The sequence below is a fragment of the Streptomyces lienomycini genome, assembly GCF_027947595.1.
In the GTDB taxonomy this organism is placed as follows: domain Bacteria; phylum Actinomycetota; class Actinomycetes; order Streptomycetales; family Streptomycetaceae; genus Streptomyces; species Streptomyces lienomycini.
The window spans coordinates 4269245-4383214 of sequence record NZ_CP116257.1 but is presented as its reverse complement, the minus strand read 5'-3'; the positions used below and the strand labels follow the sequence as shown (position 1 = coordinate 4383214).

The window sequence follows — 113970 nt, the reverse complement described above, 5'->3', positions numbered from 1 at the left end:
ACACCGCGGGCAACGTGTGGGAGTGGTGCTCCGACTGGTTCTCGCCGTCCTACTACGCCGATTCGCCGACCGCGGACCCGCACGGTCCCGGCACCGGGACGACACGGGTCCTGCGCGGCGGCTCCTACCTGTGCCACGACTCCTACTGCAACCGCTACCGGGTCGCCGCACGCTCGTCCAACACACCGGACTCCTCGTCCGGCAACCTCGGCTTCCGCTGCGCCAACGACGCCGACGCCGACGATGCCGCCGGCGAGGCGTCCTAGCCGGTCACACCGTGCCCTCAGCCGCCCAGGATGCCCGCGGGAAGCAGGGACTGCGGGGAGGTGGCCGGGTGCCCCACCTCCAGCGACCCGAGGAGGCCGTTCAGGAGCGGGCCACCGGGCACACCCGCGGACGGGCCGGGCACGGGGGCCGCCTCGGCGAGGGGAGCGGAGACCAGCAGCGCGGTGGCCATGACGGAGAGACAGGCAAGCTTCTTGATCATGCCCGTCCCAACGAACGCGGACCCGGGGGGAAACGCTCGCCGTGCGCCGACTGGGCCACTCGGGTCCACGGCCGGATGGTGGTGGTCGGCGCGGTCGCCGGGCAGCACCGCACACGGTGGTCCACGCGGTGCTGCCCCTGGAGCAGGCGGCGTCGGCGCACCGGAGAATGGCCGCGGGAGAGGTCTTCGGCCGGATCGTGCTCACGCCGTGGGCCGGGGCAGCCGTAGGTCCCGGGACGCGCACCGGGGCGCCGCGGAGGCCGGCCGCGTCCCCGCGGCCATGATGACCCGCGAGGTAATCGACCGTTCCGCTCCGGCTCGACAGGATCGGACACACGGCGGGAACACCCGCCGGGTCCCGGCCGCGGCAGCGAGGAGCACACCATGTCCGTCACCCCCACCACCCCCGCGGGAGACCCGGTCGCCGAGGCCACCCGCTCCGTCGTCGGCGACTTCCTCGCCGCCCGCCTGGCCGGAGACACCGACCGGCTGGTGGAGCTCTTCGCCGACGAGGTCGACTGGCTGCTCGCGGACAACCCCGTCGTCCCGTGGATCCGGCCCCGCTCGACGGGAGCCGAAGCCGCCGCCCAGTTCTCGGAGTTGTCGGAGCACGTCGTGCCCGAGGACGCGCGAGCCTCGATCGACACCTTCCTCGTCGACGGCACGGACGCCGTCCTGTTCGGGCAGCTGGCGGGCACCGTACGCGCGACGGGCAAGTCCTTCGAGGGGCCGTTCGCCCTGCGCCTGACCGTCGAGGACGGCCGGATCACCCGGCACCACCTCTACGAGAACAGCGTGTCCATCGCCGAAGCCTGCGTCCCCGGCACGTGAGGGCGGGCGACCGGTCCGTGCCGGTCGCCGGGCTCAGTCCGTCCCGCGCGGCCAGACGAACACCTCGGTCCCGGGACGGCGCTCGGAGAAACGGCCCGACGGCGAGACCTCCGCCAGCAGCCGGCGCAGCTCCGCCTCGAAGCCGGCGAGCCCGGCGCCGAACAGGTGCGGGGCCGAGAACGACATCGAGAACACGCCCGCGACGACGTCGTCGCACGTACGGACCAGCGCCTGCCCGCCGGGCACGACATGGCGGTGCGGGCCGGCGAACCCCGCCGCGGCCAGTACGGCGTCCTCGCCCGAGGGCGTCCCGTGCGGCAGCACTCCCCGGCCGGCCCGGCGGACCGGACCCAGCCACCGCCGGACCAGCTCCTCGATCGCCGCCTGCGGGACCGCCGGATACGGCAGCCCGTCGACGGTCCGCCGCTCGCCCTTGAGGTCCGAGATGTGCACCAGGGCGCCGCCCGGCCGGAGCATCTCCCGGACGGCCGCCGCCACCCGTTCACGGTCCATCCAGTGGAAGGACTGCGCGAGGGTGGCCACGGTGAACCCGCCGAGCCCGCAGGGGAGTTCCTCGGCCCGCGCCCGCACCCACCGCACCTTCCCCGTCACGTCGAGCTCGGCGGCCCCGCGCGCCGCCTCGGTGAGCATCCCCGCGTCCGGGTCGACACCGACGACCTCGTCGAAGAGACCGACCAGCTCCAGGGCGACCGTGCCCGGCCCGCACCCCAGGTCGATCAGGCGGCCCCGTCCGTCGAGGTGCAGCGCCTCGGCGAGTACGTCGGCCAGGCGGGGGGCGTACGGGAGTCTCCCGCGCCGGTAGAAGGCGGCGGCACCGGAGAACAGCGTCTCGTCCCACTCCCAGTCGACCTCCATGACCGTCCGCAGCCTCCTCAGTCCCGTACGTATCGGCGGTCCGCCCATGATTCCAGCGTGCAGCCGGTGCGCCCCGCCCTGCGCCCTGTCCCGAGCCCGCGCGGCGCCGCACACTCACTTCCATGGGGGACACACACGAACCGAACCTGTTCCCGGTGCCCGGCCCCGACGGACACCGGCAGCGCCCCGCCGGCACGCCGTGCCCCTGGGAGAGCGTCGACCGGAGGCAGGCCGCCCGCGACGGTGCCACCGGGCCCGAGCCGCCGGCCCGTCCCGTCTGCCCGCACTGCGGTCTGCCCGGCGAACGCCGCCTCACCTACACCGGTCAGCACGTCCTGCTCGAACCCCTGCTCACCGTCCCCACCCACCTCGTTCCCGGCGGGCACCGCTGGCACGTCGACCCGGGCGGGCAGGCATGGAACGGCGGTCTGGACGAACCCCCGCCCGGCACCACCTGCCGCGTCCCCCACCAGCTCACCTGCCCCGGCCTCACCCTGGACGAGATCAAACCGTGGCGGTGGCTGGACACGGTGCGCGAGGAGAACGCCCGTCGGGCATGGCGGCAGGCGGACGGGGCGGACCGCCCGGACGCGCTGCCCGACGCGGGCTGACGCCCCGGCGCGTCACCGCACCGCCCGGCGAGGTGCCGCACCGCGCGTCCGCCCCCGCCCCCCACGAGTGGAGGAGCGGGAGCGGGCCCTGCCCCGGCCGGCTCAGTCGAGCGGGGCGAGAGTGAGACGGGCCTCGGCCGGGTTGCCGTCGTGCACCAGCGACTCGTGGTTGCCGACGTCGTCGAAGGCGAACGCGTACGCCTTCCCGTCGGCCATGCGGTCGTGGATGACCCGGGCGTAGTGGTTGGTCACGGAGTCCCGGTAGAAGTTCGCCGCCGAGGAGTCGGGCTGGTCGGGGTTGCTCAGCAGCGTCGACCGGTTGAACCCGGCGCACAGCGTGCGGGAGATCGGCCCGCGCACCTGGTCGTTGGGCGCGTCGAGCAGCCGGTGGCACCCGAAGACGCTGGAGGCGTCCGGTTTCTGGAAGCTGGTGACGACCGCGCCGGAGCCGTTGGTGAAGTTCATGACGTTGCCCGAGACACGCCCGAAGTACTTCGTGTCCGGCCGGTCCCCGAAGGGCGTGACGGTGAGCGTGGTCGTCGTGTACTTCTGCCAGACCCGGTTGATGTAGTCGTCCATCACCGACGCGGGCAGCGCCCCGGTCTCCACCCCGTACAGCGGAGCCAGCGCCCGCAGGACGGTGCCGTCGGGCCGGGTCTGGATCAGCCCGCTCCAGCCCGGCTGCGCCCGCAGGGCGTCGAACACCCCTCTGTAGCCACCGGCCTTGAGCTGTCCGGCGCTGGTCACACCGCCGTCGGCGCGCTGCACGCCGACCGTGTAGGGCGCCGAGAACATGTCGACCTGGGTGCTGTTCAGCCACAGTCCGTCGTTGTTGAGGGTGTACTCGGACCAGTTGAAGAGGATGTTGCGGTTGGGGTCGCTCGGGTTCTGGACGGCGGGCTGGACCAGGCCGCCCGTGGTGAGCCGGAAGTCCAGCTTCTGGCCGTAGGAGAAGTAGATGCGTCCCGACAGCTTCGGGATCCGGATGGTCTTGGTCTGTCCGGCGGCCGGTCCGGGAATGGACGCGTCCGGTGCCGGGGTGGGGGGATTGCCGCCGGCGGGCCAGGCGTGGAAGGTGCCGTTCGCGTCCGCCCAGCCCTGCTGACCCGTCGTCAGCGAGGTGCCCAGGTTGTAGATGTGGACGGCGTCACCGCGGGCGGAGTTGTTGGTGATCTTCAGGGGGATGGTGGCGGGCACCGCGGCGTCCGCGGGCGGTGCGGCGCCGAACGTGAGCAGGGCACCGGTCAGGCCTGCGGCCGCGGCCACGGCGAGCAGACGGAGTCTGAGTCGGGAGAGCACTCTCCACCTCCGTGCGGGTGTGGGGGAATTGGTCCGTACCGATTCTGAGAGCGCTCTCAGCGTTGCGCTGCGCCGCGTCCATGTCAATGCGTGGCGCAAGGGCCGACCGCCACGGACCGGTGTCGGGCCGGTCGAGGGCGCCGGTCGTCGTGACCGGCGCCCGCCCGGTGCGGCCCGGAGGCTTCCGCGGCCGGGGCGTCAACCGGACGAGGGCCGACTCGGGGCTGCCGTGGCGCCCGACGGCAGCGCTGCGGAGTCCTCGTCCCCGGCGCAACGGTGGGAGTGGACTCCGATCATCCCGACGGCGGTCAGCACCGCGGCGACGGCGGCCGCCACCCCGCAGACCGGGAACGCGGTGGCGACCGCGCGGGCGGCCGCGGTCCGGCCGTCCGGCAGGTCCGCGCCGGAGCGGTTCGCCGTGAAGGCCGACCCCGCGTTGCTCAGGGCGACCGCGCCGACGACGACCGGTCCGAGAGCGAGGCCCAGGTCGCGCAGCACGGGGGTGAGGGCGACCCCCACCACCCGCACGCCCGCGCGGTGCCCGTGGAGCCGGGGACGGTCGAGGAGTACGTCCTGCGGGACTCCCCGTTCGCGGCGACCTTCCGACCGGGGCACCGGCTGGTCGCGGAACTCTCCGACGACGAGCCGCTCGCCGACGAGCACCACGCGCTCCTGCCGCCGGACGCCGTCCACCTGCCGGTGGGGCCGCCCCGTCACCCACAAGATCTACCGCGACGCGGCGTGCCCGTCCCGGCCCGTGCTGCCGTTCACGACGGGCCCGGCCACCGCGTAGTGCCGGACTTCCGCGGCGCCCCGCCGCTCCGCCCCGGGCCACAGGCAGTCCAGGACCGAGGCGGACGGCGGGAAGAGAGCCGACGGGACGGCCTCGCGGGAGAACCACTGCCAGCGCTCGATCTTGTCGGGCTCGGTGACCCGGGGCGCACCGGCCGCCCGCTCGGTGACGGCCGCGGCGGTCACCCGGGCCAGCCCGCCCACGCCGTCGACGAGTACCGCCAGCACCCGCACGTCCGCGGGGGCCGCCGCGAGCCCGGTCTCCTCCGCCAGCTCGCGGGCGGCGGCCGTCTCGAAGTCCTCGCCCGCGTCGACCTTGCCGCCGGGCAGCTCCCAGCGCCCGTCGTGACCGAGCCCCAGCAGCACCCGCCCCTGGGGGTCCAGGACGGCGAGGCCGACGCCGGTGAGGCTCTGGGCGGCGGGGCGGGCGCGTTCGGGGCGCTCGGCGCCCGGTGCGGAAGCGTTCATCGGCTCATTCCACACCGTGGCCGCGGCCGGAAGCCACCGGGGGCAGCAGAGCGGCGGCGTCGTGGAACGCGCGGCGTACGGCGACGATCCCGTCGCCCGTTCTCGTCGGGTGCACCCGGTTGGTGAGCAGCACGGCATAGCGCTCCGTGGCCGGGTCCACCCAGAGGCTGGTGCCGGTGAAGCCCGTGTGGCCGTAGGAATCCGGGCCGAACACCTCTCCGGCGGGGGAGCCGACCGGGTCGCGGCCCTGCCAGGCCAGGGCCCGCCGCAGCGCCAGGTCGTCCGTGTGGGCGGCTGTCATCAGCGCGTAGGTGCCGGGGCGCAGCAGGCCCCGGCCGCCCGCGGCGAGTGCGGCGCCGAGCCGTTCCATGTCCGCCAGCGTGGAGAACAGGCCGGCATGGCCGCCGACCCCGCCGAGCACCACCGCGTTCTCGTCGTGGACCTCGCCCACGACCGGGCGGCCGCGCCAGGGGCAGTCCTCGGTGGCCACGGCTCGCGCCCGGCGTCCGGCGTCCGGCCGGAAGACGGTGTCGCGCATGCCGAGCGGCCCGCACACCAGTCGCTCCACGAGCGCGTCCAGCGGCGCCCCGGCCGCCGCCTCGGCGATCAGCCCGAGGACGATGAACCCCTGCGAGGAGTACTGGACGCGGGTACCGGGCCGCGCGGTCAGCGGCAGCAGACGCACCGCCTCCAGCAGTGAGGCACGGGTCGGGTGATCGCGGTAGAGAGGCACCTGCCCCGGGATTCCCGAGGTGTGCGTGAGGAGTTGACGTACCGTCAGTGCCTCCTTGTCGCCGCCCCGGTAGCCCGGCAGGTGGGTGCCCACGGTGTCGTCGAGGCCGAGCGTGCCCCGCTCGACGAGTGCCATGACCGCGAGTCCGGCGATCGGCTTGGTCACCGACGCCAGGTCCCACAGGTCGTCGCCGTCCAGGGGCGGCCCGTCCCAGCCGCGGGTGCCGGTCCAGCCCCGGTCCCGGGGGCCCCGCGCGTCTCCGACGGACCAGGCGGCGCCCGAGTAGACCCGCTGTTCGCGTCCCTCGGCGAGCAGTTCGGCCAGTACGCTCACGCCCGCTCACCGCCCGCGTCCACCACGCCGAGGGCGGGAGTGCGCGCGCCGAGCGCGGCGGACACCGTGCGCGCGGCGGCCCGCACCATCGGCCCGAACACCTCCACGCTCTCGGAGTCGAGGGTGAAGGTCAGTCCGGAGATGCCGAGCGCACCCACGGCCCTGCCCTCCGCGTCCAGGACGGGGGCTGCCACCGACCGCACGTCCGGCTCGTCGTACTCGTCGTCCACGGCGTAACCGCACAGCGCCGCCCGTGCGAGCACCGCCCGCAGCGCCGCCGGGTCGGTGAGTGTGTGCGGGGTGCGGGCCTCCAGGTCCAGCGCGTCCGGGTCGGGTCCGGCCGGATCCGGCGCTCCCAGGGCGGCCGCGGCCTCCTCGGGCGGCAGTGCGGAGAGCATGGCGAGCCCCACGCCGCAGGCGTACAGCGGCGACCGGTGGCCGGGCCGCGTACTCATCCGGTACTCGCGGGCCGGTTCCGACTGCTCCAGGTACACCGCCTCGGACGCGTGCCGCACCGCGTAGAACGCGACATGGCCGGTGCGCCGGCGCAGGTCGGCCAGGACGGGCCTGCCGAGTTCCAGGACGCGGCTGTCGCTCAGGGCCGCCGCCGCCAGACCCAGCAGCCGGGGTCCCGGACGGTAACTGCCGCCCTCCGCGGGTTCCGCGAAGCCGTACTCCGCCATGGTCCGCAGGTGCCGGTGGACGGTGGGCTTGGTCAGCCCCGTGCGGCGGGCGATCTCCCCCAACCGGTGGGGGCCGCCGGGCCGGACGAGCGCATCGAGCACCTCCATCGCCTTGTCGACGGGGCCCTTCACGAGTTCCTGGTCGACCGACCGGGTGTTGACCGCTTTCACCATGTCGCTTAGCTTAACCCAACCGCATTCCATCTGACGGAACGGAGGTGTTGTTCAATGGAACGAATTCTTCAGGGGCGCACCGTGGACCGCAGCCGTCCCAGCCGACGCCACGTCCTGCGGACCGGTGGTCTGCTGCTCGGAGCCCTCGGCGCTCCCGCGCTCCTGAGCGCATGCGGCACGACGGCCGCCGCGGACCGGGCAGGCAACGTCCTGCGGGTCTCCCAGCCGGGCGACCCGAAGACACTGGACCCGCAGAAGCAGGGCGACATGGTGTCGATGAACGTCCTGATCAACATGTTCGACACCCTCACCACCCGCGGCCGGGACAACCGGCTGCACCCCCGGCTCGCCCTGGCCTGGAAGGCCACCGACGCGCACACCTGGCGCTTCACCCTCCGGCCCGGGGTGACCTTCCACAACGGCGAGGTGTGCGACGCGCGGGCCGTCGCCTTCAGCATCGAGCGGCTGCTCGACCCCGCGACCAAGTCACCGATCGTCGAGCTGCGCTTCGTCAAGGGCGTCACCGTCGTCGACCGGCTCACCGTCGACGTTCACACCACCGTGCACGACCCCATCCTGCCCGCCAAGCTCTCCCTGTTCGGCGGCGTGGTGGTACCGCCCCGCCACCTCGCCGAGGCGGGCGACGGGGCGTTCGCCGAACACCCCGTCGGCACCGGCCCCTTCACCTTCGAGAGCTGGCGGCGCGACCACGAACTGCGGATGCGCGCCTACCCCGACCACTGGAACGGACGCCCCGCCGTCGACGGCCTCGTCTTCAGCCCCGCCCCCAACGCCTCCTCCTCCCTGGCCGCCCTGCAGAGCGGCGGTGTCGACCTCGTCGCCGGACTCACCCCCGACGCCGCCCAGCAACTCGACGGCTACGGCGGCATCACCATCGACGGCCACACCGGAATCCGCACCGCCTACCTGTCCCTCAACACCCTCGAACGCGGCCCGCTCCAGGACCGCCGGGTACGCCAGGCGCTCAACCACGCGATCGACGTCCCGCTCCTCATCAAGGCCGTGCTCGGCGGCAAGGCCACCGAGACGCCCGCACTCGTCCCGCGCGGCTCCTTCGGCTTCGACCCCACCGTCAAGCCCTTCAGCCGCTCCGTCGACACCGCGCGCGAACTGCTCGCCCAAGCCGGCCACCCGCACGGCTTCTCCACCACGCTCACCGCCTCCAACGTCGACGCCAACGTCGCCGAGGCCCTGTCCGGCCTGCTGGCCCGGGCCGGAGTGGACGCCCGGGTCAACCTGATTGACCCCGGCACCTACTCCGCCCGGCTCACCTCCGACAACCGGGGAGCACTCGGCCCGATCTACCTCGCGGCCAGCACCGTGTGGACGATGGACGGCGCGAGCATCGTCCAGTCCAACGTGCGCAGCGACCGCCGCCAGAGCCGCTGGCACTCCGCGGAGGCCGACCGCCTCATCGACACCGAGGAACTCTCCGAGGACCCCGCGGAACGCGAAGCGGCCTTCTCCGACCTGCAACGGCTGATGCGCCGTGAGGCACCCTTCGTCTTCCTCTACCAGATCGACAACATCTTCGCCCGCAACGAGCGGCCCCACTGGACGCCGGGATCCGCGGGCGTCCTCGCCATGGAGAGCGCGGAGGTGTCCCGATGAGCGCCCTCACCCTCGACGAACCACCCGCACCGGCGGCCACCCCCACCCGCCGCCCGAACCGGACGGGCCTGCTCCTCGCAGTGGTCAAGCGCCTGGCCACCGCCCTGTTCGTGCTGCTGTGCACGGCGACCGTCGCCTTCTTCCTCGTACGCCTGTCCGGCGACCCCGTGAAGATCCTGCTGCCGCCGGACGCCACGGCCGAACAGGAACAGGTCCTGCGCCACTCCCTGGGCCTGGACCAGCCCCTGTTCGCCCAGTACCTCGACTACCTCCGGGGCCTGCTCCACCTCGACTTCGGCGAATCCCTCGTCTACGGCCGGCCCGTGAGCGAGATCCTCGCCGACCGGCTGCCGGCCACCGTCGAACTGGCCGCCGCCGCACTCGCCGTGACCCTCGTCATCGCGATCCCCGCGGGGGTCCTCGCCGCCATGCGACGAGGCCGGGGCGCCGACCGCACCGTGATGACCGGCGTCCTGCTCGGCCAGTCCACCCCGCCGTTCTGGGTCGGCATCCTGCTCATCCTGGTCTTCGCCGTCTGGCTGCGCGCCCTGCCCGCCTCCGGCTACGGCACCCTCGCCAACCTGGTCCTGCCCGCCGTCACCCTCGCCGTCTACTCCGTCGCCGTCGTCGCCCGCCTGCTGCGCTCCTCGCTGATCGACGTCCTGTCCAGCGACCACATCCGCAGCGCCCGGGCCAAGGGATTCGGGCCACTGAAGGTGGTGCTCCGGCACGGACTGCGCAACGCCTCGCTGCCGGTGGTGACCGTCGTCGGCCTGGAGGTCGGCAACCTGCTCGGCGGGGCGATCCTCACCGAACGGGTCTTCTCATGGCCCGGCGTGGGCCAGCTGACCATCGAGGCGATCTCCAACCGCGACTTCCCCCTCGTCCAGGCCACCGTCCTCTTCTTCGCCGCCACCTTCGTCGTGGTGAACCTGCTCGTCGACCTCTCCTACAGCTTCCTCGACCCGAGGGTGAGGACGTCACGATGACCGTCATGTCACCGGCCGCGACCGACAAGGCCCCGGAGCGGAAGCCGTCCGGCGCCACCCGCTCCGTCGTCCTGCGCGGCCTGCTGCGCAACAAGCTCGCCGTACTGGCCCTCGCCGTGCTCGTACTCCTGCTCGTCGCCGCCCTGTTCGCGCCCCTGCTCTCCCCCTACGACCCCAACGCGCAGAACCTCCTGCTGCGGCTTCGGCCCCCCGCCTGGCAGGACGGCGGCAGCGGCGCCCACCTCCTCGGCACCGACCAGCTCGGCCGCGACATGCTCTCCCGCGTCATCCACGGCGCCCGGGTCTCCCTGCTCGTCGGCGCCGGTGCGGCACTCCTCGCCGGCGTCGTCGGCACCGTCGTGGGCCTCGCCTCCGGGTACTTCGGCGGTTGGGCCGACCGCGCCCTGATGCGGCTCGCCGACGTCCAGCTCGCCTTCCCCTCGCTGCTGCTGGCCCTCGCCATCGTCGGCTTCCTCGGCTCCGGCCTGTGGGTGGTGATCCTGGTGCTCGGCTTCACCGGCTGGGTCTCCTACGCCCGGGTCGTGCGCTCCGAGGTGATGTCGCTGCGCACCCGCGACTTCGTCACCGAGGCCCGCGCCATCGGCGTCACCGACACCACCATCATGCGCCGCCACCTGCTGCCCAACGTCATGGCGCCCCTGGCCACCATCGGCACCCTGCACGTCGCCGCCGCCATCGTCGCCGAGGCCTCCCTCAGCTACCTCGGCCTGGGCGTCCCCAAGGAGACGGTCACCTGGGGCGCCATGCTCTCCGACGGCCAGCTCTACCTGGGCACCTCCTGGTGGGTCGCCGTCTTTCCCGGCATCGCGCTGATGCTGACCTCCCTCGCCATCAACATCACCGGCGACGCCCTGCGGGACGTCGCGGACCCGAAGGCCTACCGCCGATGAGCACCGACCGACCGAGCACCGACCGACCGAGCACCGACCGACCGAGCACCGACCGACCACCGAGCACCGACCGGCCGACCACCGCCCCCGGCCGACCCGCACCCGGCCCCCACCGGGCGGCGACCGGCGCGTCCGGGCGGCCCGCGGACGAACGGCCGCTCCTGGAGATCGACGGCCTCAGCGTCGACTTCCGCCTGGAGACCTCCGTCGTCCACGCCGTGCGCGACGTCTCGCTCCACGTCCGGGCGGGCGAGACCCTCGCCGTCGTGGGGGAGTCCGGCAGCGGCAAGAGCGCCACCGCGCTGTCCGTGCTGCGTCTCAACCCGAGCCCGCCGTGCGTCTACCCGAGCGGCGAGATCCGCTTCGACGGACGCGACCTGCTGCGGCTGTCCGAGAAGGAACTCGGCCGCGTCCGGGGCCGTGACATCGCCATGGTCTTCCAGGACCCGATGACCTGCCTCGACCCGCTCCAGCGCGTCGGCGCACAGGTCGCCGAGGTGCTCAGGCACCACACCGGCATGTCCCGCGCCGAGGGCCGCGAGGCCGCCCTGGCGGCACTGGACGAGGTCGGCATCCCCGACCCGGCCCTGCGCTACCGCCAGTACCCGCACGAACTCTCCGGCGGCCTGCGCCAGCGCGTGATGATCGCGACGGCCCTGGTGGCCCGCCCCCGCGTCCTCATCGCCGACGAACCCACCACCGCCCTCGACGTCACCGTGCAGCGCCAGATCCTCGACCTCCTCGTCACCCTCCAGCACAAGCACGACATGGCCGTCGTGCTGATCACCCACGACCTCGCGGTCGTCGCCGAGACCGCCGACCGGGTCGTGGTCATGAACAAGGGCGAGGTCGTCGAGACCGGCGACGTCCTCGACGTCTTCGACCACCCGGCCGACGACTACACCCGCAAGCTGCTGGCAGCCACCCCGCGACTGGAGGCGGCATGAGCACCGACACCGGCGGCCCCACCGCGCCCGCCCGCACGGCCGACCGGCCGCTTCTCCAACTGAGCGGCCTGCGCAAGGAGTTCGGCGGCCGGCGCACGAACGTCGCCGTCGACGACGTGTCGCTCGACGTGCACGAGGGCGAGACCATGGCCCTGGTCGGCGAGTCCGGCTGCGGCAAGACCACCCTCACCCGGCTGCTCCTCGGCCTCCTCGAACCCACCGCCGGAAGCGTGCGCTTCGACGGACAGGACCTCGCCGCCCTCTCCGCGTCCGCACTGCGTGGCGTACGACGGCAGATGCAGGTCGTCCTCCAGGACCCCTACTCCAGCATGAACCCCCGTATGCGCATCACCGACATCGTCGCCGAACCCCTGGTCACCCACGACCCCGAGGCACGCGGACGACGCGCACGGCCCCGGACCAGGGAGCGGGTCGGGGAACTCCTCGAAGCCGTCGGCCTGGACGCCGGCATCCAGGACCGCTACCCGCACGAGTTCTCCGGCGGCCAGCGCCAGCGCGTCTCGATCGCACGGGCCCTGGCCCTGAGCCCCCGGCTGCTGGTGCTCGACGAGCCCACCAGCGCACTCGACGTCTCCGTGCAGGCGACCGTCCTCGACCTCCTGGCGGACCTGCAGCAACGGCTCGGACTCACCTATGTGTTCGTCTCGCACAACCTCGCCGTCGTGGCGCAGGTCGCCGACCGCGTCGCGGTGATGAGCCGCGGAAGCCTGGTCGAGGTGGGCGGGGCGCAGGCGGTACTGCGCACTCCGCGACACCCCTACACGCGGCAGCTCCTCGACGCCGTGCCCGTCCTCGATCCGCGCCGGGGCAGGCGGGCCGCGGCCCGCGCGTCCGCACCGGCGGGCGGAGCGAGCCGATGACCCGCCACGCGCTACAGGCGGGACAGCACCAGACCCGCCCCGCCGAGAAGCGCCACGTCGTCGACGGCGGCGGTCCCGACCAGCACCCGCGGCCGCTCGGCGCCCGCGAAGGCGACCGCGTCCCGCAGCCGCTCCTCCACCACGGTGCGAAAGCGCACACCGCCGTCGCGCGCCTCACCGTGCAGGATGAACAGACCCGGCGCGAAGAGCTGCTGCACGTTCACCAGCCCCAGGGCCAGGTTGTGCGCGTACTCCTCCACCACCTGCCCGGCGAGCGCGTCCCCGCCGTGCACCAGCCCGGCCAGCGACATCGCCTCCCCGAGCCCCGCGGCGCGTGCCCTGGCCCGCAGCCAGCCGGTCGTCGCCAGGGTCTTCCAGCAGCCCCGGTTCCCGCACGTGCAGCGCTCGCCGCTGGCCGACACGGTCATGTGCGCGCCGCTGCGCCCGCCGGGCGGCGCCATCACCTCGCCGTCGTAGAGGACGCCCACCCCGAGCACCTCGCCGGTCGAGACCGAAGCGAAGGTGCGCCGCCCCCGGCCCGCGCCGAACCAGCGGTCGCCGAGCACCTGGAGCCGCGCCCGGTGCTCCACCCGCACCCCGGTGCCGGTGAGGGCGCCGAGCCGCTCGGTCACCGGATAGCCGTGCAGCGCCGGCACGTCGTTGACCTCCAGGATCAGCCCCGCGTCGGGGTCCACCAGCCCCGCGGCGGCCACCCCGATCCCCTGGACCTCGTGGGCGGCGAAGACACCCGCCGCCTGGGCCAGCGCCCGGTCGATGTCCGCGGGCGCCGCGGTGGCCGCGTCGTACGACGACTCGGTGCGGTCCAGTACCCGCCCCGCCACGGACAGTACGGCCGCCGTGATCCGGCCGGGCACCAGCTCGACGGCCCCCAGCCGCCGCGGTGCCGCAGGAGCGGCGGGTTGCCGCGCGGCCTCGGGGACCAGTCGCAACGGAGAAGTTCTGTGGACCATGCGCCGACTCTGCCATGGCCGCGTTCGGGAGAGGTAGCACCGTGAGCCAATCGAAACTGACCGAACTCACCTGGCGGGAGGTACGCCGGGCCGGCGAGCAGGGCATCGCCCTGGTGCCCATCGGCTCGCAGGAGCAGCACGCCGGGCACCTTCCGATGGGGACCGACACCCTCCTGGTCGAGACGGCCGTGGACCGGGCGCTGGAGATCCTCGACCGGGAGACCTCCGCGCCCCAGGTGGTGCGGTTGCCGGCGCTGCCCTTCGGCCACAGCCCGCACCACCTGTTCGCGGCGGCCGTCTCGCTCTCCGCGGCCACGCTGGGCGCCGTACTGGACGACATCCTCGACTCGCTCGTCACCAGCGGGTACCGCCGCGTCATGGTCGTCAACGGCCACGGCGGCAACGACGAGATCATGCGGCTCGCCGTGAAGCGGTTCGCGCTGCGCGCCCGCGTCACCGTCGCCGCCTGCTCGTACTGGACCCTCACCGACGGCGACGGCGCGGGTGGGGAGGAGGCCGGTCGGCCGGAGGTCACCCCGGGGCACGCCGGATGGTTCGAGACGTCCCTGATGCTGGCGGCCCACCCCGCGCTGGTGCGCACCCCCGTGCCCGCCCGCACCCCCGTCGAACCACCCCCGCTGTTCGACAACCCGCCCCACCCCGGCCTGACCGTCGAACGCCACGGCGAGTGGCAGCGGGTCGGCGGCTCCACCGACGACGCCTCCGGGGCCGACGCCGACCGGGGCGGCCGGCTCCTGGAGGACCGGGCGCGAGGACTGGCCCGCGCGATCCGGGCCTTCGACACGGCGAGCCGGTCACCCCGATGATGCGAGGAGAAGCAATGAAGATCACCGACGTCGACGTGTGGGTCGTCAACCTCCCACTGGTCAACCCCTTCACGAGTTCCTTCGAGACCAAGACCGGCGAGACCCGCACCGTCGTGCGCGTGCGCACCGACGCGGGCGTCGAGGGCTGGGGCGAGACCATGTGGGGCGCGCCGGTCGCCGCGATCGTCCGCCAACTGGTCCCGGACCTGATCGGGACCAGCCCCTTCGCGCTCGAGGGCTTCCACCGCAAGCAGCACATGGTGCCGTTCTTCTACGGCTACCTCGGCTACGCGGCTCTCGCCGCCGTCGACGTCGCCTGCTGGGACGCGATGGGCAAGGCCACCGGCCAGTCCGTCACCGACCTGCTCGGCGGCGCCGTCCGCGACGAGGTCCCCATCACCGCCCTGATCACCCGGGCCGACGCGCCCGGCGCCGCACCGGCCGACCTGCCGGGGGCCATGGCGGAGCACGCCGTACGCGTCGTCGACGAGGGCGGATTCGACGCCGTCAAACTCAAGGGCACCAAGGACTGCGCGGGCGACGTCGCCGTCCTGCGCGCGGTCCGCGAGGCGCTGCCCGACGTGAACCTGCGCGTCGACCCGAACGCCGCCTGGTCCGTCCCCGACTCGGTCCGCGCCGGCATCGCGCTGGAGGAACTGGACCTGGAGTACCTGGAGGACCCCTGCGTCGGCATCGAGGGCATGGCGCAGGTCAAGGCCAAGGTACGCATCCCGCTGTGCACCAACATGTGCGTCGTCCGCTTCGAGGACTTCGCCCCGGCCATGCGGCTCAACGCGGTCGACGTCATCCACGGCGACGTCTACAAGTGGGGCGGCATCGCCGCGACCAAGGCCCTCGCCGCCCACTGCGAGACCTTCGGCCTCGGCATGAACCTGCACAGCGGCGGCGAACTCGGCATCGCCACGGCCGCGCACCTGGCCGTCGTGTCGAGCACCCCCGTCCTGTCGCGGGCCATCGACAGCATGTACTACCTGCACGCGGACGACATCATCGAGCCGCTGCACCTGGAGAACGGCCGGCTGCGGGTGCCGTCGGGCCCGGGCCTGGGCGTGAGCGTGGACGAGGACAAGCTCCGCCACTACGCCGGTGTCAACGAGCGGGACGGTGACCTGACCGGATGAGCGAGCCGACCGGCAAGCGAGCCGTGCACACACCCGGGGCTCCCCGGCCCGCTGGCGCCTACTCCCAGGGCGTGGTGGCCGGCGGGTTCCTCTTCACGGCCGGGTTCGGCCCCCAGGACCCGGTCACCGGCGCCGTACCCGAGGGCGTCGCAGCGCAGACCGCGCAGGTGCTGCGCAACGTCGGCGCGGTCCTGGCCGCGCGGGGCCTGTCCCCGCGGGACGTCGTGAAGGTCACGGCACACCTGCAGCACCTCGAGCGGGACTTCGCCGCGTACGACGCGGCCTACCGCGCGTTCTTCGAGGAACCCTGCCCGGTGCGCACCACCGTCGGCTCCGACCTGATGGACATCCTCGTGGAGATCGACGTGGTGGCCCTCCTGCCCGGCCCGGACCTGCCCGGGTGACCCCCTCTGCCCGCCGGCCGCGCCCGGGCCGGCGGGCACCCCGCGCACCCCCGGCGACCGGCCGGAACCCGCGGACGTACGCTGACCAGCACCGCTCGACACTGCCCGGGAGACGAACACCATGCCCCTGCTGGAGCCCAAGCCGGAATCCCTGCGTCCCACGGCGGTCCGCGCCGCGGCGGCCGACCGGGTCGCCGACGGCCGGGCCACGGGCACCCCCGAAGCGCTGCGCGCCGAGCTGACCGCCCTGCTGGGCCCGGACAAGGTCCTGTGGAAGATCTCCGACCTGGTGAAGTACGCCTCCGACGCCAGCCCCTACCGCTTCGTCCCCCAGGTCGTCGTCCTCCCCGAGGACATCGACGAGGTCTCCGCGGTCATGGCCTACGCCCGCGCGGGCGGCCGCAACGTCGTCTTCCGCGCCGCCGGCACCAGCCTCAACGGCCAGGCCCAGGGCGAGGACATCCTCGTCGACGTGCGCCGCCACTTCACCGGCATCGAGGTCCTGGACGACGGCGCGCGGGCCCGCATCCGGCCCGGCACCACGGTCATGCGGGCCAACGCCACGCTCGCCCGGTACGGCAGGATCCTGGGCCCCGACCCGGCCAGCGCCATCGCCTGCACCGTCGGCGGAGTCGTCGCCAACAACGCCTCCGGGATGACCGCGGGCACCACCCGCAACTCGTACCGCACCCTGGCCTCGCTGACCTTCGTGCTGCCCGGCGGCACCGTCGTCGACACCGCCGACCCGCACGCGGACGAGACACTGGCGCGGACCGAGCCGGAGCTGTGCGAGGGGCTGCTCGCGCTCAAGGCGGAGATCGAGGCGGACCCGGCGCTCACCGCCCGGATCCGCGCCAAGTACGAGATCAAGAACACCAACGGCTACCGGCTGGACGCCTTCCTGGACGGTGCCACGCCCGTGCAGATCCTGCGCGGGCTGATGGTCGGCTCCGAGGGGACCTTCGGGTTCATCTCCGATGTCGTCTTCGACACCCTGCCGCTGGACCGCAAGGTCTCCAGCGGTCTGCTCTTCTTCCCCTCGCTGACCGCCGCCGCCGCGGCCGTGCCCCTGTTCAACGAGGCCGGAGCCCTCGCAGTCGAGCTGATGGACGGCAACACGCTGCGCGCCTCGGTGAGCGTGGCGGGCGTGCCGGCCGACTGGGCCGACCTGCCGCGGGAGACCGCGGCGCTGCTGGTGGAGTTCCGGGCGCCCGACGAGGCGGGCCAGGAAGCCTTCGAGCGAGCGGCGGCCCGGGTCGTCGAGCGGCTCGAACTGGTCGCCCCGGTCGCCTCGGTGACCAACGGGTTCACCCGCGAGGCCAAGGTGATCTCGGGATACTGGAAGGCCCGCAAGGCCTTCGTCACGGCCGTCGGGGGCTCCCGTCCGGCGGGCACCACCCTGATCACGGAGGACTTCGCGGTCCCGCCGTCCAGGCTCGCCGACGCCTGCGAGGAACTCCTCGGACTCCAGGCGGAGCACGGTTTCGACGCCGCCGTCGCCGGTCACGCCGCCCACGGCAACCTGCACTTCCTGCTCGCCTTCGACGCGGCCAAGACCTCCGACGTCGACCGGTACGCGGCGTTCATGGACGACTTCTGCCGCATGACCGTGGAGCGGTTCGACGGATCCCTGAAGGCGGAGCACGCCACCGGGCGCAACATCGCCCCCTTCCTGGAGCTGGAATGGGGCCCCAGGGCGACCGAGCTGATGTGGCGCGTCAAACAGGTCATCGACCCCGACGGCGTACTGGCCCCGCGGGTCGTCCTCGACCGCGACCCCAGGGCCCATCTGCGCGGACTGAAGACGATCCCCGGGATCGAACCGGTCGCCGACCCCTGCATCGAGTGCGGCTTCTGCGAACCCACCTGCCCCAGCCAGGATCTGACGACCACCCCGCGCCAGCGCATCGTGCTGCGCCGGGAGATGCTGCGGCAGCCCGCCGGTTCGCCCGTGGAGGAACAGCTCCTGGCCTCCTACGGCTACGACGCCGTCGACACCTGCGCGGGCGACTCCACCTGCGCGATCGCCTGTCCGGTCGGCATCGACACCGGCGCCATGATGAAGGACTTCCGCCACCGCAGGCACTCGCCGCGCGAGGAGCGGATCGCCGCGCTCACCGCGAAGCGCTTTCGGGCCGTTGAGGCGTCGGCACGCCTCGCGGTCGGCGCGGCGGACAGGATCGGCGACCGGCTGCTCACCGCCGCCACCGGCCTCGCCCGCAAGGCCGTACGACCCGACCTGATGCCCGAGTGGCTGCCGGAACTGCCGGGCGCCGCCGCCCGCACCGTGCCGCCCACCTCCCGGGCGGGAGCGAGCGCCGTCTACTACCCGGCCTGCGTCAACCGGATCTTCGCCGGACCCGAGAGCGACGCCACCCCCTCGCTCCAGCAGGCCGTGGTCGACGTCTCCGCCCGCGCCGGCCGGCCGGTCTGGATCCCCGACGACGTCGCGGGCACCTGCTGCTCGACGATCTGGCACTCCAAGGGCTACGAGGACGGCAACACCGTGATGGCCAACCGTGTCGTCGAGGCCGCCTGGGCCTGGACCGACGGCGGACGGCTCCCGCTGGTCGTCGACGCCTCGTCCTGCACGCTCGGCATCCAGCACGAGGTCGTCCCCTACCTCACCGACGCCAACCGGCAACTGCACGAGCACCTCGACGTGGTCGACTCCGTCGTCTGGGCCGCCGAGGAACTCCTGCCCCGGCTGACGGTCCTCCGTACGGCCGGCTCGGCGGTGCTGCACCCGACGTGCTCGATGCACCACCTGGGCGACGTCGACCGGCTCCGCGAGGTCGCCGGGGCCGTCGCCGACGAGGTCGTCGTCCCCGACGACGCCGGATGCTGCGCCTTCGCCGGGGACCGGGGCATGCTGCACAAGGAGCTGACGGCGTCGGCGACGGCCAAGGAGGCCGCGGAAGTGACCTCGCGCGCGTACGACGCCCACCTGTCAGCCAACCGCATGTGCGAGATCGGCATGGACCGTGCGACCGGCCGTGCGTACTACTCGGTCCTGATCGAACTGGACCGGGCGACCCGGCCCTGACCCGGGCGGCGGCCGCGCCGACGGACAGACCCTGGATCGAATATGAGTTCGGTTGATGGTGTGGCCGCCGGCGTGCGCGTTCAGCCATTCGGGTCCATCCTGGTAGCCGGGCCACGAAGCCCACAGACCGACCCACCGGGAGGTCCTGTGATTCTGCTCGCGCTGCTCCTACCGGTCGTGATGATGGCCTTCCTCTTCGCCGCGGACGCGCTCGAAGACCTGATCTTCCCGCCCCCGGCCGCTCCCGACGAGGAAACCCCGGGCGCCGACGTCGCACGTACGACCTCTCCCTGACGGGCGCCCGGGGTGCGGGGCCTGGCCCCTCAGCCGTCGCTCGTGGTCACCGTCACCTTGTCGACCAGCAGTTGCTGGGGGAAGGCGGTGGAGCCGTCCGGGTCGCCCGGCCAGTAGCCGCCGACCGCGAGGTTCAGGATGAGGAAGAACGGCTTGTCGAAGACCCACTCGTTGCCGTTCAGGTCGGCCGGCGTGCGGGTCTGGTAGACGTTGCCGTCGACCGACCAGGTGATGCTGTCCGGTGCCCAGTCCACGGCGAAGGTGTGGAAGGCGTCCGCGAACGCCTCGCCGTTCGGCAGCGTGTAGCCCGCGCCGATGCCGCCCGAGCCCGAGTAGCCGGGGCCGTGGAGGGTGCCGTGGACCGTCGAGGGCTCGAAGCCGACGTTCTCCATGACGTCGATCTCGCCCGAGCCGGGCCAGCCGACCTGGCCGATGTCCTGGCCGAGCATCCAGAACGCGGGCCAGATGCCCTGCCCGCGCGGGATCTTCATCCGGGCCTCGACGTGGCCGTAGGCCGCGGTGAACCTGCCCGAGGTGTTCAGCCGCGCGGAGGTGTACTCGCACGTGCCGTACCAGCACCGGTAGTCGCCCGGGTTCTCGCGGCGGGCCTCGATCACCAGGTTGCCCCGGCCGTCGAGCTTCGCGTTGTCGGTGCCGGACGTGTAGTACTGCCGCTCGTGGTTGTCGACGTTGTCACCGGTTTCGAGCTGCCACTTGGCGGCGTCGACGCCGGAGCCCGCGGGGCCGTCGAAGGTGTCGGAGAACGTCACCGCCGCGGCGGACTCCGGCCGGTGCTCCGCCCGGGCGGGGGCCACCGCGGCGGCCGCGACGAGGGCGGCGGACAGGGTGGCGAGAAGGCAACTGCGCAGCAGTCGTGGGGAGGCCATGTCTCTCCCTTTCATGGGCCCGCTCCCACGGTGGGGAGCGGGCGCCGGGGTGGGGGGAAGGTGCTGCTGTCCTGGCGCGGGTGGGGCCGGCCGGGTCAGTCGAAGGACTCGAACGTGATCGCCGCGTCCTCGGGGTCGCCGTCGTGCACCAGCGACTCGTGGTTGCCGACGTCGTCGAAGGCGAAGGCGTACGCCCGGCCGTCCCGCATCTGCCCGTGGACGAGGCGGGCGTAGTGGTTGGTGACGTCGTCCTGGTAGAAGCCGGAGTCGCCGGCGTCGGGCTGCTCGGGGTTGGTGAGCAGCGTGGAGCGGTTGTACGCGGCGCACAGGGTGCGCGAAATGGGCCCGCGCACCTGGTCGTTGGGGGCGTCGAGCTTGTTGTAGCAGCCGAAGACCGAGTCGGAGTCCGGCTTCTCGAAGGAGGTCACCACCGCGCCGCTGCCGTCGGTGAAGTCCATCCTGTCGCCGTTGACCCTGCCGAAGAACTTCGTGTCCGGCTGCTCCTTGAACGGTGTCACCATCAGCGTCTCGGAGGCGTACTTGCCCCAGACGCGGTCGATGTAGTCGTCCAGCACGCCGGCGGGCAGGTCTCCGGAGCCGACGCCGTGCCCGGGAGCCAGGACGCGCAGCGGCGAGCCGTCGCCCCGGGTCTGGACCAGTCCTTCCCAGCCGCCGCCCTGCTGGGTGAGCCCGTCGGCGACCGCCTTGTACCCGTCGGGCTTCAGCGAACCGGTCTGCTTCGTGGAGCCGTCGCCCGCGGTCAGACCGACGGAGTAGGGGGCCGAGAACATGTCCACCTGGGTGGAGTTGATCCACAGCCCGGAGTCGTTGAGCGTGTACTCGGTCCAGTTGAACAGCGTGTCGTGGTTGGGGTCGTCGGCGTTCTGGACGGCGGGCTGCACGAGGCCGCCGTCGGCGAGCCGGAAGTCGAGCTTCCCGCCGTACGAGAAGTAGACCCGGCCGGAGAACTTCGGAAGCCGAACGGTCTTTGACCCGCCGTTTGCGGGGCCGGCGAACGAGGCGTCGGGCGCCGGGACGGGCGGGGCGCCACCGGCCGGCCAGGCGTGGAAGGCGCCGCTCTCGTCGGCGTACCCCTGCCGCCCCGAGGCGAGTTCGGTGCCGATCACGTAGACGTAGACCTGTTCGGCGCTGCCCGAGTCGTTCCTCAGGGTGAGCGGGATGGTGTCCGGTACCGCCGACGCCGGTTCGGCCGGTCCGACGACGACGGCCACGGCGCCGATCGACGCCGCGACGGCCAGGGACGCCGTCAGCTTGCGTGGGGAAAGCACACGGTCCTCCTTGGTGTGGGGGACTTGCAGCGTTGTAGCCTTCCCTGTGCATGTCAACTAGTTGAACGGGATCAATCGGAAGCGGGCGCTCCAGGTTCGGAAGGTGAAGCGGGCGGTGCCCTCGCGCACTCAGGGCGCCACGGACCAGCGGGGCGGCACACCGGTGAGCCGGCAGACCAGGAAGTACAGCGGGATGGGCGCGGTGTAGGGCGAGTCGCCGTCGGGACCGTGGACCAGGCGCGGACCGGGCGGCCGGTCGGCGGGCCGCGGCCGCGTCCACGACGGGTCGCCGACGGCGTAGTGGACGCCGGGCGGCCAGGTCAGCCCGACGTCGGATCCGGCGGGGACGATCCACCACCAGCGTTCCTCGTCGGCGAACACGCAGCCCGCACGGGGCAGACGGGCCAGTATGCGTTCACCGTGTTCCGCGCGGATCCCCACGGCGTCGTGGCCGAGACCGGCGCGCAGACCGGCGGGCAGGGGAAGCGGGGCCGGGCCCGGGGGCGCCGGCGGGGCGGGCGGACGGCGCCGGACGGACACGAGCGGCCCCGTGGGCCGGCCGCGGACGGACGTGGATCAGGGGCGGGCGGCAGGTCCATGGGGGGTGTCCTTCGGCCGGGCGGGAAGCGGCCGGACCGGGCGGAGGAGAACGTTGTCGTGCGGGACCGTCCCGTGGGGTGGGGGAGGTGTCTCCAGCAGGACGGGCCTGGTCGTCGGCCGAGGGGGCAGGGGGCGGTGGAACCACTGTGTCATCCGTCAACAACCCTGCGCAACCGTCAAGTTGAAAATTGCAGCCACCTGGAGGCATGCTCCTCCGGCAGGACGGCTCACATGACAGACTTGCGTGTTCGGACCCGGACGCGGGACGGCGAAGGGGAGACGGTGTGACCGCGGAGACCGACTGGGGCGGTGCCCCCTCCGTGCTGCGGATGATCCTCGGCAGGCAGCTGGAGGAGTTGCGCACCCGCGCCGGTCTCTCGTTCGAGCAGGCCGCCGAGGCCATCGGGGTGAGCCACTCCACGATCCGCCGCCTCGAGGCCGCCAAGGTGGCCCGGCTGCGGCTGCCGGACGTGGAGAAACTCCTCCAGGTCTACGGCGTCCGCGACCAGCAGGAGATCGACACCTTCCTGAAGTCGGCCCGCGAGGCGAACAAACGGGGATGGTGGCACACCTACCGCGACGTCATGCCGGACTGGTTCGCCGCGTACCTGAGCCTGGAGCAGGCGGCCCTGCACATCCGTGCCTACGAGTCCGGGTTCGTGCACGGCCTGCTGCAGACCCCGGCCTACGCGCGGGCCCTGCTGGGCGCGGGCAACCCGCACGCCTCCTCCGTCGCCACCGAGCGGCGGGTGGCCCTGCGCATGCGGCGCCAGGAGATCCTCACCCGCCCCTTGCCGCCCCGCCTGTGGGTCGTGATGGACGAAACGGTCCTGCGCTGGCCCGTCGGCGGTGCCGACGTGATGCGGCAGCAGGTGGACCATCTGATCGAGGTGGGCCGGCTGCCCCACGTGACGCTCCAGATCATGCCGTTCACCTCCGGCCCGCACCCCGCCCTGCGCGCCGGCGCCTTCGACCTCTTCCGCTTCCGGGCCCCCGAACTCCCCGACATCGTCTACCTCGGTGGACTCGTGGGCGCCGTCTACCTGGACAAGGCCGACGACGTGGTCGTCTACCGCGAGGCGCTGGACCGGCTCGGCGCCCAGGCCGTCCCGGCCCGGGGCACCGAGGAAGTCCTCGGCGCGCTGCGCAAGGAACTGTGAGGCCCCCCCACAAGCCCAGTACCGCACGACCCGACGGAGAGGGGCGAACGTTGTCCGACAGCGGATGGCCGGCCGACCGAATCGACACCGAGCACGCGCACTCGGCGCGGATCTACGACTACATCCTGGGAGGGAAGGACTACTACCCCGCCGACCGGGAGGCGGGCGACGCGATGGCCAAGGAATGGCCCGCCCTGCCCGTCCACATGCGTGCCAACCGGGACTGGATGAACCGCGCGGTGCGCTGGCTGGCCGAGGAGGCCGGTCTGCGCCAGTTCCTCGACATCGGCACCGGCATCCCCACCTCGCCCAACCTGCACGAGATCGCGCAGTCGGTGGCCCCCGAGGCGCGGGTGGTCTACGTCGACAACGACCCGATCGTCCTCACCCTGTCCCAGGGCCTGCTGTCCAGCACCCCCGAGGGCCGCACGACGTACATCGAGGCGGACTTCCAGCGCCCCGAAGCCGTCCTCGAGTCCGACGAGTTCCGCAGGACACTGGACCTGACCAGGCCGGTCGCCCTCACCGTGATCGCGATCGTCCACTTCGTCCTGGACGAGGACGACGCGGTCGGCATCGTCCGCCGCCTCATGGAACCCCTGCCCTCGGGGAGTTACCTGGCCATGACCATCGGCACCGCGGAGTTCGCCCCCGAAGAGGTGGGCCGGGTCGCACGCGAGTACGCGGCCCGCGACATGCCGATGCGGCTGCGGACCATCGACGAGGCCCACGAGTTCTTCGAGGGGCTGGACCTGACCGGGCCGGGCATCGTCCAGGTCCACAAGTGGCGCCCGGACGACAGGGGCGAACAGGGCGTCCGCGACGAGGACATCGCGATGTACGGGGCGGTGGCCCGCAAGCCGTGACCGCCCGCGCGGACGGGGCCGGCCGCCGGATCAGATGACGCGGAACAGATCGGCGGCGGCGTGCACGTCGGTGAAGTCCTCGACGGACCGGAGGTTGTCGCACAGGGCCTCGAGGACCGAACCGGCCGCCGCGACGCGCGGGGCGCCGATCCCCACGCCGAAGACCCGGAAGCCCAGTCGGCGTTTGGCGTCGTTCCAGTCGCGCATCCACTCCGGCGTGACGCCGCAGTCGTCGTCGGTGAGCATCACGATGTCGCCGCGGGTGCGGGCGCTGTCGTTGAACTCCTCCTCGAGCAGTTCGCTCGCCGCCGACAGCGGCCGCTGGTAGCTGGTGCCGCCCCCGAGGAAGGTCTCCGCGAAGTCGACGGTGCGGGCCGGGTCCGCGGGCCGGTCCGCCGGGAAGCGGAAGACCCGGAGCCTGTCGGCGGCGGAGAACAGGATGCCGACGAAGTCACGCCCCGCATGGCGGGCCTGGTCCAGCAGTGCCAGCGCGCACGCCTTCGCCCACGCCTCCCGGGTGATGCCGCCGGGCCCCGCCTCGTACATGGAGTGCGAGGTGTCCACGCAGGCGATGACGGCGCCCCGGCCCGTGGTGTGCTCTCCCCGTCTGTCGTAGAGCATCAGCTCCCCGGCCGCGTAGCGGGCGGCGAACACCGCACGCAGTTCGGGCAGTCCGAGAAGGGCCAGCTCGGACGGGACGACACGGGAGAGGTCGTCGCCGAGTGTGACCCCGATCAGCTCCCCGGTGGCGTTCTCCACCTTGCGGGCGCGCTCGCCCTCGGCCATCTGCCGGAAGCGGCCGATCAGTTCGGCCCATTGGGCGAGCCGGCCGCCGCGCAACCGCTCGGCCAGCCGGGCGCGTTCGTCGAACGCCATCCGCTCCAGCTCGCCGGAGCCGACGCCCCAGGCCCGCATCAGCGCGGATTCCTCTCCCGCGGCCGCCGTCGACCTCACCAGCGCGCCCCGGGCGGCTCCGGCGCCGGGGACCGCGGCCGCGAGGGCCTGACGGGCCTGCGAAACCGCCTGTTCGGTCGCGGGCCGAACGCTCGCGTCCGTCCGTCGTACGGCGTCGGCGGCCGGTCCCGGCACGGTGCCGTCCTCGCCCGCCTCCCCGGCGGCCTCCCGGAGCGTCTCGGCGACGGCGTCCGCCGCGTCCTCGGCGCTCCGCCGCGCTCGCTCGGCCCGCTCGTCCCGGTCCCGGGCGGGCCGGGTGTCGTCCAGCATCCGACGCAGCGTGCTGCCCTGGGCGAGCACGGCCACGGCGGCGGCGTACGCGTCGCCGGCCGTCTCCCGGTGCAACTCGGCGAAGTGCGGCGACTGAAGCAGCGCGCCGACGACGCGGTGGTTGACCAGCCGGGAGGGGTCCATCCCGGCGGCCTCGCGCAGGCGCGGGCGGACCTTGTAGGCGGCCAGGAAGACGTCGGTGAGGAGGTCGGCGGTGTGCTCGTGGAGCCCGGCCAGTTCCTCCGCCAGTTCGCGCAGGGCGGGCGACTGCTCATAGGTGTCGCGCCAGGTGAGCCGGTCGAGACGGTCCGCGACCAGGGCCCCGGTGTGCCGTGCGGCAGGGGCCGCCGTCGGCGCCGGCCACTGCCCGGCCCGCTCCGGCGGCTCGTCGGGCCGCGTCGGTGCCCCGCCCATGGTCACGCGCCGAGTGCCGTCCGTGTGCCTGCCGACGTCGTCGTCCGTACTGCTGCCCATACTGCTGTCCGTGTCCGTGTCCGTGTCCGGGCCGGCGGGCCCGGTCCGCCCCCTGCTCAGAGCTGCGCCCGTACGGTGCTCGCGTCCACGCCGAGGGCCTCGGTGAGCACCCGGGCGCGGACGGCGCGCTGGCGCCCGGTGACCCGGTCGATCGCGGCCGTGGAGCGCCCGGCGCCCGCCGCCTCCGCACGCAGCCTCTCCAGCCGCTTGCCCGCCATGGCCAGCCGGTTGTGGGCCTTCTTGATCACCCACTCGCTCAGCGCCTCGCGGGACTGCCCGGCCATCGCGTCGAGCTGCGTCTCCAGTTCCTCGATGGTGTCGGCTAGGTCGAGGGCCTCCTTGGCGTCCGGGTTGACCAGTTGCAGCACCTCGCGTTCGACGGTGGGGCGCTGGGCGGGGGAGTTCCACAGCACATGGGTCAGCACCGACAGATCGCCGTCGGCGACCACGGAGCGCCCGTCGAGGTAGGCGGACGCCTGGAGCAGCCCCACCGCCTGCCGCCAGCGGCGGTCGGAGGCGATCAGTTCCCTGCGGCGCAACGCGGCCCGCAGCGTGCACACCGCGTCCACGATTGCGTCGGGCACGTCCACGGCGGGAACGGCCTCGGTCACCGCCTGCCGCAGCGCGGACAGTTCCACGGTGGTGCGCGCCGGTGCCGCCGGGCGGCCGACGGCGGAGCGGACCAGCGCGGCGAAGTTCGAGGGATCCTCCAGGTACGTGACCTCGATCCGGACCAGCAGCCGGTCGTAGATCGCGGCGGAGTCCTCGCCCTCGGGCAGTTCGTTGCTCGCCGTGATGGCGCCGATGAGGGGGCAGTGGACGGGTGCGCCGCCGCTCTCGGGGTGGTAGATCCGTTCGTTGAGGTAACCCAGCGTCTCGTTCAGTGCCGCCGTGGAACACTTGAAGATCTCGTCGATGAACGCGACGTGCGCGGTCGTGGCGCGACCGTCGTAGACCTGCCGGTACTCGCCGCGGGCCAGCGCGGCGACGTCGATGGGACCGAACATCCTCGTCGGCGCGGTGAACTTCGACAGCAGGATCTCCCAGTAGGACGCCCCCACGATCCTGCCGGTGAGTTCCCGGGCCATCTCGGACTTCGCCGTTCCCGGCGGCCCGAGCACCAGCGAGTGCTGACCGGCCAGCAGGGTCACCACCAGCGTCCGCACTACGTCGGCCCGTTCGTAGAAGCGGTCCGACAACTCGCCGACGATCGCCCGGAGCCGCTCGGCCGTGTCCTGGGCGGCCGATGCCCTCTGCGGGTCCTGTGGGCCCATGGCCGACTCCTCCTGTGACGTCCGGGTGGGCTGGCGGGTCGAGCCTATCCCGCACAAACGTCCGGGCCCGTCGCGTCGCCCGGTCCGGCACCTCGGCCCACGTCGGGGTGCCGCCATCGACCAGACTGTCCGCCATGAACCACGACTTCCCGCCGCCGGCCCGCGCCGTGTCGGCCGTGACCGCCTCCGTACTGGCGGCCTGCTGCCTCGCCGCGTGCTCCGGGGGCGGCGACGAGACCCCGGCGTCCCTCCGCGTCAACCAGGTCGGCTACGTGGCCGGTGAGAAGAAGTTCGCCTACGTCATGGGGGACGGGGACCGGCTGGCCGACGCCGGTTTCGAGGTCGTGGACGAGCGGGGGAAGCCGGCCGGGCACGGCAGCCTGGGGCCGTCTCTCGGCGGCTGGAACACCACGTACGACGACGTGCGCGCGATCGACCTCTCGTCGTTCGACCGCACGGGCACCTACCGGCTGCGGCTCGTCGGTGCGGACGCCGGCCCGTCGGTACGCTTCCGCGTGGCACCGGCACGGCAGTTGCTGGACCCGCTGCGCGCGGACACCGTGCGCTTCTTCGGCACCCAGCGGGACGGCGAGGACGTACTGGGCGACGCGACCGGGCGGGTGGCCTCGCACCTGACCGACGAGGAGGCCCGCGTCTACGAGGCACCGCAGGCCGGCTCGTCCGACGGGAAGGCCGCGCACCCGGCGCTGTCCGCGGTCGGCGGCCCGGTGGACGTGTCGGGCGGGTGGTTCGACGCCGGCGACTTCCTGAAGTTCACGCACACCACCTCCTACGTGGTCGCGCAGATGCTGAGCACCGTCCGTGACACACCGTCGGTGCCCGGGCTGCGGGAGGAGGCCGGGCACGGTCTGCGCTGGCTGGACAAGATGTGGGACGGGGCGACGGGCACCCTCTACGCGCAGGTCGGGCTCGGGTCCGGCGACAAGGACGTCCGCGGGGACCACGACGTGTGGCGGCTGCCCGAGGAGGACGACCACCTCACCGTGAAGCCGGGGGACTCCGACTACCTGATCAAGTACCGGCCGGTCTTCCGCGCCAACCGGCCGGGTGAGCCCCTCAGCCCCAACCTCGCGGGCCGGGTGAGCGCGGCCTTCGCCCTCGCCGCGCAGACCGAGGCGGCGGAGCACCCGGCACAGGCCCGCGCCTGGCTGGACAAGGCGGCCGCCGTCTACGCGGGGGCGGACACCCGGCCGGCGAAGGGGGACCTGGTCACCACCACGCCCGCGGACTACTACCAGGAGGACACCTGGCGCGACGACATGGAGTGGGCGGCCGTGGAACTCGCGCGCGGCGCGGACGCGTTGGGCGACGCGCGCGGCTCGGGGTGGGGCGACGAGGCGCTCTCCTGGGCCCGTGCGGCCCTGCGCGACGAGCACCCCGGCACACTGGGACCCGCCGACGTCAGCGCCCTGGCCCACGCCGACGTGCTCTCCTCCGCGAATCCCGACGACGCCCTCGCGGCCGACCTCGGGGCCGAGCTGAGGCGGCAGGTGGAGACGGGGCGCGGGCGAGCGGCCGAGGACCCGTTCCGGTCAGGCGTCGTACCCAGTGACTTCGACGCGGTGCCGAACACCTTCGGCCTGCTCGCGACCGCCGAACTGTACGCCCGCGCCACGGGCGACCACCGGTACGACGACTTCGCCGCCCAGCAACTGGCCTGGGTCTTCGGGGCCAACGCCTGGGGCACCAGCTTCGTCGTGGGCGCGGGCGACGTCTACCCGCACTGTCCCCAGCACCAGGTCGCCAACCTGGCCATGAGCCACACCGGCCGCGGCGACATCCTGCGCGGCGCCGTCGTCAACGGGCCGAACGACGCGGGCCTGCTGAAGGACGGGGAGGAGTTCGAGGGGGCCCGGCCGTGCTCCTTCGCACCGGACGACGGGTCGTGGTCGCGGTTCGACGGTCACGGCGCCGGATACGTCGACGACGTCCGCGCCTGGCAGACGGTGGAACCGGCCGACGACTTCGGCTCGACCGCCCTGTACGCGCTCTCCCTCGCCGTCGCGCGCTCCTGACGCACTCCGGGAACGGGTCAGGAACCGGTCGGCCAGGTACGCAGGAGGGCGTCGAGCGCGTTGAGGATCTCCGTCCAGCTCTCCTGCGAAGCGGGGGCACTGTGGCTGAAGCCCCCCGCGCCCTCCAGGTCGGTGAATCCGCTGAAGACGCTGCCGAGCAGCCGTACGGCATGGGTCTGATGCGGTTCGGCCAGGTCGTAGCCGCGCAGGATCGCCCGCGACATCTGGGCGTGCCGTACGCCCGCGCCGGAGGCCGCCGTCTCGGTGTCGAGGGGGAACCGGGTGGCGGCGAAGCGGCCCGGATGCTCGAGGGCGTAGTCGCGGTACGCGTTGGCGAAAGCGACCAGCGCGTCCTTGCCCGCTCGGCCGGCCACCGCCTCGGAGACCCGGTCGGCCAGCTCCTCCAGCGCGAACAGCGCGATCCCGGTCTTCAGCTCGTGGGCGTTGTTCACGTGCGAGTACAGGCTCGCCGTCCGGACGCCGAAGCGCCGGGCCAGCTCCGTCGGCGTGGTGTGCTCGAAGCCGATCTCGTCGGCCGCCTCCGCACCGGCCCTGATCAGGCCCTCGGTCGTCAGTCCTACCCGAGCCACACCCGTCCTCCGCATCGCGTCCCCGACAGCCGTGGACGATTATGAGCGTGCCTAACAGGATTAGGCAAGCGGTGTCCGCCCGGTCAGCCGTGCGCCGCGGTACGCAGGGTTGCCCGGTACTCCCGCGCCGTGTCCAGCAGGGCGTTGAGCTGCGCCATGCGTTCCAGCGCGGCGTCGGAATCGTCCTCGCTGGGCGAGGCGACGCCTACCCGCCGTACCAGCACGCGGCCTGACGGCGGCACGGCGCCCGGTTTGCTGCGGGAGAGCGCGGATCGGGCGATTCGGGTCGGGGCGGCATGCCGTTAGCATGTTCGAACTCGTGACGATCCGCACGAGCGACCTCTATGTCCGATCCCTAGCAAACGGGCCAAACAATTGAAAACCATACCTACACGAATATCCTCGCGACGAGACCGCGACTCCCCGCCCGCCGCGTGGCCTCGGCCGAGGGCCGTGCTGTGGACCGCGGCGGGTGTGGTGACCCTCGGTTTCCTCGTCGCGCTGGAATTCGCCGCGCGCCACTACGGTGTGCGGGGTCCGATCACCAACCAGGCCCGGGAGGTGGTCTTCGCACCCGACTCGGGGCCGTTGCTGTACGCCGGGCTGGCCCTGACGATGGTGGTCCTCACCTGGCGCCGGCGCCTCCTCGCGGCGGGTGCCGCGATCGGCATCGACCTCCTGTTCTGGCTGGTGCGCTGGGCGGTCGGCGCCGACATGAACTTCGGCAACGGCGCGCTCTGGGTCGTCCTGGGCTGTGCGGTCGTCGCCGTGACACGCCGTACCGGGGGTGAGCGTGCCCTGCTGCTGAAGGGTGCCGGGCTGGGCCTGCTGCTGGTGGCCGGGCACAAGACGGGCGACACCTGGCTGCTCATCACCTCGGAGACCCGCACGGCGGTGCTCGACCCGTACGTCGCCACCGCCGACCAGGCGCTGGGGAACCCCTCGTGGGTCTTCGGCCGGCTCGTCGACGCCACCGAACCGGTCGGCGGCCACGTCCTCCACCTCGTCTACGGCCAGCTCCCCCTGGCCGCGGCCCTGGTCGGGCTGTACCAGCTGCGCCACGTGGCCGCCGAGCGGCGTTTCCCGAGCCACCACCTCGTGCGCACCTTCCTGGTCATCGGCCTGCTCGGGCCCGCGATCTACATGGTCTTCCCGGTCGTCGGACCGGTCTTCGCCTACGGGGCCGACGGCGGACAGTGGGCGGTGGGCCACCTGTGGCCGGACACGCTGCCGCCGTCCGTGGCCCCGCACTCGATGCCGTTCGACGAGATCACGCCGCGCAACTGCATGCCCAGCCTGCACACGGCGTGGGCCACCACGCTCTTCGTCCACTCCCGCAGGGGGTCGCGGGCCATGCGGTTCGCGGGCACGTTCTGGCTGGTCGCCACCCTCACCGCGACTCTCGGCTTCGGCTACCACTACGGCGCCGACCTCCTCGCCGGTGTGGTCTTCGCGCTCACCGTCGAGACCGCGATGCGCGCCTTCTCGCGGGGCTGGGACCGCGCGGGCGCCCGGCTGGTCGCCTACGGCGCGACGGTGTTCGCCGTGCTGCTGGTGTCGTACCGCTACCTGGCGGTGGAGATGGCCGAGCACCCGTGGGCCGCCGGACCCCTGCTCGTCCTGGCGACGGCCTCGGTGGTCGTCGGCTACGTGCGGACCACCAGGCTCTGGGAGCCGGAGCCCGCCGCACCCACGGGCCAACCGGAACCGCCGCGCCCCGCGGAACAGCAGCCGGAACTGGTCTGAGCCACCGCGGGGCCCCCGGGCGCGGGCGCGGGTCTACTTGAAGTAGTGCCCCTGTTCGAGATCCTCGACGAGCCCGGGCCGGACGGGTTCCCACCCCAGGAGCTCGCGGGTGAGCGCGCTGGAAGCCGCCCGGTTGGACGCCAGCGGCCCCGCCAGCCAGGTGAAGTGGGCGCCCGCGTCGGCGGCCGGGACCGACACCACCGGCAGGTTCAACTGCCGGCCGATCACCTCGGCGATGTCCCGGACGGGCAGGCCCTCCTCGGCGACGGCGTGCAGCGTGGAGCCCGCGGGTGCCTGCTCCAGCGCGAGACGGAACAGGCGCGCGGAGTCCAGGCGGTGCGCGGCGGACCAGCGGTTGCTCCCGTCTCCGACGTAGCCCGAGACGCCCCGGTCGCGGGCGATCCCGATGAGGGCCGTCACGAACCCGTTGTCCCCCTCGCCGTGGTTGGTCGGGGCCAGCCGCACCACGGAGGAGCGGACACCGCGGGCCGCGAGGGAGAGGGTCAGCTCGGCGGTGGCGGCCCTGATGTGCTGAGCGTCGCCCCGGGCGGCGGCGGCGAGGTCCGGGTCGTGGCCGTCGCGCTCCGTCGCCACGTGCCCGGGGATCGCGGGGGTCCCGGACGCGATGGTGAACGGCCGGTCGGAGCCCGCGAGCGCCTCGCCGATCACCTCGACGGCACGCCGGTCGGCCTCGCCCGCCCCCTTGAAGTCGCCCGAGAAGGCGATGTCGTGCTTGAAGGCCAGGTGGACGACCCCGTCCGCACCGGCGGCGGCGCCCGCCAGGACGTCCAGGTCGTCGAGGGTGCCGCGGACCACTTCGGCCCCGGCCGCGGTGAGCGCGTCGGACGAGGCGTCCGAACGGGCGAGCCCCACGACCCGGTGGCCTGCGCCGATCAGCTCGGGAACGACGGCCGAGCCGATCCAGCCGGAGGCGCCGGTGACGAAAACACGCATGAGAATCCTCCAGGTATGTCCATATATGTTCATGTGCGGCGACTGCCCGTCGTGCGGGGTACCGGCACCGGAACGATGCGCGATGACAGTCGCTGACATCGACGGTAACATGCGATGTCAGTCACTGTCATCGTGGTCTCGCGGTCACGGTCGCGGCCAGGTGCCGGGGCGCATCAGCCGCAGATCCTCGCCCCAGGCGTCCAGCGTCCGACCGTGACCGGCCTCGCGGGCCACGGCCTCGACCCGGCCGAACAGCTCCCGCCGCACGTCCACCTCACCGGTCGCGGTGACCCTTTCGAGGGTGGCCAGCAGCGCGCGCGTGTCCCATCCCGGGAGCGGGAACCGCTCCAGCTCCCACGCCAGGTACTTGTTGTACGGGCGTGGCCGACGATCGAGGGCGAACAGCAGCTCCAGCAGGAAGCCCACGCCGTCCCCGGTGTCGAGGCGGGCGGCGAGCGGATGCCCGTCCCGGGTGTTCTTGAGCGACCGGTAGTGCGCGTTCGCGTAGGCGTCCAGCCGGGCGGCCGCCACCCGCCGGGCCTCCACGGCACCGAGCCGCCCCTTGGCGGCCACCATCCGCGCGATCCGTCCGTCGAGCCGGTCCAGCAGGACCCGGCCCCGGGCGATCGCGTAACGCTCGAAGCCGTCGAGCCGGTGGAACTCCGCCACCGTCACGACGACGAGATCGAGTGCGGCCGAGCGGAGGCCGTCGAGGCCGGTGAGAGAGCTGTCCGCGTCGTCGGCGGGCACGACGTACAGGTCGTGGTCCGAGTGGCGGGTGACGGTGCCGTCGTGGGCGTGGGAGCCCTTGAGGACGAGCCCGACGACGTCGGGATCGGCGACGGCGCGGGCGAGGAACGTCTCATAGGTGACCGGCTGCTGTGCGGACACGTGCGGACCTCCGGACTGCCTGACGGGGAACACGACGAGGCGCCCTCGAAGCCCGGTCGGCACGAGGGCGGTCACTCCGTCCGCGGCGGCCTCGGCCGCCGCCCGGCAGATCAACGCACGCCCCGGACACTACCGGCCGGCGCCCGCCGACCGCGACGGAATTGATCCGGGACCGGAGGCGGGCACCGGCACGTGGAAGGCACGACGGACGTCCTCCGCACCGAGGGTGGACGGCACTCGCGCGGCCCTCCCGGCGGCGGCAGCCGCAGAAGCTCCACCTCCTGTGCCACTCCGTGAAGGAAGCCGGGTCCGGGGCCGTCGAGCTCCGGGGCCGGGGCAGTTGCCGCGCGCGGCCGCGCCGGCCGGCTCCTTCGCCGCCGGCGTAGTGCCGGGCGCACCAGCAGTCGCTGAAGGAACCCGCCGCTCACTTCGACGAGCGGGTCCCCGGACTCCACCGGCCCCTGCGCGACTCCTTCCTGCTCAGCCGGGGCGCCGGCGACGGCCGGGGCTCACGAGCGCCGGGGGTCCGGGCTGCCGTCAGGCCTTGTCCTGCATGGACCCGCGGGCCGGGTTGGCCTGCTCGTCGGCCTTGAAGTCCTTCTCACCGGACTTCGCCCGCACACCGCGGGCGATGCGCTCACCGATGGTCCTGTCGATGTTCGACCAGTACTCGAAGGCACGCCGCAGTACGGGTTCCGTCACCTCGTTGAGGAGGTGGTCGACCACGTTGTCGACGAGCCGGTCGCGAGCGGCGTCGTCCATGACCTCGCGCACCAGGGTGCCCGGCTGACTCCAGTCGTCGTCCTCGGCATGGCTGACGTACGCGGCACGGGTGATGGCCCCGTCCGTCTCCCAGCCGGGCGGCGTGCCGAACCGCTCGGTGTCGGCGGCCGGACCGCCCTTGGAGTTCGGTGCGTAGACCGGGTCGGTCGTCTTCCGGTAGGCCATCGCACCGTCCTTGGAGTAGGTGCGGACGTCGACGACCGGGGCGTTCACGGGCAGCTGCTGGTAGTTCGCGCCGATCCGGTAGCGGTGGGCGTCGGCGTACGAGAAGAGCCGGGCCAGCAGCATGCGGTCCGGGCTCGGGCCGATGCCGGGCACCAGGTTGTTGGGCTGGAAGGCCGCCTGCTCGATCTCCGCGTGGTTGTCCGTCGGGTTCCGGTCCAGTGTCATGCGGCCGACCGGAATGAGGGGGTAGTCGCCGTGCGGCCACACCTTCGTCAGGTCGAACGGGTTGAACCGGTAGCCCGCCGCCTCCTCGTACGGCATGACCTGCACGTGCAGCGTCCAGCTCGGGTAGTCGCCGTCACGGATGTGCTCGAAGAGGTCCCGCGTGTGGTAGTCGGTGTCGGCCGCCGCCATCTGGTCGCCCTCGTGCTGCGTGAAGCACTCGATGCCCTGGTCCGTCTTGAAGTGGTACTTCACCCAGAACCGTTCGCCGGCCGCGTTGATCCACATGTAGGTGTGGGAGGTGTAGCCGTTCATGTGGCGCCAGGACCGCGGGATGCCGCGGTCTCCCATGAGCCAGGTGACCTGGTGCGCGGACTCCGGCGAGAGGGTCCAGAAGTCCCACTGCATGTCGTGGTCGCGCAGGTTGCTGTCCGCCCGGCGCTTCTGCGACCGGATGAAGTGCTGGAACTTCATCGGGTCCTTGACGAAGAACACCGGCGTGTTGTTGCCGACCATGTCGTAGTTGCCCTGGCTGGTGTAGAACTTCACCGCGAAACCGCGGGGGTCGCGCCAGGTGTCCGGGCTGCCGCGCTCGCCCGCGACGGTCGAGAAGCGCGTCACCAGCTCGGTGCGGGTGCCCGGCTGGAAGACGGCCGCCTTGGTGTAGGCGCTCACGTCGTGCGTCACCTCGAAGTGCCCGAAGGCGCCGCTGCCCTTCGCGTGCGGCTGGCGCTCGGGGATGCGCTCCCGGTTGAACTGCGCCATCTGTTCGATGAGGTAGGCGTCCTGGAGGAGGACCGGTCCTCCCGGGCCCGCGGTGAGCGAGTGTTCGTCGCTCTCCGCGGGCGCGCCGGAGTCCGAGGTGGTGGCAGGCGGGGTGTCCGTCATGAAACTGCTGCCTTTCGTCGTGGAATGGCTGACGTCCGGGGGCCGCGCGGCGCGCACACGGGTACGGGCCCCGCTCCGCCCTCCCCGGCGAAGGAGCCCCACCGACGCCCGAGCCGTGCCCGGGGCCCCGGTCCACGCGGCCCGTGCGGGGCGTGTGCGCCGTGCCGCGTCCCGGTGTCGGGACGCCCCGTGTACTCGCCCATCCGTCCAGGACCCTTCGCGGTGCCGTCGTCCGTATCAGTCTCCGTCGCCGACCGGCCCCCGCAAGCGGAGCGGGTGCGGCGGTGACGCTGACGGGGGCGCGCGCTCCGCGGCCGCGCGGGCAGGGCCGCCCGGCCGTCCGCCACGTCCCCCCGTCGCCGACGACGGTGAGAAACTGCTCCCCGTCAGGGAGCCGCCCGGCCCCGCTACCCACCGGAGACCCCACATGAACCACGTCGCCGACCCCCACCGCTACGACGGTGCCATGCACTACCGCCGCACCGGACGCTCCGGCCTCGACCTGCCCGCGCTGTCCCTGGGCTACTGGCACAACTTCGGTGACGACAAGCCCTTCGAGACCCAGCGGCAGATCGCCCTGCGCGCCTTCGACCTGGGCATCACCCATCACGACCTCGCCAACAACTACGGCCCGCCCTACGGATCCGCCGAGATCAACTTCGGCCGGATCATGCGGCAGGACCTGGCGCCGTACCGCGACGAACTGGTCGTTTCCACCAAGGCCGGATGGGACATGTGGCCCGGCCCCTACGGTCAGGGCGGCGGCTCCCGCAAGTACGTGCTCGCCTCCCTCGACCAGTCCCTCACGCGCACGGGCCTGGACTACGTGGACATCTTCTACTCCCACCGGCTGGACGCCTCCACCCCGCTGGAGGAGACCATGACCGCGCTGGACACGGCGGTGCGGCAGGGCAAGGCCCTCTACGTCGGCATCTCCTCCTACGACGCCGAACGCTCCCGGCAGGCCGCCGCGATCCTCCGCGACCTGGGCACGCCGCTGCTCATCCACCAGCCCTCGTACAACATGCTCAACCGGTGGATCGAGACCGAGGGACTGCTCGACGCGGCCGCCGACGAGGGCTTCGGCGTCATCGGGTTCACCGCACTCGCCCAGGGGCTGCTCACCGGCCGCTACCTCGACGGCGTCCCCGAGGGGTCCCGCGCCACCCAGGGCAAGTCCTTCGCGACCGACTGGCTGACCGAGGACACCGTCCGGAGACTGCGCGCCCTCAACGACATCGCCGCCCGCCGGGGCCAGAGCCTGGCGCAGATGGCACTCGCCTGGGCGCTGCGCGACCCGCGCGTCACCTCTCTGGTGATCGGCGCGTCCCGCCCCGGGCAACTGGAGGAGAACGTGGCCGCCCTGGAGAACCTGTCCTTCGGCGACGACGAACTCGCCGAGATCGACAAGTACGCCGTCGTCGACGGCGACGTCGACCTGTGGCGGCAGGCCCGCACCGGCGGCCTCGGCTGAGGCGCCGAGGCCGCGGACGGCGGTCAGGACAGGGGCTCGCCGGTGACACGGAGCGTCCGGGGCGGCTCGCCGGCCGGCTCCGGCAGCCGCAGGGGACCGAGCCCCGGCGTGAGGGTGCCCAGCAGCGCCGCCCGGCGCGCGCCCGTCCCGGAACGGATCGCACCCGGCAGACCGTTGACGGTCAGGAAACCCAGCAGGGCGAAGGCCAGCGCCTCCTTGGCGTCCGACGGCAGCCCGAGCGCGTCGCTCGTGTCGAGGGGCACCCCGGGCAGCTCCTCGGCGAGCATGCGCATCAGTACGGGGTTGTGCGCGCCGCCGCCGGACACGACGAGCCGCGTGACACCGTGCGCGCGGCAGGCGTCGGCCACCGTGACGGCGGTGAGCCGGGCCAGCGTCGCCAGGACGTCGTCGGCTTCCTCGACCGGCGCCGCCGCGAGCGCCTCCAGCAGGTACGGCAGGTGGAACCGCTCCTTGCCGGTGCTCTTCGGAGCCGGCCTGCCGTAGTAGGGGTCGTCCAGCAGCACCCGCAGCAGCGCCGGATCGACCCGCCCCGCCCCGGCCCGGCGACCGCCCTCGTCGTACGCGCACGCGCCGCCGGTGAAGTGCCGTACGGCGGCGTCCAGCAGGGCGTTGGCGGGCCCGGTGTCGAAGGCCAGCGGCTCGGCGCCGGGCGCGACGACGGTGACGTTGGCGATCCCGCCCAGATTGAGGGCGGCGGGGGTCCCGGGCAGCGCGGCCATGGCCAGCACGTCGGTCATGGCCACCAGCGGCGCACCCTGACCGCCGGCCGCGACGTCCCGGCTGCGCAGGTCGGAGACGACGGGCAGCCCGGTCGCCTCGGCGATCCAGGCGGGCTGGCCGAGCTGGAGGGTGCCGCGCACGGCGCCGTCCTCGACCCAGTGGTACACGGTCTGCCCGTGGGAGACCACCAGGTCGGCCGTGCCCCCGCACAGCTCGCGCACGGCCCGTACGGCCACGTCGGCGAACGCCTGCCCGATGCCGGTGTCCAGTTCGGCGACCGTCCGCACCGTCGTGGCCGACGGAGGCAGGCTGGTCGCGATCAGGTCGCGCAGCCGGTCGGGATACGGGGCGGAGAGATGGCCGAGCGGGCGCATCTCCAGGGTGTCGCCCCGGAGTTCCAGGTCCGCGGCGGCCGCCTCGATGGCGTCGTAGGACGTGCCTGACATCAGGCCGATCACACGCACGATGTTCTCCTGCGAGAGGGTGGGGGCGAGCCGGACGGGCACGTAGCCCGCCCGGACGTGATCAGTTCCGGCCGGCCGTCGTGGTCGTCCGGTCGGGTCCGGCACCCGGCTCCTCGTCGGACGCCGTTGCCCCACCGGGCTCCGGTGCCCCGTGGAACAGGCTCAGCGCACCGCCGACGACCAGGGTGATCAGTACGCCGATGGGCACGAGCCACTGGGCGGCGATCGCCTGGGACGTCGTCGTCCCGCCCGTCGTGACGTCGATCTTCACCACCCGCACGACGTAGGTCATCACGCCGATGGTGACGAGGAAGGCCACGACGGAGTCGACCTCGTTCGCGCGCCGGACGAGCCGCCCCAGGAGGAACGCGCCGAGCAGCGCGCCGTAGGTGTAGCCCGCGATGGTCAGTCCGGTCAGGTACACGTTGCCCGTGCTCTCGCTGAACGCGCAGGCGAAGACGGCCATGAGCGTCGCCCACACCAGAGTCATCCCGCGGGCGAGTTTGAGCAGCGCCTCCTCGGACGGCGTACTGCGGAAGAAGCTGTGGATGATGTCGGCGACCGTCGAGTTCGACATGGAGTTCAGCGCCGACGACAGCGATCCCATCGCGGCGCCCAGGATGCCGGCCACGAGCAGGCCCGAGACGACCACGGGCAGCCCGTGCAGGATGAAGTCGGGGTAGAGGTTGTCCGAGCTGGACAGCCCCAGCTCCGAGAAGGACCTGCCCTCGTTGTACGACCACAGCAGCGCGCCGACGAGGGAGAAGGCGGCGAACTGGATGGTCACGAAGACACCGGAGGCGATCATGGCCTTCTGGCCCTCGCGCAGCGTCCGGGTCGCCAGCACGCGCTGGACGATCAGCTGGTCGGAGCCGTGCGAGGCCATGGCGAAGATGGCTCCGCCGACGATGGCCGTGGGCAGGGCGAACGGGCTCGTGAGGACGTGGGCGAGGTCGAGGTCGGTGTCGAAGAGCGTGAACCGTCCGGCGTCCAGGGCGCGGGCCCAGCCGTCCCCTCCGACGTGCGCCGACAGCACCGCGACGGCGAGGACCGCGCCGCCCAGGTAGAGGACCATCTGGATGGCGTCGGTCCAGATGACCGCCTTGATGCCGCCCAGGTAGGTGTAGACCACCGTGATCAGCGTGAGCACGATGATGATCACGCGGTAGCTCGCGTGCACGCCGAACTCGTCGAGCAGCAGCTTGATCGGGATGGCGGAGGCGAACAACCGGACGCCCTCGGCCAGGAGCCGGGTGAACACGAAGGTCACCGAAGCCAGCCCCTGCAGCTTCAGCCCGAACCGGTCGCCCAGGTACTGGTAGGCGCTGACGAACCCGCCGCGCTTGTAGAGGGGGATCAGCACGGTGGCCACGACGACGCGTCCGATGACGTAGCCCAGGGCGAGTTCGACGTTCCCGAAGGCCTGGCCGCTGTAGGCGCCGCCGGGGACACTGATCACCGTCAGGACGCTGGTCTCGGTGGCGACGACCGAGAAGGAGACCGTCCACCACGGCATGTGGCCCTCACCGACGAAGTAGTCCTTCGCCGACTTCTGCCGGCCGGCCTTCCGCAGGCCGATCCAGGCGATCCCGATCAGATAGACCACGATCACCACGAGGTCGAGCTGGCGCACACTTGCTCCTAGGCACGGGCCGGTGGGGTCGCCGGCGTGGGGGGAGGGGTGGGAGGTGTCGTCCGGCGGACGCGGACGACGAGGCGGGCGTGAGGGGTGGTGCGGTCCAGGGCCAGCAACCGGGCCCCGTCCAGGGGGTCGCCGAGCGACGGTCCGAGACGCACGGGGAGTCCGGAACCGGTGATCTCCGCGGTCAGCGGCGCCATCAGGACCGGGCCGAGCCCGGTCAGCCCACCGGTGACGGCCATCGGCAGCGGGCCGCCCTCCGCGGTGATCCGGCCGGCCGCCGCGAGGGCGGTCGCGGCCAGGTCGGCGGCGGCGTCCCGGACGATCGCCGAGGCCACGGCGTCCTCGGCGGCGGCGGCACGTGCCACCTCGGGAGCGAACGAGGCCGCCGTACGGGCGGGGTTGCCGTCCCGTCCGACGGCCGCGGGCAGCCGCTCGAGATCGCCGAAGAGCGCGACGGCCGCGTCCAGCAGGACGGTGGCCGGGCCCCGCCCGTCGTGGGCCCGCAGGGCCGCGCGCAGCCCGGCCGTGCCGATCCGCGCGCCGCTGCCGTCGTCGCCGAGCAGCGGACCCCACCCGTCGACGCGCGCGTACGTCCCGTCGGAGCCGATACCGACCGCGACCGATCCGGTGCCGATCGCCAGCACCACACCCGCCCGGCCGCCGAGCGCGCCGGCGTGCGCGGTGACGGCGTCACTGGTGACGGCGGCCTCCCCTACGGAGAGGTCGTCCAGGAGGGCATGCGCCAGGGAGCGGGCCGCCTCGGGGGCGGAAGCCGCCCCGGCCGCCCCCACGAGGACCGAGTCCGGCCGGACGCCGCCCGGCTCGCGCACCAGCGGTTCGACGGCGGCGCGCACGGCCGCACGGGCCGCCGCCACCCCGTCGGGCGCCGCCAAGCCGGGGGCACCGGCCACGGAACTGACGGCGTGTGAGGAGTCGGGGCCGTCCCACAGCACGGCGCGGCACCCGGTCTTGCCCAGATCCACCGCCACCACTGACGTCATACGGCTCGCCCCTTGCCCGAAGGATCCGGCACGTCGGGAGCCACCAGGTCGTCGGTGACCGGCGCGGATCGCCGTCCGAGTATGGGAACGCCGTCCTCCGGATGTCAATAAGTAACGTCGTGTTGTTCACTGCGTAAGTTTTTGACCCCTCCGGGCCGTCCCCGTACCCTGTGCTCACGACCTCCAGGAGGGGCCATGGTCCGCCGCCAGTCCTCGTCCCGCGTGCCGGAGCGATCCGCCCAGGACGCCCCGCCCGCCGACATCCTCACCCGCGTCCGCGCCGCCCGGCCCTCACTGGCGCCCTCGGAACGCCGGGTGGCCGACGCCGTCCTGGCCGACCCCGGACAGGTCGCGGAGCTGTCCATCAACGCGCTGGGGGAGCGGGCGAGCACCTCCGCGGCCACCGTGATGAGGTTCTGCCGCACCATCGGCACGGGCAACTACCCCCAACTGCGCCTGGCGCTGGCCGCCGCCGCCGCGCGGGAGCATGCCCTGGGCGGCGAGCGGGCGGCCCAGGGCGGCACGGACATCAGCCCCACGGACTCGCTGGACCGGATAGTCAGCAAGATCATCTACAACGAGGTGCGGGCCCTGGAGGACTCCGGTGCCGGACTCGACGTCGAGGCGCTCGGCCGGGCGGTCGACGCGGTGGCGAAGGCCCGCCGCGTCGACATCTTCGGTGTGGGCGCCAGCGCGTTCGTCGGCCAGGACCTCCACCAGAAGCTGCACCGCATAGGCCGGATGGCCTTCATCTGGAGCGACCGGCACGCCGCGCTCACCGCGACGGCCCTGCTGGGGCCCGGCGACGTGGCCCTGGCCGTCTCCCACTCCGGCGAGACGGAGGACACCACCGAACCCCTCCAGGCCGCGGCCGAACGCGGGGCCACCACCATCGCCCTGACCAACGACCCGGGCTCCACTCTCGCCACCGGCGCCGACCTCGTCCTGACGACCTGTGCCCGGGAAACACCGTTCCGCTCCGGCGCGACCGTCAGCCGCATCGCCCAACTGGCCGTCATCGACTGCCTCTTCGTCGGCGTCGCCCAGCGCTCCTACGACGCGGCGACCACCGCCCTGGAGGAGACCTACGGAGCGGTCCAACGCCGCCGCCGCCCCGCGCGCCGCCCCGCGAACGGAACCTGACGCACCGGGCGACCCCACCAGAAGAGCGCGGGTGGAAACCCCTTTGGCCCGCCCGCACGCCGCGGCATACGGTCCGGATCATGCTGCCTCTGGTGGAAACGGACGAGGACTGGGACGCGATCGTCCCCGACGAGACGGTGATGCGCCCCGGCGCGGCGGACCTCTGCGCGCGGCTCGGCCTGGCCGGCGCACCGCTGACCCGGTTCCCGGACGGATCACAGCCGGTCTACGCGGTGGGTGACGAGCACGTGCTCAAGCTGTTCCCCGCGGCCGCCGCCCGGGCCGGCGTCGCCGAGGGCCGCGTACTCACCCACCTCCAGGGACGGCTGCCGATACCGACCCCGCGGGTGCGCGACTGCGGGTCCTACGAGAACGGCTGGCGCTACGTCCTGATGTCCCGGCTGCACGGTGAGAACCTGGCCGGCGCCTGGGGCCGCACGGCGCGGGCGGACCGGGAGCGGCTCGTCGCCGAAGTCGGCGAGACCCTGGCGGTACTGCACTCCCTCGACACCGACCCGCTCGCGGACGTCCTCGGCCCCGGGGACTGGGGCGCCTTCCTGGACCGCCAGGCGGCGGGCGCCGTGGCACGGCAGCGCGCGCACGGACTGCCGTCCGCCTGGCTGGAACAGATCCCGGACTTCCTCGACGCGGTCCGTCCGCCCCGCGCCCCGCATCCCTGTCTGCTGCACACCGAGGTCATGCGGCAGCACGTGCTCGTGGACCCCGACACGTGGCGCCCGACCGGGCTCTTCGACTTCGAACCCGCCATGATCGGTGACCGCGCCTACGACTTCGTGGCGGTCGGTCTGTTCGTCACCGGCGGAGACCCGGCCCTGCTGGCCGGGCTCACCGAGTCCTACGGGCACACCTTCGAACCGGCCGAGCTGCTCGCGTACACCCTGCTGCACGTGTACAGCGACCTGCCCTGGTACATGAGGGAGCTGGGCACACCCGCCGAAGGGAGCCTGGAGTCGCTCGCGGAGGCGTGGTTCGGCACGTCCCGCCCCCGCGAGTGACTCACCCCCGCCGCGTCACGTACGGGAGTACCCGCCCTCGCGCAGCGTCGTCACCAGGTCGCGCGGCAGACCGTGGGTGTCGTGGAGGTAGTGGTAGTCGTCCTCGCCCAGCGGGCCCGAAAAGCGCGGCCGGGAGAGCACCTGGCGGCCGCGTTCCAGAAGCCTGCCGAACCGCTGTTCCTCCTCGACCAGTACGCGCCGTACGAGGCCGGGGTCCACGTCCTGCCCGAAGTGGTCCAGTGTGTGCGTGACCAACTCCCGCGGCAGGTCGTCGAGTCCGCGCGACGGATCGTCCCGCCACAGCACGGTGAGCACCCGTCGCACCAGGCGGCGCAGCACGTATCCGCGGCCGGTGTTGGCCGGGCGCACTCCGTCGCCGACGATCACGACGGCCGAACGCAGGTGGTCGCAGACCAGGCGGAGCGAGGGCTCGTCCAGTGGCCACAGGGCCGGTACCGACCGGCGCCACGGGGCGAAGACGTCGCACTCGAACACCGACGGCTTGCCCTGCAGGAGCGAGGCGAGGCGTTCCAGGCCGAGGCCGGTGTCGATGTTGCGCTGCGGCAGCGGAACGAGCCGGCCGTCGTCGAGCCGGCGGTGGCGCATCATCACGTGGTTCCACACCTCCACCCAGCGGTCGTCGCGGCCGGGTGTCGACTCGGGCGGGGTGTCGCCGGTCCACAGGAAGATCTCCGAGTCGGGCCCGCAGGGGCCGACCGGTCCGTTCTGCCACCAGTTGTCCTCCACCGTCAGCTCCACGGGAACGCCGTGCTCCTGCCACAGCCGCAGGGAGTCGGTGTCCGGGCCGACCTGCTCGTCACCCCCGAACACGGTGGCGTGCAGCAGGCCCGGGGCGACCCCCAGCCCCTCGGTGAGCAGCCGGTAGCCCCAGTCGAGGCTCCGTGAACCCTCGTAGTCGCCCAGCGACCAGGTGCCGAGCATCTCGAAGACCGTCAAGTGGGTGCTGTCGCCGACCTCGTCCAGGTCCGTGGTGCGCAGACAGCGCTGCACGTTGACCAGCCGTCGGCCCAGCGGGTGGGGGCGTCCCTCCAGGTACGGGGTGAGCGGGTGCATGCCGGAGGTGGTGAACAGCACGGGGTCGCCGGGCGGCGGCAGCAGTGTCGAGCCGGTGATCCGGCGATGACCGTGTTCCTCGTAGTACTCGACGAACGTGCGGACGACGTGCTCGGTGTCCATGGGTGACTCCTTCGCGTCTGGGCGGGAGAGGCACCGGAGAACGAAGCCGCGCGGTCGTCGCACCGGGGCGAGGGCGCCGGAGCGCCGGGTGAACCACCGACGGGCCGTTTCCGGTCGCCGGTGGGAAGGGAAGGTCAGACGGCGGCAACCGGCGAGCTGGTCGCTCGCGCGGTCGCGAAGATGCTTCGGCCGATGACGTTCATACCGGCGAAGGTAACGTCTTCTGCCGCCCCGGGCACCCGAATTTCCCGTGACCCCGCACACGGGCTAGCGGGGCGCGGGGTCCCCCGCCCACACGGCAGGGGTCCGGCCCGACCACGGCTGTGCCTGTTCGAGCTGCCCGGCGAGACGGAAGAGGAGGTCCTCGCGCCCGTAGCCGGCGGCGAACTGCATGCCGATCGGCAGGCCCGTCCCGGGGTCGGCGGTCAGCGGCACGGACATGGCGGGCGTCCCCGCCACGTTGAACGCCATGGTGAACGGCGAACGGTCGTTGAGACGGTCGATCCAGCCCAGGCCGTCCAGCGCCTCCGCGCCCCGCGCGTAGGTGCCCAGGAGCGGGGGAAGCTCCGGCAGGGTCGGGGTGAGCAGGAGGTCGTACGTGCCGAAGTGCCGGGCCAGGCTCCGGGCGACCCGGTTGCGGATCGTGAGGGCGGTGACGAACTGGGGGCCGCTGACCCGCTGCCCGTAGCGGTGGGCGGCCAGCGTCGCCGGCTCGACGGTCGAGGAGTCGACGGGGCGGCCGAAGGCTGCCGCCAGCTCGTCGACCGTGGCCGCGACGTTGGCCGTCGACAGACGGGCGTTGGCCAGCACGAACTCCTCCCAGTCGACGCCCAGAGCGGCCTCGGCCTCCTCCGTGCGGTGGCCGAGGGACTCCAGCAGCCGCACGGTACGGGTCAGCGCGTCGGCCACCGGGACCGCGGTCCGGCGACCGCCCCAGGCCTGCGGGAGGACCCCGATCCGCAGCGGCCCCGGAGGACGGGCGACCTCCTGCGCGTAGGGCCGGGGCGGTTGTTCGGCGAAGTACGGGTCGCCCGGTTCCGGACCGCGTATCAGGTCGAGCAGCGCCGCGCTGTCCCGCACGGTGCGGCTGACGCCGCCCTGGACGGCGAGTCCGTTGAAGCCCTCGTCGAGGCCGGGGCCCAGGGATACCCGGCCCCGGGTCGGCTTCAGACCGAAGAGGCCGTTGTACGAGGCGGGGATGCGCAGTGATCCCGCGGCGTCGGTGGCGTGGGCGAGGGGGACCGCTCCGGCGGCGACGGCCGCGCCCGCGCCGCCGCTCGAACCACCGGCGCCGCGTCGCGGGTCCCACGGGTTGCGGGTCGGGCCGTACAGCACCGGTTCCGTGGTGATGCTGTACGCCAGCTCCGGTGTGGCGGTGCGCCCGAAGGTCAGCAGCCCCGCGCGGCGCAGGCGCCGCATCAGGAAGGAGTCGGAGCGGGCGACGTGGCCGGCCGCGAGACGGCTGCCCATCTCCGTGCGCCGGCCCGCCATGGCGACTCCGAAGTCCTTGATCAGGAACGGAACGCCCGCCAGCGGCGTGCTGCCGGGGACGGGCCGGTCGTCGGCCTGCCAGGTCTCCACGACGGCGTTGATCCGCGGATCGACCGCCCGGACGGCCTCGCGCGCGGCCGCCTCCACCTCGGCGGGGGTCACCTCGCCCGCGGCCACCAGCTCCGCGAGCCCCACCGCGTCGTATCGCGCGTACTCGGCGACTTTCACTGTCACTCCTCAGAACAAGCAACGGTACTCATGAGTGCCGCTCGATACCGACCGGTATCGAGCGGCACGGACTGGTACCGTAGCAGGAAGGTGAAGGGCCCCATCGACCGGACGTCACGGAGCAGGAATGACATCGACCGCCAGCAGGCCGGGCAGAGTGGCGAAGCTGCCGCCTCGGGAGCGCATCCTCGACGCGGCCGAGGAACTCTTCCAGAGCGAGGGCATCCGGCGCGTGGGCGTCCAGGCGATCGCCGAGAAGGCCGAGACCACCAAGGCGGCGATCTACCGGCACTTCGAGACCAAGGACGCGCTGGTCGCCGAGTGGCTGCGGATCCTGGCCGCCGACTACCGGGCCGCCTTCGACCGCGTCGAGGCCGACCACCCCGGCCGGCCACGGGAGCAGATCCTCGGACTGGCCCGCTTCATCGCCGAGGGACTGCCGACGCTGTCGCACCGGGGCTGCCCCTTCATCAACTCCCTCGCCGAGCTGCCCGACCGCTCCCATCCCGCGCGCCGCGTGATCGAGGAGCACAAGGCCGGCCAGACCCGCCGGCTCGTCGGCATGTGCGCCGAGGCGGGCCTGTCCGACCCCGGCCAGGCCGCCGCCCAGATCACCTTCCTGCTCGAAGGCGCGCAGGTCAGCAGTCAGAACGGAAGCATCGACCGGGTGGGGGAGCGGTTGACGAGGATCGTCGAGGGGATCCTCGGCCAGTAGCGCCACCCCACCGCGGCCGACCGGTCAGGAGGCGGGCGTTCCGTAGACCCCCATCTCGTACAGCGAGTAGCCCCAGGTCGTCTTCCGGTGCACGCCCTGCATACGGACGTACCGCACGGCCTCGTCCGAGTCGACCCGGACGACGTCGTTGCCGCAGGCGTCCGGACGCCGCGTGGACACGGTCCGCCAGGTCACGCCGTCGGGCGAGGTCTGGACGGCGTACTCCGTCGCGCAGGCGCCCTCCCACGCCAGGGTCACCGCCGCGACCTTCGCCGGGGCCGCCAGCTCCACCTGCACCCACTCCTCGTCGGAGTAGCCGGAGGCCCAACGTGTGCCCGGCTCGCCGTCGTTGACGTACCGGGCCGCCAGCCGGTCGAGGTCCTGCTCCACGCTGGAGGCGGAGGCCGTACCCTTCAGCGCCAGGTTCTCCCCGCCGCCCGCGGAGTCCCACAGCCGCAGCCGGAGTTCCGCCCGCACCAGGAAGGCGTCGAGCACGCCGTCACCGACCTTGGGCTGGACCTTCCCCCACGAGTTGCGCGGCGGATCGACCCGTACGGCCCGGGCCCGCTGCTGAAGGGCGTCCGACTCGGCGAGCAGTCGGTCGGACGTCCCCCTGTCGCCGTTCTCCCGGGCCGCGAGCGCGTCGAGCATGGTCCGCATCGCCCCGCCCCACAGCTCGGTGGCGTCCAGCCAGGGCGCCGCGTCGACGGTGAACCCCTCGTCCACCGCGCCGCCGCGGATCGTGCCCGGCGCCCGCTCGATCGCCCTCGCGTAGCCGCGCAGCACCTCGACGGCCTCCGCGCGCCGCCCCTCGTCCCACGCCGTCCAGAACCGCGCCGCGCGCCGGGCGAGTTCGGGTGCCTGCGGCTGCCAGGGCGTGGCGCCGAAGGTCGGGGCCAGGTGCTCCAGGTCACCGAGGACCAGCAGCGCGTCGGTGGCCTCGCGGTCGCCGCCCGCCAGGTAGGACATGGCGCGCGGCCAGTTCGTGCCCGCGTCGTACGCCCGGTCGTTCCAGGTGAAGTCCGCGGTGCCGAAGACGGCGACCTTGCTGGCGTACGGCTGGTTCATGGGGTTGGCGACGATGCCCGAGAGGTGCCCGGACAGGCCCGCCTCGCGCTTGTCGTACGGGGCGAGCAGCAGCCGCCCGCTGGTGTTGCCGAAGTCGTTCACCGGGTAGTTGTCCCAGACGAAGACCTTGCGTCCGAAGAGCTTCGAGACCCGGTCCGCCTCGTCGTTGGTGATCTTCGGCGGGACGACGGCCGTGCCGGTCCACATCACGACGACCGCCGGGTCCAGCGTCTCGCGCATCGTCTGCTTGTACGCGGTGTCGGTGAGGTCGCCGTACTCGGTGGGCACCATCTGCAGGGGCTGTACCCCTTCGTGGGCGGCGACGAAGTTCTGCTGCACGTCGTTGAGCAGGTCGACCTGGGCCCTGGCGGCCGCCGCGCGGCCGGGGTCGCCGTACGCGGCCTTGTCGCCCTCGCAGTTCCAGCGGGTGTAGCTGATGTCGTCGAGCGGGATGGAGAAGGCGCGCGTCCCCAGGCCGTACAGGGCCCGCAGCTTGTCCTTCAGTGCCGCGCGGTCGGCGGGGTCCGAGTAGCAGATGGACTCGCCGGGGGAGACGGCGAAGGTGAAGCGCACGTGGTTGGCGGTGGCCCGGGTCACCAGCTCGCCCAGTTCCGCCAGCTTGTCCGCGGGGTAGGGCTCGCGCCACTTGCCCCGGTGGTAGGGGTCGTCCTTCGGGGCGTAGACGTAGGTGTTGGCCTTGACGTCCCCGTAGAAGTCCATCTGGTCGAGGCGTTCGGCGTGCGTCCACGGTTGCCCGTAGAACCCCTCGATGGTGCCGCGCAGCGGCATCGACGGGTAGTCGCTCGCCCGAACGCCCGCCACCTTCCAACCGCCGCTCCCCGCCCGGACGAAGAGCTGGCGCAGGGTCTGCACGGCGTAGAACTGACCGGCGGCGTCGGTGCCGCCGAGAGTGACCCGCTTGCCCCGTCCCGCGCCCGAGACGCGCAGGGCGTAGCCCTCCGCGTGGTCCGGCACCGCCGTGTCGCCCAGCGCCTCGGCGATGTCGGGCCGCGCGGCCGGGCCGAGCCGTACGGTGAGCAGACCGGCCGAGGCCCGGGGGACGTTCCCGGGGGTGACGACGTCCACGCGCCGTGCGCCGTGCGCCTTCAACTCCCCGACGAGACGGGCCCGGGCGGCGGCGTCCGTGTCCCGGTCCGCCACCACGAGTGCCCGGCCGGTCACCGGAACGTCGTCACCTGCGCGAGTGAGGGACTGGGGATTCGGCGAGACCGGCGGGACCGCGGGCGCCGCGGCGGAGGGTGTGTCGTCGGCCGCGGCGGGGAGCGTCTCGATCGCCAGAGTGCTTGCCAGTGCAAAGCAGACGCCGAGTGTGGTCAAGGTCGTCGTGCGTCTTCCCATGAGACCTCCAGGCTTGGTCTGGACCATGTGACGTGCCTTGTCTCCAGGGATGATGCGCCACGTCGAGGGCGAGACGTAAGACGTATGGGGTCTAGACCTCTTGGGTTCTCGGCTTTACTCTGGCCAACACCGTTCCCCGGGCGTCGATGTGGCATGCCCGGCTCATGGTGGGGCTCACAGGGTGGTGACGGCCCAGGAGGGCAGCCAGACCTTCCCGGGAAGCGGTGCCAGTCCCGTGAAGTGGGCGATGACCGCCCCGAGCCCCGGGTGCGGATTCGCCCGGGGGAGGAGCAGCGAGAGCGGGTACGCGAGCGTCGGATCCGCGATCGGGATGCGGCGCAGGTCGTGACCGGCCGGCCAGGCGTATCGGTCGCGCGACCCCACGAGCGTCGCCACGTCCGCGGAGTCCGCCAGGATGTCGAGGAGCACCTCGTTGCCGAAGTTCGGACCCGCGGCGTCCACGCGGAGGCCGAACTCGGTGACGAGTTCGTCGTAGAACTCCGCCCACTCGCTGCCCGGCGCGATACCCGGCACCCAGATCCGGTGCCCGCGCAGCTGGGCCGGTCTCAGGGTCCGTGCGGAGGCGAGCGGGTGCCTCGGGCCGACGACGAGTTCCAGCGGGGAGTGGAACGCGTGGATCATGCGCACCTCGTGCGGCAGCGCGGCCGGGTCGGTGACCGAGCGGAACGAGGCGTCGAGGTCGCCCGCCCGCACGGCGGCCACCGCCAGCCGCGGGTCGTCGACCCTGAGCGTCACCACGTCGAGTTCGCAACCGGGGTGCGAGCGCCAGTAGTCGTGCAGGATGACGGCCTGCGCCGACCGCAGGCCGAGAACGTCGATCCGCAGCGCCCGCGAGCCCCGCCTGACGGCGGTGACGGCGCGATCGGCACCCGTGACGATGTTCCGGGCGTGCGGGAGGAAGGCCTGGCCGTCGAGGGTCAGCTCGACCCCCCGAGGGGTGCGGGTGAACAACCGGACGTCGAGTGCGCGCTCGAGAGCCGCGATCCGCTTCGAGACGGCCTGCTGCGTCACCCCCAGCTCGTCGGCGGCGTGCCGCAGCTGCCCCAGCTCGGCCGCGCGGACGAACGAGCGCACCGCCTCGGTATCCATGGGGCCGAGCATAGCCGCGACCACCGGACAGCCCCCCAACCGATGGTTGTGGCTCGGCCCCGCCCCGATCCCCGTCGGAGGGGGCCGCCCGCCCGGGCACACCGCGGGCACGTCGCCCCGACGGCGTGCCCGCCCTCGGGTTAACCCCACCCCCGATCCGCCGGTAGCCGCCATGGTCCGCCACGGCCGTGCTCCGTAGCGTCGGATCATCGGCTCGGCAGGATCTTGAGAGGACGGACCATGAGGCTGCGCAAGGACAGGCGCCACACGACGGACGACCGGACCGAGGCCCAGGCCCAACCCGGTCCCGCCGTCGAACTGCGCGGCGTCCGGCGCCAGTACGGCCGCGGCGCCCGCACCGTGCACGCGCTCGCGGGCGTCGACCTCGCCCTGCCGCGCGGCACGTTCACCGCCGTCATGGGCCCCTCCGGGTCGGGCAAGTCCACCTTCCTGCAGTGCGCCGCGGGCCTCGACCGGCCGACGGCCGGCTCCGTACGGCTCGGCGGCACGGAGATCACGGGCATGGGGGAGAACCGGCTCACCGAACTGCGCCGCACCCGCCTGGGCTTCGTGTTCCAGGCCTTCAACCTGCTGCCCTCCCTCACCGTCGAGCAGAACGTGCTGCTCCCGACGCGCCTGGCCGGCCTGCGCCAGGACCGGCGGCGGGCGCAGGCGCTGCTCACCCGGGTCGGCCTCGCCGACAAGGCGAAACGCCGGCCCGGAGAACTCTCCGGCGGCCAGCAGCAGCGCGTCGCCATCGCCCGCGCCCTGGTCACCGACCCCGACGTGATCTTCGCCGACGAACCCACCGGCGCCCTCGACACCGGCACCGCCGCCGAGATCCTCGGCCTGCTGCGGCACGCGGTGGACACCCTCCAAGCCACCGTCGTCATGGTCACCCACGACCCGGTCGCGGCCGCCTGGGCCGACCGGGTGCTGTTCCTCGCCGACGGCGCCTTCGCCGACCACCTCGAACGCGGTTCGGCGGAGCGGATCGCGGCCCGCATGGCCGCCCTCACCTCCCGCACCGGCCCGATGGCGGGGGCCGCGGCGTGAGGAGACTAGCCCCCAACGGCCTCGCCCGCGCGGCCGTCCGCTTCAAACCCGCCTCGTTCGCGGGCACGTTCGTGGCGCTGATGACGGCGGCGCTGATCGTCTCCGCCTGCGGCATCCTCCTGGAGACCGGCGCCCGCGCCTCGGTGCCGCCCCAGCGGTACGCGAAGGCTCCCGTCGTCGCCGCGGCGGACCAGTACGCCCGCCTCGTCACGGGCAGCGGGGACAGCCGCTCCGAGTCGGCGTACCTGCTGCCGGACACGGCACGCGTCGACACCGCGCTCGCGGCCCGGGCGGCCCGCGCCCCCGGTGCCGAGAGGGCGGTACCCGACTTCACGTTCCCGGTGCGCCGGGGCGACGGCGCCCTGACGGGCCACGGCTGGGGATCGCACGCCTTCACCGGCACCGCGCTCACCTCCGGTACCGGGCCCCGAACCGGCGAGGTCGTGCTCGGCACCGCCGCCGCCCGGGCCGCCCGGGCCGGTGTCGGCGACACCGTCACGCTCGAAACCGCCGCCGGACGCGCCGACTTCCGCGTCTCCGGCCTGGCGACGGCCGGCCCCGGCGACACCACCGGGGACGCCACGGGCTGGTTCGCCGACGCGCAGTCCCCGGCGCTGGCCGGGCATCCCGGCAAGGCCGACGCGATCGCCGTACTGGCGAAGGACGGGGCGGACCCCGACGCCCTCGCCGCCGGGGTGCGCAAGGCACTCGCCGGCTCCGGCGCCCGGGTGCACACCGGTGACGACCGCGGCGCGGTCGAGGACCGCGGGCTCGGATACGCCAAGGAGATGCTCACCGGACTCGGCGGCTCCTTCGGCGGGATCTCCGCGGCGGTCGCCGTCTTCACGGCGTCCGGCACGGTCGCGCTGTCCGTGGCCCAGCGGGCCCGGGAGTTCGCCCTGCTGCGCGCCATCGGCGCCACCCCGCGGCAGATCCGGCGCGCGGTCGCCGCGGAGGCGCTGCTCGTCGCGCCCGTCGCCGGACTGGTCGGCTGCCTGCCCGGGGCCGCGCTCGCCCACTGGTGGTTCGGGCAGTTGCAGGACCGCGGGGCCGTTCCGGACGCGGTGAGCCTGCACGTCTCGTGGATCCCGGCGCTCGTCGCCGTCGCCACGGGGCTGCTCACCGCGCTCACCGCCGGATGGGCGGCCGGGCGTCGGCCCGCGAGGACCAAGCCCGGCCAGGCGCTCACCGAGGCGTCGGTGGAGCGGCTGCGGCCGGGTGTGATCCGTACGCTGCTGGGCCTGGGCGCGCTCGCCGGCGGCGGGTCCCTCACCGTCGTCGCCGCCCGCTCGGCCGGGGACGACGCGGCCAACGCCGCCCTCGGTGTCGTCATGCTGTTCATGCTCGCCGTCGCGCTGCTCGGCCCGCTGGTGGCATGGACGTGCGCACAACTGCTGGGACTGCCGCTGGACCGGGCCGGCGCCGAGGCGTCGCTCGCGGCCGCCAACTCCCGGGCGAACGCCCGCCGGCTGGCCTCCGCCATCACCCCGATCGTGCTGGCCATCGCCTTCGCCTCGACGCTCGTCTTCATGCACACCAGCGAGAGCCACGTCGCCGCCGGACAACTGCGCGCCGGCGTCACCGCCGACCACATCGTCACCGATCCGGCCGGACTGCCCGGCGACGCCGTCGAACGGGCTGCCCGCGCGCCCGGCGTCGAGAGTGCCGTGAGCCTGCTCGACACACAGGTCCTGGTACCCGTCGGGTCGGGCGCCGACCGGTGGCTGCAGGGAACCGCGGCCCAGGGCGTCTCCGGCTCCGGCGCCCAACTCGCGCGAGTGCAGGACCTCGACGTGCGCAGCGGCAGCCTCGACCGGGTGGGCCGGGGACGGATCGCCGTCGACCGGACGCTCGCCACCTCGGCGAAGGTGCGGGTCGGCGACAGGCTGCCGCTCTACCTCCCGGACGGCACCAGGGCGAGCCCCGAGGTCGTCGCGGTGTACGGCCGGGGGATCGGCCTCGCGGCGGTGACCATGGACCGGGCGTCCCTGGCCCCGCACGTCACCTCGGGCTTCGACAGCGCCCTGCTGGTACGCGGCGGCGACGCGCGGGCGCTCGCCCCGCTCGGCCGGGTCACCGACGCCTCCGGATACGCGCTCGAACGGAACATGGACCGCGAGCTCAACGCCTGGGCCAACTACACCATGGCCGCGGTCCTCGGCGGCTTCGCCGCGGTCGCCGCGGTCAACACGCTGGTGATGACCGTCCTCGACCGCCGCCGCGAACTCGCCGTCCTCCGCCTCGTCGGATCCACCCGGCGCCAGGTGCTGGGCATGCTGCGCTGGGAAGGCCTGCTGGTGGCCGTGGCCGGGATCGTCCTCGGCACGGCCATCGCCGCCGCCACGCTGATCCCGATGGTGCGCGGACTCACCGGCGAGGCTCCCTACGTACCTCCGCTGGTGTACGCGGCCTTCACCGCCGGCGCGGTGGGGCTGGGCCTGCTGGCGACGACCCTGCCGGCGAGGATGGCACTGCGCCGCTGAGACCCGCCCCTTCGTGCCATAACCTCGACCGTGGAAACGTCGGTTGCCATGGGACCACACCGAGGAGGCGACGGTGCTCACAAGGGGCGGCTCGCGAGTGCTCGCATGCGCGCTGGCGCTGGCCGGTTCGGTACTGCTGGGCCCCAGTGCCCCCGGCGGTGCCCTGTCCGGCAGGTCACTGCCCGTCGAGGCCGTCAGGGACGTCGTACCGAACCGGGTCATGACGTGGAACCTCTGCAACCCGTGCGACGCGAACGCCCTCGACCGGGCGGCGGAGATAGCCGCGCACGCTCCCCAGGTCATAGGCATGCAGGAAGCGTGCGCACGTGACGTCGACCGGATCAGGGACTACCTCGAGGCCTTCCACGGGCTCGTCTACCACGTCGCCTACGGGAGCGTGCTGCGGAACTGGGGCCGCTGCGGGGGAGCGCCGTGGAACCCGGGGGGCTTCGGCCAGGCCGTCCTCTCCGCCGCGCCGATGACGGACCGGGTCAACGTCGAGTATCCCGACGGCGGTTCCGAGGACCGCGGATATCTGGCGGTCACCACCGAGGTGGACGGCCGCGCCGTGCGCGTCCTCAACACGCATCTCGCCCAACGACGTCAGGAAGCCGTCCGGGCGGACCAGGTCGAGGTACTCGCAGAGGAGGTCGCCCGACACGAACGCGTCATCGTCCTCGGCGACTTCAACGCCGTCCCGGAGGCGCCCGAACTCGCCCCCATGTGGGAGCTGGCCACGGACACGGACCCGCGGTGCCGTCCCTCGTCGGCCGCGAGCGGCACCGGCGCCTGCGAGCCGACCACGGACTGGCGGAGCAAGTTCGACTACGTCTTCCTGCGCGGCATCGCCCCGGTCGACCATCGCGTCCAGCACACCGCGCACTCGGACCACGACCTGCTGTACGCCGATGTGGACCTCACCTGACGCGCCGTCACGTGAGGTGGTGGGCCTCCCAGAAGGGCCCGAGATCCGTGTCCGCCACGGACTGCGCGGCCCTCTTGAAGTCCTCGGTGGTGGAGACCCCGTACCAGTGGTCCCGCGCGTAGTGCTTCAGGAGCCGTGCCATGGTGTCGGCGCCGAGAACGCGTTCCAGGTCGGCCAGGGCGCAGGGCCCGGCCGTGTACACGAGGTGGTACTCGCCGCGGTGCTGCGACCAGTAGGCCATGGAGGAGGTCAGCCGGACGCCCTCGTCGGGCCAGTACACCTCCGACCAGCAGTCGCGGGTGTCCAGGCCGTAGAAGCGGAAGTTGGCGTACTGGGCGAAGCTCTCGTCCAGCCACGGCGAGGCGTACTCGTCGTTGCCGACGATGCCGTACCACCACTGGTGCGCCAGTTCGTGGACGACGGCGCCGCCCTCCTCGGTGGTGCCCAGCAGGACGAGGCCGGGGTACTCCATGCCGCCGCCGAACCCCGGCGTCATCACCAGGTCGACCTCACCGTACGGATAGCGGCCGAACTCCCGCCCGAAGCGCTCGAGCGCGGCGACGGCGTCCGCGCGGGTGAGGCGCACGCCCTCGGCGGGGGTGTCGGACGACCAGTACGACTTCACGCGCACCCCGCCGGGCGTAGTCTGCGTCGCCGTGCGGAACGGTCCCGCGGCCCACGCGAAGTCCCGCACCCGCCGCGCGACGCCGAGGGTGACCGTACGGCCGGGAGCGCCGGGGAGGGTGCGGGTGGTGCCCGTCGTCGGTACCACCATGTCCGACGGGTGGTCGAGACGGACCCGGAAGTCGGCGGTGAGGGCGTAGAAGCTCTCGCCGACGGCCACGTACGGGTCGAGGTGCCACCCCGCCGCGTCGTGTACGGCGAGCACCGGCAGCGCGTTGCCGAGGAAGCGGTGGGCGCCCTCGCGGCCGAAGCGGGCGTTGCGGTCGGGCACGGTGATGGAGACGTCGAAGCCGACGGACGTCCGCTGCCCGTGCGCGAGCGGTTTCGGCAGGGCGACGCGCAGGGCCGTGCAGTTCACCGTGGGGCGGTCCGGTGTGCCACCGCGGACGTTCGACACGACGACGGGGGAGGACGCGCCGGGCGCCCCGGGCTCGCCGCACGTGTCCTCGCCGTTGCCCCACAGCCGCAGGTACACCTCGCGCAGCGGCCGGTCGGACGCGTTCCGGAACGACACGCGCTGCCGTCCCCGCCAGTGGCCGCCGTCGGCGTCGGAGCGCAGAGCGACGTCGTAGCGGGCGCCGTCGGGTGTCGCGGCGGCCCCGTACGCCCCCGCCCCGGCCCCCGCCTCTGGCGAGGCTTCGGCATCACTCACACCGGCGCCGGCCGCCACGAGCAGCACGGCCAGCACCACGAACAGACGACGACGGACCCTGGGCGGCAGCACGGTCAACGGCGACATGCCAGCGGATACTGCCACATCACCCCCGCGGAAGACCCGGCTCGACCCGGCTCCGCTTGTGAAGGCTCGGCGCGTCCTGGTCAGCCGTACAGCGCGACGCGGTGGAGGGCCGCGAGCGCGTCGTCGATGGGATGGGGGAGGGGCCTGCCCGAGGCGTCGAGCCGGTTCCACCGCTGCAGGTTCACCGCGACGGCCATCCGCCGCTTGCCGTCGGCGCGGACCAGTGCCAGCGTGCCGGCACCCCAGGCCGTGCCGCCGTGACCCCAGAAGGTGTCCTGACCGGGGGCTTCGGCCGGGTGCAGGCCGAGCCCGTAGTCGATCGTCCGCCCGTCCTGTGCGACGACCGGCACGGTGCGACGCATCTGCTCGAGCGACGCCGGACCGACGATCTCGCCCGCAAGCAGCAGGCCGTAGAAGCGGTTGAGGTCCGCGACGGTGGAGATCAGCGAGGCCGCCGGCCCCACCCACGACATGTCGTAGACGCTGTAGTCGCGCGGCGGGTCGATCATGCCGAACCAGGCCTCGTAGATCCGTGAGTGCGGTGTCGCGACGTACGGTCCGGTGGGCAACTCGGTGTCCCGGAGCCCGGCACGCTCGATGACGTCGCGGGTTATGCACCGCTCGGCGGTGGTGCCGGTCACCCGCGCCAGGAGTTGGCCCAGGAGCAGGTAGTTGGTGTTGGAGTACAGGCCCGGAGCGCCGCCCGGGGCGCCGACGGCGGGTGCGTCGACTCCCGCCCCGATCAGTTCGACCGGGTCGAAGCGGGTGAACCGGTGGTCGTCCAGGCTCTCGGGTCCGGTGTCGGCGAGGGCGGGGAACGCCTTGAGGGACGTGTAGACGCGGGGCAGGTACTCGGCGAGGCCGCTGGTGTGGTTCAGCAGCATGCGGACCGTGACGGCGTCGCCGCGCGCGCCGGGGACCAGGTCCGCAAGGTACGCGCCGATCGGTGTGTCGAGCCCGATCCGGCCCCTCTCGACCTGCCGCAGGACCGCGGCGGCGGTGAAGGTCTTGGTGACGCTGCCGACGCGGTGGCGCATGTCGGCGGTGACCGGGCGGCCGGTGTCGACATCGGCGACCCCGGCGGCGCCGCGCCAGACCCGGTCGCCGTCGCACACCTCGGCGAACACGCCCGGCACCCCGGCGCGACGGACGTTCTCGACGGCGGCCTGCAGTACCGCTGGATCCAGTGAGCCGTTCATGGCGTGCCTCCCCGTTCCGGTGCCCCGACGGCCTCGGGCGAGGCGCGTCGGACCGCTCTTGCACCCAGTATGCACGCGGTGCGTGCATCGGCAAGTGCATTCAGGAGGGAGGGAGGCGGTGCGAAGGGCCGTCGGGTGACGGGCGCGGGCATGCCGGCTGTCCCGGCGGGTAGTACCCCTCCCGTACCGGGGCGTCGCGCGAGCGGCCGACGAACGAGAGGTGTCACACGTGATTCGAAAGCTGCAGGCCGTCGCGCTGGACTGCGCCGACCCGGTGCGGCTCGCGGAGTTCTACGCGAACCTGCTCGGCGGCCGGGTGGTCGCGGACCCGGAGGATGCCGACTGGGTCGAAGTGCACGGGTTCGAGGGGACACCGCTGGCCTGCCAGCGGGTGGACGGCTACCGGGCGCCCGAATGGCCCGGCCAGGAGCGGCCGCAGCAGCTGCACCTGGACTTCGACGTGGACGACCTCGACGGCGAGGAGGAACGGGCGGTCGCTCTCGGCGCGACGGTGCTGGAGCGGACGGACCAGCTGCGCCAGGGCGCCAACTGGAGGGTCTACGCGGATCCGGCCGGCCACCCGTTCTGCCTCTGCTTCCACTGAGGGCCCCGGCCGGGCCCCGGCCGGACATCGCGCACCGACGGGGCCGCGGCGCGGTCCGGGTCAGGCGGCCTCGGCCGCCGCGGCGAGGATCCGGGCCAGTTCGGCGGGTTGGGTGATCATGGGCCAGTGGCCCGAGTCGATGTCGGCGAAGCCGACGCGTCCGGCCCGGCGGAGTTCGGGAACGTCGCCGTCGATCCACTCCCGTGCCTGCGCGGGCGTGAACTCGGGGCACACCACCACGACCGGCACGTCGAACCGCCTCTCGTCGGTCAGCCGCACGACACCCCTGGCCACGGCTTCCGGCACCGGGATCGCGGCGGCCGCCATCTCGCGCCTCGCCGTCTCGTCGAGGTCGGCGGCATCCGGTCCCTGGAAGGGACCCCAGCCGGGGAAGGGCATGACGCCGTCCGTGACCTCGAAGAGGTCGGCGTACGGCCGGCCGTCGGACGTCGGGACGCCGCCGACCAGGGCGACCTTGGCCACCCGCTCCGGTCGCCGGTCGGCGGCGAGCCAGGCCAGCGTGCAGGCCACGGAGTGCCCCACCACCATGGCCCTCCCGGACGCCGCGTCCACCGCGTCCACCACCGCCGCCACCTGGTCGTCGAGCGTGGCGGCGGCCGTGCCGTCCCCCTGCCCCGGGAGGGTGAGCGGCACGGGCCGGTGGCCGAGCGACTCCAGCGTGGACGCGACGCGCTCCCACACCGATCCGTCCAGCCACAGGCCGCCGATGAGCAGAATGTCCATGATCAGTTCCCCTTCTCGCGCTTGGCAGCACCGTAGGAGGAGATCCGGACGATCCGCTGCCGGTATGTCCCGGCGGACCGGGTGCGGCCTCCCGGGCAGCGGGTCCCGGGGTCGCGACTAGCCTGTTCCCGTGCCGAACGACCTGAGCCCGACCGCGCGAGCGCTGCGCGCACTGGAGATCCTCCGGACCCGCCCCGGCACGACGGCCGAACAGCTCGCCACCCGACTGGGCGTCACGGAGCGGGCGGCACGCCGGTACGTGGGGATCCTCCGAGAGGCCGGCATCCCCGTGGAGTCGGCCCGGGGGCCGCACGGCGGGTATCGGCTGGGGCGCGGGACGAGACTGCCGCCCGTGCACTTCACCCAGGCCGAGGCGCTCGGCCTCGTCATGGCGGTCCTCAGCGGCCGGCCGGCCCCGGCAGACACCGACGACCTGGTCGGCACCGCCCTGGGCAAGGTCGTCAAGGCCCTCCCGGAGAGCGTCGGCCGGCAGGCGGCCCTGCTGACGGAGTACGCGGCGGCCGCCCCCGACCCCTACGCGGCGCATCCGGATCCGGCCGTCACCAGTTCCCTCGTCGACGCCGTCGCCAACCGGCGCCGCGTACGGGTCGAGTACCGGAGCGAGGCCGGCCACGCGTGGGAGGAGGAGGTGGACCCCTGGTCCCTCGTCGTGCGCCACGGGCGCTGGTACCTGCTGTGCCACTCCCATCGCGCGGACGCGATCCGCACCTACCGGGTCGACCGGTTCGGCGCGGTCCGGCCCACCGGACACGGCTTCCGGGCGCCCGAGGACGTCGACCCGGTGGCGATGCTGGAGGAGAACCTGGGTGTCGGCTGGGAGTTCGCCACCCGCGTGGTGTTCGAAGCGCCCACGGCCGACGTGGCTCCCTGGATCCACCCGCCCATGGGGCGGCTCGAACCCCTGGGCGACGGCTGCGTACTCGTCGGCAGCACCCGCAACCCGGACATGTACGCGCAGGAGCGGCCCTGACACGGGCGCACCGGTGGCGGGGGCGGGGCGCAGCGGTGCGGGGGGAGGGGGTGTGGTCAGTCAACGGGACGAGAACGCCACACGTTCCCGGCAGCGGGACGCACGTCCGCTCCGCACACGGCGTGCGTCGTCCCGCCCGGGAGGGTGGGCAGCTCGGCCCAGTGCGTCACCGTCTCCGCACCGCGCAGGCCGTGGGGCAACCGGACGAACCCGTCCGAGTCGACGAAGCAGTCCCGGTGCTCCGCCCCGCTCCCGTCCCGGTGCAGGGTCGTGAAGACCATCGGCCGCACCAGCCAGAACTCCTCCCGGACTCCTCCGCGTTCTGAGGGGGATACCGCTGGTGATGGCCGCCGCCATACCCGAGAAGGTTGAGCGGCCCCCGGCGGACCGTCACGCCGGCTGGTGCTGCCCGAAGTAGTCGACGATCGCCGGGGCCGGCGCCCGTACGTCGACCGGTGTGCCGCCGCTGCGCAGGGAGGTCGTCGCGGCGACGCCGGCCGCGACCGCCTCGCGGGCCGCCACCGGCGAGGTGTCCGTCGGGCCGCCGGCCGCGGCGAAGCGGAGGAACTCGTCGACCAGCGCCCGGTCCGCGCCGCCGTGGTCGTCCTGGGACGGTGTGGCGACGGGGACGGAGAGGTCGGCGTCGCGCCGGTAGCCGGAGCGGCGCCGGTTCCAGACCTGGATCGTCGCGGCGTCCCCCTCGATGCCGTCGCCGAAGTTCTCCAGACGCCCCTCGTCCCCGATGACGGTGTAGTTGCGCCAGTAGTCCGGCGTGAAGTGGCACTGCTGGTAGCTGGCCAGCACCCCGTTGTCCAGCCGCGCCAGCATCATGCTGATGTCCTCGACGTCGACCACCGGGTTCAACTCCCGCAACGCGGACGGCGGCCAGACGTCGGGGTCGAACCAGTCGGGCATGCGTCCGCCCGCGGGGGCCGGGGCGTCGGCCGCGCGCCGCGGGTTGTCCCCGTACACCGACAGCGAGCCCTGCGCGACGACGCTCCGGGAGTAGCCCCCGGCGAGCCAGTGGACGACGTCGAGGTCGTGGGCGCCCTTCTGCAGAAGCAGCCCCGTGGTGTTGGCCCGCTCCGCGTGCCAGTCCTTGAAGTAGTAGTCCCCGCCGTGCCCCACGAAGTGGCGGCACCACACGCCGCGCACCCGGCCTATCGCGCCGTCGTCGATCAGCTCGCGCATGCGCCGCAGCGCCGGGAGATGGCGCAGGTTGTGGCCCACGTACAGGCGGCTGCGGGAGTGGTACGCGGCCTCGAGCAGAGCGTCGCAGTCCTCGAGGGTGATCGCCAGGGGCTTCTCCACGAACACCGGGACCCCGGCGGCCAGGAAGTACAGCACGGGTGCCGTGTGCACGTGGTCGGGCGTGAGGACGAACACGGCGTCCAGGCCGTCGTCGGTCATCTCCTCGTACCGCTCGTGCAGTGCCACGTCCGGCCCGAACAGGCTCCGGGCGTCCTCCCGGCCCCGCGGATCCGGATCGGCGCAGGAGACGACCCGGGCGACGCCGGGACGGTTCGCCAGCGCCGCCATGGGGGCACGCTGGCCGATGCCGATCACTCCGACGCGCAGTTCCCGTCCAACCGTCCGGTCGTGGTCGCTCACTTGGGGTCCCTTCGTATCCGGTGTTCCCGGCGTTTCCCGGTGGGGGGCGGTGGTGTGCGGTATGCGCAGGGCGTGCCGGGCGGCACGCCGACGGGGCGGTGCCGGAGCGCCGGGCGCCTACCGGCGTGGTGCCGTCGGCGCGGAGAGCCGGTCGCTCAGCAGCCGGCCGTCGACCTCGTCCAGCGCGAGGCGCACCGCCCCCAGGGCCACGCTCTCGTCGCCGAGCGTGGAGGCGCGCAGCTCCGGCATGCGCAGGCAGTGTCTGGCCAGTTCGCGGCGCAGTGGTTCGAGAAGCACGTCGGCGGAGCGCGAGAAGCCGCCGCCGTAGACGACGACCTGCGGGTCCAGGGTCAGCACCAGCGCGGCGACCCCCACCGCGAGGTCGCGGGTGTACCGGCGGATCGCCGTCCTGGCGTCCCGGTCGCCGTCCCGGGCCGCCTGGAAGACCCAGGCGGCGGCCTCGCCGGGCGCGGCCGCGGCCGGAATCCCGGGGCAGTTCCGGAGGTGGTCCGGGGCGGTGATCCAGCGCACCGCCTTCAGGGCGCCGATCTCTCCCGCGGCGCCGCCGTGCCCACGGCGCAGGGTGCCGTCCAGGAGGAGACCGGCGCCGGTGCGCAGTCCGGCGAGGAGGAAGGCGATGTCGTCGGCGTCCTGCGCCGCCCCCTTCCACCGCTCGGCCACGGCGGAGAGTTTGCAGTCGTTCTCGACCCGGACCGGGCAGGAGAAGCGGGCCGCGAGATGGGCGACCGGGTCGGCCTCGGTCCAGCCGGGCAGAGGTGTGGACAGGCTGGTCCGCCCCGCGGCGTCGACCGGGCCGGTCACCCCGACCGTCACGGCCCAGACCTCGGCCGGTGTCATCCCGGCGGACCGCAGGACGTCGTCGATCACCCCGTCGACCTCCGACAGCCGTGCCGCGGGCGGCGCTTCGGGGTCGACCGGCCGGCGCAGCGTCCGTACCACGTCGCCCTCCAGGTCGCTCAGCACCGCCAGCACCTTGTGCACACCGACGTCGACGCCGAGGACATGGCCGGCGTCCGCCCGGAACCGGTACCGGCGTGCCGGACGTCCCACCACGCTGCCGGGCCCGGGCTCCTCCACCTCCACCCAGCCGTCCCCGACCAGTGCCCGCACCAGTACGTCCACGGCGGGACGCGACAGACCGGCCCGGCCGGCGAGTTCGGTGACCGTCGACGGAGGGCCGCCGCGCAGCGCCCACACGATCGACAGCTGGTTCATCTCGCGCATCCGGGACAGGTCTGTTCCGGTCGTCGCCATGCTCGGTACTCCCTGCGAGGGTCGCCGTGTCCGCGCCGCCCCACGTGGCCGTGGGGCACCGCCCTTCATATTGATGTAGTGAAGCGGAACTTTGTCAACGCCGAGTCGTAAAGAGACTCAAGATCCACCTTCGGTGCCCGTCCTCGGGCAGGATGGGCAGGGTGAGCGGGGACACGTACGGCGGGGATCGAATCGACTTCAGCCAGGGCACGTTCCGGGGCGAGGCGATCGGGAAGAAGGTGGAGCATCACCACCATTACGGACCCATGCCCCACGTAGAGGACGCGCTCCCGCCCGCGACAGCCGAGTTCACCGGACGCGAGGACGAACTGGACGCGCTGCTCGCGGCGTTGGCCCCCGAGGGCGCACACCGCACCGCGGCCCCGGTCACCGCGGTGGCCGGGCTGGGCGGCGTGGGCAAGACCGCGCTGGCCGTACGGGCCGCCCACACGGCACGCGAACGCGGCTGGTTCCCGGCCGGCGCCCTGTTCGTCGACTGCCACGGCTACGACGAGACGCCCGCGGGACCCGAGCAGCTCCTGGAAGCCCTGCTGCGCGCCCTGGGAGTGGCCGCCGCGCACGTACCGAGCACGGTGGACGAGCGTGCCGGACTCTACCGCTCGATGCTCGCCGAACGGGCCCGCGCAGGCGGCCGCGTGCTGATCGTGGTGGACAACGCCTCGCACCCCGGGCAGGTCAGACCGCTGCTGCCCGGGCACCCCGCGCACCGGGTCCTGGTCACCTCGCGCGACACCATGCCACAGCTCGGCGCGCACTTGCTCCACCTCGACGTCCTCCGGCCCCAGGTGGCCCGGGACGTCCTGCGCGCGGCCCTGCGCACCGCCGACCCGGCGGACCCGCGCGTCCTGGACGATGCCGACGGGGCCGAGAAACTGTGCGAGCTGTGCGGGCATCTGCCGCTGGCGCTGCAGATCGCGGCCGCGCTGCTCCTCTCCGATCCGGGCAAGCCCGTGGCGGAACTGGTGGCTGAGCTGGCCGACTCCGCCACCGTCCTCGACCACCTGGACGACGGCGAGCGGGGTGTGCGGGCCGCCTTCGACCTGTCGTACCGCCGCCTCGGCCCGGAACCCGCACGCCTCTTCCGCCTCCTGGCGCTCGCACCGGGGAAGGAGACGAGCGACGAGGCGCTCACCGTGCTGTCCGGCGCGACCACCCCGCCGCGGCGGGAGCTGAACGTCCTGGTGCGCGCCCACCTGGTCGGCCCCGGCAGTGTGCGGGGCTGCTGGAGCATGCACGACCTGGTCCGCGCCTACGCCCTGGACCGGGTGGCGCGACAGGAGCCGCTGCGCGCGGAGGGCACGGCGGCGCGGGCCCGGCTGCTCGCGCACTACCAGCGGCGGACCGAGGCGGCCGACTGGCACGTGCGCAACCTCCCCGGCAGGGCCCCCTCTCCCGGATTCGACGGCCGGGAGGAGGCGCTGAGCTGGCTCGACCGCGAGCGCACCGGTCTCATCTCCGGCGCCCTGTGGGCGGCCGACCCGGTGCACGCCCGGGCCGGACTGGGACTGGCACTGAGCCTTTACGAGTATCTCGACCGACGGCGATACTTCGACGACGGGGTGTCCGTCTACCGGTGCGCGGCCCAGGCGGCGCTCGCGCTGGGCGACGGCTCCGGCGCGGGCAGGGCGTGGAGCTACCTGGGTCTCGCCCTGCGCCACAACCGCAGGCTCGACGAGGCTGTCGCGGCGCACACCCGCGCCTGCGGGATCCACCGGGAGCGCGGTGACCGGCTCGGGGAGGGGAAGGTCTGGGACATGCTGGGCGTCTCCCTGACGGAAGCCCGCCGGTTCGACGAGGCGATCGAGGCCCACGAGCGCGCCCGGGAGCTGGCCCAGGCGGTCCAGGACGCGCAGGTCGAGGCGTCGACGTGGAACAACCTCGGCCGCGCCCGGTTCAAGCTCGGCCGGTGCGAGGAGTCGATCGTCGCCCTGTCCCGGGCCTGCGCGATGTTCCGTTCGGTCGGTGACCGGGCACGCGAGGCCACCGCCCGGAACAACCTGGGGCGCGCGTTCCGCGAGACCGGGCGCCTGGAGGAGGCCTTGGAGGCGCACACCACCGCCCGTGCGGTCTTCGAGGAACTGGGGGAGCGTGAACGCCTCGCCACGTCGTGGAACGACTTCGGGGTCGCCCTGTGCGCGCTGGGCCGGTTCGACGAGGCCGTCGACGCCCACCGGCTCGCGGTGCGGGAGCAGCGGGATCTCGGCCACCGGCACGGTCAGGCGATCGCGACGCAGGACCTCGGCGTCACCCTCGGGCGCGCGGGCCGCCGCGAGGAGGCCGTCGAGGCACACGTCCAGGCCCTGTGCCTCTACCGCGAACTGGCCGACCGCCACGGCGAGAGCGAGGCGCTGAAACGCCTCACCGCCGCCGGGTACCGGGAAGGGGAACCAACAGGGGAGGGGGGCGGCCGATGACGGCGCCGTCGCCCCGTGCCCGGCTGGCGCGGACGAGTTCCCTCGTGCTCCTCCAGCCGACTCCGCTGTGCAACCTCGACTGCCGCTACTGCTACCTGCCCGCCCGCGGTCTTGCCCGCGTCATGTCGGACGAGGTCGCCGACGCGGTCGCACAGACCGTCGGCGCATGGTCGGAACAGCACCCGGTCACCGTGCTGTGGCACGGCGGGGAGCCGCTCGCCGCGGGCGTGTCCCGCCTGACGGCACTGCTCGACCGGTTCCCGCCGGGGCGCGGACATCCCGTACGGCACGCCGTGCAGACCAATGCCACGCTCGTCGACGAAGCGTGGTGCCGGCTGTTCCGCGGGCGGGGGATCGAGGTCTCCGTCAGTGTCGACGGACCCGACCCCGGCCCCGGGGCCGGCGGTGGCCGGGTGGACCGCGGCGGCCGAGACGCCACCGGCCGCACGCTGCGCGGTGTCGGGCTGCTCAAGGAGCACGGCATCGCCTTCGGCGCCATCGCCGTCGTGTCCGACCCGACTCCGCGCAAAGCGGCCGAACTGCACCGGTGGTTCACCGAACTCGGTTGCCGCGTCCTGGGCGTGAACCTGGTGGAACGCAAGGGGCTGAACACCCGGGCCGTCCACGACGACGAGAACGTCGCCGACTTCTGGGCCGCGCTGGCCGCGTGCGGACGCGCCGACCCGCGCATGCGCCTGCGCGACGTGGAGCATGTCCGGCGGTACGTCAGGGCGGAGCTGGCCGGCACGGCCGGGCAGTGGGCCGAGCAGCCGGTCGATCCGCTGCCGATGGTCACCTGGGACGGTCAGGTCGTGCCCGTCGGGCCGGACCTCGCGGGCTTCTCCTCCCCGCGCCACGGCCCCTTCACCATCGGCGACGTGCGGGAGCACGGGCTCGCGGCCCGCCTGGCACGGGCCCAGGAGACCCCCTGGGTCGCCGAGGCCCTCGCCGGGATCGACGCCTGTCGCGCGGTATGCGATCTGTTCGCCTACTGCCGGGGCGGGCAGGTCGCCAACAAGTACTTCGAGACGGGGCGGTTGGACGTCACCGAGACCGTCTTCTGCCGCAACAGCAGACAACTCCTCATGGAAGGACTGATGCGCGATGCGGAACGAAGTGCCGGGAAGGCCCGGGGGCGTTGAGGCCCGGATACGCTCCCTGCGAGCGGAACTGCTGGCCGTGCCGGACACCGACGCCCACCCGGGCCGCACGGGCTGCGACGACCCCGGGTGCGTACACGCCGCCACCCTCTACTCGGGCGGGACGGACATCCCCGAGGTGCGTGATTCCTGACGCCGTGCGCGAGGAAGGCCGGTCGTCCCCGCACCCGGTCGGACGCAGGCGGGTCCGGCCCCGGAGCTTCCCCTTCGGGGTGCCGGGGCCGGAGGCCGTGCGGGTGCCGGGGACGTCAGCGGCCGTACGACAGGCCGTGCCCGGAGTGGAAGAGGACCCTGGTCGGGTCGTCCGCCCGCTGGATGGGCACGGGCAGCCTGCCGCGCGGGTCGACCCGCCCGGCGATGACCCGGGCGGCGGCGCGCAGTTCGACCTCGGTCCAGCAGTAGGAGGCCAGTGAGGCCGGGACGTCGCCGAGGTGGGCGATGTCGTAGGGGTTGCGCACCGCGAGGTGGACGACGGGAACGCCCGTCGCGAGCAGCCGGGACACCAGGGTGCGCTGGGCGCTGGTGGCGCCGACGTTGTCGGTGGTGACCACCACCGCGTCCCGTCCCCGCGCGGCGGCCACGGCCTCGTCGATCTTCGCCGCGTCGGGCGCCCTGCCGGTGGCGAGGTGGGTCGTGCTGTAGCCGAGTTCGTCGAACGCCTCGGCCAGCTCGGGCACCGTGGTGCGGGTGTCGTCGGTCGGGAAGGCCGGGCTCGCGCCGACCACGAGCAGCTTCCGCTGCCTGCGGCGCAGCGGGAGTGCCTCGTCCTCGTTGACCAGCAGCGTGGTGGTGCGCTCGGCGATCCGGGCCGCGGCGAGCCGGTGCCCGCGTGCGCCGACGACCCGGTCGACCTCCTTGCGGGAGGTGAAGGGGCTGCCGCTGAACAGGCCCGCCTTGTCCTTGATCCGCAGGATGCGCAGGACCGACTCGTCGAGGCGGTCCTCGGTGATCTCTCCGCCGCGGACGGCGGCCAGGACTCCGTTGTACGCGACGTCGATGTCCGGCGGGAACAGCAGCTGGTCCGCACCGGCCTTGAGGGCGAGGACGGGCACCCGGTCGTCGCCGTACTTGGTTCGTACGCCCTGCATGTTGAGGGCGTCGGTGACGATCACCCCGTCGAAGCCGAGTTCCCCGCGCAGCACACCCTGGAGGATCGCGGGCGACAGGGTGGCCGGGTCGTTGCTGGGGTCGAGCGCGGGGACCTGGAGGTGCGCCGTCATGATCGAATCGACACCGGCGGCGATCGCGGCCCTGAAGGGCGGGGCGTCGACGCGCTCCCACTCCTCGCGGGTGTGGGTGATCACCGGCAGACCGGTGTGGCTGTCCTGACCGGTGTCCCCGTGGCCCGGGAAGTGCTTGGCGCAGGCCACGACGCCGACCTGCTGGTATCCCGTCACCTGGGCCGCCACCATGCGGCCGACCTCGCGGGCGTCGGCGCCGAAGGAGCGGACGTTGATGATGGGGTTGGCCGGGTTGACGTTGACGTCCGCGACCGGGGCGAAGTTCTGATGGATGCCGAGGGCGGCCAGCTCCGTGCCCGATATCCGTCCGGCGGTGCGCGCGTCGGCGAGCGAGCGGCCCGCGCCGAGCGCCATCGCGCCCGGCAGTTGCGTGGCGCCGCTGCCGATGCGGACGTTGGCCCCGTGCTCCTGGTCGATGGAGATCAGGGACGGAACGGGGGTGGGCAGGGCCAGCGAGGCCCGTTGCACTCCGTTCGACAAGTCCGCCACCTGGCGGGGGTCCTGAATGTTGTTGGCCCAGCCGGAGAAGTAGATGACCCCGCCGACGTGGTACTTGGCGATCAGCTCGGCAACGGTGCGGACGCCGAGTTCCCTGAGATTGCGCTCCTGGTCGAGCCTGCTGGGAGAAGTCGCCGACGTGCCGTAGAAGTACGGCACGAACAACTGGCCGATCTTCGCCTCGATGCTCATCCTGGAGATGATCCTCTTGAGGCGGCGGTCGTCGCGCTCGTGCGCGACCGCGGGAGTAGCCGTCAGGCCCACGACGCCCGTCGTACTCGCGGCGACCAGGGTCGCGGAGGCGAGAACGGTTCGTCTGGACAGACTCCGGTCCTGCATGCGGACATGCTCCTTCCAGCCTTGCCCATCAGGGGAGTTGAAGGAAACGTGAAGACTCCGGACAGCGGGAAACGTAGCCCGCGGTCAAGGACAGGGCAATAGGTCTAGACAAAATGGAGGGCCCGCCCGCGGTGGGACGTCGAAGGGAATCCGCTTCGCCAGAACGGCCCGCGTAGGATCACCCCCCAAGGGGGTGGCACGACCATGAGGACCTACCGATGGTGCCTGCCGGCCGCGGCGGTTCTGCTGCTGACCGGCTGCGGGGGCGGCGCGGAGGGTGGCAGCGCTGAAGACCGGGCGACGGCGCTCACGAAGGAACAGGTGGGGGAGGTGCTGCCGGACGACGAGGCCATGGCCGGCTGGAAGGAGTCCGCCCGGCCCATCGCCGTCGAGATGGACGCGCTCTACCGCCGGGAGGCCTGCCCCATGAAGGGCAACGCGGGCTGCGAGAACTCCCGCTTCTTCGGCGTCTCGACCTTCCACGACAAGGACGACGCCGTCCAGGTGAACTTCCTGATCATCGCCTACGCCGGCGAGCAGGCCGCCCGGGAGGCGTACGACGTGCTGTGGGACGGCCGGTACGCCAAGCGGGCGGGGGAGAAGGCGAAGCCGCTCGGGCTCGGCCCGGTCGGAGACGAGCGCGATGCCCGGCTCGGCTCGTTCAGCTACAAGGGTGCACTCGGTGCCGTGACCCAGGTCCGGGTCGGCACGACACTGCTGTGGACCGAGGCGATCTCCGCGGGCGAGGGGGGCGGCGTCGACGGGGACAGCGTCCGGGACCTGGCGGCGGTACTGGCGGAGCGGTCCCGGCAGGCGCAGAACGGGGACGCGCCGTCCGCCGTGCTCGGCGGCTGACCGGCCGCCCGCCCGCGCCCCGCACCTTCCGGGTCATCCCCCCGCCGGCTTCTCCGCGTCGCGGACCAGGAGCGCGATCTGCACCCGGTTCTCGACCGCCAGCTTGGCGAACAGGCTGCCGGTGTGGGCCTTGACCGTCGCGACGGCGATGCGCAGCCGCTCGGCGATCTGAGGGTTGCCCAGTCCGTCCGCGATGGCCCGGGCGGTCTCCCGCTCCCGGTCGGTCAGCACCGACAGCCGCTCACGCGCGGCCTCGCGGGAGTGGTCACGGGCGTGCGCGGAGTCCGGGCCGGTGGCAGCGGCGATCACCCGTGCCGTGGCCGCCGGGGACAGCACCGGGTTGCCGTCCGCCGCGGTCCGTACCGCGTCGAGGATGCGTGGGGGCGGGGTGTCCTTGAGGACGAATCCGAGAGCGCCGGCCCGCAGTGCCCCGAGCACCAGGTCGCCGGGAGCGGACCGAACCGCCGGTGCGCATCACCGGCAGGGGCCCGTCGAACGTGCTGATGCTGCGGAACGAGTGTGACCCCGGCACGCCGCCGGCCGGTGCCCGGGAGCTGCGGCGGGCCTTCGGCGGGCGGGCCACGATGGTGACGGTCGACCAGGGCGGTCACGGTGTCTACCCGTACGGCGGCAACACCTGCGCCAACGACGCGGCGACGCGGTTCCTGACCTCCGGAGAACGCCCCGCTCGGGACCTCGCCTGCGCGGCGCGACCGCGCCGCTGACATCGTTGTCGGCGACGCGGTGAGCAGGGGCGTCCTACGACGTGCGGACGGCGTCGCTGCCGTACAGCTCCCTCGTGAACGCGGAGATGTCGGCGCTGCGATCGGTGCCGTCGAGGTTGTACGTCAGGTAGACGCCGTAGCCCCCGTCGACGGTGCGGCGCGCGAGGTCGGCGGACGTGCTCCGGGAGGTCCGGCCGATCTCGACGGCCGCCGGCGAGAGCTTCGACTTGGGCAGTGCGATACCGGGGACCTGCCAGGTGCCGTAGTACGGGTTCCAGGCGTAGTCGAACTCGGCGGAGACGTCGACGCCGCCGTAGGACAGGCGGGAGGCGGCGGGACCGATGTTGTACAAACTGATGATCTTGTCCGGCATGTTCGCGCGCAGTGCCGTCACCAGGTGCACGAACGAGCTGTCGTTGGGCTGGGCGGTGCCGTTGTTGCCGTACTCGGCGTATTCGTCGTCGAAGTCGACGCCGTCGAGACCGTACTCGGCGACCGTGTCCGACAGCTGCTTCGCGAACGCCGAAGCCGCGCCCTGGGACGTGAAGTTGGCGAACCCCGCGCCCTGGTGGTTGCCCAGCACCGAGAGCACGACCTTGATGCCCTTCTGCTGCAAGGGCCGTATCTCCGTGGCGGCGTTGTCCAGGACGCGCCGCACGTTCTCGTTGAAGTGCAGGTACGCCGTCTTCGTGCCCGTGTCGTAGTTGATGTTCGCCGCGAAGATCACGGCCACGTCGAAGACGTTGCCGCCGCCGTTGGCGAGCGTGTACTTGCCGACGTTGAGCATGCTGTTGTTGTTCACCTCGACGTAGGCCACCGAGGTCGGGCCCTGCTTCGCGGCAGCGGGTGCCGCCGCCGCGCCGGTCGTCGAGGCCGTGTGGAAGGTGAGGGCCGCGACGGCCGAGAGCGCGAGCGCGGCGGCTCGCACTCTGTTCCTTACCGGAGTCAGCATCGTTGGTCGTCTCCCGTCGCATGGTGGGCGTCCGACTGGTTCGGAGGCCCCGAGTGGACCCTCCGAGTTTTCCGCAGCCGTGGCCGAGTACCGACAAGTGCGACCGACTTCTCCATCACTTCCCCACACGACGCGGCGTGCCGCGAGCGGGACGGTTTCCTGGTTCGGGGCCCGCGGGGGCGACCGACGGCAGGCCGCCGGTCAACCGGTCGGGGCGCCCGTGAACGGTCCGCACAGGTAGTTCCCGGGGTACGTCGGGTCGTCGCTGATCCAGAACTGGGACCACAGCTCGGCGAACTCCGGGCGGGTCAGGTAGCCGTCCCCGTCCTGGTCGAGCAGGTCGAACGTGCTGCCGGTCTCGATGCCCCGGCCGTGCCACACGTCGATCAACCGCTGGTGCTCGCCGCGCGAGATGCGACCGTCGCCGTTCTCGTCCACCGCGTCGAAGACGGTGTCGGCGGTGGCGGTGACGGTCTCGTGCATGGAGGGGAGCCGGTCGACCATGGCGAGGATGCCGGCCATGCTGATCCGGCCGGCTCCGTCCGTGTCGACGGTCGTCGACAGGTGCTGCCACCAGCCGAGCATCACGTCGCGGACCCTCGCGGCCAGATCGGCTTCCGTTCTCACGCGCGCCAGTCCGCCCCAACGGGCCGCGAGGGCGGTGAAGTCCGCCTCCTCCAAGTAGCCGTCGCCGTCCACGTCGAAGGCGTCGAACATCGCGCGCAACTTGGTGTGCTGGAATTCGCTGGCCATTCAAGCCCCCTCGTTCGCAGTGCTGCGAGGAGGCTGCCCACGTGCGCCCGCCGTCCAACGGCGCTCGTAGGCGCGAGGGGGAGGACCGGCGTCACCGCGCGCCCTGTCAGTGCTCCGCGCGCCCGGAGCCGCCCGGAGCCGTGCGGGCTGTCCGGTCCACCAGCCGTACCAGCGGCTCCTGCGGCCAGGCCGCCCCTCGCCGGGCGAACACGCCCTCTGCATGAGCATGCCGCGATCCTGAAGCCGCCGTCGGACGGAAGGCGGCAGGCGGCAGGGCGCACGACCCGGAGAACGCCCGGTCACGCACCCCCGCCCCGCACGGCGTGCCGGGGCGGGTGGTCGCCGTGCTGGTCCCGGTACATCCCGACGACCACGTCGGGAGGCACGCTCGGCCAACTCGTGACACGGCCGTTGCGGCGGTCGATGACCCAGTAGCCTCCGCCCGGGTCCCGCGCCGGGGCGTCCGTGTCGCCGCCGGCCGGGGAGGGCGGGTGGTGGACCAGCCAGCCCAGGTCGAACGGGTGCAGTGCCACGCCGACGTCCGTCCTGTTCCACGCGGTCAGGCGGCGGGCCAGCACGGTGGCCTCGTCGACGTCCATCGAGTGTTCGGGCGGGGGCTCGCGGGGCGCCTCAAGGTCGAGCCGGGTCGGGCGGCGGCCCCGCACCAGCGCGCTCAAAGCGGTGTCCATGGAGTGCGCGACCCTCCACAGGTCGCCCCACCACAGGTGGACGGCGCCCTCCTCGTCCATCGCCAGCCGACCGCGCCCCAGGTCGTACTCGCCGAGCGGGGTCAGCGCGCTGCCCAGCGCCGCTCCGTAGGCGGCCAGCGTGGCGGACGCGTGGACACCGGCCATGGGATCGATCCGGAACGGCATCCGGGACATGTCCACCCCGGGTCCGTACTGGTGCACCGTCAACCCGCCGAACTCCCTCAGCGCGGCGACCGCCGGAGGGGACATGTCCGCACCCGCGGTCTTCAACGCCCGGAACCAGTGCAGCATGTCACCGTCGTCGACGCGGACGCCCTCGAACCAGCCCGCGGCGGAGAGCACGGCCGCGACATCGGGAGGGAACCGGCCCTCTGCCGGCCCCCGGACACCGGCGGGCCGGCCTGCGACCGCGGTCACGGCGGCACCGGCCCGTCGTAGCGGACGCCGAGTGCGACGAGAGCGGGCGCACAGGAGGAGCAGGGCGGGATCGGGCGTCCGCCCGCCGGATCGTGGGGTTCTCGCAGCAGCACCGCCGTCAGCAGGGAACCCCGCAGCAGCCGCCGCAGCCGCTCCAGCAGCGTCTCGGTCGTCCAGGCCGCCAGGCCCTCGACGGTCAGGGACGTCTCCGCCTCGGCAGCGACCGCGGACAGCAGCAGCACGTCGGGGCAGCGCCCGTGGAAGGCCGAACGCATGGCGGGCTCCGTACGGTCCAGCAGAGCGAGGACCGCCGGGTGCGCGGGGACGGTGGCGGTGTGCGCGCTCACCTTCTGCTCGGGGTGCCGACCCGGACGGTACAGCGTGGCGCCCACTCCGGGCGGCGTCGCCCCGGCCGTCGCGTCGGCGGTCATCCAGACCCCGGAGGCTGCCACGGTTCCACGATCGTCTGGCTGTCGTCGACCTCCCACAGGTCCAGGAACCCGGTGAAGTCGTCCGCGAGCCGCACCAGCATGTCGTCGCAGACGGCCACCGGGTCGTAGCGCCCGTCCTCCCGCATCCGGTCGATGTCGAACTCCCACACCGAGCCCACGTCGTCCCCGGACGTCCTCACCGCGATGTTGCCGGACAGGGTGCGGGTGATCGCCGTGTAGTCGGCGGTGAACACGTCGCGGGTGGACCGGTGCCCGGTGACCAGGTCGCGTCCCGGGAGGCCGGTGCGATATCCCCACAGGCATTCCTCGGCGAAGATCTCGTGCTCCGGGATCCACGCGGGCGCGGAGAACCGGGCGCCGTTGGTGGCGGCGAGCCAGCCGCGGTAGTCACCAGGCAGGACCGTTCCCAGTTCCGCTTCCAGATCCCGCAGATCCGCCTCGCTCAGCGAACCCTGCGGCGTCCACAAGATGGCCAAGCCCGTCGCCCCCCGTCGGTACCCGTGGGGACGATTCTGCCAGAGGAGCCGGTCGGTGAGGGGCACGGCGTCACCGCTTGCGGCCGCGTTGACGGCGGCCGTGAACGGGCCCGTCCTGTCGGTCCGCGCGGCCCCAATCCGAACGGCCACGTCCGGATGGCCGGATCGTCGGCCGTGGGCTGAGCTGGGAGCGGCGGCCCCGATCGGGTGGGCCGCGTGCTGCCCGGACGGGGCGACGATCAAGGAGTTGGTATGAAACCGCACCTCAGGACAGTCACCGCGCTGGCCTCCGTTCTCCTGGTCGCCACCGCGGCGGCGGGGTGTTCGGACGGCGGCGGCGACGGCAGTGCCGGCGGTACGGAGAGCGACAACCCAGCGGTGGGCATCGACACCGATGTGGTGCCGGCCGCGACCTCGTCGACCACCGCCGAGGTCGACATCAAGGACGGCACCTACGGGAAGATGCTGGTCGACGAGAAGGGCCGGACGCTCTACTTGTTCGAGAAGGACAAGAAGGACAAGTCGATGTGCAACGGCGACTGTGCCAAGGCGTGGCCGCCGTTCACCGCCAAGCCCGCACCGACCGCGGGCAACGGAGTCAAGAAGGACCTGCTCAAGACCACCAAACGCGACGACGGGTCCGAGCAGGTGACGTACAACGGGCACCCGCTGTACCGGTTCGCCGACGACCAGAAGGCCGGTGACATCAACGGGCAGGGCGTCGACGCCTTCGGCGCCAAGTGGTTCGTCGTCGACCCCGACGGCAAGAAGATCACCCAAAAGCCCCGGAGCAGCGGCGGCGGGTACTGACCCCGGCCCGGGCCGGTCGGGCTCACCAGCGCTCGCAGACGCCATGCCGTTCCCCTTCCCCGCCGGCCCGGGCCGTTTCGACGGCGGGGGCCGTGCGACCGAATCGGCCGCCAGTCCGTCGCCAACGACGACACGACCACGCACACCCTGACGGCGGCCGAGGACAACGCCTTCGACACCGGCGACATCGCCCCGGGCAGGAGCGCCACCTTCACGGCGCCGTCGAAGCCGGGCGACTTCCCGTACGACTGCACGATCCACCCCTTCATGAAGGGCACCCTCACCGTCGGGTGAGCCCTCGGCCCGCGGTCCCGTCCCGCGCCGTCAACGGAGGCCTGCCATGTCATCACAGAGAACCGGCCCGGCCGCGAGCCGCGGCGGCGCCGGCCGTCTTGTGCGAGGCGCGGCACGGGTACTGGCCGCCGCCGGTCTCGCCGTGGACGCCTACCTCCACGCACATCTGGCAGACCGGTACGACCCCATCGCGTCCGGCATCAGCCAGGGAACGCTCTTCCGGCTCGAGGCGGCCCTCGCGGCACTGGCCGCGGTCCTCGTCCTTGCCTGGCGCCGTCTCCCGGGTGACCTCTTCGCCGCGGCGGTGGCCGTGGGCGGGCTGGTGCTCCTGCTCGTGTACCGCTACTGGAACATCGGCGAACTGGGGCCCTTCCCGGACATGTACGAGCCCGTCTGGTACGGAGAGAAGGAGACCACCGCCGTGGCCCAGGCGGTCGCGGTGGTGGCGACGGTGTATCTGCTGCTCTTCCGCCCCAGGCGCAGGCCCGGGCCCTGAGCGGCCGTCCGCGGACGGCGAGGGCGGGGCCGGGGCCCCGAGTCGCCGCCGAAGCTATGCTCGGCGTGCTCGAAGAGGGCCGGGTACGGGCTGTTCACGGTCGGTTCCCTCACGATCACGCATACGCGTGCGACGGAAGGCGAAGAGGAATGACGAGTGTCCATGAGGTGCCGTCGGCCTCCAGTGCCTCCGGGGCGTCCGCTGCCGAGGGCGGGGGACCGGACGAGCGCTCCGTACGCATACGCCGCCGTCTGGAGCGTCTGATCGGGATCGCGGCGACCGAGGGAAACGCCCTGGACGCCCTGCGCAACGGAGACGAGATCTTCCCGGCCATGCTCGACGCCATCCGTTGCGCGGAGCACACCGTGGACATGATGACGTTCGTGTACTGGAAGGGCGACATCGCCCGCGACTTCGCGCACGCGCTGGCGGAGCGCGCGCGAGCCGGAGTGCGCGTACGCCTGCTGCTGGACGGCTTCGGCAGCAGACTCATCGACACGGACCTGCTGGCGGAGATGGACCGGGCGGGCGTCCAGGTGGCCTGGTTCCGCAAACCCGCCCACCTGTCGCCCTTCAAGCAGAACCACCGCTGCCACCGCAAGGTCCTGGTCGTCGACGAACAGGTGGCCTTCACCGGAGGTGTGGGAATCGCCCAGGAGTGGTGCGGCGACGCGCGCAACCCGCACGAGTGGCGCGACACCCACGTCCAGGTGCGTGGACCGGCCGTGGACGGTATCGCGGCCGCCTTCGCACAGAACTGGGCCGAGTGCCACGACGAACTCTTCGACGAGCGCGACCGGTTCATCGAGCACCGCCCCCAGGGCAACGCGGTGGTGCAGGTCGTGCGCGGCTCGGCCAGTTTCGGCTGGCAGGACATGCAGACCCTCATCCGGGTCATGATCGAGTCCGCCGAGGAGCGTTTCAGGCTGGCCACCGCCTACTTCTCCCCGGACGCCTACTTCATCGACCTCCTGTGCGCCGCCGCACGGCGCGGAGTGGAGGTGGAGATCCTGCTGCCCGGGCCGCACACCGACAAGCGCGTCTGCCAGCTGGCCGGGCAGCACCACTACGACTCCCTGCTGGCCTGCGGCGTGAAGATCCACCACTACCAGCCGACGATGATGCACGCCAAGGTCATGACCGTCGATCACACGGCTGCCCTGGTCGGTTCGACCAACTTCAACCGACGCTCCCTCGATCACGACGAGGAAGTCATGCTCGCCGTACTGGACACGGAGTTCACCGCCACGCTGGACCGGCACTTCGAGGCCGACACCGCGCTCAGCGAACCGATCCGGCGAGGTCGTTGGAGTCGGCGATCCCCGTTCCAGCGCGCCCGCGAGGTCGCCGTACAGCCCATCCGCCGGTTCCTGTGAGAGGGCCTACGGCGACCCGCTGCCCCACCAGGCGCGGCCGGGGCGCTGATCGGCGGCTCAGAGCCCGTTCTCGGTGACCAGGTCGATCAGCCCCTGGGCCGTGTTGTCGGCCGAGTCGAGCCCGATCATGTCGTCGGTGGCCGACTCGGCGCTGCGCGGGAACATGGCCCGCTCGTACTCGCCCAGTGCCCTCTCGATGTCCTCGGGGTGCGCGGCGATGGCCGTGCCCAGTTCCGCGCCGTCGAGCATCGCCAGGTTGGCGCCCTCGCCGTTGGGAGCGGACAGGTGGGCGGCGTCGCCCAGCAGGGTCACCCCCGGGAGCCGCTCCCACCGGTGTCCGGCCGGCAGGGCGTAGAGGGAACGCAGGACCGGCGCGACATCGCTGTCGGTGATCAGCGCGGTCAGCTCCGGTGCCCAGCCGTCGAACTCCCGGGCGATCCGCGCGGTGGCCTCGGCGGCATCGGTGAAGTCGACGGCGGCGAACCAGTCGCGCGGTCGGGAGAGCCCGACGTAGGCGTGCAGCGTGTCGTCCTTCTCCCGGTGGGCGAAGATCTCCTTGCCCGGCGAAGGAGCGATCAGCATCCCGCCGCCGACGGTCTTCGCGGCGCCCGGGTGCCGTGAGCCGGCGTCGTACAGGTAGGTCTCGACGACCGACTTGCCGGTGTACTCGGGTGTGGCCGAGGACAGCAGCGGCCGGACGCGTGACCATGCGCCGTCCGCGCCGACCAGCAGGCGGGTGACGACAGTGCTGCCGTCCGCGAAGCTCACCTCATGGCGCCCGTCGCCGAGGCCACGGGTGCGGCCGACCTTGTGCCCCCAGCGCACGGTGTCGGCGGGGAGCGAGTCGAGCAGGACCTGCCGCAGGTCCCCCCGCTGCACCTCCGGGCGTCCGCCGGTACCGTCGTCGGCCTGGTCGAGCAGGACGGTACCGTCCTCGTCGACCACCCGCAGCGCCTGACGGCCCTCCAGAACGATGGCCCGGAACTCGTCCGTCAGCCCGGCCGCCTCGAGCGCGAGTTGTCCGTTGTAGTCGTGGATGTCCAGCAGTCCGCCCTGTGCGCGCGCCGAGGGGGAGGGCTCGGCCTCGTAGACGGTGACCGAGACGTCGTGGACGTGGAGGACGCGGGCCAGGGTGAGTCCGCCGAGCCCGGCGCCGATGATCGTGACTGGGGTGTGCAAGGTGACTCCTTCGGGATCGGGCCGCCCGGTTGGCTCCGGACGGCCACCTTCCGAAAGGTGCCGCCTCCCGCCGACGGGCCACCGACATCCGACCGACAGCCCCCGACAGAGTTGCTACGCGGCGCCGACGGGAGGATGTCGCCCGTTGCCCGTATGGCCCGGACGGGCCGAACTTCGGCCGCGGCCAATGGATTTGACGAGTCGCTGGTGTGAAACGGCTCCCAGGGGCAACTCGAAGGCCACCGAAAGAAGAAGATTCCACTGATCCACGACAGATCGGAAGGAAGCATGTCGACCTACAGCAGAACGGGAGCCCGAAAGGGCGGCAGGACCAGTGGACTGGCGATCGCCGGACTGGTCTGCGGCATCGTGGGACTCCTCATCCTGCCCATCGTCCTGGGCCCGCTGGCGATCATCTTCGGTGCCGTGGCGCTGCGTCAGACCGGATCCGCGATGGCCAAGTGGGCACTGGGTCTCGGAATCGCCGACATCGTGCTCATGATCGTGATGTTCGCCGTCGCCGCCAACAACGGCGGCAGTTTCTCCTGGCACATCGGCTGACGCCGTCCGGCGGCGGTGTGCCCAGGGGGCTTCCGCTCGTCGACAGGCACCCCCACGCCGGAACGCCGCCTCACCCCCCGACACGCACACCGAGATCGGCAGGACTGCCGCCGTGGTCCGCCGGTCCGGTGTGCTGATCGGCGTTCAGGGACCGCAGCAGGGCACGGGCCACCGCGTCGTTCTGCCGGAAGGCGGGGGCATCGGTGCGAGGCCGGGCGAAGGCGGCCTGGGCGCGGCTGTCGGTGGGGGCGCCGAGGGCGATGCGGCGGGGGTGGGGGCCGCCGAGAACGGCGTCGACGACGTGGCCGCCCTCCGGGTCGACTCTGATCCTGCCGGAGCGGTGTGTGTGCGCCGGGTCGTCGACGACCTCCTCGGTGAGGGCGCCCGCGCGGTACAGCCGCCGTAGCAGGGGGTCCCGCGTGCGGTCGAGATTCGGGCCCGGCAGGTACGCCTCGATCAGCGCGGTGGCGTGCGTGATGTGGCCTGGCACCGTGGGGCTGGCGGCGGTGAAGGTGCCGGTGGCCTCGTCCGTGCCGACGCGGAGGTCCGCGCCGAGGAAGCGGACGAGCCCGGCCTCGGACAGGGCGAGCAGTTGACGCAGCCGGAAGCCCGGCGGGCCGGAGGCGAGGAAGCTGAAGAAGCCGTGCCACCAGCCGTCCAGACCGTCGGCGACGGAGCGGGCCGTCAGCCGTCCGGCAGCGACCAGCCGGGGCAACTGCCCGTAGACGGACAGCAGCGCGAGGAACGCGCCCAGGTCCGCGCTGTGGGCCGCGTCCTCGCGGCGGGCGACGTCCCGGGCGACATGGTCGCGCACGTGGCCCCGGAGGGCTTCCGGCGTGACGAAGACCAGGTCCTGGAGGGGGCGGTCCAGCGCCTCGAAGTCCAGGCGGTCCTCCCGGCCGGGCACGGCTGCGGTGATCAGGGCCGTCATCTCGGTGGAGTACCAGTCGAGGCGGTCGTAGGCGGTGACGAACTCCGGCCAGGGCAGCGCCGTCCGCTCGGGGTGGGCGTGGAACAACTCGTGGTAGTGGCCGAAGCCGATCTCCTTGGCCATCAGCGGCCACACGTCGCGCCGCAGGTCCAGCGGCCGCCCCCCGGCGATCAGCGTGTCGAGGGCCGCCGGTCCGAAGTGCCGGGGCAGCGGCGGTCGGGGGCCCTGGAGGCGGTAGCGGGTCTTGGAGTGGTATGGCACCCCGCGTCGTGATCCGACGTGGAGGACCGGTTCGCGGCCGGAGGGGAGGTAGGTGAGCGTGCCGTCCGCCGAGGCGCGGAAGGCGCCGCCGCGGCCCTCGGTGAGCAACGCCATCAGGTCGACGAAGGCGAGTCCGAAGCCGCGCAGGATGACGTGCTCGCCCGGGCGCAGCGCCGACAGGTCGGCGTCGGCGGAGAGGCCCGGTGGCAGATGGACGCGGTTGTGGCGGCGGGCGAAGGCGGCGCGGGCGCGGTGCTCGACGGCGGGGGCGGACTCCAGGTGGCCCTGGGCCAGGACCACCAGGTCGGCGACGAGGGGTGCGGTGCGGCCGGCCAGGCGGACGTGTTGCGGGCCGTCCGCGGGGCCGGTCACGGCCGTCGCGACGGCGCGGTGCCACTCGACCCTGACGGACGGCGGCAGGTCCCCCAGGGCCCGGCGGAACACCCAGGTCAGGTAGGCGCTCTGCGCCCGGCGGGTGGGGAAGTCCGTCCCGGTCAGCGTGCGCAGTTCGGCGAGCACGTCCGGGTCGGGGGACGGGGCGTGCGGCGCGTGTGCGCGGGCTTCGGTGCCGTCGGAGAACGCGGCGGCCCACTCGGCCAGGGACGGGCCCGGCCGTACGGGGCCGTCGATGGTGGACGTCTCGTCGGTGAACATCGTGACGTCCTCGGCCATGGAGTTCATGCGCAGCAGCGGCGACTGCTCGTGCCGCCAGATGCGGCCCGGCCCCGGCGGGTGCGGATCCACCAGGTGGATGAGCAACTCCCTGTCACCGGACCACAGTTCGGGGGCGTTCGCGGCGATCCGCTCCAGCAGTCCGGTGGCGCGCGGTCCCGCGCCGACGACGACGAGGACGGCCGCGGTGCGGGCGTTGCTCACCGGTCACCGCCGAGGGTGGGCCGGGCGTCCGCGGCGGTCGCCCGGTTCAGCCGGACCCGCAGGGTGGTCAGGCCGGCGCGGAGCCGTTGCGGCGGGGTGGGCGGCAGGCTGCGGGCGGCACCGCGGGCGTAGTACCGCTCGACGTAGTACTGACCGACGCTCAGCACGGTCGTGACCGCGATGTACCACAGTGTGGCGACCATCAGCAGGGGTATGACCTGATAGGTGCGGTTGTAGATCAGCTGTACCGAGAACAGCAGATCGTGCACGGCCAGCACACTGACGATGCTCGTCCCCTTGAGCGTACCGATCAGCATGTTCCCGGCCGTCGGCACGATCGAGCGCATCGCCTGCGGCACGACGATCCGGCGCAGCGTGCGCGACCTGCCGAGGCCCAGGGCCTGGGCGGCCTCGGTCTGGCCCGCGTCCACCGAGAGGATGCCGCCGCGTACCACCTCGGCGGCGTAGGCGGTCTCGTGCAGGGTGAGGCCGATGACCGCGGTGAGGGTGGGCCCGAGGAGGTTCACCGTCTTGACGGTGACGAACTCCGGGCCGAACGGGACGCCGAGCCCGAGGGTGGGGTAGAGCGCTCCGATGTTGAACCAGAACAGCAGTTGCACCAGCAGCGGCGTGGACCGGAACACCCACACGTAACCCCAGCTCAGCGTGCGCAGCACCGGGTTGGCGGAGAGCCGCATCACCGCCAGGGGGATGCCGAGCAGGAAGCCGAGCACCGTCACGGTCGCGGTGAGCCACAGGGTCAGCAACAGACCGTCCAGCACCGCGCTCGTGGCGAAGTACCGGCCCACCACGTCCCACTGGAAGGCGCTGTTGCGGGCCGCGGAGTTGACCACCATGGCGAAGAGCAGCAGCGCCACGGCCGCCGCCAGCAGCCGGCCGGTGTGCCGGCGCGGCACGATCCGAGGCGAGTCGGCGCCGCGTGGCCCGGGCGCTCTCCCGCGCTTCGGAGCAGCAGCGGACGGGGCATCGGAAGGCGTGGCGTCGGAGGGCGTGACATCGGAGGGCGTGACATCGGAAGGAGTGACGTCAGAAGGAGTGACGTCAGAAGGAGTGACCATCGGGGAGGCTCCGGAGGAGGGAGGAGGCGTGGGCATGGGTGTCGTCACGCATGTCGCGTCCCTCAACGCGGCCGGATCGTCCACCACGTACGGCGGTGCCCGGTCCGCCGTCGAGACTAGGCCCTGGAACATGTGAACGGTCAACTCCTGCCGGGGAGTTGCAACATCGTGTACATGCTTCCGCAACACGGTCTCAAGGCGTGGTACCGCATGCGGTCCGCGCTTGACGGGCAGCCGTGCGCGCGGCTGAATGAAGGGCATGACTGCTCAGGAACGCCTGGTCTCTCGCGACCACATCGACTTCGGTCGGGTGTGGTCCGCCGCGTGTTGCGCCTGATTCGGCAGCAGGCCGTCCGACCGGCCCTTTCCCTCCATCGGTGACCCGTTGCGGGCCGAATTCCGTCATCGCGCGCGCTGCCGCAGCACTGCTTCCCCCGACGCCCCGGCGTCGTCACGCCTGTAGCCACTCGTCGCCGTCCTGACGGGCGCCCTTGCGTCCGCACGGCGAGTCCCCGCGTCATGCCCGCACACGACCTTGTTCCGAAAGGCCCCTGTCATGAAGGCCCCTGTCATGCCCGCGGAGTTCCCCGGCGTCGCCGCCACCGAGAACGGCTCCGAAACGCCCCCGCGTTCCGGCGCCGCCTTCGACGCGCAGCACACGCTCCGCCTCGCCCGGGCGCACGAGGCCCGCCGGCCGGTGAAGCGCCCCCGCGTCGACAGCCGTCTGCGCCCCGCCGTGGTCGCCGCCGCGCTCCTGCCCCCGCTGCTCCTGACCGGGTGCGGCTCCGGAGACCCCGACGACATGGCAGTGGCAGGCGCGCGGAACTCTCCCGCGCCGACCGACGACCCGGTCGCCGCCGTACGCGAGGTGGACTCCGTCGCCGCGCTGCTGCCCGCCGCCGTGCGGAAGTCGGGCACGCTCCGGGTCGGCAGCTCCGTCGCCGCCCCGCCGACGGCGTACTACCCGAACGGGTCGGACCAGCAGCCCGAGGGCCAGGACATCGACATCGCCGATGCCGTCGCCAAGGTCCTCGGCATCGGGCTGGAGCGCCAGGACGCCTCCTTCGAGACGATCCTGCCCGCCCTGCGCAGCGGCAAGTACGACTTCGGCACCGGCAACTTCGGGGTCACCACCGAGCGTCTGAAGACCATCGACTTCGTCACCTACATCGACGACGGCCAGGGCTTCGCGGTGAAGGAGGGCGACACGTCGTTCGGCGAGAAGGTCACGGACCTGGTCCAGCTGTGCGGGCGGACGGTGGGCATCGGCGCCGGGACCACCTTCGAGGCGACCCTGGAGGCGAACAAGGAGGTGTGCGAGAAGGCCGACAAGAAGCCGTACGACGTGAAGGTCTACTCGGACAACGGGGCCACCGTCACCGCGCTCCAGCAGGGCCGCATCGACGTGATCATGTCGACCATCAACGGCCTGCGGTACCAGGCGTCGCAGCCGGCCGCGCACACCGCGTTCCTCGGCGAGTACCACCGCCTGGACGTCGGCTTCACCTTCAAGAAGGACTCCCCGCTCACCGAGGCGTTCCAGGCAGCCGTCAACGAGCTGATCGACGACGGCACGTACGCCCGGATCCTCGAGAAGTGGGGCACCTCCGCCTCCGCGATCGAGACGTCGCGGATCAACCCGCCCGAACACACATGAGCCGACAGGGACCCGCAACCGCGCCCGCCCCGTTCCACCGCGCGCGGCGCGATCAGTCCGTCACACCACTCGACCACTTGGGAGCCGACCGATGAGCGAGGTGATGGTGGACGTCCACGACGTCCACAAGAGCTTCGGACCGCAGGAGGTGCTCCGCGGTGTCGACCTCCAGGTCCGCGCCGGCGAGGTCACCGTCGTCCTGGGCCCGTCCGGCTCCGGGAAGTCCACGCTGCTGCGCACCATCAACCACCTGGAGAAGGTCAGTCACGGCTGGATCAGCGTCGACGGCGAGCTCATCGGCTACCGCCGCTCCGGAGGCAGGCTGTACGAGCTGAGGGAGAAGGACGTTCGGAGACAGCGCACGAACATCGGGTTCGTGTTCCAGAACTTCAACCTCTTCCCGCACCTCACCGTGCTGGAGAACCTCGTCGAGGCCCCGGTGTCCGCCCTGCGCCGCCCGCGCAGAAGGGCGGCGGAGGCGGCCCGTCGCCTGCTGGAGCGCGTGGGCCTCGCCGACAAGGCCGACGCCTATCCGCGGCAGCTGTCGGGCGGCCAGCAGCAGCGCGTGGCCATGGCCCGCGCACTCGCCCTCGAACCGAAGGTGCTCCTGTTCGACGAGCCCACCTCGGCACTCGACCCGGAACTGGTCGGCGAGGTCCTCGACGTCATCAAGGACCTGGCCCGCACCGGCACCACCATGATCGTCGTGACCCACGAGATCGGCTTCGCCCGCGAGGTCGCCGACACCGTGGTGTTCATGGACGACGGGGTCGTCGTCGAGAAGGGCCCGCCCGCGGCCGTCCTCGACGCGCCGCGGCACGAACGTACCCGCGCCTTCCTCTCCAAGGTCCTCTGACCGCCCCGCGAGGAGACCGACGTGCCCCCTCGTCCCCCGCCGCACCGTCGAAGTCCGAGATCCACCCGCCGGCCTGCCCAGGACGGACCGGCGGCGGCAGCCCGGCACCGAGCGTCCGGCCGCCATCCGTCCCCGCGCACCGCGCCCCTGCCAGGAAGGCACCCACTCGTGTCCTCAACCCCTCCCACTCCGCTGCGTCTCGCCGTCGCCCTGGACGGCACCGGCTGGCACCCGGCCTCCTGGCGGGAGCCCGTCGCCCGCCCCCGGGACCTCTTCACCGCCGGATACTGGGCCGACCTGGTCACCGAGGCCGAGCGCGGCCTGCTCGACTTCGTGACCGTCGAGGACGGCCTCGGCCCGCAGTCGGCCCACTCCCTCGAACCGGACGACCGCACCGACCAGGTCCGCGGCCGGCTGGACGCCGTCCTCATCGCGTCCCGGGTCGCGCCCCTCACCCGGCACATCGGCCTGGTCCCGACCGCGGTCGTCACCCACACGGAGCCCTTCCACCTGTCCAAGGCGATCGCCACCCTCGATTACGTCAGCGACGGCCGCGCCGGGGTGCGCGTGCAGGTCAGCGCACGGCCGAACGAGGCCGCGCACTTCGGCCGCCGCACGGTCCCGCGCATCGACGCCCACGACGGCCCGGCCACCCGCGAAGCGGTGACGGACCTCTTCGACGAGGCCGCCGACTACGTCGAGGCCGTACGCCGCCTCTGGGACAGCTGGGAGGACGACGCGGAGATCCGGGACACCGCCACCGGCCGGTTCGTCGACCGCGACAAGCTGCACTACATCGACTTCGAGGGCAGACACTTCAGCGTCAGGGGCCCGTCCATCACCCCCCGCCCGCCACAGGGCCAGCCCGTGGTCAGCGCTCTCGCCCACCAGAGCGTGCCCTACCGGCTGGTGGCCCGTCAGGGCGACATCGGGTACGTCACTCCGCACGGCGCCGGGCAGGCCCGCACCGTCGTCGCGGAGATCCGTGCCGAGCAGGAGGCGGCCGGCCGCGCCGGTCAGCCGCTGCACGTCTTCGCCGACCTCGTCGTCTTCCTCGACGACGCCCCCGGGGCCGCGGCCGCCCGACGCGAGCGCCTCGACGCCCTCGCGGGCGAGCCGTACACCAGCGACGCCGCCGTCTTCACCGGCACGCCCGCGGCCCTCGCCGACCTGCTCCAGGAATGGCGGTCGGCCGGCCTCACCGGATACCGGCTGCGCCCCGCCGTCCTGGGCCACGACCTGCCGGCGATCACCCGGAAGCTGGTTCCCGAACTCCAGCGCCGGGGAGCCTTCCGCCTCGCCTACGAGGCGGACACCCTGCGCGGGCTGCTGGGACTGGCCCGGCCCGCCAACCGTTACGCCGCCTGAGCCGGAGGGACGCGACCCATGAGCAAGCCGCTGAAGCAGATCCATCTGGCCGCCCACTTCCCGGGCGTCAACAACACCACCGTGTGGAGCGACCCGGAGGCCGGCAGCCACATCGACTTCCGATCGTTCAGGCACTTCGCGCAGACCGCCGAACGCGCCAAGTTCGACTTCCTGTTCCTCGCCGAAGGGCTCAGGCTGCGGGAACAGGGCGGAAAGATCTACGACCTGGACGTCGTCGGCCGACCCGACACCTTCACCGTGCTGGCCGCACTCGCGGCCGTCACCGAGCACCTCGGGCTGACCGGCACCATCAACTCCACCTTCAACGAACCCTACGAAGTCGCCCGGCAGTTCGCCGCCCTCGACCACCTCTCCGGGGGCCGCGCGGCATGGAACGTGGTCACCTCCTGGGACGCCTTCACCGGCGAGAACTTCCGCCGCGGCGGCTACCTCCCGCGGGAGGAGCGCTACAGCCGCGCCAAGGAGTTCCTCGCCACCGCCAACGAACTCTTCGACTCCTGGCACGGCGACGAGATCCTCGCCGACCAGACCGGCGGCACCTTCCTGCGGGACGCGAAGGCGGGCTCCTTCGTCCACACGGGCCGGCACTTCGACATCCACGGCCGGTTCAACGTCCCGCGCTCACCGCAGGGCCGCCCGGTCGTCTTCCAGGCGGGCGACTCCGACGAAGGGCGCGAGTTCGCCGCCGCCGACGCCGACGCGATCTTCAGCAGACACGCCACGCTGGAGGGGGGCCAGGCGTTCTACACCGACGTCAAGAACCGCCTCGCCAAGTACGGCCGCCGCCCCGACGAACTCCTCGTCCTGCCCGCCGCCACCTTCGTGCTCGGCGACACCGACGCGCAGGCCGAGGAACTGGCGCGCGAGGTGCGCCGTCGGCAGGTCAGCGGGGCCACCGCCCTCAAGCACCTGGAGTTCGTCTGGAACCGGGACCTCTCCTCGTACGACCCCGAAGGGCCGCTGCCCGACATCGACCCGGACGTCGGCGACCACCACATCGCCGAGGGCCGTGCCCAGGTGAGGATGTACCGCGACCCGCTCGCCACCGCCCGCGAGTGGCGCGAACTCGCCGCCGCCCACGGCTGGTCCATCCGCGACCTCGTCATCAACACCGGCAACCGCCAGAACTTCGTGGGCTCCCCGGCGACCGTCGCCAGGACCATCAACCGGTTCGTGCAGGCCGACGCCTCCGACGGCTTCATCCTCGTCCCCCACATCACACCGGGCGGCCTGGACGTCTTCGCCGACCGGGTCGTCCCGCTCCTCCAGGAACGAGGCGTCTTCCGCACGGAGTACCAGGGGCCGACGCTGCGGCACCAGCTCGGCCTCGCCCACCCCGACGAGGCACGCGGCGGTCGGCGGGTGGTGTGACGGCTGGTTCCGGCGAACGGTGCCCTCCCGAGCCGGCCGGAGATCACTCCCTCCCGCTCAGGTACTCGACGGCGCGGCGGGCGACGGCACCGATCACCGCGTCGGCACGGGGCAGCCGGCGGTCGGCACGCGCGGCCTGTGTGAAGACGACAGCCGTGTACGCGCGGCCACCGGCGAGTTCGACCACCCCGACCTCGTGCCGCATGACGCCGAACGTCCCGGTCTTCCCGTACACCGCCACGTCGTCGTAGGGGAAGCCCGCCGCGAGCCGGTGCTGCCAGGGCTGGAGTCCCATGGCGCGACGGACGAACGCGCAGCCCTCGGGAGAGGCAGCCTCGTCGGTCCAGACGGCGCGCAGCAGACGCGCCATCTCCGCGGCGGTGGTCGAGGCCACCCAGGCGGGGTCGTAGAGACCGGGTGGTACCGCCCGGTCGTTGTCCGCGATCCGCGCCATGGCGGCGCCCACGGAATCGGCCCCGGTCACCCGCAGCAGCCGGGCCAGGGTGCCCGCGGCACCGTCGCCCAGGTGCGTGCGCACCAGGCCCAGGGCCCGGCAGGCGTCGTCGAACGCCTCGGCACCCACGTGGCGGAGCACCGCGTCGGCCGCGGTGTTGTCGGAGATGCTCATCATCATGACGACCAGGTCGCGCAGGGACATGGACACCTCGTCGCACAGCTGCGATATGCCGGTGGGCCCGGGCAGCCTGTCCCCGGGCGGCAGGGCGACCCGGCGCCGGGGGTCGAGGACACCGGCGTCCACCTGTCTGCAGTAGGCCACCGCCAGCGGAACCTTGTAGACCGAGCCCATCAGCACGGCCTCGTCCGCGTCGAGGGCCACCGCCGCCGAGGGCCGGTGCAGTTCGGCCACATGGAGCCGGCCGTGTACGCCCGCGTCGTCGAACATCGCGCGCAGGGTGCGCCGGATGCCCCGGTCGCCCCGGTCGGAGGCCGTCGTGCTCATCGGGCCGCCCCCGCACCCGGGCGGTGCGCCGAAGCCAGCGCGCCGACCAGGGCTTCGGCCGCCGCGGCGGCGTGCGCGGCGGCGAGTCGCCGGGCGTCCCACACCACCCGCAGCCGCAGCGGCAGCGCCGGGGAGGTGGTCGGCCGCCGGGAGACGCCGTCCGCCGTGAGCGATTCGTCCGCGGTGACGAGTACGGCCTGACCGGCGGCGACGAGGGCCAGCCCGGCGCGCTCGTCGGAGACGACCACCGTCTCGACCCGCCGCCCCCGCCCCGCGATCGTGTCCAGGAACAGATCATGCGCCGCGGGCGACTCGGCACGGGGCCGCACCGCGTACGGCAGCCCCCGCGCCAGGTGCGCGGCGTCGCGCTGGGCCGCCTCCGCCCGGTCCGGCTCCAGCAGCCACGTCGGCAGCAGCGTCACGGGCCCCGCGGACAGACCGTGCAGTACGGCGGGATGGCGGACGACGGCGAGGTCGAGCCGTCCCGCGGAGACGTCCGTCAGCAGCGTCGCCGTCGGTGCCGTGACCACCGAGACCCTGGCCCGGACGCCGCCCCGCACGGGGAGGCGGCGACGGTCGCGCCGAGCCGGGGCGGCAGCTCCGGCGGCAGGCCGAGCCGGAGACGCCGGCCGTCCGCGCTCTCCCGGGAGCCGGTCTCCCGCAGTTCGCCCAGCGCGGTCAGCGCCCGGCGGGCGTGCGGGAGCAGGGCCGCGCCCTCCTCGGTGAGGGAGACCCCGCGTTCCCGGTCGAACAGCCGTACCCCCAGCAGCAATTCCAGGCGGCGCAGCGCCTGCGAGAGCGGCGGCTGCGTGATGCCCACACGCTGTGCGGCGTCACCGAAGTGCTCCTCCTCCGCGAGGGCGACGAAGATCTCCAGATGCCGTTCGGTCAGCATGCGTCCCCCGTGATCTGGTGCGATACGCCCGGCGAATCGACCCGCGGTCGAGAGTGTATTCGACACGGAAGGGTCTCCGAGGCTTCACTCCTGTCCTCAAGAGCCGCCTCGGAACAACCAGTTGAGGCGCGCGTCAGGTGAAGGAGCCCAGCCATGTTCTCTCAGCAGCCCCCATCCGCCCCGCGACGGGTGAGCCGGCGCGGCGTCCTGAGGACGAGCCTCGCCGCGGGCTCGGCGGGAGTCGCGGGCGCGGCCGGGGCCGTGGGCGCGGCCGCGCCCGGCTCGGCCGCCGAGCCGCGGGGCGGTTCCGCCCGGGGCACGGTCCGCCCGGGGCGCAGCGGTGTGCGGCTGCGCTGGCTCGGCGTCGCCGGGTGGGAGCTGAGCTTCGACGGCCACCGCCTCCTCATCGACCCGTACCTCACCCGGCAGCCCTACACGGACGCGGCCGGCAAGGCCGACATGACGCGGAAACTGCGGGTGAACCACCGGATCATCGACTGGGTACTGCGTGAACACCTCACCTCCGCGCCCGAGTTCATCCTGCTGACGCACGGACACTGGGACCATCTCGCCGACGTCCCCCACCTCCTGGACCACCCCGCATGGCGGGACCGGGAGATCAACATCCTGGGCACCGAGACCCATCTGCACCTGCTGACCGCCATGGGCGTCCCCGGCACCGGGCGCCCGCACCGCCTGGTGGCGGTCTCGGGGGAGGAGGTGCTGCGCCACCCCCTCCAGTCGTCCGAGAGGCCCACCCGCCCCGACTTCACCATCGAGGTCGTACGCAGCCTGCACAGCCAACTCGGCGGCTACGGCTTCGACCCGTACGGCACCCTGACCGCACCTCCGGCCCGGCCCCGGTCACTGGGCGATCTGGTGGAGGGCGGCACCCTGGGCTACCAGGTCACGGTGGGCGACCGGTTGAGCGTCATGTTCCTCAGCGGCTCGGCCAACTTCGCGGCGCGCGCGGTCACCGGCGCCACCCCCGACGTCCTGGTACTGGGGGCCAGCGGACACGCCGCCGTACACGACTACTTCGAGCGCGCCGTCGACACGCTGGGCCGGCCGCCGGTCATCGTCCCGAGCCACCACGACGACCTGGTCACCGCCCTGGACGACCCCACGCTGCACGACACGGTGAACCGACGCGTGGTCGACCGGCTCCAGCAGGTCATCGGGGCCGACGGCCGTGTCCTCGACCCCCGCCATCTCGAACCGGTGGAACTCTGAACCCCCGCGGGCCCAACAAGGCGAGACGTATCGTCTTGCGTACTCGCTCGCCGTGACGTACCGTCGTCCGCATGGGTTCCCTGTGAGATCAGCGGCGCCGACGGCGTGGAGCACAGCTCCGCCGTCGCCGCGCCCCGCCGTGCAGCCATCCACTCCGATCCGGCCCGGGCCCGAACCCGTGCGGCCAGGAGGGACCCGATCTTGCACACCTCACAACTCACCCTCTCCCACGTCACCAAGCGCTACCCGGGCCGCACCGTCCTGGACCAGGTCTCCCTCACGCTGAAACCGGGCGAGAAGGCCGGGCTGATCGGTGACAACGGCGCCGGGAAGTCCACCCTCCTCAGGCTCGTCGCGGGCCGGGAGCGCCCGGACGGCGGCGAGGTTCCGACGAGCACGCCGACGCCCTGCTCGCCCTCGGCCTCTTCCGCCCGGCGGAACTGGGGTTGCGCCTCCGCGAGTTGTCCTACGGCCAGCGCCGCCGCGTGGATCTGGCCCGACTCGTCTCGCAGCCCGCCGACCTGCTGCTGCTCGACGAGCCGACGAACCACCTGTCACCGGTGCTGGTCGAGGAGCTGGAGGAGTCACTGACCGGGTTCCCCGGAGCCGTCGTACTGGTCACACACGATCGCGCGCTGCGGGCCCGGTTCACCGGCGGTGAGCTGGAACTGCCCGAGACGGCGCGGACCGGGGTGGGCTGAACGCCGGCCGCGGCATGCGCCACCCGCCCGGGCCGGAGCACGGCCCGGGTTCCGGCTCACGGACGCAGGACCGGGAAGTCGGCGTCGGCCCAGAGAGACCGGACGGCGGCGACGGGCGGGCTGCCGGTGTCCGCCTGGTCGCCGGTCGTCCACGTCCTGACCTCGGTGGCGGATTCACGGAGGGACGGCCAGCCCGGACTTCCGGTGGTGGCGAAGTCGGCCCAGGCGCGCACCATACGCCGAGCGAGACCGTGGTCCGCAGGGGTGGGCGGGCCGCCGATGAGGAATGCCAGGCGATCGTCGTCCAGGTTGCCGAAGGCGAAGGGGACGTCCGCACAGTGCCAGGCGCGCACCACCGCGGACGGGTCCGTGCGCCGCCGGTCGAAGCGGGACAGGAACGCCCGCCCGCCGGCCCGGGCGTGGAGTTCGACGAGTCGGTTGCTGTACTCACCGAACAGCAGATCGCTGTAGACGGCGAGGTAGACGTCGAGCACCGGGGCGTCGGGCATCGCGGCGCGGTAACCGGCGACCAGGCCGTCGGGGAGCCCGAAGTCCTCGCCGAAACGGCCGAGTTGCGTGTCGGTGGTGACCTTCGCGCTGCTGCCGACGGCATCGAGCAGCCAGTACTCCTCCGTGGTGTGGCAGACCAGCAGGTCCACGTCCCGGGCCGCACCGGCCGCCATTGCCGTGAGGGGGTCGGTGGGCAGGACGACGCCGTCGAGGACGGGGCGTAGAGCGAGGGGTCGTAGTGGCGGGACCCGGAGGCGGGGTCGCGCCGGTAGCGGTCGACCACCTCGTCGGCGGCCTCGACCAGGGCCTGCGGACTCGCGGAGGCCAAGCCCGCGGACGTGGCCGGGCAGCCCGCCGCGGCGGCGATCTCGAAGGTGGTCGCGGCGGCGATGTCGCGTGTGTAGCAGGGGCTGGCGGGGCTGTGCGCGATGGCACGGCGGAACAGGCCGCGGGCGCGGTCCATCACCATGAGGCAGGCGACCGAGGCAGCCCCGGACGACTGGCCCGCGAGGGTGACGTTGTCGGGGTCACCGCCGAAGGCGGCGATGTTCTCGCGCACCCAACGCAGGGCGGCGACCTGGTCGAGCAGGCCCCGGTTGTCCGGGTGGGCGATCGCCCCGTCCGCCGGGACGTGGCCGAATCCCTCGAAACCTATGCGGTGGTTGAGCGTGACCACGACCAGTCCGGCGCGGGCCAGCACGGTGCCGTCGAAGTCGGGCTGGGCCGAGGAACCGAAGGTGTAGGCACCGCCGTGGATCCAGACGAGGACCGGCAGCGGGCCGTCGCCCCGCGGGGCCCGCGTCCACACGTTGACGGTGAGGATGTCCTCGTCGCCGGGAGACCACACGGGAGCCCCGGGCAGCCGAGCCGACTGCGGGGCGATCGGACCGAACCTCCCGCCGTCCCGCACCCCGGTCCACGGCCGCGGCGCGAGGGGTTCCCGGAACCGGTTGGCCCCGAACGGCGGCGCGGCGTACGGGATGCCGAGGGCGGCGACGACGTCGGCGGCCGCCCGAAACCCCCGGACCGAGCCGTACGTCGTCTCGAAGACGTCCACAGAGCCTGCCTCTCGCTGCACAGTGACGGGTCGGAGGCCCCAGCGTCGCATCGCCGGGCGAGCCAGGACCAACACCAAGATCGCCCGCATCCACGCACCGTCGATGTCAATCCCCGGTGGCGTCGACCGCGCGGACGAGGGCGGTCGGACATGGAACCTGGTCAGACCTGGAACAGGGACGAGACGAACTCGGTGAGCAGCCGTTCCTTCAGGCGCGGGGGCAGCGCGTCCAGCAGGGCCAGCACCGGTGCCGTGCGCGACGGCAGGCCGGGAGTGCCGGCACCGCCCGGACCCGCGAAGGCCAGGATGCCCGCGACGTCCTCGGGCGTGAGGGAGTCCGGGTCGAGCCCGGCGGCCAGCGCGGCCAGGTCCGGGTCGACGGTGACGGGCTCGGCCGCGAGCGCGGCGGTGACCGAGGCGGCCAGGTCGGCGAGGAGCGGACCGACTCGATCGGCGGTCGCCGGGGTCAGGGTCAGGTGCAGGTTGGGCGGCAGCCCGTCGTAGGACAGCTGGGGCTGGAGGTACCAGCCGCGCACCCGCATCTCGTCGGCCACGTGCAGCATCAGGCCGAGGTCGGCCTCCCCGCCCGGACCGGTCACGGCGACCGCGACCAGGCTGCCCGCCGGTTCGCCCAGCACCCGTACGCCGTCCAGGGCCCGCAGCCCGGCGAGCAGTTCACCGGTGGCCGTCGCCACCCGCCCGGCCAACTCGGTGTAGCCGTCCGCGCCGAGGTGGCGCAGCACCGCCCAGGCCTGCGCCAGCAGCCCGCCCGACTTGGTGCCCTGCACGGTCGGGTTGACCACCGGGTAGCCGGGCCAGCCCGCGTGCGCGAAGTACTGGTGGCGCCGGAGTCGGGCGTCCCGGTACAGCACGACCGACGCGCCCTTGTCCGCGTACCCGTACTTGTGCAGGTCGACCGAGAGGGAGGTGACGCCCGGCACGGACAGTCCGAACGGTTCCACGGGCCGTCCGGTACGGGCGAGGAAGGGCAGATCCCAGCCGCCGATGCACGCGTCGACGTGACAGAGCACCCCGTGCTCCGCCGCGGCCGCCGCGACCTGCGGCACCGGGTCCATCACACCGTGCGCGTACGACGGTGCCGACACGACGACCAGTGCGGTGCGGTCGGTGATCGCCGCCGCCGTCGCGGACGCGTCCGCCCGGAAGGTCACCGGGTCGACCGGCACCACCACCGGGTCGAGACCGAGGTAGTGCGCTGCCTTGTGGAACGCGGCGTGCGCGGTCGACGGCAGCAGCAACTCGGGGCGGTCCACACCGCGTTCGGCGCGCGCGTGGTCCCGGGCCGTCTTCACCGCCAGCAGGATCGACTCGGTGCCGCCGCTGGTGAAGGTGCCCTGCGCGCCGGGTACGCCGAGGACCCGCACGACCGCGCCGACCACGTCGTTCTCCAGCCGGGCCACGCTCGGGAAGACCGTCGGGTCGAGGCCGTTGACGGTCGCGAACGTCCGGTAGGCGGAGGCCGCCAGCTCGTCCACGCCGGGGCGGCCGGAATCGTAGACGTACGCGAAGGTCCGGCCGCCCCGGGTCGGGGCGTCGGCCGCACGCAGGCCGTCCAGCTCCGCCAGCACCTCGGACACGGGCCGTCCGGCGTCACCCAGCGCGGAGCGCGGCCCCTCGTCGCCGGAGCCGTGGGCGGGGGGACGGGGGGAGACTTGCGAGGCGGTCGGTTCAGTGGTCACGGTGACGGTCCTCCTGCGCGGGCGCGGGTGCGGGCATGGGTGCGGGTGCGGCTTCGGCAGCGGGGGAGAGGGACGGGACGGGCGGCGCTTGCGGGTCCGGCCTGCCACCGGACGGGTCCCCGGGCGGGCCGTCGGCGGCGTCCAGCCGGGCGGATGCCCGCCGGTAGCGGGCGAGCAGCAGGAGCGCGGCGAGTGAGAGGGCTGCGGGCAGCAGGCTCGTCCCGAGGGCGATGCCCGTGACGGCCGACGACGGCTGGGTCGCCCGACGGCCGGCGTCGGAGGAGCGGAACCCGGTGGCCGCCAGCACCAGCGCGAAGAGCGCGGGTCCCAGCGCCATGGCGAGCGTCTCGGCGGCGGTCCACAGTCCGGTGAAGGTGGCGGCCCGGCGCCGTCCGCTGCGTCGGGCGTCCGCGGCCAGGGTGTGAGCCAGCATGGTCAGCGGCAGCAACTGCAGCCCCGCGTACGCCACTCCGGACAGTGCCACGGCCGCGTACCCGACGACCGCCCCGGTGTACGGCGTCAGGGACAGCAGGGCGCAGGCCCCGGTGAACAGCAGCGACGCGCACCACTGGGCGTACTCGGTGGAACGCGCCCGGGCAAGCCTGTTCCACAGCGGCATGACCAGCGCCATCGGCCCGATCATGCAGACGAACAGCGGGGTGACGGCACCCGCCGAACCGAGGGTGTACGTGGCGAAGTACTGCGTCCCGGCGAGCATCACGCCCACCGCGAGCGCCTGCACCGCCCACATCCCCGCCAGCGCGGCGAAGGCGGGGTTGTCCCGGCCCGCGGCGAACTGAGCGCGCAGCGACCCCTCGGCCTCGCTGCGCAGCACGACCGGCGCGTGCCGGGTGCAGTGCCAGGCACCGAACATGCCGACGGCGAGCAGCGCTCCCACCACCACGCCCATCGTGCGGTAGCCGGACGAGGCGCTCGGCCCCTCGCGGGCGAGGGCGGGCGCCAGCGCGCCGGAGAGCAGGATGCCGACGCCGAGGAAACCGACCCGCCAGCCCAGCACCCGGCCCCGTTCGACCGGGCCCTCGGTCATCTCGGCCGGCATCGTCACGTACGGGACCTGGAACACGGCGTAGGCGGTCGCCGCGAGCAGGAACAGCACGGACACGTACGCGGCGGCGGCAGCACCGTGCAGCGGAGGAGCGGCGAAGATCAGCGCGAACAGCGGCGGCAGGGTGATCGCGCCGGCCAGCAGGAAGGGCCTGCGTGAACCGCCGCGTGCCCGGCTGCGGTCGGCGGCGGCCCCGATCAGCGGGTTGACCAGGACGTCCCACGCCTTGGGCAGGAACACGGCGGCACCGGCCACCACCGCCGGCACGGCCAGTACGTCCGTCAGGTAGTAGAGCAGGATGAGCCCGGGCACCGTGCCGAAGGCTCCGGTGGCGAGGGAACCGAGTCCGTATCCGACGCGGACGGCACCGGGCAGTTCGGGGCCGGTCCGCGGTGCGGGTGCCTCGGGCATGTCCGTTCGCCTTCCGGTCGACCACCTGTACGTGACGTCACTCGGCAACGGCGGCCCCCTGGCGCCGGCAGGGCTCCGAGGATAGTTCCGCGACCGACCTGTGGAGACCCAACGACGCTGTTTCGGACCTGTGTTGACTTTCGGATCACCTCGTACGCGGGGTGGCCCGCGGGGAGACGGCCTTGCCATCATGGGGCGGTGAACGACGAACAGCGCATCCCCCCTTCGAAGGTGGCCGACGACCGTGCGTCGCTCACCTCGTTCCTCGACCACCAGCGTGCCACCCTGGCCATGAAGTGCCGGGGACTGACCGGCGAGCAGCTGAAGCAGAAGGCGGTGCCGACCTCGGGGCTCACACTCCTCGGCCTGGTACGCCACGCGGCCTCCGTCGAGCGAAGCTGGTTCCGCTTCGCCCTGAACGCCGAGGACCTGGAGTCGTTGTGGCCCGGAGAGGTCGACGGCACGTTCGCGGACTTCCACGTCGAGGACGCCGACGTGGAGGAGGCGTTCGCGGTCTGGCACGAGGAGTGCGCCCACGCCCGTGCCGTCGCCCGCTCCTTCGCCTCGGTCGACGGCACCGTCGACTGTGGCGGCGTGACCATCTCCCTGCGCTACGTCCTCACCCACATGATCGAGGAGTACGCGCGGCACAACGGCCACGCCGACCTCCTGCGCGAGGCGATCGACGGAGCCGTCGGCGAGTAGGCGCCGGCCGCACCCGCGGCAAGCTCGTCCCGGCCGCCACCCACCCACCGACCGTCGCGGCGGCGAGCTTCGGGGCCCCTCTCAGCCGTCCTCGGCGATGAAGCCGGTCAGCGCGGCAGCGACGGCGTCGGGCTGTTCGTCGGGGATGAAGTGTCCTGCGTCCGGCACGACGATCCCGGTGGCGTGGTCGGCCCACGGCCGGACGGAAGCCGCCATGTCGGGGATGGAGCCGTGGCTGCTGGAGATCCCGAGAACCGGAACCGTCAGGCGCTGTCGCGCCAGCGCCTCGTGGTTCCTGCGCGCCGACTCGGTGGCGTCCCGGTAGTAGGCCAGGGAGGCACGGAGACCGCCGTCCGCCGCCACGGACGCGGCGTAGTGCTCGATGTCGGCGTCGTCGAAGGTGTCGGAGGCGAGGGTCTTGGCCTTCAGGAACCAGCCGACGTACTCCCGTTCGCGGCCGGTGAGCAGCGTCTCGGGCAGGTCGGGCACCAGGTGGAAGGCGAAGTGCCAGGTTTTCCAGGCCTGTTGGGGATCGGTCGGGACGGCGTCGGGGAGCGTGATGCCCGGGATGCCGGCATCGAGCAGCGCCAGGCCGCGCAACCGGCTCCGCTGCTCCAGGGCGAGGGAGAAGGCGACCCACGCGCCGATGTCGTGGGCGACCAGCCAGTACACGGAGACTCCGAGCGCCTCGACCGCGGCGTGGACGTGCGCGGCGACCGTGTGCGTGTCGTAGCTGATGTCCGGGCGTTCGGAGTGGCCCTGGCCCGGCAGGTCCAACGCGATGACGTGGAAGCGGGCGGCCAGGGGCGGCATCACCTCGCGCCACGCCCACCAGGTCTGCGGGAACCCGGCGAGCAGCACGACGGCTGGGCCCTCCGGCCGGCCGCCCTCGACCGCGTGGAGCCGGACGCCGTCCGCGTCGACCCAACGGTGGGTGAAACCGGCCAGGTCGGGCAGCGGCAGGTCGCGGACCGGGTTGCCGGGGACGCCGGGGGCGCTTGCGGGCTCGTTCATCGTTCTCCTCCGTCGGCGTGAAGTGTGTGCTGAGGGTCGGCCTGATCGTCGAAACAGAGGGTGATCAGGAGCTTCACCCTAACCCATCTTGAACTGAATGGTTCAAGATGGGAGAATGGTCTCCGTCGGGGATGGTCGAGTGAGAGGGAGGTGCGGCATGGCGGGCAGGAAGCAGTTCGACATCGCCACGGCGCTCGATGCCGCGATGCTCCAGTTCTGGCGGGCCGGTTACGCGGACACGTCGGTGGACGACTTGTCCCGGGCGACCGGACTCAACCGCAGCTCCCTCTACTCCTCCTTCGGCGACAAGGACACGCTCTTCACGCGCTGCCTGGAGCGCTACTCCACGCGGTACGGAGACAAGTACGACGCCGCGCTGTCCTGCGCCGCCGACCGGCCCCTGGCGGCCGTGCGGGCGTTCTTCGACGTCACCCTGGACCGCATCGCGGACCCCCGTCTGCCCGACGGATGCCTGGTGGCCCAGACCGTCATGGCGACCCCGGTGCTGAGCGCGAGCGTCGCGGAGCGTGCCCGCGAGGCGATCGGCTTCCAGCACACCCGGCTACGTGCCGCGCTGAAGGCCGGCCGGCTGAACGACGAGGCTGCCGAGTCCTTCGCGACCCACCTCGCGGCCGTGAACCAGTCCCTCGCCGTCATGAGCAGGGCCGGAACGGGCACGGAGCGGCTGCGCGCCGTCGTCGACGTGACCCTCGGCGCACTCGCGCGGACTCTCGACGCGGGCGACTGAGGAGGCGTTGCCGGTGCCTCCTCGCGATGTCAGTCGGGGTAGGCGTGGGTCTGGGTGGCTTTCACCGTGGCCCAGACGGCGGCGCCGGGGCGCAGGTCGAGGTCGGCGGCGGCGAGGGTGGTCAGGTCGGCGGCGAGGGGCAGTTCGCCGGTGAGGTCGGCGCGGATCCGGTCGCCGTGGGTCTCGAGACCGGCGACCTCGCAGTGCCAGAGGTTGCGGGCGCTGGAACCGGTGGGGCGGTCCCGGTACAGGGTGACGGCGCTGGGCGGGAAGGCGACGAAGGCCGGTCCGGCCAGCTCCTCGGTGGTAGTGATCACGGGCCCGTCGTCGATGCGTACCGTGTGGCCCTCGGCCTGTCCCCGGTAGAGGTTGAGACCCACGAGGTGGGCGATGTAGTCGGTGCGGGGACGGCGGGCGATGTGCGAGGGGGCGCCCTCCTGGACGACGTGTCCGTCCTCGACGACGACGAGGTGGTCGGCGAGGACCATGGCGTCCAGGGGGTCGTGCGTGACCAGTACGGCGACCGCCTCGAAGTCGGCCAGATGGTGGCGGAGTTGGGCGCGGACGTCCAGGCGGGTGCGGGCGTCCAGGGCGGCGAGGGGCTCGTCGAGGAGCAGCAGGCGGGGGTGGGTGGCCAGGGCGCGGGCGAGGGCGACGCGTTGGGCCTGGCCGCCGGAGAGCCGGCGGGGTCTGGCGGCGGCGTGCTCGGCGAGTCCCAGACGCTCCAGCCACGTGGCGGCCTGCGCTCGCGCCTCGGTCTTGGTCGCGCCCCGGCAGCGCGGTCCGAAGGCCACGTTGTCGAGCGCCGTCAGATGGGGGAAGAGGAGGTAGTCCTGGAAGACGACCCCGACCGGCCGGGATTCGGGAGGCGTTCGGTCCAGCTCCGCGCCGTCGAGCCGCAGATGGCCGTCCGAGAGCGGGACGAGACCGGCGAGGGCGCGCAGGGCCGTGGTCTTGCCGGCGCCGTTGGGGCCGAGCAGCGCGACGACGTCGCCGGGGGCCGCGGCCAGTGCCACGTCGAGGCGGAAGGCGCCGCGCTCGACGACGAGGCGCGCGTCGAGCCCCTGAGGCTCGGCGTCCGCTCCCGGGTCCGTCTCCCCGGTGGTCTTCTCGGTGGTCTTCTCGGTGTCGGTCATGAGGCGGTCATCCAGCGGTCGCGCAGTCCGGCGAGGACGGCGACGGAAACGGCCAGCAGTACCAGGCTGAGGGCGACGGCGGCCTCCGGGTCGCTCTGCAGGGCGAGGTAGACCGCCAGCGGCATGGTCTGGGTGCGGCCGGGGAAGTTGCCGGCGAAGGTGATCGTCGCCCCGAACTCGCCGAGTGCCCGTGCCCAGGCCAGGACGGCACCGGCGGCGATCCCGGGCGCGATCAGCGGCAGCGTGACCCGGCGGAACGCCGTGAAGCGGGACGCGCCCAGGGTGGTGGCCGCCTCCTCGTAGCGGGGGTCGGCAGCACGCAGGGTGCCCTCGACGCTGATGACGAGGAACGGCATCGCCACGAACGCCTCCGCGAGGATCACACCGGTGGTGGTGAACGGCAGCGTGATCCCGAACCACGAGTCCAGCCACCGCCCGACGACCCCGTTGCGGCCCAGCGCCATGAGCAGGGCGACACCGCCCACCACCGGCGGCAGCACCAGCGGCAGCGTCACCAGGGCCCGGACGAGTCCGCGTCCGGGGAACTCCACCCGGGCCAGCAGCCAGGCCAGCGGCACGCCGATCACCATGCTCACGACGGTCGCCGCCGTGGCGCAGATCAGCGAGAGCCGCAGCGCCTGCCACACCTCGGTACTGGTCAGCAGCTCCGGCATGCTCCCCCAGGGCGCCCGGATCAGCAGGGCGGCGAGAGGAAGCACCAGGAACGCCAGGCCGACGAGCGCGGGGACGAGCAGCGGCAGCGGAGCCCCGCCGCGGACCGGGCGGCGGCGCCGCTGCCCGCCCGTGCGGGGGCCGGTCGCGGCACCGGCCTTGTGCGGGGCGGTCACGGCGCGGTGAACCCGGCCTCGGTCAGGACCTTCTGCCCCTCGGCGGACCGCACCAGTTCGATGAACTCCTTGCCGACCTCGGCGTTGGGGGCGTCCCTGAGCAGGGTGATCGGGTAGTCGTTGACGGCCTTCGCCGACTCGGGGAACTCCACGCCCTCCACCTTGTCACCTGCCGCCCTCACATCCGTCCGGTAGACGACCGCGGCGTCGGCCTCCTTGAGGACCACCTTGTTGAGCGCCGACTTCACGTCCTCCTCGTAGGAGACCGGAGTGAGCTTCAGACCGGCGGCGGTCAGTGCCTTCTGGGCGGCGGCTCCGCAGGGCACCGTCCTGTCGCACAGCACGACCTTCAGATCGTCCCCGGTGAGGCCCTCCAGGGAGGTGATCCCGTCCGGGTTGCCCGGCAGGGTGGCGATCTCCAGCTGGTTGCGGACGAAGGTGACCGGTGTCCCGGCGGCGGCGTCGGCGTCCGTGACGACCTTCATCGTCCTGGGGCTGGCGGAGGCGAACACGTCGGCCGGTGCGCCGCTCGTGATGCCCGCGGCCAGCGAGTCGCTGCCCCCGAAGTTGAAGACGACCTTGGTGCCGGGGTGCTGCTTCTCGAAGTCCTCGCCCAGCTCGGTGAAGCTCTCCGTCAGCGAGGCCGCGGCGAAGACGTTCACGGTCCCGGACAGCCTGTCCGAGCCGCCGGCCGACGAGGATCCCCCGGACTCGGCGTCGGAATCGGAGCCGGAGGACGAACAGGCGCTCAGGGCCAGCAGCAGGACGGCACCTGCGCCGGTCAGCAGCGGCATCCGGCGGGTCCGGCGCGCGGAACGGGTCAACACGGGGCCACTCCTTCGAGGTCCTGAACGGACGTAGGCGTGCATACGCAGAGCATACTGCCGCAGATGCAAGGTGAAAGTCTCTTGTCGCTTCGCATGAGCGTGATCATCGGTTCTACGGCCTGGCATGTGCGTTTGTACGTTCCCGGTCCGCCGCCACACGTCCGCGGCCTGTCACCGGCAGGCTCCGGAGTCGGCGCACGAGCGAGCCGATCACCGCCCCTCCCCGGCGTTCCCGACGAAAACCGGGTGACCGCGCTCCGGGCGGGTGTGAGGATGACGGGCGGTCGGCAGGGGACGGAGTGCACGGGGTGGGAATGACGGGGACTTCGGTCGAGGCAGTGGACGCGGTGGACTGGAGCCGGTTCGAGACGGACTCGCCGGAGCACCACCCGGTCGAGGAAGTACCCCGCGCGCTGCGGCGCCTCGCCAGGAAGGGGCCCGCGGCGACGGAGCCGGACTGCCACCCGCTGTACGACTGTCTGTTCGGGAGGGCGGGCGGAGTCGGGTCGGTCGCTGCCGTGGCCCTGCCGTTCGTCACCGCGCTCGCCGCCGACCCGGACAACGGCGCCCGCGTCGCCCTCGTCGAACTCCTCACCGCCCTGCACGACGCCGCGCGCCGCGGTCCCGGGACGCGGGGGATCGCTGGTACGAGGAGTGGCGGCGCCAGGAGAGCACCCTCGCGGCACTGTCGGCGGATCCGGACCCCGCGATCCGGCGAGCGGCCGTCCCCCTCACGGACGACGGCACACTGCTGGAGCGCCGGCACACCGAGAACGACCCGGCCGTACGCCTGGGCGTGCTACTGGCGTTGGGCACACGGGCGGCCGCCGGCTCCCAGGAGGCGGCCGGCCCGGGCCCCGGCAGCCGGGACCGTGCGGACCCGCGCGTCGTCCGGGCGGTGCTGGACCAGGTGGTGCGGGACGGCGAGCCGGTGCTGAAGGTCGCGACCGTGGTCGCGTGGGCGTCCCTCGACCGCGACGTCCCCCTGCGCCACACCGGCCTGTTGCTGGACGTCCTCACCGACCCGGCGGTCCGCCCCCGTTTCGAGCAGATCTGGTTCCCGCCGGACGTCGAGAGCGCGTTCACCCGCGACGACGTCGCCGCGTGGGTGACCGGGCTCTTCGGCCACCGCCCCCACACCGCCCTGTCGTTCGTGATCCGGCTGGCAGAGGCCGCGGACCGCACCGGGGACACCGGCCTGCACCGGGTCGCCCTCGACGAGGCGTGGCGGCTCCTGGTGCCGCGGCCCTCCCTCGCACCCCGGGTGCTGCCCCTGGCGGCGCGGCTGCTGGACCATCCCGACGACTGTGTGCGCCTCAAGGCCGTGCACCTCCTCGCGATCCTCGCACCGCTCTCCGCCCCGTACGCCGACCGTCTGGCGGCACTGATCGACGATCCCGGGACCGACCGGATCTCCTGGATCGAGGGCACCGTCGGCGACTTCGCACGCTGGGCCCTCGTCAGGCTGGACGACCCCCGTGCCCTCCCCGGCCTCGTCGAGGCGTTGTGGGCGCCCTACCGGGAGCAGTACGCACGCGGCTACGCCACGGGCGACCCGCGCGGCCCGGAGATCCACGAGGTCCTCGCCCCGCTGCGGGAGCACGCGGACGTCCTGCTGCCCGTGCTGCGCCGGGAAGTACGGCTCCAGTACGAGCGCGACGGCGATCACGGCCCGCTGACCGGCGTCCTGGTGAGGGTCGCCGAGGCGTGGGGCCCGGCGGCACTGCCCGCGCTGCCGGAGCTGATGCCGCTCCTCAAGGACACGCGGTACTCGCTGAGTGCGGTCGACGCGCTCGTCGCGATGGGGCCGGGGGCCGCGTCCACGGCGCCCGCCGTGCGCGACGCCGTGGTCCTCGACCACGCGGCCAACCACCGGAGGATCGCATGGGCCGCGTGGCGCATCGGAGGCGGGGACGACGACGCGGTCCTGCGGCTGCTGGGCGAGGCGGTGGAGCAGGAGCCGGGCCCGGCCTACGGACCGGTCTCCCTCCTGGCCGACTTCGGTTCCGCCGCCGCCGCCCACGGCGAACGGGTGCGGCACATCATGGACACCGCCGAGGGCCTGACGGCGGTGGAGGCGGCGGTCGCCCTGGCGGCGATCACCGGCGATCCGCGGCCCGGCCTCGCGGTGCTGGAACAGGCCGTCACGGACGCCGCCGGGGACGACGACGGCTACGGGTTCCTCCTTTGGACGCTGCGCGCCTTCCTCCGCATCGGCGCGACCACCCCCGGCGCGCGTCACGTCCTCCACCAGGTCAGGGCTCGCGACCGACGGCTGTCCGCCCACTCGGACTACCGGGCCGTCCTCGACGACGAGGAAGCCCGCTCCCTCATCGAGGCGGTGCTGGCGCTGCCGTGAGGAGCGCCTCAGGTTCGTCGAGGGGGCGTAACCAAACGCTCGCGCAGCGCCGTCAGCTGGTGGGAGTGCTCCACGGCACGTGTCTCGTCCAGGGTGGTCATCGCCAGCAGCAGCGCGTCGGCGACCAGGAGACCGGTCAAAGACTCGTTGGTGTTTCCGGTGGGCGTGTGCGGCGCGGTGAGCACGGCGTCGACGCGGTCACCGAAGCGCTCTCCGAGTTCGTCGGTGATCAGGACGACACCGGCCCCGACCGCCCGCGCCCGTTCCACCAGGACGGCCAGCTCGTGCAGCGGGCGGGCCGGCTGGAAGACCGCCACCGCGTCGCCCTGCGCGAGGGGCAGCAGATCGTCGGCGAAGGCGAACCCGGTGGCCCCGCTGAAGCGGGCGCGGCGCCCCAGCCGGCCGAGGGACAGGGCGAGGTGGCGGGCCCCGAACTCGCACGCGGCGACGCCGTAGCAGAAGACCTCGCGGGCCGGAGCCAGTACCTCGACGGCCCGCTCGAAGGACTTCGTACCGGTCAGACGCCTGGCCTGCTCGATGCGCTCCTGCGCCTCGTCGAACACGTCGCCCCAGATGCTCTCCAGGTCCTGGCCCACGTGGGAGATGCGCTGCCTGAGCCGGACCTCGGGCGCCTGCGAAGCGGTGAAGTCCGCGGCCAGTTCCCTCTTCAGAGCCGGAAGCCCCGCGTACCCCAGGTGCTGCAAGGCGCGGACGACGGTGGCGTTGCTGGTGCCGCTGGCGGTGCCCAGCTGCTGAGCGCTGGCGAACATGATCTGCTCCGCGGGCGCGCTCGCGAGGTACTGCGCGACGGTGCGCTCGGACGCCGAGAGCTCCTCCCACAGGTCTCGGATCGCGGTCCGCAGCCGGGCCAGCCCGCCCGGACCCACACTGCCAGCCTCTGGAACATCCATTACGCCTCTTGACTTACTCGGTTTCGTGGTTACGCTCTGAGCAACTTGTTCCAATGATGTTCACTCTTGGAACGGATGTTACAGCACGATCACCCTCCCGAGGAGTCCTGTCATGCACCACGCCCTGCCGGTCATAGAGATCTCCGGAACACCGGCGGAACGCGGGCGGCAGTACGGCGAAGCGGTGCGCTCCCGCATCGGCGAGGCCATCGGGTACTACACCGAAGCCTTCGGCGAGGCCTCCGGACTGACCTGGGATCAGGTGACGGCCCGGGCCCAGCTCTGGCTGGAGCCGGTGCACGACCACGCTCCCGACCTGATCGAGGAGATGCGGGGCATAGCCGACGGAGCAGGCGTGGGCCTGCTCGACGTACTGGCGCTCAACGCACGCGGCGAGGTCATCTACGACTCCACCTTCAGCCGGCTGCCCGAGGACGAGGAGGCCGCCGAGGGCTGCACCTCCTTCGCGGCCTACGGACCGGCGAGCGGCGACGGCCATGTGTGGGCCGGGCAGAACTGGGACTGGCGGGCCGCGGTGGCCGGCACCGTCGTGATGCTGCGCATCGTGCAGCCTCCGAAGCCGACCCTCGTCATGCAGGTGGAGGCCGGTCAAATCGGCCGCCAGGGCGCCAACTCGGCGGGCATCGCGCTCAACGCCAACGGACTGGGCGGACGCTTCGACGACACCGTCGGCCTGCCCCAGACGGTGATCCGCCGCAGCGTGCTGGACCAGTCGAACATCAGCGACGCCCTGCGCGTGCTGTGCCGGACCCGCGCACACATCGCCGGGAACGCGCTGCTCACCTGCCGCGAAGGCTTCGCGATCGACGTGGAGGCCACCCCGGCCGGACACCGCTGGATGTACCCCACCGACGGTCTGCTGGTGCACGGCAACCACTACCAGGCCGGCATCCCCACCGCGCTCGCCGCCGACTACCGGCCCCTGGCCGCCGACTCCCTCGTCCGGGTGCCCCGCGCCGAACAGGGACTGCGCCGACTGCGTGACTCCACGGGCCCCGACGAGTCCCGCAAGACGATCCGGCAAGCCATGTCGGACCACCTCGGCTTCCCCGAGTCGCTGTGCACCCACCCCGACCCCCGCAGGTCGCCCGTACGGCAGTGGCAGACACTCGTCTCCTCCTGCGTCGACCTGACCTCCGGCGACTACCACGTCACCCCCGGCACCCCCTGCGACCGCGGCTACCAGGACCTGCCCTGGAACCTCTACGACGGCCCCCACGCCCCCAAGTAGACCGCACCGACCGGCTGTTCCCACCCCCCACGCTCCGCCTCGCCCCCCACGTCCCCCCCGCACGCCGCAGAAACGAGCAGTCTCCGCACCACCCTTCCCGCCCAGGAGCCACCGTATGAAGTTGAAGACCTCGATCGCCGCCCTCGGGCTGGCGGGCATGACGGTTCTCGCCACCGCCTGCAGCGGCGCCGACACCGGCCCGGCCGGGGCCGCGGCCCGCGACGTGACCCGGTTGCAGCTCACCCCGACCACCCCCGCGGCCGCCGGTGGGGTGGACAGCGTCGACTGGCTGCTGGAGGACGAGCCCGACTCGCTGGACCTCGACACCCAGGGCGGCAGCGCGGGCCGCACGGTGCTCACCAACGTGTGCGAGCGCCTCTACCAGTTGCAGCCCGACATGAGCGTGCGGCCGTGGCTCGTCGACAAGGCCGCCCGGCCCGACGCCAAGACCCTGGTCCTGACCCTGCGCGACGGTGTCACCTTCCACGACGGCTCCGCCATGACCGTCGACGACGTCCTGTTCAGCCTGCGCCGCCACGCGGACCCGGACATGTCCGAGGCCGACGAGTTCGAGAACGTGACGTCGATGGAGAAGACCGGCGCCCACGAGATCACCGTCAGGTTCGAGGAACCCGACGCCCTGTTCACCAAGGCCCTCGCCGGCGATGCCGGACTCGTCTACCAACAGAAGCGGGTACGGCAGCAGGGGAAGGACTTCGGCACACCGGGCCAGGCAGACGCGTGCAGCGGCCCCTACCGGCTCGCCTCCTGGAAGTCCGGCGACTCCGTCACCCTGGAGCGCTACGACGACTACTGGGGCGACAAGGCACTGACCCGCGAGGTCGTCTTCCGCTGGGCCGAGGACAGCGCCATGGTCAACGCCCTGCGCACCGGCGCGGCCGACGGCGCCTACACCGACTCCATCGGCACCGCCGCCGCCCTCGACGGCAAGAAGGGCATCGACCTGCACTTCGGACCCAGCACCGCGACCCTCGACCTCATCCCCACCGAGCGCGGCGGCCTGGCCGACCCCGACATCCGCAAGGCCCTCTCCCTGGCCCTCGACCGCGAAGGCATAGCCAAGTCCGGCTACGGCGGCCTGGCCCAGCCATGGGCGACGCCCGTCGGCTCCGGCGCCTGGGGCTACGAGAAGTCCGTGTTCTCCGCCGCACAGGAGAAGCTGACCGGCGCCCCCGCCTCACCCACCTCCGCCGACATCGCCCGCGCCAGGCAACTCGTCCAGAACGCCGGGCACAAGCCCGCCGGACCGATCGTCATCGGCACCGACAGCACACAGGGACGCCTCGTCATCGCCAACGGCGTACGCGCCGCACTCCAGCAGATCGGCCTCAAGGCACAGATCAAGACCGTGCCCTCCGCCGAGTACGGCGAGTTCTACGGCGACAGGTCCGCCCGCGCCGGCATCGACGTCCTGGTCGCCGACTGGTACATCTCCAAGAGCGACCCCGTCGGCTTCTACGACAACGGCGTCTCCGACGACTCCAACAACTGGGTCGGCTTCCACAGCGCCGCCTACGACACGAAGGTCGCACAGGCCAAGCGGACGCTGGACGACGCCCGGCGAGCCGAGCTGGTCGTCGACATCCAGCGCCGATTCGCCGACGCCGCCGTCTGGATCCCCGTGGCACAGACCCCCACCGCCCTGGCCCTGGGTGACAAGCTCACCGGCCCGCCCGCCTCGATGGCGTACCTCTACTACCCGTGGGCCGCGTCGCTCGGCGCGAAGAAGGGCTGAGCGCCATGATCGTCCGTATCGGCAGACGGCTCGCCGGGCTCCTCGCCACCCTCCTCGCGTCGTCGTTCGTCATCTTCGCCGCGATCTACGCCGCCCCCGGCGACCCCGCGGTCTTCCTGGCGGGCGGCCGCGACACCCTCACCCCCGAGCGCCTGGCCGCCGTACGCGAGCAGTACCACCTGGACGAACCCCTGGTCGTCCAGTACGGCCGGTGGCTGTGGGACTGCCTCCACCTGGACCTGGGACGCTCCTTCCAGTACGGCGACGAGGTCGCGGACCTGCTGGCCGCCCGCTTCCCCACCACCCTGGAACTCGTCGCCTACGCCACCCTCCTCTTCGTGGTCCTGGGCGTGGGCGCCGGCGCGCTCGCCGCGCTCAACCGGGGCCGCTGGATCGACTCGGCCGTCGTCGGCGCCACCACCCTCGCCGCGTCCGTGCCCTCCTTCGTCGGCGGCATCGCCCTGGTCGCGCTGTTCGGCGTGCAACTGCGCTGGTTCCCCGTCACCGGCAGCGGAGAGGGACTGGCCGGCACCCTGCACCACCTCACCCTTCCCGCCGCGGCCATGGCCCTGGGCGCGCTCGCGGTCGTCAGCCGGGTCACCCGGCAGGCCGTCGTCGACGCCGACGGCGCCGACCACGTCGCCGTGGCCCGCTCCTCCGGGCTGCCCGAGCGTGAGATCGTCCGACGCCACGTGCTGCGCAACGCCCTCGGCCCGATCGTCACCATGTGCGGCCTGGTCACCGCCGGCATGCTCGCCGGCACCGTGGCCATCGAGACCGTGTTCGGCCTCAGCGGCATCGGCTCGCTGCTCGTCGGCGCCATCAACAGCCACGACTTCCCCGTCGCGCAGGCAGTCCTGCTGCTCATGGTCACGTGCTACGTCGTCGTCACCACCCTCGTGGACCTCGCGCACCCGCTGCTCGACCCGCGCCTGAAGTCGGCAAGGAGCTCAGCATGACCGCCGTACCCGCCAGCGCCCCGGCCCCGGCCGTCCGGCGCACCCGGCGTCCGGTCGCCGCCATGGCCGCCACCGGCTTCCTCGCCCTGGTGGTGCTCGCCGCCGTCCTCGCCCCGCTGCTCGCGCCGTACGCCCCCGACGCCGTCGACCTGTCGTCCTCCCTGGTCGGCACCGGCGGCGACCACCTGCTCGGCACCGACGCCTCCGGCCAGGACCTGCTCTCCCGCGTGCTGTACGGGGCGCGCACCAGCCTCGTCGCCCCCGTGCTGCTGCTGGCCCTCGCCGCCGTCATCGGGGTGAGTCTGGGCACCCTGGCCGCCTGGCGGGGCGGCTGGGTCGACACCTTCGTCTCCCGGCTGACCGACGTGATGTACGCCTTCCCCGGGCTGCTGTTCGTCGTCCTGATCATCGCCGTCTTCGGCACCGGCATGACCACCTCGGTGCTCGGCCTCGGCCTCGCCTTCGCGCCCACCATCGCCAAGTACACCCGCAGCGTGGCCCTGGCCGAACGCGCCAAGCCCTACATCGACGCCTACCGCGTACAGGGCATGGGCGGCACACGGATCTGCGTACGCCACCTCGTGCCCAACCTCGCCCGGTCGATCGCCGGATACCTGGTGGTCCTCTTCGGCGAGGCGCTGATGAGCCTGGCCACCCTCAGCTACCTCGGCTTCGGTACCCAGCCGCCCAGCTCCGACTGGGGACTGATGGTGCAGGAGGGGCAGTCGGCCATCGTGCAGGGCGCGTTGCTGCCCGCGCTGGTGCCCGGCACGGCCATCGCCGTCGTCGTGGTGGCCTTCAACGTCGCCGGGGTGCACCTCGCCGACCGGCTCGGAACCAGGAGGTAGCACCCCGTGCTGCTCGACATCGACCGACTCACCGTCCAACTGCCCGGCGCCGCCCGGCCGCTCCTCGCGGACGTGTCCCTGCGCGTCGCCGCGGGCGAGGTCGTCGGCCTCGTGGGCGAATCCAGCTCCGGCAAGTCGACCACCGCCAAGGCCGTGCTGCGCGTCCTGCCCGACGACGCCGTGGCGCACGGCCGGGTGACGGTCGCCGGAACCGACGTACTGACCATGCCGGGCGCCGCGCTGCGCCGGCACCGGGCCCGGCGCGTGGCGATGATCCACCAGAACCCGCGGTCGGCCCTCAACCCCGTGCACCGCGTCGGCGACTTCCTCGTCGAACGCCTCCTGCACACCGGCGAGTACGACCGCCGCACCGCCCGCGACCGGGCCGTCGACCTCCTCGACAGCGTCGGCCTGAGCGACCCCGCCCGCTGCCTGCGCCAGTACCCGCACGAAATGTCCGGCGGCATGCTCCAACGCGTCGTGATCGCCGGCGCGCTGGCCGCCGACCCCGACCTGATCCTGGCCGACGAGTCCACCAGCGCCCTGGACGTCACCACCCAGGCGGAGATCCTCGCCCTGCTGCGCGACCTGGGGCGCCGACGCGAGACGGGCATGCTGTTCATCACCCACGACCTGCATCTGGCCGCCGCCTACTGCGACCGCGTGTACGTCATGTACGCGGGCCGGACCGTCGAACACCAGCCGGGCCGACGGCTCTTCGAGCACGCCCGGCACCCCTACACCCGGGGGCTGCTGGACTGCTCGCCCGAACTCGGTGTGCCCCGCCCCCTGCGGCCCATCCCCGGCCGGCCACCCTCGCTCTCGGACGGATTCGACGGCTGTCCGTTCGCCGCCCGGTGTCCCGAGGCCGAGCCCGCCTGCGAGGCCTGGGCCCCACGGGCGGTGGAACTCCCCGACGGCGGCGAGGCCGCCTGCCGCCGGCTGCCCGAGGCGGCGGCAGCCACCGCCCCAGCGACTGCGAGGAACAACCCGTGACCACTTCTGACCCCGTGCCCCGCGTCCCGCTCCTGGTGGCCGACGGGCTCCACAAGACCTACGGTCTCCCCGGCGGTGGCACCCTGGTCGCCGCGAACGACGTGTCCTTCACCCTGCCGACGGGCGGAGCGATCGGCATCGTCGGCGAGTCGGGCTCCGGCAAGACAACCGTCGCCCGCATGCTCGTCGGCCTCGTCCGGCCCGACGCGGGCACGATCCGCGTCGACGGACGGGACCGGGCCGCGGGACGACGCCGCGGCCGCCGCGAGCGCCTCACCCGTGCGCGAGAGATACAGATGGTCTTCCAGGACCCCTATCTCTCGCTGGACCCCCGGCTCACCGCACGCCAGTGCCTGACCACCACGCTCCGCCTGCACGAGGCGACCGATTCGGCCGCCCGGATCGAGGAACTCCTGGACGTCGTCGGTCTCGGTTCCCGTGAGGCCGACGCCCGCCCGCACGAGATGTCGGGAGGGCAGCAGCAGCGCCTGGCCATCGCCCGCGCCCTGGCGGTCGACCCGCGTGTCCTCGTCCTGGACGAGGCGGTGGCCGCACTCGACGTGTCCATACAGTCACAGATCCTGAGTCTGCTCGTCGACATCCGGCAGGCCACCGGGCTCGCCCTCGTCTTCATCAGCCACGACCTCGCCGTGGTCCAGCACGTCACGGACGAGACGGTGGTGGTGCGACGCGGCACCGTCGTCGAACAGGGGCCCACCGAGCGACTGCTGACCGCCCCCGAGCACGAGTACACGCAACTGCTGCTCGCCTCGGTCCCGCGCCACGGATGGGACCCGGCGGACGCGGTACGGGCCCGCCGGGCCGCCACGACGTCCGGCTAGCACCGGGTTCCGCCGAGCTCCCGATCACCGTCGCCGGGGCCGTCCCGTCATGTCTTGTCCGGTTTGGTCAGCCGTGCACGCTGAGTCGCCCACAGGGCCTTCTGGGCCAGCAGCGTCACGGTGCCGGCGACCACGATGCCCCCCAGGTTGAGCAGCAGCTGCTCGCTGGAGCCCACCGTCTGGGTGGTGTCGCCGAAGCTCAGGGCGACTGCCGCGTTCGCGGCCGCGGGGACCGTGGTCACGGAGATGGCGACGCCCACCAGGGCGCCGGACTTCGCCGAGGTCAGCGAGAGTGTGCCCGCCACTCCGGCCAGGAGGGCCACCGCGAACGAGAAGGAGTCCGGAGCGTAGACGAAGCCGGTGTTGGGCCGTTCGGCCTCCAGCTTGCTCTCGCTGAACAGGCCGAACGCGTCCATGATCCAGCTGAAGCCCACCGTCACCGCCATGGCCACCGCGAAGCCCACCAGCAGGGCGGTCAACGAGCGCAGCGCCAGGCGCGGTTCCCGCTGGACGGTCGCCGTGCAGATGCCGGCGAGGGGTCCGAACTCGGGGCCGACCGCCATCGCGCCCACGATCAGGATCGCGTTGTCGAGGACGACACCGCAGGCCGCGATCATCGTGGCGAGCGTGATGAAGGCGATGTAGGTGATGGAGAGCGTCGACTCCTCGTGTGTCGCTTCCTCCAGCTGTTCCCACAGCACCGCGTCGGCCGGCTCGCCCGGTGCGTCCTTCTCGGCCTTCTGGGCGCGCTTGGACAACGACAGGTCGATGTTCTCCGCGGTGATGGCCCCGCAGTCGTCGATGCCCAGTGACCGCAGGCGGCTGATGAGCGCGTCGCCCGCCTCGCGGGCGACGTCGCACATGACGACGTCGCCCCTGGGATCGCGGGCGGCGCCCGGCAGGACGACCAGGTGCGCGGTGCCGACCGTCCGGTCGATCAGACGGACCACCTCGTCGGTGCGGTCGGCCGGGGTGATCAGGCGCAGATGCAGCATGGCGGCAGCGTAGCCGCGCGCGGTGCCGTTCGAGGTGTGACCTGTGTCAGGGCCTCACACGCATGTGTTGCCGTCGGTCCAGGTCTTGGTGGTGTTGCCCGGCAGTGCCTGCCAGTGGACGACGGCGCACTGGAAGTTCTGCCGCGTCTCGTTGCCGACGGTGTGTTCGTAGGAGGTCGGGTAGCCCATCCATCCCGCCTCGCATCCCTCGGCGCACCAGTAGTCGCCGATCTCTCCCCACACCGGCCATGCGCCGCTGCGCGGGGACCAGTAGACGGTCCCCTTCTCGAACTGCGTCCGGCGGCCGATCCCGTCGGGGTTGGCCAACTCGTCGGTCAGCGGGCAGCCGAGTGCCCCCTGGGGGCCGCCCATCGCGAGGTACCGCTGTTCGATGTCGCCCAGCACCCGGTGACCGCAGTAGTCGCCGTCGGCCCGGGCGGCGGACGACGCCGACACGACGAGCGTGCCGGCCAGCAGGGCGAGCAGGCCCGCGGCGGATGCCGCCTTCTTCGGCATCCTGGCCCGGCCGCTCGTCTGGACGCGTGTCATGAGTCCCCCTTGTCGTGGTTCCTTGTGGTGCTTCGCACGGGTGCCGCGCTCCGCGAGCGCGGCACCCGTTCACACCAACGACGAGCCCGGGGCATGGGCACGGTGTCCGTTCAGTCACCGACCCCGCGCGGCCGGCCCGGGCCGGCCCGGTCGCTCAGCGGAACACGGCGATGTTGCGGGCGACCCAGCTGCTGAAGGGGCGCGGGGCGCGGCCGAGGACCGTTTCCACGTCCGGGCTGATCCGCAGTTCGGCCGGGATGGGGGCGGAGATGATGTCCAGGGTGTCGTCGGCGAGTTCCGCCGGCACGGCCTGCATCATCATGGCCTTGGCCTCGTCGCGGGTGAGTTCGTGGAACCGTACGGGCGAGCCGAGTTCGGATGCGATCGTTTGCGCCTGCCGGCGCGGCGTGATGACCTCCGGCCCGGTCAGCTCGTACACCCCGCCGTTGTGGCGGTCGTCCAGCAGGCAGGCCGCAGCGACCTCGGCGATGTCCGCCGGGTCGACGACCGGTATCCCCACGTCGCCGAAGGGCGCGGCGACCGTCCCCCGGGTGCGGACGGACTCCGCCCAGGCGAAGGCGTTGGAGGCGAAGCCGCCGGGCCGCAGGACGGCCCAGTCCAGGCCGGACTCCCGCAGCGTGTCCTCCAGCGCGCGCATCGCGACCCGCGTCGGGCCGAGCGGCCTGGTCGACACGCCCTGCGAGGACAGCAGGACGATGCGGCGGACCCCACGGGCCGCGGCCATGCCGATGATGTCGGCCGGCCTGGCGTCGAGGGCGTGCAGGTCGCCGGACAGCAGGAGGAACAGTGCCTTCGCCCCGTCCAACGCGGGCGCGAGGCCCGCCGGTTCGGCCAGATCGGCCGCCACGTGCCGTACCCCGTCCGGCATCGCCGCGGCGTTCCGCGACACCGCCGTCACCTGCTCACCCGCCTCGGCCAGGGCCTGCGTCAAAGGTCGGCCCACATTTCCGGTAGCCCCGGTCACCACGATCATGTTCAGCTCCTCGTCAGTTGTGCAGTGCGGTCGTTGACGCTAGGAGCGGGGGCTTACTCTTCGTAAGAACATACCCAGAGGTAAGCTCCGGACATGAATGAAGGCGCGCAGCTTACGCAGGCCGAGGCGGACAGTGGCTATGAGGTGTTTCACACCGACTGCCCCGCGCGTGACATGGTCGACCACGTGACCAGCAGGTGGGGCATCTGGGTGCTGATCTCCCTGCGCGGCCACGACCTTCGGTTCTACGAGCTGCGCAACAGCATCCAGGGCATCAGCGAGAAGATGCTCGCCCAGACCCTGCGCGCGCTGGTCCAGGACGGCCTGGTCTGGCGGGAGGTGGAGCCGACGACGCCGCCCCAGGTCACCTACGGGCTCTCCGAGTTCGGCCGGGACGTCAGCGAACCGCTGACGGACCTGTTCGACCGGATCACACGGTGGCTGCCGCCGCGCGGCCCTTCTGCCGAATCCGGAGAACAGCGGGGGGCCTGGAGACCGACAAGAACGGCGTGATCACCGACTCCGGCCGTAACCCGTCGGTGGTCGGTGGTCGGTGGTCGGTGGTCGGTTACGGAATCAGGAACTCCAGCTCCGGCCGGTCCCACGCCACCGCGGGCGGGTTCGCCAGGGCGGTCCCGGTGGGCAGTGCGCCCACACTGAGGTAGAAACCCTCGGCCGGAGGATGCGCCACCACCCGGACATGATCCAGCCCCGCCGCGCGCGCCTCGGACCTCATGTGCTCGACGAGCAGCCGCCCGATGCCGTTGCCCTGCATCCCGTCCTGGACGAAGAGCAGGTCCAGCTCCGAAGGCACGAGCATCAGCGAGTAGAAACCGAGTACGCGGCCCGTGGCGTCCCTGGTGTCGACGGCGACGAAGACCCGGTGGTTCTCGATGTAGTCGGGCCCGACGCGATAGTCCGCGACCATCGCGGCGTAGTGGCCCTCGTAGGCGCGCGATCCGCGTACGAGTCGCGTGAGCCGCTTGGCGTCCCGCGCGACGGCCCGGCGTATGAGGATCCCGCCACGCGCGGCCGCGACACTTGAATGCACCAAACCATTCTACGCGTCCGCACGAGACCGGGTACGCCGCGCTCCCGCGCCGGGTGGCCAGACGCGTCGCTGCCGTGCCCGGGGTGCGGTGCCGCAGTTCGCACTCTCGCCGCCGTGTCGGCAGGATGGGGGCATGACCGAGATCCGCACCCCTCGT

Annotated in this window: 101 protein-coding genes and 7 pseudogenes (2 of these 108 only partly in view); 52 read left to right on the top strand and 56 right to left on the bottom strand. The window is 72.9% G+C overall.

Features of this window, described 5'->3' with window-relative positions; all coding sequences use genetic code 11:
- Positions 1–266: the 3' portion of a formylglycine-generating enzyme family protein gene (locus BJ961_RS19825; RefSeq protein ID WP_271414125.1), read on the top strand. The gene continues 718 nt to the left of window position 1, outside the view; only the last 266 of its 984 coding nucleotides appear in the window; the start codon falls outside the window, past its left edge; the stop codon is at positions 264–266.
- 17 nt (positions 267–283) lie between these two features.
- Here BJ961_RS19825 and BJ961_RS19820 read toward each other — a convergent pair whose 3' ends face one another.
- Positions 284–487, bottom strand: a complete 204-nt coding sequence (locus BJ961_RS19820; RefSeq protein ID WP_271414124.1) for a hypothetical protein — start codon at positions 485–487, stop codon at positions 284–286.
- A gap of 98 nt (positions 488–585) precedes the next feature.
- Between BJ961_RS19820 and BJ961_RS19815 the strand changes: the two are divergent.
- Positions 586–696: pseudogene (locus tag BJ961_RS19815) on the top strand (zinc-binding dehydrogenase); the annotation flags it as partial.
- Between the two features lie 175 nt (positions 697–871).
- Entirely contained in the window at positions 872–1318 is a 447-nt protein-coding gene (locus tag BJ961_RS19810) for a nuclear transport factor 2 family protein (RefSeq protein WP_271414123.1), read from the top strand.
- Positions 1319–1351: 33 nt separating this feature from the next.
- On the opposite strand, the gene BJ961_RS19805 is transcribed toward BJ961_RS19810, so the two are convergent.
- Positions 1352–2194 (bottom strand): class I SAM-dependent methyltransferase, encoded by an 843-nt coding sequence (locus BJ961_RS19805; protein WP_271417103.1) that lies wholly within the window; start codon positions 2192–2194, stop codon positions 1352–1354.
- 122 nt (positions 2195–2316) lie between these two features.
- Here BJ961_RS19805 and BJ961_RS19800 point away from each other — a divergent pair, with 122 nt between their 5' ends.
- Positions 2317–2805 carry a DUF6083 domain-containing protein gene (locus BJ961_RS19800; protein WP_271414122.1) on the top strand — a complete coding sequence of 163 codons (489 nt, stop codon included), beginning with the start codon at positions 2317–2319 and terminating at the stop codon, positions 2803–2805.
- A 102-nt stretch (positions 2806–2907) separates the two neighbouring features.
- Here BJ961_RS19800 and BJ961_RS19795 read toward each other — a convergent pair whose 3' ends face one another.
- The 5 genes from BJ961_RS19795 to BJ961_RS19775 all read right to left on the bottom strand — a co-directional run bounded on the left by BJ961_RS19795 (position 2908) and on the right by BJ961_RS19775 (position 7287).
- On the bottom strand, positions 2908–4104 hold the full coding sequence (locus BJ961_RS19795) for a glycoside hydrolase family 64 protein (RefSeq protein WP_271414121.1): 1197 nt from the start codon (positions 4102–4104) through the stop codon (positions 2908–2910).
- A gap of 198 nt (positions 4105–4302) precedes the next feature.
- A complete protein-coding gene (locus BJ961_RS19790) occupies positions 4303–4821 on the bottom strand; it encodes a hypothetical protein (protein WP_271414120.1) in 519 nt (172 codons plus the stop codon).
- A gap of 9 nt (positions 4822–4830) precedes the next feature.
- Positions 4831–5364: a nucleotide triphosphate diphosphatase NUDT15 gene (locus BJ961_RS19785; RefSeq protein WP_271414119.1), complete on the bottom strand. Its 534-nt coding sequence runs from the start codon at positions 5362–5364 to the stop codon at positions 4831–4833.
- Positions 5365–5368: 4 nt separating this feature from the next.
- Positions 5369–6430 (bottom strand): serine hydrolase domain-containing protein, encoded by a 1062-nt coding sequence (locus BJ961_RS19780; protein ID WP_271414118.1) that lies wholly within the window; start codon positions 6428–6430, stop codon positions 5369–5371.
- Positions 6427–7287 carry an IclR family transcriptional regulator gene (locus BJ961_RS19775; protein WP_271414117.1) on the bottom strand — a complete coding sequence of 287 codons (861 nt, stop codon included), beginning with the start codon at positions 7285–7287 and terminating at the stop codon, positions 6427–6429. Before BJ961_RS19775 ends, BJ961_RS19780 begins: the two co-directional genes overlap by 4 nt.
- Before the next feature lie 54 nt (positions 7288–7341).
- Between BJ961_RS19775 and BJ961_RS19770 the strand changes: the two genes are divergently transcribed.
- From BJ961_RS19770 to BJ961_RS19750, 5 genes are read left to right on the top strand one after another with little or no spacing between them, the layout of a single operon-like run.
- Positions 7342–8919: an ABC transporter substrate-binding protein gene (locus tag BJ961_RS19770; protein WP_271414116.1), complete on the top strand. Its 1578-nt coding sequence runs from the start codon at positions 7342–7344 to the stop codon at positions 8917–8919.
- Entirely contained in the window at positions 8916–9908 is a 993-nt protein-coding gene (locus BJ961_RS19765; protein ID WP_271414115.1) for an ABC transporter permease, read from the top strand. Before BJ961_RS19770 ends, BJ961_RS19765 begins: the two co-directional genes overlap by 4 nt.
- Positions 9905–10819, top strand: a complete 915-nt coding sequence (locus BJ961_RS19760) for an ABC transporter permease (RefSeq protein ID WP_271414114.1) — start codon at positions 9905–9907, stop codon at positions 10817–10819. The genes BJ961_RS19765 and BJ961_RS19760 overlap by 4 nt, the downstream gene beginning before the upstream one ends.
- On the top strand, positions 10816–11766 hold the full coding sequence (locus BJ961_RS19755; protein WP_271414113.1) for an ATP-binding cassette domain-containing protein: 951 nt from the start codon (positions 10816–10818) through the stop codon (positions 11764–11766). The genes BJ961_RS19760 and BJ961_RS19755 overlap by 4 nt, the downstream gene beginning before the upstream one ends.
- Positions 11763–12647 carry an ATP-binding cassette domain-containing protein gene (locus tag BJ961_RS19750; RefSeq protein WP_271414112.1) on the top strand — a complete coding sequence of 295 codons (885 nt, stop codon included), beginning with the start codon at positions 11763–11765 and terminating at the stop codon, positions 12645–12647. The genes BJ961_RS19755 and BJ961_RS19750 overlap by 4 nt, the downstream gene beginning before the upstream one ends.
- An 11-nt stretch (positions 12648–12658) precedes the next feature.
- Here BJ961_RS19750 and BJ961_RS19745 read toward each other — a convergent pair whose 3' ends face one another.
- Positions 12659–13618: an ROK family protein gene (locus tag BJ961_RS19745; protein ID WP_381160855.1), complete on the bottom strand. Its 960-nt coding sequence runs from the start codon at positions 13616–13618 to the stop codon at positions 12659–12661.
- A 41-nt stretch (positions 13619–13659) separates the two neighbouring features.
- Between BJ961_RS19745 and BJ961_RS19740 the strand changes: the two genes are divergently transcribed.
- The 5 genes from BJ961_RS19740 (at position 13660) to BJ961_RS19720 (ending at position 19331) form a co-directional block, all read left to right on the top strand.
- A complete protein-coding gene (locus BJ961_RS19740) occupies positions 13660–14445 on the top strand; it encodes a creatininase family protein (protein WP_271414111.1) in 786 nt (261 codons plus the stop codon).
- Positions 14446–14459: 14 nt separating this feature from the next.
- Entirely contained in the window at positions 14460–15587 is a 1128-nt protein-coding gene (locus BJ961_RS19735) for a mandelate racemase/muconate lactonizing enzyme family protein (protein WP_271414110.1), read from the top strand.
- Positions 15584–15991, top strand: a complete 408-nt coding sequence (locus BJ961_RS19730) for a RidA family protein (protein WP_271414109.1) — start codon at positions 15584–15586, stop codon at positions 15989–15991. Before BJ961_RS19735 ends, BJ961_RS19730 begins: the two co-directional genes overlap by 4 nt.
- 121 nt (positions 15992–16112) lie before the next feature.
- Positions 16113–19037 carry an FAD-binding and (Fe-S)-binding domain-containing protein gene (locus BJ961_RS19725; protein ID WP_271414108.1) on the top strand — a complete coding sequence of 975 codons (2925 nt, stop codon included), beginning with the start codon at positions 16113–16115 and terminating at the stop codon, positions 19035–19037.
- A gap of 147 nt (positions 19038–19184) precedes the next feature.
- Positions 19185–19331 carry a hypothetical protein gene (locus BJ961_RS19720; protein WP_271414107.1) on the top strand — a complete coding sequence of 49 codons (147 nt, stop codon included), beginning with the start codon at positions 19185–19187 and terminating at the stop codon, positions 19329–19331.
- 35 nt (positions 19332–19366) lie between these two features.
- Here the strand turns inward: BJ961_RS19720 and BJ961_RS19715 are convergent.
- The 3 genes and pseudogenes from BJ961_RS19715 to BJ961_RS19705 all read right to left on the bottom strand — a co-directional run.
- Positions 19367–20218, bottom strand: a pseudogene (locus tag BJ961_RS19715) (glycoside hydrolase family 16 protein); the annotation flags it as partial.
- Positions 20219–20313: 95 nt separating this feature from the next.
- Positions 20314–21507, bottom strand: a complete 1194-nt coding sequence (locus BJ961_RS19710; RefSeq protein ID WP_271414105.1) for a glycoside hydrolase family 64 protein — start codon at positions 21505–21507, stop codon at positions 20314–20316.
- Between the two features lie 129 nt (positions 21508–21636).
- Positions 21637–22047 (bottom strand): hypothetical protein, encoded by a 411-nt coding sequence (locus BJ961_RS19705; protein ID WP_271414104.1) that lies wholly within the window; start codon positions 22045–22047, stop codon positions 21637–21639.
- Between the two features lie 344 nt (positions 22048–22391).
- Here BJ961_RS19705 and BJ961_RS19700 point away from each other — a divergent pair, with 344 nt between their 5' ends.
- Positions 22392–23267: a helix-turn-helix domain-containing protein gene (locus tag BJ961_RS19700; protein ID WP_271414103.1), complete on the top strand. Its 876-nt coding sequence runs from the start codon at positions 22392–22394 to the stop codon at positions 23265–23267.
- 50 nt (positions 23268–23317) lie between these two features.
- Positions 23318–24133: an SAM-dependent methyltransferase gene (locus BJ961_RS19695; protein ID WP_271414102.1), complete on the top strand. Its 816-nt coding sequence runs from the start codon at positions 23318–23320 to the stop codon at positions 24131–24133.
- A gap of 30 nt (positions 24134–24163) precedes the next feature.
- Here the strand turns inward: BJ961_RS19695 and BJ961_RS19690 are convergent, their stop codons facing one another.
- Together BJ961_RS19690 and BJ961_RS19685 are read right to left on the bottom strand one after the other, a co-directional pair.
- Positions 24164–25771, bottom strand: coding sequence for a vWA domain-containing protein (locus BJ961_RS19690; RefSeq protein ID WP_271417101.1), 1608 nt, complete (start codon positions 25769–25771; stop codon positions 24164–24166).
- A 116-nt stretch (positions 25772–25887) separates the two neighbouring features.
- On the bottom strand, positions 25888–27105 hold the full coding sequence (locus BJ961_RS19685; RefSeq protein ID WP_271414101.1) for an AAA family ATPase: 1218 nt from the start codon (positions 27103–27105) through the stop codon (positions 25888–25890).
- A 134-nt stretch (positions 27106–27239) separates the two neighbouring features.
- Here BJ961_RS19685 and BJ961_RS19680 point away from each other — a divergent pair, with 134 nt between their 5' ends.
- Positions 27240–29141 carry a glycoside hydrolase family 9 protein gene (locus BJ961_RS19680; RefSeq protein ID WP_271414100.1) on the top strand — a complete coding sequence of 634 codons (1902 nt, stop codon included), beginning with the start codon at positions 27240–27242 and terminating at the stop codon, positions 29139–29141.
- 17 nt (positions 29142–29158) lie between these two features.
- Here the strand turns inward: BJ961_RS19680 and BJ961_RS19675 are convergent, their stop codons facing one another.
- Together BJ961_RS19675 and BJ961_RS19670 are read right to left on the bottom strand one after the other, a co-directional pair.
- Positions 29159–29731 (bottom strand): TetR/AcrR family transcriptional regulator, encoded by a 573-nt coding sequence (locus BJ961_RS19675; protein WP_271414099.1) that lies wholly within the window; start codon positions 29729–29731, stop codon positions 29159–29161.
- Between the two features lie 83 nt (positions 29732–29814).
- The gene (locus tag BJ961_RS19670) at positions 29815–29973 is read right to left on the bottom strand and encodes a hypothetical protein (RefSeq protein WP_271414098.1); all 159 of its coding nucleotides are present in this window, start codon (positions 29971–29973) and stop codon (positions 29815–29817) included.
- A gap of 211 nt (positions 29974–30184) precedes the next feature.
- Here BJ961_RS19670 and BJ961_RS19665 point away from each other — a divergent pair, with 211 nt between their 5' ends.
- On the top strand, positions 30185–31477 hold the full coding sequence (locus BJ961_RS19665) for a phosphatase PAP2 family protein (protein ID WP_271414097.1): 1293 nt from the start codon (positions 30185–30187) through the stop codon (positions 31475–31477).
- Between the two features lie 33 nt (positions 31478–31510).
- Here the strand turns inward: BJ961_RS19665 and BJ961_RS19660 are convergent, their stop codons facing one another.
- The 3 genes from BJ961_RS19660 to BJ961_RS19650 form a co-directional block, all read right to left on the bottom strand.
- Entirely contained in the window at positions 31511–32431 is a 921-nt protein-coding gene (locus BJ961_RS19660; RefSeq protein WP_271414096.1) for an SDR family oxidoreductase, read from the bottom strand.
- 144 nt (positions 32432–32575) lie between these two features.
- The gene (locus tag BJ961_RS19655) at positions 32576–33322 is read right to left on the bottom strand and encodes a hypothetical protein (protein ID WP_271414095.1); all 747 of its coding nucleotides are present in this window, start codon (positions 33320–33322) and stop codon (positions 32576–32578) included.
- Between the two features lie 537 nt (positions 33323–33859).
- Positions 33860–35380 carry a catalase gene (locus BJ961_RS19650; RefSeq protein WP_271414094.1) on the bottom strand — a complete coding sequence of 507 codons (1521 nt, stop codon included), beginning with the start codon at positions 35378–35380 and terminating at the stop codon, positions 33860–33862.
- Between the two features lie 427 nt (positions 35381–35807).
- On the opposite strand from BJ961_RS19650, the gene mgrA reads away from it, so the two are divergent.
- Positions 35808–36854 carry an L-glyceraldehyde 3-phosphate reductase gene (mgrA, locus tag BJ961_RS19645; RefSeq protein ID WP_271414093.1) on the top strand — a complete coding sequence of 349 codons (1047 nt, stop codon included), beginning with the start codon at positions 35808–35810 and terminating at the stop codon, positions 36852–36854.
- Positions 36855–36877: 23 nt separating this feature from the next.
- Here the strand turns inward: mgrA and BJ961_RS19640 are convergent, their stop codons facing one another.
- The 3 genes from BJ961_RS19640 to BJ961_RS19630 all read right to left on the bottom strand — a co-directional run bounded on the left by BJ961_RS19640 (position 36878) and on the right by BJ961_RS19630 (position 40702).
- Positions 36878–38059 (bottom strand): anhydro-N-acetylmuramic acid kinase, encoded by a 1182-nt coding sequence (locus BJ961_RS19640; RefSeq protein ID WP_271414092.1) that lies wholly within the window; start codon positions 38057–38059, stop codon positions 36878–36880.
- 61 nt (positions 38060–38120) lie between these two features.
- Positions 38121–39692, bottom strand: a complete 1572-nt coding sequence (locus BJ961_RS19635; protein ID WP_271414091.1) for a sodium:solute symporter — start codon at positions 39690–39692, stop codon at positions 38121–38123.
- An 8-nt stretch (positions 39693–39700) separates the two neighbouring features.
- On the bottom strand, positions 39701–40702 hold the full coding sequence (locus BJ961_RS19630; RefSeq protein ID WP_271414090.1) for an N-acetylglucosamine kinase: 1002 nt from the start codon (positions 40700–40702) through the stop codon (positions 39701–39703).
- Between the two features lie 195 nt (positions 40703–40897).
- On the opposite strand from BJ961_RS19630, the gene BJ961_RS19625 reads away from it, so the two are divergent.
- Both BJ961_RS19625 and BJ961_RS19620 read left to right on the top strand, forming a co-directional pair.
- Positions 40898–41845: a MurR/RpiR family transcriptional regulator gene (locus tag BJ961_RS19625; protein ID WP_271414089.1), complete on the top strand. Its 948-nt coding sequence runs from the start codon at positions 40898–40900 to the stop codon at positions 41843–41845.
- A gap of 80 nt (positions 41846–41925) precedes the next feature.
- Positions 41926–42861 carry a phosphotransferase family protein gene (locus tag BJ961_RS19620; protein ID WP_271414088.1) on the top strand — a complete coding sequence of 312 codons (936 nt, stop codon included), beginning with the start codon at positions 41926–41928 and terminating at the stop codon, positions 42859–42861.
- Between the two features lie 15 nt (positions 42862–42876).
- Here the strand turns inward: BJ961_RS19620 and BJ961_RS19615 are convergent, their stop codons facing one another.
- Entirely contained in the window at positions 42877–44058 is a 1182-nt protein-coding gene (locus BJ961_RS19615; protein WP_271414087.1) for an alanine--tRNA ligase-related protein, read from the bottom strand.
- 267 nt (positions 44059–44325) lie between these two features.
- Positions 44326–45777 carry an amidase gene (locus tag BJ961_RS19610; protein ID WP_271414086.1) on the bottom strand — a complete coding sequence of 484 codons (1452 nt, stop codon included), beginning with the start codon at positions 45775–45777 and terminating at the stop codon, positions 44326–44328.
- 127 nt (positions 45778–45904) lie between these two features.
- Here BJ961_RS19610 and BJ961_RS19605 point away from each other — a divergent pair, with 127 nt between their 5' ends.
- Positions 45905–46492 carry a TetR/AcrR family transcriptional regulator gene (locus BJ961_RS19605; protein WP_271414085.1) on the top strand — a complete coding sequence of 196 codons (588 nt, stop codon included), beginning with the start codon at positions 45905–45907 and terminating at the stop codon, positions 46490–46492.
- Positions 46493–46516: 24 nt separating this feature from the next.
- On the opposite strand, the gene BJ961_RS19600 is transcribed toward BJ961_RS19605, so the two are convergent.
- Together BJ961_RS19600 and BJ961_RS19595 are read right to left on the bottom strand one after the other, a co-directional pair.
- Positions 46517–48919, bottom strand: coding sequence for a beta-N-acetylglucosaminidase domain-containing protein (locus BJ961_RS19600; protein ID WP_271414084.1), 2403 nt, complete (start codon positions 48917–48919; stop codon positions 46517–46519).
- A 174-nt stretch (positions 48920–49093) separates the two neighbouring features.
- Positions 49094–50029 carry a LysR family transcriptional regulator gene (locus BJ961_RS19595; RefSeq protein ID WP_271414083.1) on the bottom strand — a complete coding sequence of 312 codons (936 nt, stop codon included), beginning with the start codon at positions 50027–50029 and terminating at the stop codon, positions 49094–49096.
- 240 nt (positions 50030–50269) lie between these two features.
- Between BJ961_RS19595 and BJ961_RS19590 the strand changes: the two genes are divergently transcribed.
- The 3 genes from BJ961_RS19590 (at position 50270) to BJ961_RS19580 (ending at position 54493) form a co-directional block, all read left to right on the top strand.
- Entirely contained in the window at positions 50270–51085 is an 816-nt protein-coding gene (locus tag BJ961_RS19590; protein WP_271414082.1) for an ABC transporter ATP-binding protein, read from the top strand.
- The gene (locus tag BJ961_RS19585) at positions 51082–53568 is read left to right on the top strand and encodes an ABC transporter permease (protein ID WP_271414081.1); all 2487 of its coding nucleotides are present in this window, start codon (positions 51082–51084) and stop codon (positions 53566–53568) included. Before BJ961_RS19590 ends, BJ961_RS19585 begins: the two co-directional genes overlap by 4 nt.
- Positions 53569–53665: 97 nt before the next feature.
- Positions 53666–54493 carry an endonuclease/exonuclease/phosphatase family protein gene (locus tag BJ961_RS19580; RefSeq protein WP_271414080.1) on the top strand — a complete coding sequence of 276 codons (828 nt, stop codon included), beginning with the start codon at positions 53666–53668 and terminating at the stop codon, positions 54491–54493.
- A gap of 7 nt (positions 54494–54500) precedes the next feature.
- On the opposite strand, the gene BJ961_RS19575 is transcribed toward BJ961_RS19580, so the two are convergent.
- Together BJ961_RS19575 and BJ961_RS19570 are read right to left on the bottom strand one after the other, a co-directional pair.
- Positions 54501–55916: a M1 family metallopeptidase gene (locus BJ961_RS19575; RefSeq protein WP_271414079.1), complete on the bottom strand. Its 1416-nt coding sequence runs from the start codon at positions 55914–55916 to the stop codon at positions 54501–54503.
- An 80-nt stretch (positions 55917–55996) separates the two neighbouring features.
- Entirely contained in the window at positions 55997–57115 is a 1119-nt protein-coding gene (locus tag BJ961_RS19570; protein WP_271414078.1) for a serine hydrolase domain-containing protein, read from the bottom strand.
- Positions 57116–57344: 229 nt separating this feature from the next.
- Between BJ961_RS19570 and BJ961_RS19565 the strand changes: the two genes are divergently transcribed.
- Positions 57345–57719 (top strand): VOC family protein, encoded by a 375-nt coding sequence (locus BJ961_RS19565; protein WP_271414077.1) that lies wholly within the window; start codon positions 57345–57347, stop codon positions 57717–57719.
- A 60-nt stretch (positions 57720–57779) separates the two neighbouring features.
- Here the strand turns inward: BJ961_RS19565 and BJ961_RS19560 are convergent, their stop codons facing one another.
- Positions 57780–58463 (bottom strand): alpha/beta fold hydrolase, encoded by a 684-nt coding sequence (locus tag BJ961_RS19560; protein ID WP_271414076.1) that lies wholly within the window; start codon positions 58461–58463, stop codon positions 57780–57782.
- Positions 58464–58593: 130 nt separating this feature from the next.
- Here BJ961_RS19560 and BJ961_RS19555 point away from each other — a divergent pair, with 130 nt between their 5' ends.
- Complete coding sequence (locus BJ961_RS19555; protein WP_271414075.1) at positions 58594–59454, top strand: helix-turn-helix transcriptional regulator; 861 nt, start codon at positions 58594–58596, stop codon at positions 59452–59454.
- Between the two features lie 56 nt (positions 59455–59510).
- Here the strand turns inward: BJ961_RS19555 and BJ961_RS19550 are convergent.
- From BJ961_RS19550 to BJ961_RS19540, 3 genes and pseudogenes are all read right to left on the bottom strand, one after another.
- Positions 59511–59759: pseudogene (locus BJ961_RS19550) on the bottom strand (AQJ64_40280 family protein); the annotation flags it as partial.
- Positions 59760–59844: 85 nt separating this feature from the next.
- Positions 59845–61065, bottom strand: a complete 1221-nt coding sequence (locus BJ961_RS19545; protein WP_271414074.1) for a Gfo/Idh/MocA family protein — start codon at positions 61063–61065, stop codon at positions 59845–59847.
- Positions 61066–61182: 117 nt separating this feature from the next.
- Positions 61183–62340, bottom strand: a complete 1158-nt coding sequence (locus BJ961_RS19540) for an ROK family transcriptional regulator (protein WP_271414073.1) — start codon at positions 62338–62340, stop codon at positions 61183–61185.
- Positions 62341–62501: 161 nt separating this feature from the next.
- Between BJ961_RS19540 and BJ961_RS19535 the strand changes: the two genes are divergently transcribed.
- The gene (locus tag BJ961_RS19535; RefSeq protein WP_271414072.1) at positions 62502–64775 is read left to right on the top strand and encodes an ATP-binding protein; all 2274 of its coding nucleotides are present in this window, start codon (positions 62502–62504) and stop codon (positions 64773–64775) included.
- A complete protein-coding gene (gene amcB, locus BJ961_RS19530; protein WP_271414071.1) occupies positions 64772–65917 on the top strand; it encodes a cyclophane-forming radical SAM peptide maturase AmcB in 1146 nt (381 codons plus the stop codon). Before BJ961_RS19535 ends, amcB begins: the two co-directional genes overlap by 4 nt.
- Positions 65918–66183: 266 nt before the next feature.
- On the opposite strand, the gene BJ961_RS19525 is transcribed toward amcB, so the two are convergent.
- The gene (locus BJ961_RS19525) at positions 66184–68013 is read right to left on the bottom strand and encodes a glycoside hydrolase family 3 protein (RefSeq protein ID WP_271414070.1); all 1830 of its coding nucleotides are present in this window, start codon (positions 68011–68013) and stop codon (positions 66184–66186) included.
- Between the two features lie 204 nt (positions 68014–68217).
- Between BJ961_RS19525 and BJ961_RS19520 the strand changes: the two genes are divergently transcribed.
- Positions 68218–68868: a hypothetical protein gene (locus BJ961_RS19520; protein WP_271414069.1), complete on the top strand. Its 651-nt coding sequence runs from the start codon at positions 68218–68220 to the stop codon at positions 68866–68868.
- Positions 68869–68901: 33 nt separating this feature from the next.
- Here the strand turns inward: BJ961_RS19520 and BJ961_RS19515 are convergent.
- Positions 68902–69312, bottom strand: a pseudogene (locus BJ961_RS19515) (LuxR C-terminal-related transcriptional regulator); the annotation flags it as partial.
- Between the two features lie 2 nt (positions 69313–69314).
- On the opposite strand from BJ961_RS19515, the pseudogene BJ961_RS19510 reads away from it, so the two are divergent.
- Positions 69315–69593, top strand: a pseudogene (locus tag BJ961_RS19510) (alpha/beta hydrolase); the annotation flags it as partial.
- A 34-nt stretch (positions 69594–69627) separates the two neighbouring features.
- Here the strand turns inward: BJ961_RS19510 and BJ961_RS19505 are convergent.
- The 5 genes from BJ961_RS19505 to BJ961_RS19485 form a co-directional block, all read right to left on the bottom strand.
- Positions 69628–70545, bottom strand: a complete 918-nt coding sequence (locus tag BJ961_RS19505; RefSeq protein WP_271414068.1) for an endo-beta-N-acetylglucosaminidase H — start codon at positions 70543–70545, stop codon at positions 69628–69630.
- Positions 70546–70746: 201 nt separating this feature from the next.
- Positions 70747–71298 carry an EF-hand domain-containing protein gene (locus BJ961_RS19500; protein ID WP_271414067.1) on the bottom strand — a complete coding sequence of 184 codons (552 nt, stop codon included), beginning with the start codon at positions 71296–71298 and terminating at the stop codon, positions 70747–70749.
- 299 nt (positions 71299–71597) lie between these two features.
- A complete protein-coding gene (locus BJ961_RS19495; protein WP_271414066.1) occupies positions 71598–72425 on the bottom strand; it encodes an SUKH-3 domain-containing protein in 828 nt (275 codons plus the stop codon).
- Entirely contained in the window at positions 72422–72877 is a 456-nt protein-coding gene (locus BJ961_RS19490) for a YwqJ-related putative deaminase (protein WP_271414065.1), read from the bottom strand. The genes BJ961_RS19495 and BJ961_RS19490 overlap by 4 nt, the downstream gene beginning before the upstream one ends.
- Complete coding sequence (locus BJ961_RS19485; RefSeq protein WP_271414064.1) at positions 72853–73353, bottom strand: SMI1/KNR4 family protein; 501 nt, start codon at positions 73351–73353, stop codon at positions 72853–72855. The genes BJ961_RS19490 and BJ961_RS19485 overlap by 25 nt, the downstream gene beginning before the upstream one ends.
- Before the next feature lie 252 nt (positions 73354–73605).
- Between BJ961_RS19485 and BJ961_RS19480 the strand changes: the two genes are divergently transcribed.
- From BJ961_RS19480 to BJ961_RS19465, 3 genes are all read left to right on the top strand, one after another.
- Positions 73606–74163, top strand: coding sequence for a COG4315 family predicted lipoprotein (locus tag BJ961_RS19480; RefSeq protein WP_271414063.1), 558 nt, complete (start codon positions 73606–73608; stop codon positions 74161–74163).
- A gap of 340 nt (positions 74164–74503) precedes the next feature.
- Positions 74504–74953, top strand: a complete 450-nt coding sequence (locus BJ961_RS19470) for a hypothetical protein (protein ID WP_271414062.1) — start codon at positions 74504–74506, stop codon at positions 74951–74953.
- A gap of 149 nt (positions 74954–75102) precedes the next feature.
- Positions 75103–76329 (top strand): phospholipase D-like domain-containing protein, encoded by a 1227-nt coding sequence (locus BJ961_RS19465; RefSeq protein ID WP_271414061.1) that lies wholly within the window; start codon positions 75103–75105, stop codon positions 76327–76329.
- A gap of 57 nt (positions 76330–76386) precedes the next feature.
- Here the strand turns inward: BJ961_RS19465 and BJ961_RS19460 are convergent, their stop codons facing one another.
- Complete coding sequence (locus tag BJ961_RS19460) at positions 76387–77508, bottom strand: FAD-dependent oxidoreductase (RefSeq protein WP_271414060.1); 1122 nt, start codon at positions 77506–77508, stop codon at positions 76387–76389.
- Positions 77509–77796: 288 nt separating this feature from the next.
- On the opposite strand from BJ961_RS19460, the gene BJ961_RS19455 reads away from it, so the two are divergent.
- Complete coding sequence (locus BJ961_RS19455) at positions 77797–78069, top strand: DUF4190 domain-containing protein (RefSeq protein WP_271414059.1); 273 nt, start codon at positions 77797–77799, stop codon at positions 78067–78069.
- Between the two features lie 70 nt (positions 78070–78139).
- Here BJ961_RS19455 and BJ961_RS19450 read toward each other — a convergent pair whose 3' ends face one another.
- Both BJ961_RS19450 and BJ961_RS19445 read right to left on the bottom strand, forming a co-directional pair.
- Complete coding sequence (locus tag BJ961_RS19450) at positions 78140–80137, bottom strand: FAD/NAD(P)-binding protein (RefSeq protein WP_271414058.1); 1998 nt, start codon at positions 80135–80137, stop codon at positions 78140–78142.
- Positions 80134–81216 (bottom strand): amino acid ABC transporter permease, encoded by a 1083-nt coding sequence (locus BJ961_RS19445; protein WP_271414057.1) that lies wholly within the window; start codon positions 81214–81216, stop codon positions 80134–80136. The genes BJ961_RS19450 and BJ961_RS19445 overlap by 4 nt, the downstream gene beginning before the upstream one ends.
- A gap of 556 nt (positions 81217–81772) precedes the next feature.
- On the opposite strand from BJ961_RS19445, the gene BJ961_RS19440 reads away from it, so the two are divergent.
- The 4 genes from BJ961_RS19440 to BJ961_RS19425 all read left to right on the top strand — a co-directional run bounded on the left by BJ961_RS19440 (position 81773) and on the right by BJ961_RS19425 (position 86489).
- Positions 81773–82873, top strand: coding sequence for an ABC transporter substrate-binding protein (locus BJ961_RS19440; protein WP_271414056.1), 1101 nt, complete (start codon positions 81773–81775; stop codon positions 82871–82873).
- Between the two features lie 91 nt (positions 82874–82964).
- Positions 82965–83729, top strand: coding sequence for an amino acid ABC transporter ATP-binding protein (locus BJ961_RS19435; RefSeq protein WP_271414055.1), 765 nt, complete (start codon positions 82965–82967; stop codon positions 83727–83729).
- Positions 83730–83897: 168 nt separating this feature from the next.
- Positions 83898–85097 (top strand): LLM class flavin-dependent oxidoreductase, encoded by a 1200-nt coding sequence (locus tag BJ961_RS19430; RefSeq protein ID WP_271414054.1) that lies wholly within the window; start codon positions 83898–83900, stop codon positions 85095–85097.
- Between the two features lie 18 nt (positions 85098–85115).
- Positions 85116–86489, top strand: coding sequence for an NtaA/DmoA family FMN-dependent monooxygenase (locus tag BJ961_RS19425; RefSeq protein ID WP_271414053.1), 1374 nt, complete (start codon positions 85116–85118; stop codon positions 86487–86489).
- Between the two features lie 43 nt (positions 86490–86532).
- On the opposite strand, the gene BJ961_RS19420 is transcribed toward BJ961_RS19425, so the two are convergent.
- Genes BJ961_RS19420 through BJ961_RS19410 form a run of 3 tightly spaced genes read right to left on the bottom strand, consistent with a single transcriptional unit; the run spans position 86533 to position 88345 of the window.
- Positions 86533–87450, bottom strand: coding sequence for a serine hydrolase (locus BJ961_RS19420; protein ID WP_271414052.1), 918 nt, complete (start codon positions 87448–87450; stop codon positions 86533–86535).
- Positions 87447–87980 (bottom strand): LysR substrate-binding domain-containing protein, encoded by a 534-nt coding sequence (locus BJ961_RS19415; protein ID WP_271414051.1) that lies wholly within the window; start codon positions 87978–87980, stop codon positions 87447–87449. Before BJ961_RS19415 ends, BJ961_RS19420 begins: the two co-directional genes overlap by 4 nt.
- Positions 87950–88345, bottom strand: a complete 396-nt coding sequence (locus BJ961_RS19410) for a LysR family transcriptional regulator (protein ID WP_271414050.1) — start codon at positions 88343–88345, stop codon at positions 87950–87952. The genes BJ961_RS19415 and BJ961_RS19410 overlap by 31 nt, the downstream gene beginning before the upstream one ends.
- A gap of 153 nt (positions 88346–88498) precedes the next feature.
- On the opposite strand from BJ961_RS19410, the gene BJ961_RS19405 reads away from it, so the two are divergent.
- Complete coding sequence (locus BJ961_RS19405; RefSeq protein ID WP_271414049.1) at positions 88499–89578, top strand: MBL fold metallo-hydrolase; 1080 nt, start codon at positions 88499–88501, stop codon at positions 89576–89578.
- 105 nt (positions 89579–89683) lie between these two features.
- Positions 89684–90279, top strand: a pseudogene (locus BJ961_RS19400) (ATP-binding cassette domain-containing protein).
- 56 nt (positions 90280–90335) lie between these two features.
- Here the strand turns inward: BJ961_RS19400 and BJ961_RS19395 are convergent.
- The 3 genes and pseudogenes from BJ961_RS19395 to BJ961_RS19385 form a co-directional block, all read right to left on the bottom strand.
- Positions 90336–91897: pseudogene (locus BJ961_RS19395) on the bottom strand (carboxylesterase/lipase family protein).
- Between the two features lie 110 nt (positions 91898–92007).
- On the bottom strand, positions 92008–93465 hold the full coding sequence (locus BJ961_RS19390) for a pyridoxal phosphate-dependent decarboxylase family protein (protein WP_271417099.1): 1458 nt from the start codon (positions 93463–93465) through the stop codon (positions 92008–92010).
- Positions 93466–93535: 70 nt separating this feature from the next.
- Positions 93536–95023: an MFS transporter gene (locus tag BJ961_RS19385; protein WP_271414048.1), complete on the bottom strand. Its 1488-nt coding sequence runs from the start codon at positions 95021–95023 to the stop codon at positions 93536–93538.
- 198 nt (positions 95024–95221) lie between these two features.
- Here BJ961_RS19385 and BJ961_RS19380 point away from each other — a divergent pair, with 198 nt between their 5' ends.
- Positions 95222–95728 carry a DinB family protein gene (locus tag BJ961_RS19380; RefSeq protein ID WP_271414047.1) on the top strand — a complete coding sequence of 169 codons (507 nt, stop codon included), beginning with the start codon at positions 95222–95224 and terminating at the stop codon, positions 95726–95728.
- An 81-nt stretch (positions 95729–95809) separates the two neighbouring features.
- Here BJ961_RS19380 and BJ961_RS19375 read toward each other — a convergent pair whose 3' ends face one another.
- Positions 95810–96742: an alpha/beta fold hydrolase gene (locus BJ961_RS19375; RefSeq protein ID WP_271414046.1), complete on the bottom strand. Its 933-nt coding sequence runs from the start codon at positions 96740–96742 to the stop codon at positions 95810–95812.
- Between the two features lie 157 nt (positions 96743–96899).
- On the opposite strand from BJ961_RS19375, the gene BJ961_RS19370 reads away from it, so the two are divergent.
- Entirely contained in the window at positions 96900–97490 is a 591-nt protein-coding gene (locus BJ961_RS19370; RefSeq protein WP_271414045.1) for a TetR/AcrR family transcriptional regulator, read from the top strand.
- A 29-nt stretch (positions 97491–97519) separates the two neighbouring features.
- Here the strand turns inward: BJ961_RS19370 and BJ961_RS19365 are convergent, their stop codons facing one another.
- The 3 genes from BJ961_RS19365 to modA are packed head-to-tail and all read right to left on the bottom strand — an operon-like array spanning position 97520 to position 100301.
- Complete coding sequence (locus BJ961_RS19365; protein ID WP_271414044.1) at positions 97520–98626, bottom strand: ABC transporter ATP-binding protein; 1107 nt, start codon at positions 98624–98626, stop codon at positions 97520–97522.
- Positions 98623–99474, bottom strand: coding sequence for a molybdate ABC transporter permease subunit (gene modB / locus BJ961_RS19360; protein ID WP_271414043.1), 852 nt, complete (start codon positions 99472–99474; stop codon positions 98623–98625). Before modB ends, BJ961_RS19365 begins: the two co-directional genes overlap by 4 nt.
- Positions 99471–100301 carry a molybdate ABC transporter substrate-binding protein gene (modA, locus tag BJ961_RS19355; RefSeq protein WP_271414042.1) on the bottom strand — a complete coding sequence of 277 codons (831 nt, stop codon included), beginning with the start codon at positions 100299–100301 and terminating at the stop codon, positions 99471–99473. Before modA ends, modB begins: the two co-directional genes overlap by 4 nt.
- Positions 100302–101109: 808 nt before the next feature.
- Between modA and BJ961_RS19350 the strand changes: the two genes are divergently transcribed.
- Positions 101110–102660 (top strand): hypothetical protein, encoded by a 1551-nt coding sequence (locus BJ961_RS19350; RefSeq protein WP_271414041.1) that lies wholly within the window; start codon positions 101110–101112, stop codon positions 102658–102660.
- Positions 102661–102668: 8 nt separating this feature from the next.
- On the opposite strand, the gene BJ961_RS19345 is transcribed toward BJ961_RS19350, so the two are convergent.
- Positions 102669–103571, bottom strand: a complete 903-nt coding sequence (locus BJ961_RS19345) for a MurR/RpiR family transcriptional regulator (protein WP_271414040.1) — start codon at positions 103569–103571, stop codon at positions 102669–102671.
- A 112-nt stretch (positions 103572–103683) separates the two neighbouring features.
- On the opposite strand from BJ961_RS19345, the gene BJ961_RS19340 reads away from it, so the two are divergent.
- The 6 genes from BJ961_RS19340 to BJ961_RS19315 all read left to right on the top strand — a co-directional run bounded on the left by BJ961_RS19340 (position 103684) and on the right by BJ961_RS19315 (position 110224).
- Entirely contained in the window at positions 103684–104823 is a 1140-nt protein-coding gene (locus BJ961_RS19340; RefSeq protein WP_271414039.1) for a C45 family autoproteolytic acyltransferase/hydolase, read from the top strand.
- A gap of 115 nt (positions 104824–104938) precedes the next feature.
- On the top strand, positions 104939–106579 hold the full coding sequence (locus BJ961_RS19335) for an ABC transporter substrate-binding protein (protein WP_271414038.1): 1641 nt from the start codon (positions 104939–104941) through the stop codon (positions 106577–106579).
- Between the two features lie 5 nt (positions 106580–106584).
- The gene (locus BJ961_RS19330) at positions 106585–107538 is read left to right on the top strand and encodes an ABC transporter permease (protein WP_271414037.1); all 954 of its coding nucleotides are present in this window, start codon (positions 106585–106587) and stop codon (positions 107536–107538) included.
- A complete protein-coding gene (locus tag BJ961_RS19325; protein ID WP_271414036.1) occupies positions 107535–108386 on the top strand; it encodes an ABC transporter permease in 852 nt (283 codons plus the stop codon). Before BJ961_RS19330 ends, BJ961_RS19325 begins: the two co-directional genes overlap by 4 nt.
- A 6-nt stretch (positions 108387–108392) precedes the next feature.
- Positions 108393–109382 (top strand): ABC transporter ATP-binding protein, encoded by a 990-nt coding sequence (locus BJ961_RS19320; RefSeq protein WP_271414035.1) that lies wholly within the window; start codon positions 108393–108395, stop codon positions 109380–109382.
- The gene (locus BJ961_RS19315) at positions 109379–110224 is read left to right on the top strand and encodes an ABC transporter ATP-binding protein (protein ID WP_271414034.1); all 846 of its coding nucleotides are present in this window, start codon (positions 109379–109381) and stop codon (positions 110222–110224) included. Before BJ961_RS19320 ends, BJ961_RS19315 begins: the two co-directional genes overlap by 4 nt.
- Positions 110225–110271: 47 nt before the next feature.
- Here BJ961_RS19315 and BJ961_RS19310 read toward each other — a convergent pair whose 3' ends face one another.
- The 3 genes from BJ961_RS19310 to BJ961_RS19300 all read right to left on the bottom strand — a co-directional run bounded on the left by BJ961_RS19310 (position 110272) and on the right by BJ961_RS19300 (position 112762).
- Positions 110272–111219, bottom strand: coding sequence for a DUF389 domain-containing protein (locus tag BJ961_RS19310; protein WP_271414033.1), 948 nt, complete (start codon positions 111217–111219; stop codon positions 110272–110274).
- Positions 111220–111273: 54 nt separating this feature from the next.
- Positions 111274–111768 (bottom strand): LGFP repeat-containing protein, encoded by a 495-nt coding sequence (locus tag BJ961_RS19305; RefSeq protein WP_271414032.1) that lies wholly within the window; start codon positions 111766–111768, stop codon positions 111274–111276.
- A 154-nt stretch (positions 111769–111922) separates the two neighbouring features.
- A complete protein-coding gene (locus BJ961_RS19300) occupies positions 111923–112762 on the bottom strand; it encodes an SDR family oxidoreductase (protein WP_271414031.1) in 840 nt (279 codons plus the stop codon).
- Positions 112763–112855: 93 nt separating this feature from the next.
- Between BJ961_RS19300 and BJ961_RS19295 the strand changes: the two genes are divergently transcribed.
- Positions 112856–113275: a winged helix-turn-helix transcriptional regulator gene (locus BJ961_RS19295; RefSeq protein WP_271414030.1), complete on the top strand. Its 420-nt coding sequence runs from the start codon at positions 112856–112858 to the stop codon at positions 113273–113275.
- 55 nt (positions 113276–113330) lie between these two features.
- Here BJ961_RS19295 and BJ961_RS19290 read toward each other — a convergent pair whose 3' ends face one another.
- On the bottom strand, positions 113331–113813 hold the full coding sequence (locus BJ961_RS19290) for a GNAT family N-acetyltransferase (protein ID WP_271414029.1): 483 nt from the start codon (positions 113811–113813) through the stop codon (positions 113331–113333).
- Positions 113814–113946: 133 nt separating this feature from the next.
- On the opposite strand from BJ961_RS19290, the gene BJ961_RS19285 reads away from it, so the two are divergent.
- Positions 113947–113970: the 5' portion of a GNAT family N-acetyltransferase gene (locus BJ961_RS19285; RefSeq protein ID WP_271414028.1), read on the top strand. It continues 510 nt past the right edge of the window; only the first 24 of its 534 coding nucleotides appear in the window; the start codon lies at positions 113947–113949; the stop codon falls past the right edge of the window.

Excerpts from the sequence above, each read along its gene's own strand:
- BJ961_RS19820 (WP_271414124.1), bottom strand. The coding sequence starts at position 487 with ATGATCAAGAAGCTTGCCTGTCTCTCCGTCATGGCCACCGCGCTGCTG.
- BJ961_RS19810 (WP_271414123.1), top strand. The coding sequence starts at position 872 with ATGTCCGTCACCCCCACCACCCCCGCGGGAGACCCGGTCGCCGAGGCC.
- BJ961_RS19805 (WP_271417103.1), bottom strand. The coding sequence starts at position 2,194 with ATGGAGGTCGACTGGGAGTGGGACGAGACGCTGTTCTCCGGTGCCGCC.
- BJ961_RS19800 (WP_271414122.1), top strand. The coding sequence starts at position 2,317 with ATGGGGGACACACACGAACCGAACCTGTTCCCGGTGCCCGGCCCCGAC.
- BJ961_RS19785 (WP_271414119.1), bottom strand. The coding sequence starts at position 5,364 with ATGAACGCTTCCGCACCGGGCGCCGAGCGCCCCGAACGCGCCCGCCCC.
- BJ961_RS19775 (WP_271414117.1), bottom strand. The coding sequence starts at position 7,287 with ATGGTGAAAGCGGTCAACACCCGGTCGGTCGACCAGGAACTCGTGAAG.
- BJ961_RS19770 (WP_271414116.1), top strand. The coding sequence starts at position 7,342 with ATGGAACGAATTCTTCAGGGGCGCACCGTGGACCGCAGCCGTCCCAGC.
- BJ961_RS19765 (WP_271414115.1), top strand. The coding sequence starts at position 8,916 with ATGAGCGCCCTCACCCTCGACGAACCACCCGCACCGGCGGCCACCCCC.
- BJ961_RS19760 (WP_271414114.1), top strand. The coding sequence starts at position 9,905 with ATGACCGTCATGTCACCGGCCGCGACCGACAAGGCCCCGGAGCGGAAG.
- BJ961_RS19755 (WP_271414113.1), top strand. The coding sequence starts at position 10,816 with ATGAGCACCGACCGACCGAGCACCGACCGACCGAGCACCGACCGACCG.
- BJ961_RS19750 (WP_271414112.1), top strand. The coding sequence starts at position 11,763 with ATGAGCACCGACACCGGCGGCCCCACCGCGCCCGCCCGCACGGCCGAC.
- BJ961_RS19745 (WP_381160855.1), bottom strand. The coding sequence starts at position 13,618 with ATGGTCCACAGAACTTCTCCGTTGCGACTGGTCCCCGAGGCCGCGCGG.
- BJ961_RS19735 (WP_271414110.1), top strand. The coding sequence starts at position 14,460 with ATGAAGATCACCGACGTCGACGTGTGGGTCGTCAACCTCCCACTGGTC.
- BJ961_RS19730 (WP_271414109.1), top strand. The coding sequence starts at position 15,584 with ATGAGCGAGCCGACCGGCAAGCGAGCCGTGCACACACCCGGGGCTCCC.
- BJ961_RS19725 (WP_271414108.1), top strand. The coding sequence starts at position 16,113 with ATGCCCCTGCTGGAGCCCAAGCCGGAATCCCTGCGTCCCACGGCGGTC.
- BJ961_RS19690 (WP_271417101.1), bottom strand. The coding sequence starts at position 25,771 with ATGGGCGGGGCACCGACGCGGCCCGACGAGCCGCCGGAGCGGGCCGGG.
- BJ961_RS19685 (WP_271414101.1), bottom strand. The coding sequence starts at position 27,105 with ATGGGCCCACAGGACCCGCAGAGGGCATCGGCCGCCCAGGACACGGCC.
- BJ961_RS19680 (WP_271414100.1), top strand. The coding sequence starts at position 27,240 with ATGAACCACGACTTCCCGCCGCCGGCCCGCGCCGTGTCGGCCGTGACC.
- BJ961_RS19660 (WP_271414096.1), bottom strand. The coding sequence starts at position 32,431 with ATGCGTGTTTTCGTCACCGGCGCCTCCGGCTGGATCGGCTCGGCCGTC.
- BJ961_RS19650 (WP_271414094.1), bottom strand. The coding sequence starts at position 35,380 with ATGACGGACACCCCGCCTGCCACCACCTCGGACTCCGGCGCGCCCGCG.
- mgrA (WP_271414093.1), top strand. The coding sequence starts at position 35,808 with ATGAACCACGTCGCCGACCCCCACCGCTACGACGGTGCCATGCACTAC.
- BJ961_RS19630 (WP_271414090.1), bottom strand. The coding sequence starts at position 40,702 with ATGACGTCAGTGGTGGCGGTGGATCTGGGCAAGACCGGGTGCCGCGCC.
- BJ961_RS19625 (WP_271414089.1), top strand. The coding sequence starts at position 40,898 with ATGGTCCGCCGCCAGTCCTCGTCCCGCGTGCCGGAGCGATCCGCCCAG.
- BJ961_RS19620 (WP_271414088.1), top strand. The coding sequence starts at position 41,926 with ATGCTGCCTCTGGTGGAAACGGACGAGGACTGGGACGCGATCGTCCCC.
- BJ961_RS19615 (WP_271414087.1), bottom strand. The coding sequence starts at position 44,058 with ATGGACACCGAGCACGTCGTCCGCACGTTCGTCGAGTACTACGAGGAA.
- BJ961_RS19605 (WP_271414085.1), top strand. The coding sequence starts at position 45,905 with ATGACATCGACCGCCAGCAGGCCGGGCAGAGTGGCGAAGCTGCCGCCT.
- BJ961_RS19600 (WP_271414084.1), bottom strand. The coding sequence starts at position 48,919 with ATGGGAAGACGCACGACGACCTTGACCACACTCGGCGTCTGCTTTGCA.
- BJ961_RS19595 (WP_271414083.1), bottom strand. The coding sequence starts at position 50,029 with ATGGATACCGAGGCGGTGCGCTCGTTCGTCCGCGCGGCCGAGCTGGGG.
- BJ961_RS19590 (WP_271414082.1), top strand. The coding sequence starts at position 50,270 with ATGAGGCTGCGCAAGGACAGGCGCCACACGACGGACGACCGGACCGAG.
- BJ961_RS19575 (WP_271414079.1), bottom strand. The coding sequence starts at position 55,916 with ATGTCGCCGTTGACCGTGCTGCCGCCCAGGGTCCGTCGTCGTCTGTTC.
- BJ961_RS19570 (WP_271414078.1), bottom strand. The coding sequence starts at position 57,115 with ATGAACGGCTCACTGGATCCAGCGGTACTGCAGGCCGCCGTCGAGAAC.
- BJ961_RS19560 (WP_271414076.1), bottom strand. The coding sequence starts at position 58,463 with ATGGACATTCTGCTCATCGGCGGCCTGTGGCTGGACGGATCGGTGTGG.
- BJ961_RS19540 (WP_271414073.1), bottom strand. The coding sequence starts at position 62,340 with ATGGCGACGACCGGAACAGACCTGTCCCGGATGCGCGAGATGAACCAG.
- amcB (WP_271414071.1), top strand. The coding sequence starts at position 64,772 with ATGACGGCGCCGTCGCCCCGTGCCCGGCTGGCGCGGACGAGTTCCCTC.
- BJ961_RS19525 (WP_271414070.1), bottom strand. The coding sequence starts at position 68,013 with ATGCAGGACCGGAGTCTGTCCAGACGAACCGTTCTCGCCTCCGCGACC.
- BJ961_RS19520 (WP_271414069.1), top strand. The coding sequence starts at position 68,218 with ATGAGGACCTACCGATGGTGCCTGCCGGCCGCGGCGGTTCTGCTGCTG.
- BJ961_RS19505 (WP_271414068.1), bottom strand. The coding sequence starts at position 70,545 with ATGCTGACTCCGGTAAGGAACAGAGTGCGAGCCGCCGCGCTCGCGCTC.
- BJ961_RS19500 (WP_271414067.1), bottom strand. The coding sequence starts at position 71,298 with ATGGCCAGCGAATTCCAGCACACCAAGTTGCGCGCGATGTTCGACGCC.
- BJ961_RS19480 (WP_271414063.1), top strand. The coding sequence starts at position 73,606 with ATGAAACCGCACCTCAGGACAGTCACCGCGCTGGCCTCCGTTCTCCTG.
- BJ961_RS19470 (WP_271414062.1), top strand. The coding sequence starts at position 74,504 with ATGTCATCACAGAGAACCGGCCCGGCCGCGAGCCGCGGCGGCGCCGGC.
- BJ961_RS19465 (WP_271414061.1), top strand. The coding sequence starts at position 75,103 with ATGACGAGTGTCCATGAGGTGCCGTCGGCCTCCAGTGCCTCCGGGGCG.
- BJ961_RS19455 (WP_271414059.1), top strand. The coding sequence starts at position 77,797 with ATGTCGACCTACAGCAGAACGGGAGCCCGAAAGGGCGGCAGGACCAGT.
- BJ961_RS19445 (WP_271414057.1), bottom strand. The coding sequence starts at position 81,216 with ATGGTCACTCCTTCTGACGTCACTCCTTCTGACGTCACTCCTTCCGAT.
- BJ961_RS19440 (WP_271414056.1), top strand. The coding sequence starts at position 81,773 with ATGAAGGCCCCTGTCATGCCCGCGGAGTTCCCCGGCGTCGCCGCCACC.
- BJ961_RS19435 (WP_271414055.1), top strand. The coding sequence starts at position 82,965 with ATGAGCGAGGTGATGGTGGACGTCCACGACGTCCACAAGAGCTTCGGA.
- BJ961_RS19425 (WP_271414053.1), top strand. The coding sequence starts at position 85,116 with ATGAGCAAGCCGCTGAAGCAGATCCATCTGGCCGCCCACTTCCCGGGC.
- BJ961_RS19420 (WP_271414052.1), bottom strand. The coding sequence starts at position 87,450 with ATGAGCACGACGGCCTCCGACCGGGGCGACCGGGGCATCCGGCGCACC.
- BJ961_RS19410 (WP_271414050.1), bottom strand. The coding sequence starts at position 88,345 with ATGCTGACCGAACGGCATCTGGAGATCTTCGTCGCCCTCGCGGAGGAG.
- BJ961_RS19405 (WP_271414049.1), top strand. The coding sequence starts at position 88,499 with ATGTTCTCTCAGCAGCCCCCATCCGCCCCGCGACGGGTGAGCCGGCGC.
- BJ961_RS19385 (WP_271414048.1), bottom strand. The coding sequence starts at position 95,023 with ATGCCCGAGGCACCCGCACCGCGGACCGGCCCCGAACTGCCCGGTGCC.
- BJ961_RS19375 (WP_271414046.1), bottom strand. The coding sequence starts at position 96,742 with ATGAACGAGCCCGCAAGCGCCCCCGGCGTCCCCGGCAACCCGGTCCGC.
- BJ961_RS19370 (WP_271414045.1), top strand. The coding sequence starts at position 96,900 with ATGGCGGGCAGGAAGCAGTTCGACATCGCCACGGCGCTCGATGCCGCG.
- BJ961_RS19365 (WP_271414044.1), bottom strand. The coding sequence starts at position 98,626 with ATGACCGACACCGAGAAGACCACCGAGAAGACCACCGGGGAGACGGAC.
- BJ961_RS19345 (WP_271414040.1), bottom strand. The coding sequence starts at position 103,571 with ATGGATGTTCCAGAGGCTGGCAGTGTGGGTCCGGGCGGGCTGGCCCGG.
- BJ961_RS19340 (WP_271414039.1), top strand. The coding sequence starts at position 103,684 with ATGCACCACGCCCTGCCGGTCATAGAGATCTCCGGAACACCGGCGGAA.
- BJ961_RS19335 (WP_271414038.1), top strand. The coding sequence starts at position 104,939 with ATGAAGTTGAAGACCTCGATCGCCGCCCTCGGGCTGGCGGGCATGACG.
- BJ961_RS19330 (WP_271414037.1), top strand. The coding sequence starts at position 106,585 with ATGATCGTCCGTATCGGCAGACGGCTCGCCGGGCTCCTCGCCACCCTC.
- BJ961_RS19325 (WP_271414036.1), top strand. The coding sequence starts at position 107,535 with ATGACCGCCGTACCCGCCAGCGCCCCGGCCCCGGCCGTCCGGCGCACC.
- BJ961_RS19310 (WP_271414033.1), bottom strand. The coding sequence starts at position 111,219 with ATGCTGCATCTGCGCCTGATCACCCCGGCCGACCGCACCGACGAGGTG.
- BJ961_RS19305 (WP_271414032.1), bottom strand. The coding sequence starts at position 111,768 with ATGACACGCGTCCAGACGAGCGGCCGGGCCAGGATGCCGAAGAAGGCG.
- BJ961_RS19300 (WP_271414031.1), bottom strand. The coding sequence starts at position 112,762 with ATGATCGTGGTGACCGGGGCTACCGGAAATGTGGGCCGACCTTTGACG.
- BJ961_RS19295 (WP_271414030.1), top strand. The coding sequence starts at position 112,856 with ATGAATGAAGGCGCGCAGCTTACGCAGGCCGAGGCGGACAGTGGCTAT.